Annotated in this window: 90 protein-coding genes and 1 tRNA gene (2 of these 91 running past the window's edge); 32 read left to right on the plus strand and 59 right to left on the minus strand. The window is 57.0% G+C overall.

Annotated elements, in window-relative coordinates:
- The 3 genes from Q1A48_RS00780 to Q1A48_RS00790 all read left to right on the plus strand — a co-directional run.
- A protein-coding gene (locus Q1A48_RS00780; protein ID WP_299939848.1) for an NAD-dependent succinate-semialdehyde dehydrogenase crosses the window boundary here: on the plus strand, positions 1-419 show its final stretch. The gene continues 1,027 nt to the left of window position 1, outside the view; the window shows 419 of its 1,446 coding nt (coding positions 1,028-1,446); the start codon falls outside the window, past its left edge; it ends in the stop codon at positions 417-419.
- 130 nt (positions 420-549) lie between these two features.
- The gene (locus Q1A48_RS00785) at positions 550-1,863 is read left to right on the plus strand and encodes an aminotransferase class III-fold pyridoxal phosphate-dependent enzyme (RefSeq protein WP_299939851.1); all 1,314 of its coding nucleotides are present in this window, start codon (positions 550-552) and stop codon (positions 1,861-1,863) included.
- Positions 1,864-2,259: 396 nt separating this feature from the next.
- Positions 2,260-2,856 carry an HdeD family acid-resistance protein gene (locus Q1A48_RS00790; RefSeq protein WP_299939854.1) on the plus strand — a complete coding sequence of 199 codons (597 nt, stop codon included), beginning with the start codon at positions 2,260-2,262 and terminating at the stop codon, positions 2,854-2,856.
- 404 nt (positions 2,857-3,260) lie between these two features.
- Here Q1A48_RS00790 and Q1A48_RS00795 read toward each other — a convergent pair whose 3' ends face one another.
- Positions 3,261-4,793, minus strand: coding sequence for a cryptochrome/photolyase family protein (locus Q1A48_RS00795; RefSeq protein ID WP_299939857.1), 1,533 nt, complete (start codon positions 4,791-4,793; stop codon positions 3,261-3,263).
- Positions 4,794-5,659: 866 nt separating this feature from the next.
- Between Q1A48_RS00795 and pepN the strand changes: the two genes are divergently transcribed.
- On the plus strand, positions 5,660-8,362 hold the full coding sequence (gene pepN / locus Q1A48_RS00800; protein ID WP_299939860.1) for an aminopeptidase N: 2,703 nt from the start codon (positions 5,660-5,662) through the stop codon (positions 8,360-8,362).
- A gap of 194 nt (positions 8,363-8,556) precedes the next feature.
- Here the strand turns inward: pepN and tssH are convergent, their stop codons facing one another.
- The 16 genes from tssH to Q1A48_RS00880 all read right to left on the minus strand — a co-directional run bounded on the left by tssH (position 8,557) and on the right by Q1A48_RS00880 (position 31,529).
- The gene (tssH, locus tag Q1A48_RS00805) at positions 8,557-11,184 is read right to left on the minus strand and encodes a type VI secretion system ATPase TssH (RefSeq protein ID WP_299939863.1); all 2,628 of its coding nucleotides are present in this window, start codon (positions 11,182-11,184) and stop codon (positions 8,557-8,559) included.
- Positions 11,185-11,241: 57 nt separating this feature from the next.
- Positions 11,242-12,390: a type VI secretion system baseplate subunit TssG gene (gene tssG / locus Q1A48_RS00810; RefSeq protein WP_299939866.1), complete on the minus strand. Its 1,149-nt coding sequence runs from the start codon at positions 12,388-12,390 to the stop codon at positions 11,242-11,244.
- Positions 12,354-14,183 (minus strand): type VI secretion system baseplate subunit TssF, encoded by a 1,830-nt coding sequence (tssF, locus tag Q1A48_RS00815; protein WP_299939870.1) that lies wholly within the window; start codon positions 14,181-14,183, stop codon positions 12,354-12,356. Before tssF ends, tssG begins: the two co-directional genes overlap by 37 nt.
- Positions 14,183-14,656 (minus strand): type VI secretion system baseplate subunit TssE, encoded by a 474-nt coding sequence (gene tssE / locus Q1A48_RS00820; protein ID WP_299939872.1) that lies wholly within the window; start codon positions 14,654-14,656, stop codon positions 14,183-14,185. The genes tssF and tssE overlap by 1 nt, the downstream gene beginning before the upstream one ends.
- 4 nt (positions 14,657-14,660) lie before the next feature.
- Positions 14,661-16,175: a type VI secretion system contractile sheath large subunit gene (tssC, locus tag Q1A48_RS00825; protein WP_299939875.1), complete on the minus strand. Its 1,515-nt coding sequence runs from the start codon at positions 16,173-16,175 to the stop codon at positions 14,661-14,663.
- A 103-nt stretch (positions 16,176-16,278) separates the two neighbouring features.
- Positions 16,279-17,766 carry a type VI secretion system contractile sheath large subunit gene (tssC, locus tag Q1A48_RS00830; RefSeq protein WP_299939878.1) on the minus strand — a complete coding sequence of 496 codons (1,488 nt, stop codon included), beginning with the start codon at positions 17,764-17,766 and terminating at the stop codon, positions 16,279-16,281.
- Positions 17,763-18,284, minus strand: coding sequence for a type VI secretion system contractile sheath small subunit (gene tssB / locus Q1A48_RS00835; protein ID WP_299939881.1), 522 nt, complete (start codon positions 18,282-18,284; stop codon positions 17,763-17,765). Before tssB ends, tssC (Q1A48_RS00830) begins: the two co-directional genes overlap by 4 nt.
- A 42-nt stretch (positions 18,285-18,326) precedes the next feature.
- Positions 18,327-19,610: a type VI secretion system protein TssA gene (gene tssA / locus Q1A48_RS00840; protein WP_299939884.1), complete on the minus strand. Its 1,284-nt coding sequence runs from the start codon at positions 19,608-19,610 to the stop codon at positions 18,327-18,329.
- A 526-nt stretch (positions 19,611-20,136) separates the two neighbouring features.
- On the minus strand, positions 20,137-20,814 hold the full coding sequence (gene tagF, locus Q1A48_RS00845) for a type VI secretion system-associated protein TagF (RefSeq protein ID WP_299939886.1): 678 nt from the start codon (positions 20,812-20,814) through the stop codon (positions 20,137-20,139).
- A complete protein-coding gene (gene tssM, locus Q1A48_RS00850; RefSeq protein ID WP_299939889.1) occupies positions 20,811-24,350 on the minus strand; it encodes a type VI secretion system membrane subunit TssM in 3,540 nt (1,179 codons plus the stop codon). The genes tagF and tssM overlap by 4 nt, the downstream gene beginning before the upstream one ends.
- Positions 24,351-24,404: 54 nt before the next feature.
- On the minus strand, positions 24,405-25,268 hold the full coding sequence (icmH, locus tag Q1A48_RS00855) for a type IVB secretion system protein IcmH/DotU (protein ID WP_299939891.1): 864 nt from the start codon (positions 25,266-25,268) through the stop codon (positions 24,405-24,407).
- 1 nt (position 25,269) lies between these two features.
- Positions 25,270-26,607: a type VI secretion system baseplate subunit TssK gene (gene tssK / locus Q1A48_RS00860; RefSeq protein ID WP_299939893.1), complete on the minus strand. Its 1,338-nt coding sequence runs from the start codon at positions 26,605-26,607 to the stop codon at positions 25,270-25,272.
- A 74-nt stretch (positions 26,608-26,681) separates the two neighbouring features.
- Positions 26,682-27,299, minus strand: coding sequence for a type VI secretion system lipoprotein TssJ (gene tssJ, locus Q1A48_RS00865; protein WP_299939894.1), 618 nt, complete (start codon positions 27,297-27,299; stop codon positions 26,682-26,684).
- Complete coding sequence (gene tagH / locus Q1A48_RS00870) at positions 27,286-29,100, minus strand: type VI secretion system-associated FHA domain protein TagH (protein WP_299939897.1); 1,815 nt, start codon at positions 29,098-29,100, stop codon at positions 27,286-27,288. Before tagH ends, tssJ begins: the two co-directional genes overlap by 14 nt.
- Positions 29,101-29,249: 149 nt before the next feature.
- Positions 29,250-30,683, minus strand: a complete 1,434-nt coding sequence (locus Q1A48_RS00875; protein ID WP_299939899.1) for a type VI secretion system contractile sheath large subunit — start codon at positions 30,681-30,683, stop codon at positions 29,250-29,252.
- A 126-nt stretch (positions 30,684-30,809) separates the two neighbouring features.
- On the minus strand, positions 30,810-31,529 hold the full coding sequence (locus Q1A48_RS00880; protein WP_299939902.1) for a transposase: 720 nt from the start codon (positions 31,527-31,529) through the stop codon (positions 30,810-30,812).
- Positions 31,530-31,719: 190 nt separating this feature from the next.
- On the opposite strand from Q1A48_RS00880, the gene Q1A48_RS00885 reads away from it, so the two are divergent.
- The 3 genes from Q1A48_RS00885 (at position 31,720) to Q1A48_RS00895 (ending at position 36,820) form a co-directional block, all read left to right on the plus strand.
- Positions 31,720-32,583, plus strand: coding sequence for a Stp1/IreP family PP2C-type Ser/Thr phosphatase (locus Q1A48_RS00885; protein ID WP_299939905.1), 864 nt, complete (start codon positions 31,720-31,722; stop codon positions 32,581-32,583).
- A gap of 22 nt (positions 32,584-32,605) precedes the next feature.
- On the plus strand, positions 32,606-35,707 hold the full coding sequence (locus Q1A48_RS00890; RefSeq protein WP_299939908.1) for a DUF6531 domain-containing protein: 3,102 nt from the start codon (positions 32,606-32,608) through the stop codon (positions 35,705-35,707).
- A gap of 90 nt (positions 35,708-35,797) precedes the next feature.
- Positions 35,798-36,820 (plus strand): succinylglutamate desuccinylase/aspartoacylase family protein, encoded by a 1,023-nt coding sequence (locus tag Q1A48_RS00895; protein ID WP_299939911.1) that lies wholly within the window; start codon positions 35,798-35,800, stop codon positions 36,818-36,820.
- 7 nt (positions 36,821-36,827) lie between these two features.
- Here Q1A48_RS00895 and Q1A48_RS00900 read toward each other — a convergent pair whose 3' ends face one another.
- The 13 genes from Q1A48_RS00900 to Q1A48_RS00960 all read right to left on the minus strand — a co-directional run bounded on the left by Q1A48_RS00900 (position 36,828) and on the right by Q1A48_RS00960 (position 52,193).
- Positions 36,828-38,048: a lytic murein transglycosylase gene (locus Q1A48_RS00900; RefSeq protein ID WP_299939914.1), complete on the minus strand. Its 1,221-nt coding sequence runs from the start codon at positions 38,046-38,048 to the stop codon at positions 36,828-36,830.
- A 128-nt stretch (positions 38,049-38,176) separates the two neighbouring features.
- Entirely contained in the window at positions 38,177-38,830 is a 654-nt protein-coding gene (locus Q1A48_RS00905; RefSeq protein ID WP_299939916.1) for a hemolysin III family protein, read from the minus strand.
- A 141-nt stretch (positions 38,831-38,971) separates the two neighbouring features.
- Complete coding sequence (locus Q1A48_RS00910) at positions 38,972-40,294, minus strand: adenylosuccinate synthase (RefSeq protein WP_299939919.1); 1,323 nt, start codon at positions 40,292-40,294, stop codon at positions 38,972-38,974.
- Between the two features lie 114 nt (positions 40,295-40,408).
- Positions 40,409-41,605 carry an ATP phosphoribosyltransferase regulatory subunit gene (locus tag Q1A48_RS00915; RefSeq protein ID WP_299939921.1) on the minus strand — a complete coding sequence of 399 codons (1,197 nt, stop codon included), beginning with the start codon at positions 41,603-41,605 and terminating at the stop codon, positions 40,409-40,411.
- A 195-nt stretch (positions 41,606-41,800) separates the two neighbouring features.
- Positions 41,801-42,673 carry a protease modulator HflC gene (hflC, locus tag Q1A48_RS00920; RefSeq protein WP_299939923.1) on the minus strand — a complete coding sequence of 291 codons (873 nt, stop codon included), beginning with the start codon at positions 42,671-42,673 and terminating at the stop codon, positions 41,801-41,803.
- An 11-nt stretch (positions 42,674-42,684) separates the two neighbouring features.
- Positions 42,685-43,821 carry an FtsH protease activity modulator HflK gene (gene hflK, locus Q1A48_RS00925; protein ID WP_299940390.1) on the minus strand — a complete coding sequence of 379 codons (1,137 nt, stop codon included), beginning with the start codon at positions 43,819-43,821 and terminating at the stop codon, positions 42,685-42,687.
- 148 nt (positions 43,822-43,969) lie between these two features.
- Positions 43,970-45,301, minus strand: a complete 1,332-nt coding sequence (gene hflX / locus Q1A48_RS00930; protein WP_299939926.1) for a ribosome rescue GTPase HflX — start codon at positions 45,299-45,301, stop codon at positions 43,970-43,972.
- A gap of 138 nt (positions 45,302-45,439) precedes the next feature.
- Entirely contained in the window at positions 45,440-45,724 is a 285-nt protein-coding gene (hfq, locus tag Q1A48_RS00935) for an RNA chaperone Hfq (RefSeq protein WP_299939929.1), read from the minus strand.
- Positions 45,725-45,915: 191 nt separating this feature from the next.
- Positions 45,916-46,839 carry a tRNA (adenosine(37)-N6)-dimethylallyltransferase MiaA gene (miaA, locus tag Q1A48_RS00940; protein WP_299940392.1) on the minus strand — a complete coding sequence of 308 codons (924 nt, stop codon included), beginning with the start codon at positions 46,837-46,839 and terminating at the stop codon, positions 45,916-45,918.
- A 70-nt stretch (positions 46,840-46,909) separates the two neighbouring features.
- Positions 46,910-48,790, minus strand: a complete 1,881-nt coding sequence (gene mutL, locus Q1A48_RS00945) for a DNA mismatch repair endonuclease MutL (protein WP_299939931.1) — start codon at positions 48,788-48,790, stop codon at positions 46,910-46,912.
- Positions 48,791-48,851: 61 nt separating this feature from the next.
- Positions 48,852-50,162 (minus strand): N-acetylmuramoyl-L-alanine amidase, encoded by a 1,311-nt coding sequence (locus Q1A48_RS00950; protein WP_299939933.1) that lies wholly within the window; start codon positions 50,160-50,162, stop codon positions 48,852-48,854.
- 31 nt (positions 50,163-50,193) lie between these two features.
- The gene (gene tsaE / locus Q1A48_RS00955) at positions 50,194-50,709 is read right to left on the minus strand and encodes a tRNA (adenosine(37)-N6)-threonylcarbamoyltransferase complex ATPase subunit type 1 TsaE (protein ID WP_299939936.1); all 516 of its coding nucleotides are present in this window, start codon (positions 50,707-50,709) and stop codon (positions 50,194-50,196) included.
- 2 nt (positions 50,710-50,711) lie between these two features.
- On the minus strand, positions 50,712-52,193 hold the full coding sequence (locus Q1A48_RS00960) for an NAD(P)H-hydrate dehydratase (RefSeq protein ID WP_299939938.1): 1,482 nt from the start codon (positions 52,191-52,193) through the stop codon (positions 50,712-50,714).
- 135 nt (positions 52,194-52,328) lie between these two features.
- On the opposite strand from Q1A48_RS00960, the gene queG reads away from it, so the two are divergent.
- Positions 52,329-53,432, plus strand: a complete 1,104-nt coding sequence (gene queG / locus Q1A48_RS00965) for a tRNA epoxyqueuosine(34) reductase QueG (RefSeq protein WP_299939941.1) — start codon at positions 52,329-52,331, stop codon at positions 53,430-53,432.
- Between the two features lie 24 nt (positions 53,433-53,456).
- Here the strand turns inward: queG and orn are convergent, their stop codons facing one another.
- Positions 53,457-53,996, minus strand: a complete 540-nt coding sequence (gene orn, locus Q1A48_RS00970; protein WP_299939945.1) for an oligoribonuclease — start codon at positions 53,994-53,996, stop codon at positions 53,457-53,459.
- A gap of 85 nt (positions 53,997-54,081) precedes the next feature.
- Between orn and rsgA the strand changes: the two genes are divergently transcribed.
- From rsgA to asd, 3 genes are read left to right on the plus strand one after another with little or no spacing between them, the layout of a single operon-like run.
- Positions 54,082-55,116: a small ribosomal subunit biogenesis GTPase RsgA gene (gene rsgA, locus Q1A48_RS00975; protein WP_299939948.1), complete on the plus strand. Its 1,035-nt coding sequence runs from the start codon at positions 54,082-54,084 to the stop codon at positions 55,114-55,116.
- 8 nt (positions 55,117-55,124) lie between these two features.
- The gene (locus tag Q1A48_RS00980; protein ID WP_299940395.1) at positions 55,125-55,907 is read left to right on the plus strand and encodes a rhodanese-like domain-containing protein; all 783 of its coding nucleotides are present in this window, start codon (positions 55,125-55,127) and stop codon (positions 55,905-55,907) included.
- A gap of 26 nt (positions 55,908-55,933) precedes the next feature.
- Positions 55,934-56,806 carry an archaetidylserine decarboxylase gene (gene asd, locus Q1A48_RS00985; protein ID WP_299939950.1) on the plus strand — a complete coding sequence of 291 codons (873 nt, stop codon included), beginning with the start codon at positions 55,934-55,936 and terminating at the stop codon, positions 56,804-56,806.
- A gap of 51 nt (positions 56,807-56,857) precedes the next feature.
- Here asd and Q1A48_RS00990 read toward each other — a convergent pair whose 3' ends face one another.
- The 11 genes from Q1A48_RS00990 to Q1A48_RS01040 all read right to left on the minus strand — a co-directional run bounded on the left by Q1A48_RS00990 (position 56,858) and on the right by Q1A48_RS01040 (position 72,550).
- Positions 56,858-58,204: an HD-GYP domain-containing protein gene (locus Q1A48_RS00990; protein ID WP_299939953.1), complete on the minus strand. Its 1,347-nt coding sequence runs from the start codon at positions 58,202-58,204 to the stop codon at positions 56,858-56,860.
- 172 nt (positions 58,205-58,376) lie between these two features.
- Positions 58,377-59,441, minus strand: coding sequence for a uroporphyrinogen decarboxylase (gene hemE, locus Q1A48_RS00995; protein WP_299940397.1), 1,065 nt, complete (start codon positions 59,439-59,441; stop codon positions 58,377-58,379).
- Positions 59,442-59,616: 175 nt separating this feature from the next.
- Positions 59,617-61,035 (minus strand): FAD-dependent oxidoreductase, encoded by a 1,419-nt coding sequence (locus tag Q1A48_RS01000; RefSeq protein ID WP_299939955.1) that lies wholly within the window; start codon positions 61,033-61,035, stop codon positions 59,617-59,619.
- 28 nt (positions 61,036-61,063) lie between these two features.
- Positions 61,064-65,512, minus strand: a complete 4,449-nt coding sequence (gene gltB / locus Q1A48_RS01005) for a glutamate synthase large subunit (RefSeq protein ID WP_299939958.1) — start codon at positions 65,510-65,512, stop codon at positions 61,064-61,066.
- 350 nt (positions 65,513-65,862) lie between these two features.
- Entirely contained in the window at positions 65,863-66,948 is a 1,086-nt protein-coding gene (gene aroB, locus Q1A48_RS01010; protein WP_299939961.1) for a 3-dehydroquinate synthase, read from the minus strand.
- Positions 66,949-67,032: 84 nt separating this feature from the next.
- The gene (locus Q1A48_RS01015; RefSeq protein WP_299939964.1) at positions 67,033-67,524 is read right to left on the minus strand and encodes a shikimate kinase; all 492 of its coding nucleotides are present in this window, start codon (positions 67,522-67,524) and stop codon (positions 67,033-67,035) included.
- Between the two features lie 29 nt (positions 67,525-67,553).
- A complete protein-coding gene (gene pilQ / locus Q1A48_RS01020; RefSeq protein WP_299939966.1) occupies positions 67,554-69,737 on the minus strand; it encodes a type IV pilus secretin PilQ in 2,184 nt (727 codons plus the stop codon).
- Entirely contained in the window at positions 69,737-70,267 is a 531-nt protein-coding gene (locus Q1A48_RS01025; RefSeq protein WP_299939968.1) for a pilus assembly protein PilP, read from the minus strand. Before Q1A48_RS01025 ends, pilQ begins: the two co-directional genes overlap by 1 nt.
- The gene (gene pilO, locus Q1A48_RS01030) at positions 70,264-70,884 is read right to left on the minus strand and encodes a type 4a pilus biogenesis protein PilO (protein WP_299939970.1); all 621 of its coding nucleotides are present in this window, start codon (positions 70,882-70,884) and stop codon (positions 70,264-70,266) included. Before pilO ends, Q1A48_RS01025 begins: the two co-directional genes overlap by 4 nt.
- 12 nt (positions 70,885-70,896) lie before the next feature.
- A complete protein-coding gene (locus tag Q1A48_RS01035) occupies positions 70,897-71,472 on the minus strand; it encodes a PilN domain-containing protein (RefSeq protein WP_299939972.1) in 576 nt (191 codons plus the stop codon).
- A 1-nt stretch (position 71,473) separates the two neighbouring features.
- The gene (locus tag Q1A48_RS01040) at positions 71,474-72,550 is read right to left on the minus strand and encodes a pilus assembly protein PilM (RefSeq protein WP_299939975.1); all 1,077 of its coding nucleotides are present in this window, start codon (positions 72,548-72,550) and stop codon (positions 71,474-71,476) included.
- Positions 72,551-72,697: 147 nt separating this feature from the next.
- Here Q1A48_RS01040 and Q1A48_RS01045 point away from each other — a divergent pair, with 147 nt between their 5' ends.
- Positions 72,698-75,355 (plus strand): penicillin-binding protein 1A, encoded by a 2,658-nt coding sequence (locus Q1A48_RS01045; RefSeq protein WP_299939978.1) that lies wholly within the window; start codon positions 72,698-72,700, stop codon positions 75,353-75,355.
- A gap of 411 nt (positions 75,356-75,766) precedes the next feature.
- Here Q1A48_RS01045 and Q1A48_RS01050 read toward each other — a convergent pair whose 3' ends face one another.
- From Q1A48_RS01050 to pilG, 6 genes are all read right to left on the minus strand, one after another.
- Entirely contained in the window at positions 75,767-76,249 is a 483-nt protein-coding gene (locus Q1A48_RS01050) for a chemotaxis protein CheW (protein ID WP_299939980.1), read from the minus strand.
- 43 nt (positions 76,250-76,292) lie between these two features.
- Positions 76,293-82,628 carry an Hpt domain-containing protein gene (locus tag Q1A48_RS01055; protein WP_299939983.1) on the minus strand — a complete coding sequence of 2,112 codons (6,336 nt, stop codon included), beginning with the start codon at positions 82,626-82,628 and terminating at the stop codon, positions 76,293-76,295.
- Between the two features lie 135 nt (positions 82,629-82,763).
- On the minus strand, positions 82,764-84,905 hold the full coding sequence (locus Q1A48_RS01060; RefSeq protein WP_299939985.1) for a methyl-accepting chemotaxis protein: 2,142 nt from the start codon (positions 84,903-84,905) through the stop codon (positions 82,764-82,766).
- Positions 84,906-85,071: 166 nt separating this feature from the next.
- Positions 85,072-85,611 carry a chemotaxis protein CheW gene (locus tag Q1A48_RS01065; RefSeq protein ID WP_299939987.1) on the minus strand — a complete coding sequence of 180 codons (540 nt, stop codon included), beginning with the start codon at positions 85,609-85,611 and terminating at the stop codon, positions 85,072-85,074.
- A gap of 16 nt (positions 85,612-85,627) precedes the next feature.
- The gene (gene pilH, locus Q1A48_RS01070; protein WP_299939989.1) at positions 85,628-85,990 is read right to left on the minus strand and encodes a twitching motility response regulator PilH; all 363 of its coding nucleotides are present in this window, start codon (positions 85,988-85,990) and stop codon (positions 85,628-85,630) included.
- Positions 85,991-86,240: 250 nt separating this feature from the next.
- Positions 86,241-86,636 carry a twitching motility response regulator PilG gene (gene pilG / locus Q1A48_RS01075; RefSeq protein ID WP_020413651.1) on the minus strand — a complete coding sequence of 132 codons (396 nt, stop codon included), beginning with the start codon at positions 86,634-86,636 and terminating at the stop codon, positions 86,241-86,243.
- A gap of 346 nt (positions 86,637-86,982) precedes the next feature.
- On the opposite strand from pilG, the gene gshB reads away from it, so the two are divergent.
- The 8 genes from gshB (at position 86,983) to Q1A48_RS01115 (ending at position 94,528) form a co-directional block, all read left to right on the plus strand.
- On the plus strand, positions 86,983-87,939 hold the full coding sequence (gene gshB, locus Q1A48_RS01080) for a glutathione synthase (protein WP_299940001.1): 957 nt from the start codon (positions 86,983-86,985) through the stop codon (positions 87,937-87,939).
- Positions 87,940-88,041: 102 nt separating this feature from the next.
- On the plus strand, positions 88,042-88,950 hold the full coding sequence (locus Q1A48_RS01085) for an energy transducer TonB (RefSeq protein WP_299940003.1): 909 nt from the start codon (positions 88,042-88,044) through the stop codon (positions 88,948-88,950).
- Positions 88,951-88,985: 35 nt separating this feature from the next.
- Complete coding sequence (locus Q1A48_RS01090) at positions 88,986-89,570, plus strand: YqgE/AlgH family protein (RefSeq protein ID WP_299940005.1); 585 nt, start codon at positions 88,986-88,988, stop codon at positions 89,568-89,570.
- 32 nt (positions 89,571-89,602) lie between these two features.
- Positions 89,603-90,034, plus strand: a complete 432-nt coding sequence (gene ruvX / locus Q1A48_RS01095; RefSeq protein WP_299940007.1) for a Holliday junction resolvase RuvX — start codon at positions 89,603-89,605, stop codon at positions 90,032-90,034.
- 81 nt (positions 90,035-90,115) lie between these two features.
- Positions 90,116-91,033 carry a hydroxymethylbilane synthase gene (gene hemC / locus Q1A48_RS01100; protein WP_299940010.1) on the plus strand — a complete coding sequence of 306 codons (918 nt, stop codon included), beginning with the start codon at positions 90,116-90,118 and terminating at the stop codon, positions 91,031-91,033.
- Positions 91,034-91,046: 13 nt separating this feature from the next.
- Positions 91,047-91,817, plus strand: a complete 771-nt coding sequence (locus Q1A48_RS01105) for a uroporphyrinogen-III synthase (RefSeq protein ID WP_299940013.1) — start codon at positions 91,047-91,049, stop codon at positions 91,815-91,817.
- Between the two features lie 120 nt (positions 91,818-91,937).
- The gene (locus tag Q1A48_RS01110) at positions 91,938-93,281 is read left to right on the plus strand and encodes a uroporphyrinogen-III C-methyltransferase (RefSeq protein ID WP_299940016.1); all 1,344 of its coding nucleotides are present in this window, start codon (positions 91,938-91,940) and stop codon (positions 93,279-93,281) included.
- A complete protein-coding gene (locus Q1A48_RS01115; RefSeq protein ID WP_299940019.1) occupies positions 93,278-94,528 on the plus strand; it encodes a heme biosynthesis HemY N-terminal domain-containing protein in 1,251 nt (416 codons plus the stop codon). The genes Q1A48_RS01110 and Q1A48_RS01115 overlap by 4 nt, the downstream gene beginning before the upstream one ends.
- Positions 94,529-95,299: 771 nt before the next feature.
- Here Q1A48_RS01115 and Q1A48_RS01120 read toward each other — a convergent pair.
- Positions 95,300-95,599, minus strand: coding sequence for a hypothetical protein (locus tag Q1A48_RS01120; RefSeq protein ID WP_299940022.1), 300 nt, complete (start codon positions 95,597-95,599; stop codon positions 95,300-95,302).
- A 246-nt stretch (positions 95,600-95,845) separates the two neighbouring features.
- Between Q1A48_RS01120 and Q1A48_RS01125 the strand changes: the two genes are divergently transcribed.
- The gene (locus tag Q1A48_RS01125) at positions 95,846-96,319 is read left to right on the plus strand and encodes an META domain-containing protein (RefSeq protein ID WP_299940025.1); all 474 of its coding nucleotides are present in this window, start codon (positions 95,846-95,848) and stop codon (positions 96,317-96,319) included.
- A gap of 132 nt (positions 96,320-96,451) precedes the next feature.
- Entirely contained in the window at positions 96,452-96,877 is a 426-nt protein-coding gene (locus Q1A48_RS01130; protein WP_299940028.1) for an META domain-containing protein, read from the plus strand.
- Between the two features lie 163 nt (positions 96,878-97,040).
- Here the strand turns inward: Q1A48_RS01130 and smrA are convergent, their stop codons facing one another.
- The 6 genes from smrA to Q1A48_RS01160 form a co-directional block, all read right to left on the minus strand.
- Positions 97,041-97,628, minus strand: a complete 588-nt coding sequence (gene smrA / locus Q1A48_RS01135; protein ID WP_299940031.1) for a DNA endonuclease SmrA — start codon at positions 97,626-97,628, stop codon at positions 97,041-97,043.
- Between the two features lie 19 nt (positions 97,629-97,647).
- The gene (locus Q1A48_RS01140) at positions 97,648-98,511 is read right to left on the minus strand and encodes an NAD(P)-dependent oxidoreductase (RefSeq protein ID WP_299940034.1); all 864 of its coding nucleotides are present in this window, start codon (positions 98,509-98,511) and stop codon (positions 97,648-97,650) included.
- Positions 98,504-98,956, minus strand: coding sequence for a thioesterase family protein (locus Q1A48_RS01145; RefSeq protein ID WP_299940037.1), 453 nt, complete (start codon positions 98,954-98,956; stop codon positions 98,504-98,506). Before Q1A48_RS01145 ends, Q1A48_RS01140 begins: the two co-directional genes overlap by 8 nt.
- A 167-nt stretch (positions 98,957-99,123) precedes the next feature.
- On the minus strand, positions 99,124-99,621 hold the full coding sequence (secB, locus tag Q1A48_RS01150) for a protein-export chaperone SecB (RefSeq protein ID WP_299940040.1): 498 nt from the start codon (positions 99,619-99,621) through the stop codon (positions 99,124-99,126).
- Positions 99,622-99,781: 160 nt separating this feature from the next.
- Positions 99,782-100,042: a glutaredoxin 3 gene (gene grxC, locus Q1A48_RS01155; protein WP_299940043.1), complete on the minus strand. Its 261-nt coding sequence runs from the start codon at positions 100,040-100,042 to the stop codon at positions 99,782-99,784.
- Between the two features lie 100 nt (positions 100,043-100,142).
- The gene (locus Q1A48_RS01160) at positions 100,143-100,559 is read right to left on the minus strand and encodes a rhodanese-like domain-containing protein (protein WP_299940046.1); all 417 of its coding nucleotides are present in this window, start codon (positions 100,557-100,559) and stop codon (positions 100,143-100,145) included.
- Between the two features lie 229 nt (positions 100,560-100,788).
- Between Q1A48_RS01160 and gpmI the strand changes: the two genes are divergently transcribed.
- From gpmI to Q1A48_RS01175, 3 genes are all read left to right on the plus strand, one after another.
- On the plus strand, positions 100,789-102,336 hold the full coding sequence (gene gpmI / locus Q1A48_RS01165) for a 2,3-bisphosphoglycerate-independent phosphoglycerate mutase (protein ID WP_299940049.1): 1,548 nt from the start codon (positions 100,789-100,791) through the stop codon (positions 102,334-102,336).
- Complete coding sequence (locus tag Q1A48_RS01170) at positions 102,336-103,463, plus strand: peptidoglycan DD-metalloendopeptidase family protein (RefSeq protein ID WP_299940051.1); 1,128 nt, start codon at positions 102,336-102,338, stop codon at positions 103,461-103,463. The genes gpmI and Q1A48_RS01170 overlap by 1 nt, the downstream gene beginning before the upstream one ends.
- A 160-nt stretch (positions 103,464-103,623) precedes the next feature.
- Entirely contained in the window at positions 103,624-104,982 is a 1,359-nt protein-coding gene (locus Q1A48_RS01175; protein WP_299940054.1) for a S41 family peptidase, read from the plus strand.
- Positions 104,983-105,116: 134 nt separating this feature from the next.
- On the opposite strand, the gene hisF is transcribed toward Q1A48_RS01175, so the two are convergent.
- Genes hisF through hisB form a run of 4 tightly spaced genes read right to left on the minus strand, consistent with a single transcriptional unit; the run spans position 105,117 to position 107,901 of the window.
- Positions 105,117-105,878 (minus strand): imidazole glycerol phosphate synthase subunit HisF, encoded by a 762-nt coding sequence (gene hisF / locus Q1A48_RS01180; RefSeq protein WP_299940056.1) that lies wholly within the window; start codon positions 105,876-105,878, stop codon positions 105,117-105,119.
- A gap of 2 nt (positions 105,879-105,880) precedes the next feature.
- Positions 105,881-106,609, minus strand: a complete 729-nt coding sequence (hisA, locus tag Q1A48_RS01185; RefSeq protein ID WP_299940058.1) for a 1-(5-phosphoribosyl)-5-[(5-phosphoribosylamino)methylideneamino]imidazole-4-carboxamide isomerase — start codon at positions 106,607-106,609, stop codon at positions 105,881-105,883.
- Between the two features lie 54 nt (positions 106,610-106,663).
- On the minus strand, positions 106,664-107,314 hold the full coding sequence (hisH, locus tag Q1A48_RS01190; RefSeq protein WP_299940060.1) for an imidazole glycerol phosphate synthase subunit HisH: 651 nt from the start codon (positions 107,312-107,314) through the stop codon (positions 106,664-106,666).
- A complete protein-coding gene (hisB, locus tag Q1A48_RS01195; RefSeq protein ID WP_299940063.1) occupies positions 107,314-107,901 on the minus strand; it encodes an imidazoleglycerol-phosphate dehydratase HisB in 588 nt (195 codons plus the stop codon). Before hisB ends, hisH begins: the two co-directional genes overlap by 1 nt.
- Positions 107,902-107,984: 83 nt before the next feature.
- Between hisB and Q1A48_RS01200 the strand changes: the two genes are divergently transcribed.
- The 7 genes from Q1A48_RS01200 to Q1A48_RS01230 all read left to right on the plus strand — a co-directional run.
- Complete coding sequence (locus Q1A48_RS01200) at positions 107,985-108,317, plus strand: hypothetical protein (RefSeq protein ID WP_299940065.1); 333 nt, start codon at positions 107,985-107,987, stop codon at positions 108,315-108,317.
- 85 nt (positions 108,318-108,402) lie between these two features.
- A complete protein-coding gene (locus Q1A48_RS01205) occupies positions 108,403-110,526 on the plus strand; it encodes a TonB-dependent receptor plug domain-containing protein (protein ID WP_299940068.1) in 2,124 nt (707 codons plus the stop codon).
- A gap of 175 nt (positions 110,527-110,701) precedes the next feature.
- The gene (locus Q1A48_RS01210; protein ID WP_299940071.1) at positions 110,702-112,825 is read left to right on the plus strand and encodes an AsmA family protein; all 2,124 of its coding nucleotides are present in this window, start codon (positions 110,702-110,704) and stop codon (positions 112,823-112,825) included.
- Between the two features lie 69 nt (positions 112,826-112,894).
- A complete protein-coding gene (gene mutY / locus Q1A48_RS01215) occupies positions 112,895-113,980 on the plus strand; it encodes an A/G-specific adenine glycosylase (RefSeq protein WP_299940074.1) in 1,086 nt (361 codons plus the stop codon).
- A 16-nt stretch (positions 113,981-113,996) separates the two neighbouring features.
- A complete protein-coding gene (locus Q1A48_RS01220) occupies positions 113,997-114,272 on the plus strand; it encodes an oxidative damage protection protein (protein WP_299940077.1) in 276 nt (91 codons plus the stop codon).
- A 123-nt stretch (positions 114,273-114,395) separates the two neighbouring features.
- A tRNA-Phe gene (locus Q1A48_RS01225) sits at positions 114,396-114,471 on the plus strand.
- A 625-nt stretch (positions 114,472-115,096) separates the two neighbouring features.
- On the plus strand, positions 115,097-115,343 hold the start of the coding sequence (locus Q1A48_RS01230; protein ID WP_299940080.1) for a tetratricopeptide repeat protein. 1,436 nt of this gene lie beyond the right edge of the window; only the first 247 of its 1,683 coding nucleotides appear in the window; the start codon lies at positions 115,097-115,099; its stop codon lies off the right edge, out of view.

Raw genomic sequence — 115,343 nt, forward strand, 5'->3', positions numbered from 1 at the left:
TGCAGGATGCGGTAGCCTCCGGTGCAAGAATAGAACTCGGTGGCGAACAGCTGCCAAATGGTGAGAATTATTTTGCGCCCACCTTGCTTACCGGTGTGACCGACGCAATGCGTATCGCCACAGAGGAGAATTTCGGCCCGGTCGCGGCAGTGCAAAAATTTACCGACGAAGCCGATGTAATCCGCCGCGCAAACGCTACACCCTATGGCCTCGCCGCCTACGTGATGAGTGAGAACATCCGGCGCGCGAATCGCGTGGTGGAAGCGTTGGAATACGGCATGGTCGCCTGCAATACCGGCGTTTTCTCCACCACTGTGGCACCGTTCGGCGGCAATAAGGAATCAGGCATTGGCCGCGAGGGCGGTGTCGAGGGCATGGCCGAGTTTTATGAGACCAAGTACTGCTGCTTCGGCGCCTGAAACCGGCTTTGAACGACATCGCCTTGTGCTTGTCCATACCGGTGAAAAGCGCCTGAATCAAGAACCGGGAGCCCGTAGCCCCCGCACCGATACACATTGAAATTTCAGGGAATCTGCGGAGATATTGTCTATGTCTGAATTGCAAACCAACGCGTTCTGGATGCCTTTTACACCCAATCGCGCCTTTAAGTCCGCCCCGCGGATTGTGGAGCGCGCAGAGGGCATTTACCTCACTGAAAAGGGTGGGCGCCAGATTATCGACGCCACTGCGGGCCTCTGGTGCAGCAACGCCGGTCACGGCCGCACGGAGATCGCCGATGCGATCTACAAACAGGCGAAAACCCTTGACTACAGTTCCATCTTTAACTTCGGCCACGAATTGGGTTTCGAATACGCCAACCGCCTGGTGCAACATACACCCGATGGCCTTAACCGCGTGTTCTTCGGCAACTCCGGTTCCGAGGCGGTGGAGACCGCACTGAAAATTGCCCTGCAATACCAGCGCGCGCGCGGCAAGGGCACCCGCACCATGTTTATCGGCCGTGAGAAAGGCTACCACGGGGTGAATTTTGGCGGTATTTCCGTGGGCGGTATTGCCCCGAATTACCAGAGCTTTGGCCAGCCAGTCAAAGCCAACCACCTGCGCCACACACTGGATATCAAGCGCAATGCGTTTAGCCGGGGTCTGCCGGAGCACGGCGTGGAACTGGCGGAAGACCTGGAGCGCCTGGTGAATTTCCACGGTGCGGACCAGATCGCCGCGGTCATTGTAGAGCCCTTTGCCGGAGCCGGCGGTGTGGTGTTACCACCAAAAGGCTACCTGCAGCGCCTGCGCGCGATCTGCGACAAGCACGACCTGTTGCTGATTTTCGACGAAGTGATTTCGGGCTGGGGCCGCACCGGCTCCGCGTTCGGTGCCATCGAGTTTGGTGTCACCCCGGATATGATCACTTCGGCCAAGGGTATTACCAATGCAGCGGTGCCCCTAAGTGCGGTATTCGTGCAAGAGGGGATACACAACACCATCATGGATGCCGCTGCGGAAGGTATGGTCGAATTCTTCCACGGCTACACTTACTCTGCACACCCGGTGGCCTGTGCCGCGGGTATGGCGACTTTGGATATCTACGAGCGAGAGGGTCTGCTCACCCGCGCATCCGGCGAGATCGCCCAGTACTGGGAAGACGCCCTGCACAGCCTGGCAGACGGGCACACTGTGATTGATGTGCGCAATTACGGCCTGGTGGGTGCGATTGAGCTGCGCGCACCGGAAAAGCTCAGTGGTAAATTCGGTGCCAAAGTCTCCGGCATGGCCTGGGAGGCGGGCGTGATGGCTCGCGGTATCGGCGACGCCCTGTGTATGTCGCCACCGCTGATTATCGAAAAACACCAGATCGACGCAGTTGTTGACAAGCTGCGCAGCGTGATCAACACGCTTACCTGATGCTCAAAAGCCGGACGTTTTGCCCAGCCTCCGGGCTGGGCAAACTCCGCTCTTATTCACCGAGTGATCAAACCGGTTGTGGAAAACCTATCCGCGCCGCTCTTGAGACACTGACAAAAATTCAGGAATTGTCCACAATTTAACAACCTCCGCGAAGCGGCAAAAGCGCTGACTTGCATCCTAAAACCCAATTCGCCAGTTGCAGCTACACTGGAAATAGCGGCCCGCGGCGCGATCCCGGTCTTTGCAGAGTCGACTGTCGGGTCGCGCTCGTGGGCCGCCTCCTTCCACTTCCCCACTTTTTCGTTATCTGTCTGGGAAAATTTCCCAAAAAACTGGTTATTTATACCCGGCAACACTTAAACTGAAGAAAAGACGTCATCTGGGTATTACTTTATGTCCACTGATCCTTCTTCTTTTCCTGCGAGTCGAATTTTACCGGCACTTTCTGCCAATTGGTGGCTGCTACTGCTACGGGGAATCGTCGCGGTTATTTTTGGTTTACTCACATTTATCTGGCCGGGCCTTACCCTGCTCACCTTGGTTTTGCTATTCGGCATTTACGCCCTGTTGGATGGTATTTTTTCCCTGGTTGCAGCCGTTCTAGGGCGGCACAAATCCTCGCCCTTATGGTGGCTGATTGTATCCGGGCTAATCAGTCTGGCTGCCGGAATCTTTACTTTCCTTTATCCACAGGTTACCGCCCTGGTGCTGGTGATTTTTATTGGTGCCTGGGCGCTGGTGCGGGGCATTTTTGAAATTGTCGGGGCGATTCGCCTGCGCAAGGAGATTGACAACGAGTGGCTGCTGATTGCAATCGGCATACTCTCGGTCATTTTCGGTATTGCCATACTGGTAAGCCCCGGTGCCGGAGCCCTTGCATTGGTATGGGTGATCGGAGCCTACGCGATCATTTTCGGTCTGCCCATGATCTGGCTGGCATTTCGCCTGCGCAAGCACCAGAAGGGTGCGTTGGTATCTTCGGGAGACTGACTATTCTCTCCGCGATCAACCTGGGGGCTTATGACTTAATCGGCTATCGTCCGAGAATACCGGGCAGCTTCGCAAAGTTGCCCTTAGCCCATGGCATGGTTAGTAGCGATCAGCGGCGCACCCCTTGTGTTATTCGCCAGGTAGGCATATGTTCCTCCTGGCCGAGACTCTCTGCGACCTGCTGGTAAGGCAGGAGGAAAGAATATGCCTCTCTCAGGGTTGTATGAGGTATAAATAGCGATTGCGAGCGCACAGGAGTGTATTCACAGTGCGTCCTGGGAGGGGGATATTCTTTCCTTCCGACCCGGCAGTAAAACTATCTATATGGTATTACGCGGGCAACCTCAATTTGCCTGTTGCCACTTTCGGGAAACTGGAGGACTTATTAATAAAAACACCAGAACTCACTGACTCATTGATCGAATAAAGGCATTGGCCTGGCGGTGTATGCCCTGCCGTTCTTTTTTTGGTTTTTTATCTAACATGTTGAGTGCCATGGCCATTCTGGGATTACCTTTAAAATAGTCATACTTTTCCATCAGGAAATTCCAGTAAAGATAATTAAATGGACAGGCTCCTTCACCCGTTTTTTTATTGACATTATACTTGCAATCCCCGCAGTAGTTACTCATTTTGTTAATATAGGCTCCGCTACTGACGTAGGGTTTAGTGGCGATCATTCCGCCATCGGCAAATTGACTCATCCCCCGTGTATTTGGCATTTCCACCCACTGCACCGCATCAATATAGATTCCCAAATACCAGGCATCAATCTGATCCGGATGTGTCTGTATGAGAAGTGCAAAGTTCCCCGTTATCATCAAACGCTGGATATGATGTGCATAGCTGTGCTCCAAGCTGTTTTTGATTGTGTGGTACAGGCAGTTCATTTCAGTATCCGCCGTCCAATACCATTTCGGTAGTCGGTTTCTGTTTTGCAATACATTGCAGTGCGAGTATCCGGGCATCTCTCGCCAATAAATACCACGCATATATTCCCGCCATCCCAATATCTGCCGGATAAACCCCTCAACCTGGCTGATAGAAATAGTCCGTTGGCTTTTCCGCCATCGATGGATTGCGGCATCTATCACCTCCCGTGGACTCAGCAGCTTACAGTTGAGGGAAAAGCTGAGCCGGCTGTGGAACAGGCAGGTTTCCTCTGGGTCCATGGCATCCTGAAAGTCACCGAAGTGTGGCAACAGGTGTTTGCAAAAGTGTTGCAGCATTTTCAAGCTGTCTTTTCGGTCTCCCGGCCATGAAAAACCCTCTGGATTTATATCGCCTATGGTTTTTACGCCCGCTTGTCGGATACGGGCTAGGGTATGACCAACCTCCTTGCGAAACCGGCATTGTCCGGGCACCACCAAGTCGCCCTTCCACTTGTTGCGGTTGCTCTGGTCGTAATTCCATTTACCGCCTTCCGGTTTGTCTTGTTGAGACATCAGGATATCGTGCTTTTTGCGCATATGACGATAGAAATTTTCCATGAGCAGAGTTTTTTTACCACGGAAAAAATTCGACAACGCCTCTCTGCTGGTAAAGAAGTGCTCCGTGTCGTAGGCACAGCACTCTATTTCCAGTTCCCGGGTGAGTATTTTCAATTGTTTGTCCAGGCGATACTCATCCGGGAGCTGGTATTCAAACTTCTGAATAGCAAAACGTTTTATCAGTTGCTTGATATTTGCCGCAAGGTTTTGCTGGTTTTCCCTATTATCCAGGCGGTAGTAAATAACCTGCTTCCCATGGGATTCCAACCAATTGGCAAACTGGCCCATGGCCTCAAAAAAGGCCACTATTTTTTGGATATGATGGACTGTATAATCCGTTTCCTGACGCATTTCGGCGATAAAGTAGAGTACCTCGTCACTGTTTTCACGGTACCAGGAGTGCTTGTGATTTAGTTGATCGCCGAGAATCAGTCGCAGGGTTTTCACAAAGGGCATCCTTTCGGCTATGGCGCCGATTCTTTCCTCAGCCGTTATAGCCCGGGCCGGCCATAGACCACTTTCATCGCAAAAAAATACAGTGCCAAAACACACCGCCCATGGGATTGCGTGGCTAGCCCCCCGGTCCTCTCCAGGTGGTTGGTGGGAACCCAGGGGCGGAGAGCGGCCTGATTCGTTCAGTAGTAGCAGATTCCGTGACTGGACACCACGGATGGCTGCCAATGCCGCTGCCAGATGTACTCCATCATCCAGTGAGATGGGTGCCGACGTGTGGCTTTGCTCTGTGTGGACTAAACAAGGTGTTCTGGTTTCTATATAGCAGAAACACTATTTCCACTTTCCGGCCTCCCCCAGACGCAGGCGTGAAGTATCGACTACATCCCAGCACCAAAACGCTCTCCAGCCAGTGAAAATGGCCCGTGACGGTCCATTATTACCATGATGAGTGGGCAACGTTATCCCGACTCTGGCCACTGTGGACACTGCTACCGATAGGTCCTGTAGTCGGTATCGTACACACAACCCTATCCGGGCCGGATTGTGTTAGGTACGCCGACACCATTACAGGATGGGTCGATAGTCCTTGAAAGCGCTCACGAAGCGCATCGCACAGACTCGGCATTTCAACGTATAATCCCGCTCGATAATGAACCTACCCGCTAGCCATCGGGTAGAATCCCCTTTTGGCAGCTTATTGGTTTTACGAAGCTACCCACCTTCTCCATGGGTGGGGTCGATCACCGCATTCCTGGTTCCTCAATGTCGCCGTTATTCATTAACAGGGCAACAGGGCCTACTGCATGAATATTAGCAATCAAAAATAAACAAAAAATATCCAGAACGGAGAGGAAAATATGATCCACAAGAGCAAACTGGCGGCACCTGGGCTTGCCGTCACCCTGATTTGCGGTGCCATCCTGGCCGCCTGCAGCCAGGTTTCCGGCACACCAAAATCCGTCCCCGATGCAGCTGCAACAATCCCAACCAGAGCCGCAATACCGGGACTTTCTGAAAAGTATGCCAAATTGCGCAAGCGGCAGGTGGCCCAGGTGGACTACCAGCTCAGTGCCAATTTAGACAGGAATAGCGATAGCTTTTCCGGCACCGTCACTGCCGATACGACATTCCAGCATACCCTGCAACAACCACTGACTATCGATTTCGCCGGGGGCACGGTAGAATCTGTCGCCGTGGACGGACGGGATATTCCCGTCGAATACAACGACCACTTTATCACGATTGCCGCACAACACCTCCCCAATCTACAGCATGCTATCACGGTGCACTTCCAGCACCCCTACTCCAAAAACGGCTCCGGGCTCCATCGCTTTGAAGATCCCAAAGATGGTAAAGTCTATATGTATACGGACTTCGAGCCCTACGATGCCAACCGCCTGTTCCCGCATTTCGACCAGCCAAATCTAAAAGCGCATTATACCCTGGATGTTATTGCCCCCAAAGACTGGATAGTGATTAGTGCTGAGCGAGAAAGCCGTGTAGAAAAAAAGGGGGAGCTGCGTCACTGGTTCTTCCCACAAAGCCAGAAGTTTTCATCCTATATTTTCTCCCTTCACGCCGGCCCTTATCATATCTGGGAAGATGAGGCCGACGGCATTCCCCTGCGGCTGATGGCTCGCCAAAGCCTGGCACAGTATGTCAAGCCCGACGACTGGTTCACCTTCACCAAACAGTCTTTTGCGTTTTTTCAGCCCTATTTTGAAATTGACTATCCTTTCAAAAAATATGACCAAATCCTGGTACCTGATTTCAATGCCGGTGCCATGGAAAATGTGGGGTCAGTGACTTTTAACGATAGTTACGTTTCCCGTGGTGAAAAAACTCAAGCACAGAGAATGCGTCTTGCCAATGTGATTGCCCATGAGATGGCCCATCAGTGGTTTGGTGATCTGGTGACCATGAACTGGTGGGATGATCTGTGGTTGAACGAAAGTTTCGCCACCTATATGGCCAATCTGTCCCTGGCCGAAAATAGTGAATTTACCAATACCTGGGAGAATTTTTATCTGGGCACCAAACAGTGGGCCTATAACGCAGACCAGCGCCCCACTACCCATGCCATTCAATTGCCGGTCAAAAATACCGATGAGGCTTTCGCTAATTTTGATGGAATTACTTACGGCAAAGGCGGCTCCATACTCAAACAGCTTCCCTACTACCTGGGCAAGGAGGCGTTTCGAAAGGGGGTCAGCAACTACCTGAAAGCACTGTCCTACCGCAACTCGACCCTGGATGACTTTATGGGCCACCTGGGTGTGGCCGCCGGGATGGATTTGGACCAGTGGCAACAACAATGGCTCTACAAAGCCGGCCTGAACACGATTGAGGCCAGCTTTCAGTGTCAAAAGGATCAAATTACCGGCCTGACCCTGAAACAGACTGCACCCAAGGAGTATCCAACCCTGCGGACACAACGCACACAACTCGGCTTCTACCGCATGGAAAGCGAAAGTATGAAACAGGTGGCAACCCTGCCTGTGCTATACAGTGGCGCTATAACCAAGGTAAAGGAGGCCGTAGGCCTTCCCTGCCCCGAGATTCTCTATCCCAACGAAGGAGACTGGGCGTTTGCCAAGGTTAATCTGGATCCGGTGTCCGTCGAGAATATGTCAAAACACATTAACGATATCGAACCGCCCTTTATCCGCTTGATGTTGTGGCAAAGTCTGTTTGACAGTACTTATGATGCAAAACTGCCCCTGGACAAATATATCAGTTTTCTTCTCAGCAACGGCGCCGCTGAGCAGGACATCAATGCGGTTCGCTTGAATGCCCGCAACCTGGGCTTTGCCTATGGTTACCTGAATCAAATCCCTATCGAAAATGTGCGCCGGGATGAGCTGCAGCTGGCCATCGAAAACTTCGTCTGGACACAGTTGCAGCAGTCTCCTGCAGGTAGTGACAGACAGAAAACCTGGTTCAGGGCCTTTACCGATGTAGCCCACTCCACCCGTGCCCTCTCCCACGCCAGACAGATGTTGTTAGGCGAGCTGACTGTTGGTGGTCTGAAATTGGACCCGGATATGCGCTGGGACCTGATCACTCTGCAAAATCGGTATTTATATTCCGACTACGAACAAGCTATTGAGCGCGAGTTACAAGCGGATAACTCTGATCGCGCAAAACTCAATGCCATCGCTGCTGAAGCCGTACGCCCTCTGCCGGAAAGTAAACAAAAGTGGCTGGACAACCTGAGTATGCATCGCGATAAATTCAAACTGAGTGAACTCCGGGAGGCCGCCTACTCAATGTTTCCTTCCGAACAAATCGGGCTTTTTAATACCAACAGCGAGCGTATTTTTGCAACCCTGAGTCAAATCAACGCCGAGGATTCTCCGGAGTTAATCAGCACCTATGCGAGTATCTTTCCGTTGATGTGCAACCAAAAGGATGCACAGAAAATCAAAGACACACTGGCAGAAAAACAGCAACTCAAACCGATGCTGGTGAAAGCGCTTAAAAATCATCTTTACTCAAGCGGTCGCTGCATTGCCATGGGGGAGGTATTGGCACAAAACAGCATCCAGATCAAAAAATAGACTGCCGGGCTAGTGGTACCCGGAAAGACCCCACCACCGGCCGCAGGCCGGTGGTGGGGCCGCTCAATAGATAAGCCACTGCACAACAGTATTTTTAGTATTCCTATAGTGTTCGCAAAATGGGTTGTAGAAAGACCCATCTAAGGCCAGGCTGAGTGCTTAACTACACTCTCTCACGGCTGCACCTGTGATTTTTAATCTACTTTGTAGGATAAATCGCCGGATGCGCTCCCCGATACCTTAATGGCTTTGACCGTTTCGCCTTTCGCCATTTTATCCAGACACACACTGGCTAATTCAGGCAGCAGGGTCCTGTTGAGAATAATCTCGATATTACGCGCACCCGTATCAGTCTCATGACACCGGGCGACGATATTGATCAGCACATCCTCATCAAACGAAAAGGAAGCACCATAATGCTCCCCTATGCGTTTGCCGATCTTGCCTAGATGGAGTTTGCAGATGGTCATCAAATTCTCATCGTCCAGAGGATAATAGGCAATCACATTGGAACGACCGAGAAATGCCGGCTTGAATTTCTGTAAAAGATGAGAGCGGATATTATCCAGTAACACATCCGGCTCCGGCCTTTCCTCTACCTGGTTAAAGATGGCCCTGATCGCTTCTTCACCGGCATTGGAGGTCATGATAATAACGGTATTCTTGAAATCGATATCCCGGCCTTCACCATCTTTTATGATGCCTTTATCAAACAGATTGTAGAAAATATCCTGCACACCGGGATGCGCTTTCTCCATCTCATCTAATAAAATGACCGAATAAGGCTTGCGCCGTGCAGCTTCGGTCAAAGCACCACCCTCGCCGTATCCAACATATCCGGGGGGAGAGCCGAGTAGCATGGAAACCTTATGCTCTTCTTTAAACTCGGCCATATTAATGGTTGTGACATTCTGCTCACCGCCAAAGAGCTCATCTGCCAGGGCCAGTGCGGTCTCGGTTTTACCTACACCGCTGGTTCCACAGAACATAAATACGCCCACAGGCTTGCGGGGATCGGTGAGACCGGCGCGAGCGGTGTGAATGGATTGCGCTATCGCTTCAATCGCATGAGGCTGCCCGATAATGCGTTTGTTTAAGCGCTCGGCCAGAGTCTTCACCGCGATGATCTCATCGCTAACCATCTTGCCAAGCGGAATTCCCGTCCAGTTGGCAACCACCGCAGCAATGGCTTGCTCATCCACAGCGGGCTGTATCAAAGGGGTATTGCCCTGAACATCCAACAGGTCCGTAGTGAGAGATTTAAGCTGATGCTGACAATCTGCCAGTGTAGCGGTATCCGGTGCTCCATCACTGCTCTGGATATTCATAAACTCTGAGTCAACCTGATCGCGTAGGTCCTGGATTTTCCCGACCAGTTCACGCTCTTTGACCAGCTGCTGATCCAGAGAAATCAAACGCTGTTGTTCCGTTTCCTTAAGTGCGCTCAGCTCGGCCAACTGCTCTTCATATCCTCCCAGAGCTGCGTTTTCACGCTCCAGCTTGCTCAGGGTTGTTTCAGTGCGGTCGATCGTATTGCGTGCATCTTCAATAGAGCCAGGTGTAGAAGACTGACTTAGCGCAACCCGGGCACAGGCGGTATCCAACAGGCTGACAGATTTATCCGGTAGCTGACGTCCGGGAATATAGCGGTGTGATAGTTTGACAGAAGCGATAATAGCTTCATCCAGGATACGCACATTGTGATGCTGCTCCAAGCTGGTGGCAATACCGCGCATCATATCAATGGCATCCCCTTCGCCAGGCTCCTCTACTTTCACAACCTGGAAGCGCCTGGTCAGTGCGGGGTCGCGTTCGAAATACTTTTTATATTCCGCCCAGGTGGTCGCCGCAAGTGTTCGGAGTTCTCCTCTGGCCAAAGCCGGCTTTAACAGGTTGGCCGCATCCCCCTGTCCCTCTTTCCCACCTGCACCTATCATGGTATGGGCTTCATCGATAAACAAAATGATCGGCGTTGCCGAAGCACGAACCTCTTCAATCACAGACTTCAGGCGGTTTTCGAACTCACCTTTGACACTGGCTCCGGCCTGTAAGAGACCGAGATCCAGAGTGCGCACCGCCACCCCCCTGAGCGGTGCGGGTACATCGCCGTTGGCAATTCGCAGGGCAAAACCCTCAACCACTGCGGTTTTACCCACACCAGCCTCACCGGTCAATATCGGATTGTTCTGTCGGCGGCGTGTCAAAATATCAATACACTGGCGGATTTCCTCATCCCGGCCAAGGACCGGATCGACTTCCCCTTGTTTGGCCCTTTCGGTCAAATTAATGGTGTATTTATCCAGCGCCGGTGCTTTGCTCGCCACCACGGCCGCTGCAGTAATGCCCCCATCCGTTGTCACGCCCGCTACTATATGGCTGGATTCGCCACTTTGGCCAAACATGACTCGCGCTGTTTCTCGAAGAGACTCGGGCGCGATGCTTTTGAGTTCCGGGCAGGATTCAAGTAACTGCCTTCGAGAAGTTTCCTCCAACATCTGGGCGGCCAGCAAATGTCCCGAGCCAATAGCGTGATACCCATAGTCAATAGAGGCGAGCATCCAGGCATTTTTAGTGACTTCCACAATAGTCGGCGACAATGCCGGGGGGCGACTGCTGCCAGTGCGAAACTCTGCAATGGCAGTTGCCAACTGCTTGGCTAACTTTTCCGGAATAACGCCATGCTTTTTTAACAACAGGTAGAGATCCGTATCAGACTGATCCAAAAGCTTCAGCATCCAGTGCTCAAGCTCTACATTGTATTGATTTTGTGCAAGGCACAGTCCGGCAGCGCCTTCAAGGGAATCGCGCATATATGGTGTCATGTTATCCACTAACCGTTTAAGGTCGATATGTATCACGGTCTAAAATTCCTTTTAAAATTAATGGGTAAGTAAATATTCTGCAGTGGGTAAAGCTTCATCCGGGGATATGTTTTCGGCACTCAACGTGATTTCTACGAGTTCGACAGTTTCCTGGTCACTGACCATATGGGTATTCCAGCCCAGCAGGGGAGCATGTTCAGGTTTCCTGTTTAGCTGTGCCGGTGGTACCTGATCTGTAGGTAGGGTGACTAAGAGTTCAAAATCCAGTTCGATTCCCGCACTGAATTTGATAAATGCCTTTAGCGCCTCCAGCTCTTGGGTGCCGGGGGCGATGGTCATAAACTGCTCATACGCCATTGGCTCAATAACCACCTGAAATTTATTTTGTGCCTGGAAGCAGTGCGTACCGAGAATGGTGTTTTTCCCCAGGCAATTATTTACTCCATCAGGCGCGCTTATGCAGGGTAAACGACACAGAATATCTCTTGGCAGCGCATCCCATTGACCTTGAAACTGCTCAATAGTGACAGACAGGCCAAAGTAATTTTTAATCATACTGGTCAGCGCAGCAACAGAACAACGCGCTTGGCTGAAGTGGCCTGCCATGCCCAGAAGAGCCTCATCGGGTACGGGTATACGGTAACGCATTTCGCTGGTGCCCAACCCGGCCAAAGCGGCTATACCCTGAGTGAAGAGGTCCGGTTCCCTTTCATTGCGCAATCGCTGCCGTTCATAGTTTACCGGTAGTTGGTATTTGGACCAGGCTTGATAAAGTAGCGAGATATGACGGTGATTGAACAGGTTGAGAAAATCCCGCAGGGCGGTGTTATTTTCCCGGAGTTCCTTCTGCACAAGCTCCGTAAGATAGTAGGGCATAACACCCTGACTGCCAATCAGCCCGGTAAACCCCACTTCCATCTGCCACTGGTTCGACAGGTTGTCCTGAAGGTCACTTTCGTCAACCGGCTTCCTCTCCAGGCTCAGTACATCTGAACCGACAAAAGAAAGTCCACACTGGGCACTAAAACGAATAAACTCTTTGGAGGGCGGTGCCGCACCGGCAATGGCTGCGTTACAGAAATCATCATCGGCCATAGTTACAGCCCGCTCTACAAGACGTACAGCCTGGTAGAAGTCAAAGCTATAGGGCTCTCGACTCAGCCGCTCTATTACAGTAACGCTTTTTCTCCGGCACGAGGTGGCCATCTCTTCAGTTCTCCATCTCTGCCGTTTATTGTGGCAATTAATTTTGTAAAAGAGTTAATGGAACAATAGAGGCCAAGGAAGCGTTCGATAATACTGGCAAACAAGACCGGGCTGGTTCCTGTCAGCATCATTGAATCCAGCTCAATTTCAACCTCGGTACCCCGACAGAGTACAATGCTCTGATCTATCTGAATTGGAGCGGTGACTGGTTTGGTATTCAGCCTTAATAGTGACTCTATCAAGTTCCTTATACTCGCAGAATCACGAAAGTCATATAGTCTGAATATCTCCTTGAGAGCATCACAACCCTGGGTTCCGCAAAGAGACAGATGATTCAAGTTCAAGTGAGAAATGAGTCGCCAATAGCCCCGCTCCCGCCTCGGCGGCCGCAGTGTCGCACTCGGTGCGATAACACAGCTAATGCGGCTTGCCGGTAGATCCCCATCTACCACTTCCAGGTAAGGTTGCGCATTCCCGCTGGGGAGCTTTTTGGGAAGATTCCTGTTGCAGCAGGTTAACTTGATATCCAGTGTCTGATCACTAATCCGGTGCGGGTTAAAATTCAGGTCCACCAAGCTAATATCGACTTCGGAGGCATACTCATTACGATGCTCCCCTTCAATAACCTCACGCCGTCGGCTAAACCAGAAAGCAGACTGTTGCGCATGGTGTTGACTGTGTTTTATGCCATAAAATGGTCGATACCTGGTCGCCTCCCCATTTCCATCCGTTGCGGTAACCTCATCGATAGAGTAAATTTCCAATCCATCGTTTCGGCGGGCATCGGGTACTATTTGATAATGATACTGCGCGTGGCTTAGCGGAATAGGGTCTGCACTTTGTGTGAACAGATTCACCACCGGCGTACAGCCGAGTGCAAACATACCTGGGACCAATTGTTTTTCTAATTCTTCGTGAGTTTCCGAGAGGTAAAAATAGAGCGTGAGGGAGTCTTCAAAACTCTCGTTGATTGCCCTTTGGAGGTTTTTGATATCCAGGAACAGAAATTTTTCCGGAAAGGCAAAATACTCGGTGAGCAGGCGATAGCCAATAAATGCTGTGTCGGGATACGGCAGTAGACCCTGATCCTCATCCAGTCCCACTTGCCCGATCTCATCCGGGGATAGAAAAGTCGGCTTGGGATCAGTCTCACCGTGCGCCACTACCAGTTTTACACACTTTGTCAACAGCAAGTCATACAAGCTGTAAACATGTGTAGGCTGCCCCCGCAGGAAGAAACGCAAACATCCCGGCTTCATTTCTGCAAAGCTCAAATCCGGACTCAGGGTTTTTAAGGTTAACTTGAGAACCGCATTGGCGCCCTGGACATCATTACAGCCAGGTGCAATAAAAGGCCTGGGCATTAAGCTGACACTTACCGGCTGGAACGGGCTTATTTCCACGGGGTAGCAGGTGGTAAACCGGCAGACCTGCCCCTGAAAGGGCTCGCTTTCCAAAAGTGTCCTGGCCTCCACCGGCGTTATGGCGTCTAGATCCTCATCTGGCTCAAACTGCACAATGGCGCAGGAGGGAATCGGGCGCAAATAGTGTGGATAGAGGGTTTCCAGCATAGCATCTGTCAGTTCCGGAAAGTCGTCACTGAGTTTTTGCTGAACCCTCGCATTCATGTAGGCAAAGCCCGATAGCAGACGCCCCACCAAGGGATCATCTACAGTCTCCGTATCCAGTTGTAACCTGGAGGCCGCTGCGGGGTGCATGCGGGCAAATTCAGCGGCTGTCTGCTGGATAAAGGCCAACTCGCGCTCGTAGAGATCGATTAAACGTTCACTCATTATATAATCTCGGACACGTCGACCATTTGGGTCACGGGATTCAGGGCGGAATCAAAAACAATGACCTCCGAGGCCGGGTTGACATATAGCACCGCTTCGACACGAAACCGTATACTCGGGTCTTCCATATCTATCTTTTCCTGTGTCGTCACCTTGACAGAGCGAATCCTCGGCTCAAAGTGCACAATGGTTTTCTCAATATCACGACAGAACAGTTTTCTGCTACCCAGAGAAGATAGATTAATCGTGGATAAATCCGGCAGGCCGTAATTAATATTGGAGCCCTGCAGGTGCGTCAGGCTATCTGCTGCAGAAATACAGCGGTAGCGCGTATTAAATAAATACTCGAGATCCCGCCGCACGCCTTCACGCAACTGCCGCAATATTTGGTGTGACTGGTGCATATCCAGTTTGCTCGAGGATTCCAGCAGTCGATCCAAAATCGGTGCCAGCAGACGCTTTTCTTTTGCCATCGAACTAGGCAGCTCCCACCCCAATCGTTGCCAGCGCTGTGGTCAGTTTCAACTCTGATACAAGATGATCGACGGTATAGTGGCTCTTCAAGTGAATCACGCTTTGATAGCTACCGGCTTTACCCGGTTCATCGGCCACCCTGACCCGGGCTTCACGCAGCGGGTAGCGCGCGAGCATTTCCCAGGAAAGGTCGTCCCGCCCAGTTGTATAGCGATCCAGCCAATGCTGCAATTGGCGCTCGCAATCCGCCGCATTCATATAAGCGCCCACTTTGTCCCGGATCATTACCTTGATGTAATGGGCAAAACGCGATGCACAGAGTATCTGCTGCAACATTGAACTGATCCTGGCATTTGCAGTGGCGGCCTTGGAAGTATACTGCTTGGCTTTTTGCAGCGAGGGAACACTGTTAAAGGCACAATAGGGCGTATCGTAACAATGGCTCAGACAAACAAAACCCAACTCAGAGAGATCCCGTTCGACAAAATCGGTAACCAGAATGGAGGTGGACATACGCACCGTGCCCGGGCGACTGTCGGGCTTGTAAGGCACAACCGGTAACTGGGTCATCAGTCCACCGCCCAAGTGGTCTCGGGCAACGCCACGAATATGGGAAAACCAGCCGACCTCACTGAATTCCCGCAGCAATACCGCACCCAGGGCAAAGCAGGCATTGCCCCACAAGTAGTGCCGGCTATGCAATGCCGCAACCTGCTCTTCAAACCGCAAGCCACGGTATAGTGAAAAATCAACACTATAGGGTTTCCGCATCAACACCTGTGGCAGAGTCACTGCGATAAAACGGCTGTCTTCCAACTCGCGAAGACTGTTCCAGCGGATATATTCACCCTGACGAAAAACTTCAGAAAACCGGATGGGCTTTGCCAGGTCATCAAAGTGATCCACACCGAACAGTTGCGGGCTGGCCGCACAGACAAAAGGGGCAAATGCGGCGGCCGCTGTATGCGCTATTCCTTGGAGGGTAAAGACATCATCGTACGGATGTTCCGGCAAAGGGCGGTGGGAAATATAGTAATCCCCCAGTAAAAGGCCAAAAGGTTCTCCGCCCGGAGTACCGAATTCCTCATTATATACAAGGTGGAAAAGACCGGACTGATCAAAATCCGAGGCCCGCTCCACATCCTTGCTGAGATCCCTCCAGTTCACATCCAGCAACTTTATCTTGATATTGTCCGAATGGGGCGTATTGAAAACCAACATGGATAGGCCGCGCCAACTGGCCTCCAGTCGCTGAAAGCGGCGATGGTGTATTATCCGGTTAACCTGGTTACAAATCAGCTCGTCCAGCTCCACGATCATACGATTGAGATACTGGCGAACAGAAAAGCTTTTTTCTTTAGGGCAGGGACAGATCTCGCTCAACCAATATTCAAAAGCAAACAGGGTATCCGGTTCCTGTAAAAAATTCCGAAGTTCAGTCTGTTCCCCCCTGGCCAATTTTTCCGATAGTATTTCTATGTGATCTTCCGCTATCGGGCGGGCTGTCGTACGAGACACCGGACACTCCCACAAGTAGTATTTTTGAGAGACTCGATAGAATCCCGGCCCAGGACAAGACCTTTTGATAACATGGCCCGCCTTTGTCCGGCGGACCTGGGCATTATCCGGCAGAAGGGATATTCGCCACCATGCGCATGGACGTAGTCAACTCTTCCATCTGCAACCAGGGCTTCAGGTAAGCCACGGCACTATAGCAACCCGGTTGTCCCGGAATTTCCTTGACCTCTACCCGGGCTTCGGAAAGCGGGTACTTCGCCTTCATTTCCGGGCTCGCATCCGGGTTGGAGTTGGTGTATTGGATAATCCACTTATTCAACCAGCGTTCGCAGTCACTGGCTTCCATAAATGAACCCACTTTATCCCGCGCCATGACCTTCAGGTAGTGGGCGATACGGGAAGTGGCCATCAGGTAGGGAAGTCGCGCGGAGATGGCTGCGTTCGATGTTGCATCCGGATCATCATAGGTGTTGGGTTTTTGCGCACTCTGGGAGCCAAAGAAGACAGAGTAGTCGGTATTTTTGTAGTGACACAGGGGCAGAAAGCCTTGTGCACTCAACTCCGCTTCACGGCGATCAGTGATACCGATTTCGGTGGGGCACTTTTGATCCAGATCGCCATCATCGCTCTTGAACACATGAGAAGGCAACCCTTCGACCTTACCACCACCCTCGGCACCGCGGATTGCTGTACACCAAGAGTTTTCAGCAAACGCCTTGGTCATGGTGGTACCCATAACGTAAGAAGCATTCATCCAGCAGTACTGATTGTGCTCTGCCGAGCGAGAAACACCGGACTCGTCTACTTCAAACTCCTCGAAGTTAAACGCTTCGATCGGTTTGGTATTGGCTCCGTATGGAGTGCGGGCCAGTGTACGCGGCATTACCAAAGTGACAAATCGGGAGTCGTCACTGTCGCGGAAACTGCGCCACTTGATATATTCGGCGGATTCGAATATACCACCGAGATCTCGTGGCTTGGACAGTTCGGTATAATCATCAAAGCCAAACATGCCCGCGCCTGCAGCCGCGATAAATGGGCAAAAGCCCGCTGCGGCAACGTTAGACATTTTGCTCAAAAGCTCGATATCTTCCGGGTGGCTGGTAAACTCAAAATCGCCGATCATGCAGCCATAGGGCTCTCCCCCTGCAGTGCCAAACTCTTCTTCGTAAATTTTCTTGAAAGTCTGACTCTGGTCAAATTCAACAGCCTTGTCCAGATCGCGGAACAATTCGCGCTTACTCAGGTTGAGCATGCGTATTTTCATGGTCGCGCCGGTCTCGCTGTTCATAACAAGGTGGTTGAGCCCTCTCCATGAACCCTCCAATTTTTGGAATTTGGAATCGCGCAGAATCGCGGACAGTTGTCTGGACATTGCGGTATCCAGTGCACTGACCGCTTTCTTAATCGTTTGGGTCAGGTTGCGGTCCCAGGTCACGGTGCCTTTTAACACCTGCTCGGTGAGGTTCGCAATCAGATCCTGGGCCTCCTGCGGCTCTGTTTGCTTGGTTGCCGCGATCGCCTGCTCCAGCAGGCCAGCCGATTGCTCCTCGGCCTCGCTTTCCGCAATATTTTCTACTTCTGTACTCATTCTGAGTCCTCTCCCTTATCCCCGTTTAAGCCTAGTTGCTCGGAAATAGCACCGACGTTTTCCGTGCTCTTCAGGATATCCTCCAACACCTTTTCAAGTTCTTCTGAACGATCGGCCTTGCTGAGGAGATCACGCAATTTGCTGCGCGCTTCGAGAAGCTGCTTCAGTGGTTCAACCTGCTCAACGATTTGCTCAGGAGAAAAGTCATCCATGTGTTTGAAGTCGAGATCAACAGCCATCTTGCTGCCATCTCCGGATAGCGTGTTTTCCACCTGCAGATTCAACTTCGGATTCACTTTGGTCATTACATCATTGAAGTTATCGCGATCTATTTGCACAAATTTGCGATCTTTCAATACCCTGCGATTTTCAGCGTTATCCCCCGAATAATCGCCCATGACGCCCGCCACAAAAGGAAGTTCCTTTTTGACTTCAGCGCCATTGGTCTCTACATCGTAGGTAATATGCACACGGGGTTTGCGCACACGCTTGAGTTTATTGTGGATGCTCTCGGACATCTCAGGTCTCCTTTCCTAGCTTTAGGGACTATTGTCAATTAACTACCAGCCTGTGCTGGTTTCTTCTTGCGGTTGCCCCCAACCATCATCGGAAGCGGACACCGGCCCAGAGGCCGCTGGCACCGGTTCGGGGGCTGCTGGTGCTGAGGAACGACTGTTACTGGTTAGCGGTGGCGCCACGTAGCGCTGACTATCGGTTCCGTCGAGACGCACACCGGTTAACTGGGAGTAAAGCACACGTGCCTGCTCATCTGGGAGCAGCTCCGCCATCAATTCAGAAACCGTCATACGTCCCCAGCCAATCAATCTTTCCAGGCTCGGCGCCAAAGGTGTGTGCGGCTCATAGGTACGGAAGTACTTCGCGGCCTGCTCCAGCAACCCAAGTGCGTCCTCTCGCGAGGACACAGGCCCTGCGGGCACTGAGAGTCTGTTGTCAGCCACCCCAGTCTCGACGGGCATATCAGACCCAGTTTCACTGGATGGAGCATCATTCTGCGCGACCGCTTCGGACTGTGCGATGGATTGCAGCTGGATTTTGTAAATAAAGCGTGCAGTGCGCAATACCTCATCCAACAGAGAGGAAATATTTGTTGACGGTGGTGCCTCGTGCCCACACCGCGCTCGCAGTGCATTGTTCATATTGCCGAAATGGCTCAGGGCGGTTTCTATTGTTTCAATAAGGTTCTGGGCCCAGTCGTCACTCGCACTGTTCACACACAGGTTGACCGCTTCCAGGCTGTAGCCCAGGGTCTCAATGCGTGCCGTTTTCGCATCCTCATCCGCAATTCTGTCTGCATCCCGCGCCTGCTGGTACTGAAAGAATGAGAATTCACTGCAATCGCCTTCCGGTGTAATAGCGGCGCTGCGAATTGGCATCATCAATGTGCCATCACCACCGTCGCCATTGAGACCGGTCAGTGGTGCCACTTTGGTTTCAATACCGTCTTCGTCCGGCAGCGGGTACAGACCATCCCAAAAATCTTCAAGCAACCGGTCAATCAGCTGAAAGCCATCGCGCAGCCCGCTAAATCCGTGCAAACGGATCAGGGCTTCGGTGTACCAACTGGCAACTTCCAGGTCTTTGCTTTTCTCGATGAGGATTTTTTCTGCGAACCTGGCCACATCGCGCCAGGGCGCCAGCAGATCAGCGTCCGTATCATCGAACATGGCCGAGCGCTCAGCGGCTCTGGCACTATTGCGGGCATCCTTGATGGCATAATAATCTGAGGTTGGTGAACGATCTTCTCGAATATCCTCACCGACAGGCTTATCTGAAGAAACCGGAGCAACAAGTGCCTCTATATTTACTGTATTTGGGAATGCCATGGAAAAGCCCCTTCTATCGACTCAACTCCTTCAAGTAAGGATTCTGGGAAGAGTACACGTTGTAGATATCGAATCAAAGCAAATGGCATCTTCAAACCACGATACTGTAAAAAATGGGCTCAACACAAAAAATTAATCAAAACAATTTTGATATTTTTGCAATAGAAGGTTTTTATAACGTCATCAGCAGGGCATTTACAGATTTTTTGCCTCTTCTGGCGACTTACCCGCTCCCGTCAATACTTTCTCAGCCAACACTATTTGTATAGATTTGATTTTTCCTTTACACAGCCATCTCTGCCCCATCTGGGTTAAGGAGGGTCAGCGCCTTGTAAATACACAGTTTAATCACCCGGTGTGGAACGGACTCCGCCGATCTATACCCGTGAGAAAATCCTGTATCAGCCCACTTTGCTACTGGTAAGCATGGGTATAAAACCCAATACGAGATGACCACCTGCAAATTTTCCAATGCGTTACCACAGCTGACAAATCCGCTTACTGGCAGGTTAAACATACTATTGCTTTATTGCTTTGCCGGCAGTCGGCCCCCGGCTCCCAACATGGCGCAATAGGATTCCGGAGTGGGCAGCGACGGGCACAGCAGGCTGGTGGGCTCCAAGTGTTGAGATCCCTCACACCACCAAAGGCTATAGCAGGAAAAATGCCGGCGGCAGAGTTGCCCGAGCAAGCCCCCATAGCTACTCTCAACACCACCCACATCGCCGCTGGCAATATAGACATCGGACTGCATACCCGGCCCACTGGCCACACCGATACCTTCCGGGGCAGAGACAAACGCCGCAAACAACTGGTCGGCGTGCAAGCGGTTTTGCAGGGCACTGATCGCCAGCTCGGAGAGACTCTGATACCACTGTTTGGCGGCCGACATAAACGCAAAAGCATCCACTGTTGGCGGCAGCGCCGTGGCAATGGTTAAGGGAAAGTAGCGACCTACACTGTCCACGCTGGGTACCAGGATGCCCGCCCAGGGACTTTCATCGATCACCCCTTTGCCGTGCGCGAAGTGCCAGATTGGACTCGTCAGGTAATAATCCAGCCACTGCTCCCCCATGATTTCACAGGAACCGCGTACAGCGCTTTGTAACCATTCATCCCACACCTTGACAAAACTGCCGGGCAACTGGCGCTGGATAAAGTCGCCGTGTCCAGGCAGTTTGCCAAAGAGTCCGATACCGCTCACAGGGCCTCCGGACATCGATAACCGCGCAGCAGGTTGCGATCAAACGGGTTGTTGACATTGGAGGCAATCAGCCTGAACTGCGCCTTACGACCGTCTTCAGAAAAAGTTACCAGGCGTTCCGCTTTGCTGCGCCCAACCACCAGATCGGAACTGGCCAACAGGCGGTACCACGCCCAATCCCCCTCAAAGTGTTTTCGATGCACAGTTTCATTCAGGTCTTCAAAAATAATCCTGACCCTGTTGCTTTCCCCGCCGCGCCAGGTGAGCTTCTTACTGGTCTTGGGTCCGTGGGAGTAGGGAACGCGCTGATCCCCCAGCTCCAGTTCAAACAGGCGCACACTGGAATCCAGCTTGGTGGGCTCGATGCGGAATGCATAGGATGCGGTTTCACCCCCGGCAAAAAGCGTCCTGCGGATGCGCTCCGCCCGCCGCAGTTGCGACAACGCCTCCCGGGACAGGCCCATACCCTGACCCTCGACAGACTTAATCCGCCAGTTTCTGGTATCGACAAACGGCTTCAAATACTCGTTCACAAACGTCTGCTCAATGCCGCCTGGCTTAAAGAACTGGTTAAACTCCATCACCGGCACTTCCCGGTCGCGATCACCACTCAGTGGGTAGCGTCCGGCCAAGCTGTTGGCATAACTGAGATAGACCCGTTCATTCCACACTTGGTTGAGATGAGCCTTGGCCTTCGCCATCACCAGTCCCCAGGTGCTGTTGGCGATATCGGTCAGCCACTGGTCGAATGGCGCCGGGGCACTGGCGGCCTTAATTCTGAGCTGCTTGATGGCATCGCCACCTCCACCAAAGCGCGCCTTGGCCCGTGCAAATGCGGCCTCATCAGCATCGGGTGCGCTGTCAATCTCGGTCAGATATTCCTGAATTTGATGAATGGCCAGCAGGTATTCCTGAACCCTGGCCGTCCGCCCCTTCTCACTCTGGGTAATGCGCTGAACTTCCTCAAAGTGCAAATCGACGATATTGGGTTTGTACTGATCCCGCAAAGCACCCGCCGCACTGTCAAGTGCGGCCCCACCTACCTTGCGGGTGGTACTGGAGACCGGTAGAGCGACCCCGGAGGCGTCTACGGACAACTCCGGGCGCGGTGTCAGGCGCGTGTTGTCCGAGGTAATTTCCGCAACCGCAAGCAGCGGCGAATAAATCGGGTCGGACAGATTTGACAGCACTTCCAGTGCCTGGGAAGTACTCTCGAATTGCCGAATGTTGAATCCGCCCAGAAATGCCTGCCAGCGCTGCAGGTATTCCCCCAGATAGATACGCTTTACCTCCTCGCCGAGCTTTTCCCGGTCGGCCTCAGTAAAGTCCTCCCCACTGAGATCACCACCGTAAATCCAACGCTCTTTCGCCATATTGGTCATCAGCGGGGAATCCGCATCGAATTCCAGCTCCTTGTACCCCGCTTTGGTGTAGAGGAAAGGAATACGAAACCGGGAATCGTTTGCATTCATCCCGAAGAGCTGCTGGGTATCGCCGCCAATTTCCTGGTAAAGATCCACCGAGACCTGCCCCAGGTCAGTATTTTGCAACTGGGCAAACAACCGTTGGGGTACGGGTATGCGTCGCAGCTGTTGGCGTGCGCGGGCTACGACCCGTGTGTTTTGCTCCACGCTGGTGGGAACAGGCTGCGCCAGCAATTGATCCAGATGGTAGCGCAGATGCTCCTGTTCCCGGGCCTTCCCCGGCAACAGGTGCTCCCAGCGCGCCGCGTAATAGCTCTCTATGGTGCCAATATCCATCCTGTCGGCATTAAAGAACATCAAGTAAGTCCTGAGGGTATTCCCCAGCGCTGGGTCATCGCTGCCAAGGCGGCTCAGGTCGCTCTCAATATCCCGCAACAACGCCGGCAAAAAAACACCTTCGAGTTTGCCCCGGTAGAGATTGTCCACCCCCTTTTCAATCCGCTTGTCATAGAGCCCCAGGTTGCCAATCCAGGGGTGTTCATCTCGATCGTACACCGCGCCGGCCTGCCGCAATGGCTCCAGCATGTTGAGTGTCTTTACCGATGACGGCCTTGTATCCTTCAGTGCACCTTCTGCCTGCTGGTAAGCGGCAAGGTGATCGCTCACTTCCCCCATGGACAGTTTGTTCTGGGCGAGACTGCCGCTCCAGAGAAATACGGCTCCGACAAAAACCGTTGCCAAAGAAGCATAGACGCCCCTGCGCAGCCATTGGGTGGCCGTTTCGATCTTGCGGTTGACGCCGACCAGTTCCGCCTCGGGAAACACAACGTCTTTCAGCAACCGGTGCAAAAAGAAGCTTTTTCCAACCCCCTGGTGTCTGGGCCCGACATTGCGCTCCAGGCCAAAGTCCGCTGTTACCGAGGCCATCATACGGTCAACCGGGCTGCCTTCCTGGGTGCCGCTGGTAAAGTATACCCCCCGCACCATAGGCACAGTCTCATAGCGGTTGGACCCGAAAGCCTGTTTAACAAATTCGGTGAGCACGCCGGACAGGTTCTCTATCCGCGCGGGAAAGCCTTGAAGCAATGCACGCTTCTCAATATTGCGCTCCTGGTGTACCCGCCACAGGACGCGCTGGTTGAGCCGCTCAATCAACCGATCAAACTCCGACTTGAAATTATCCAGTGGGGCACCGGCAGCGGCATCGACCTCACGCGGGAAACTGAGGCCCCACACCTGCTCGCGTTCAGCCTGGGAGAGGTTGTCAAAAAATTCACTGAACCCTGCGACCAGGTCACACTTGGTAAAGGTGAGATAAATGGGAAAGCGGATTCCCAGTTCCCGCTGCAGCTCATTCACCCGCTGGCGGATGGTTTTCGCCTGGTGCTGCCGCTGCTCTTCAGTTTGCACCATCAGGTCCTGCAGGCTAATTGCGACCAGGGCGCCATTGATCGGGCGGCGGCGGCGGTAGCGCTTCAGCAACCCCAGGAACGCCTTCCAGGCAGTGTTGTCATACACCCGGTGGCTGTCCTGGCTGGTGTAGCGGCCCGCTGTATCGATCAATACCGCATCATTGGTAAACCACCAGTCACAGTTGCGCGTACCACCGACACCGCCGAGGGCTCCCTTGCCGTGGCTCTGGGCGAGGGGAAATTCCAACCCGGAATTGACCAGTGCCGTGGTCTTGCCACAACCGGGAGGGCCGAGAATGACATACCAGGGCAGTTGATAAAGGGATACCTTGCCCTTTCCCGACTTGAAGCGGGCATTGCGCAAGACATCCATAGCCTCGCGAAAGCGCCCGGAAAGCGCATCGAGTTCCTCGCGGGAATGGGCTTCATCGGGATCCTGTGCCGCTTCCTGGGATGCCTCTATGCCCTGAATCAGCGCCTGGTTCTGGCGCCGCTCCACCAGCCACTGACTCAGGTTCCAGACCAACCAGAGTACAAAAATAAAAACGATGATAATGATGCGGATAGTGGGGGGGAGCGTGGCATTGTCACTACCAAATTTGATGTAGTTCGCCCCAAACCAAATCAGCAAGGACAGGGCCAAAAGGCCTATCAGCCCGACCACCCATTTGTTGGTAAAAAAGTCGCGCAAGCGTTTCATGAAAAACTCCATCTCCCGGGGCCCTGCCGGCACCGGCTCTGTACGGTCCGAGTGTTACCCTTCCCCTGGCGGGAGCGCTCTCTCACTGTCTGTGAGATCCGCCACGCGATCCACAACCGGTGTTGTCGTTTCGTACAACCACCAGCGATAACCACTGTAAGTGGCAACCAAGAGACCGACGGCGACACTCATGATGACCCACAGCGGTACAAAGTGGATCAGGCGTGACTTGCGCTCGACACAGCCCTGCCAGCGCGGTGACAGGTCGCGCTCCATGGCCGGCCTGTGCTGTTCAATGGTGCGGTAAAGCTCGTCCCTGATCTGTTCAATCTGTTCGTGCCCGCGCTGCACCAGGCGATACTTGCCCTGAAAGCCCAGGCTCAGGCACAGATAGAAAAGCTCCAGTAACTCCAGGTGAGAGGCCGGGGTTTCGAGCATGCGCTGCAAAATGGCGAAGCACTTCTCACCGCCAAAAGTCTCTTTGTGGAACAAGCTCAGCAGCGAGTGCTGGCTCCAGCCGCTGGCCGTTCCCCAGGGGGTGGTCAACACCATTTCATCCACCACAGTACAGAGTAAGTAACGCGCAGTGAGAACGCTCTCCGGAGTTAGCGCCAGTTGCTTGGCCTCGCGTTCAAATGCCTGAATTTCCCGGGTCAGGCGTTTGTGCAGGTCCGGTACATTGGCGTGGTTCATGGTAGTGCGCAGTTTGATAATCACTCCCAGCAGCTTGGAGGCCGCAGACACCAGGGGGTTCAGGCTGTTGCGCACCTGTCTGTCTGCAGCGCTACCCGGATCGGCAAACAACTGTTGCGGGATCGGGTCCGGCTGCACCGGGGCAGCGGCACCCGGAGTTGGTATCATCACTGTCCTGTCGCCGCCATCGGGTGCCGGCGGGGGCGTGAAGCTTTCTTTGCTCATGTCAATGATTCCTGATGGCCCAAAGCTCCATGGACAGCCCCGGAAATTCCGCGCCGAGATGTACGGCAAAACCGCCGGATCTCAACATGGCCTGCCACATTTCGCCGCTGCGCTCCATTTCGAAGTAGGTGAATCCGGCGTGATAGGGAATTTGGCGGGGCGCCACCGGGAGTGGGCGCAGGGACAGTCCCGGCAGCTGTGCTGAGATCAACTCGCGAATGGCCTCCACTGGGGCCACCTTGGCCTGGGTGGGGAAGCGGCTGCGCAACAGGTCACCCGGCATATCCGCTTTCGCAGCCATGACAAAGCTGGCCGATTTGAGCATCGAGGGATCGGTCACCGGTGCCACATAGATGCCAAACTTCCTCTGCACCAGTTCCATGGGAATAGCGGTCTGTTCCAGGACAGTGGACAGGGATTGGCGCAGGGCGGAAAACAGCCCGGCAAAACTCAGTTGCAGATTTTCATGGGCATAACCGGGAATCTCCGCTGGGCGTTTGTTTGACGAGGTGAACGTCGACAACTCTCCAGCCAGTTGCAGCAATTCCAAAAACAGACTGTGGGGGTGCAGGCGCGGCTGTGCGGTAATCTGTTTCAGCATGGGCTCAAAACGATTGATAACCTGCAGCAACAGGTAGTCGGCAATCTCCGCCGATCCACTTCTGCCGCTGTCACACAAACGGTGCCCCAGCGCGGTACCGCGATGATCCAGCAGCCCCTTGACCTCTTCGATATAGGCTTTGATCACCGGCGAAGTCTCGGCATTCAGCAGTGGTGGAATATAATCTGTATCCAACTCCAGCGGTTTTTCCGGCTGGCACTCACGTATCCGGGCAATACCGATCGCGGCGTAACCGCTCAGGTCATCGCTCTCCAACTTTAGGCAGACACGTAGCTTGCCCACCTGGATACGGGCGGATTCACCGGAAGCAGTAGCGCTGTTGCGCACATCAAAATTGGCCGCCTGGTAGCGGGCCTGGGGAAAGTCCTCCTGATCCCTGATGGACTCCTGGCTGCCGGGGCGCTTCAGAGGTATACATAAATAGGCGACTTCATCGCGGGTATGCACAGGCACATCCAGCACATCCGGCAGGTGCTCATTTTCCGGCGCCAGGATTGGCGTGCCGTCTGGGAAAATCGCCCGCAGGCGGGATACGGAGACCTTGCCCATGGAAAGCGGTTCGCTGTCAATCGCCAGCTCAACCACACCCCAGGTGTAGGGGCCCAGGGAAGCGGTGCGCGCTTCGACCAGCTGTTCGAGATAGCGATCCTGCTGCTGGAAGTGCTGGGGGCGTAAAAACATACCCTCACTCCAGATCACCTTGTTGTTTGCCGACATAAGTCTTCCTTGTAACGCCCGAGCCAAATGGACCAGTGCTGGAAATAAAACCTGCCCGTGCTTTGCGCAGCGCGCTATTTAGAATTTTCCATTTCCCGGAGGCGCTTTTTCATCGACTCATAGTCCTCACTGGAAATGGTTATCGTTTTGTCCTGGGCCTCACTAGCGCGCCTTCGCGACAGGGCGGATGCTTTGTCGCGACGACGTTTGGCAATCTCGTCGGGGGTGCCGATGCGAGTATCGGCCAGGGATATCTGGTACGCATTTTTTTTGTGATCAATGATCGGCAGCACCATCAGGGCATCGGCTCTCTGATACTGCACAAACTCGGCCAGAAGGCCGATATATTTCACCTCCGGGTCCAGTGCCAATGCTTCCACGCGCTGTTCACCGGGAGCGAACTCCTTCAGGATCACGGTATCCAGCAGGTCCTTGCCCAGACGGGATTCAGCATTTTCGTACAGATTCAGGAATTCCTCCCGTGCAAACTGACGATCGTCCGCCAACATAAAAATGCGCACTACAACGGGGGACGCGCGCCCATCGCCATCGGGATTGACGTCCTCTCGGACATCCATCGACAGCTCGATACTGGTGTCCAGGTTCAAGGTACGCCTGGTAGTCTGGCAGGCTGCCAGGGAGACCAGCAAAAAGCCAAGCAGAGTGATACGGAACCAATTATTTTTCGACACGACCAACTCCTTTTCCTCGATCAATATATTCATTTTGCAGCTGTCTGGCATTCTTTAACTCTGACAGTTGATTTTCATACGTCACAGCAAATTCATCACCGAACAGCTTGCGGTAACAAGCCTCGGGGTCGCCAACCAGTTCGCGGTACAGTGCGTCAAAGCCCTGCCACTTTTTCGCATTTTTATTGCCGAAGACCCCGGAAATATCACCCAGGCGCCGCTCGATATTTTCAGGGTTGAAGTAGCTGAGCATTGCACTGTAGCCCGCGCGCATGCCGGCGAGCACCGCCACCTGGTGATCGGAAAGATCTTCAAAACTGTCCCGCACTGCCTCTTTTGGCTGCATAAATGCACTGTTGCCCGCAAACATGGCCTCCAGGGCATCTCGCTCGGTTGCGCTGAATTTCAGTGGGTTATTGGCCTCTGTCTGAATCATGGTGCGCTGCACACGCAGCTCATTTTTAATACTGGTGCGCGCGCGCAAGAGGTCTATCAGACGTACGACGGTTTCGCGAACGATCTCGGCCGCCTGCTGATCCGCCTGCTGCTGTTGCACAGGGCTCATATTCAGACCCAACGTTGTCGCCAGAACACTGGCCGCTGATGACTCTGCGGGCGGTGCCTGTAGCGGGTGTGCTGGGGGTTCAACCTGACTCGATTGGCCCGCCATAGGCGGTTGGGTCTGCGATTGCAACGGGGAAGAGGGGTACCCCGAAGCGACAGAATCCGCAGGGCGGGACGGGGGCGCCTGCCCCATACCGAATCCCGGCGCGCCCGCCATCGGTTGGCCCTGTACAGCGGCGAAAGAATCCGCAAACGGATTATCCTGAGGTGACTGCGCAGGGTGCGGCGTCAACTGGGGGGGAGGCTCCTGCGCTCGCGCAGGTGCCATCGGTGGCGACGATGGCGAAAATCCCCGCGGGGCCTGTGGCTGCGGGGGCGGTGGCTGTGACGACACGGGGGATCTTTGATACTGACTGGGTGGCGCTACCTGCGGCTGGGCCGCTGTCTGCGCTTCCACGGGCGGCTCCGGGGCGATATGCACTGCGTGCTGATCCGCCGGCACATGGTCCTGCTCGCTGCCATCCTTCCACCACTCCTCATCGGACCACTGGCCCGAACCGGCCTGGCTGACCGACCCATCCAACGCCCCCAAACCCGGGGCATCCGACGTAGCAAACGCCTGTGGCTGGTCAAAAGCGGCGAGGGGATCCAGCGGGCCGGCATCGGCGCCCAACAGACTGTCACCGGACGGTGTTTGCTGGGCCCCTGGGCCGATATAGCCCCACTCCCCGGACTGGGAGATATCGGCGCCACTACCGGGTTCCAGCCAGTTGTCCAGTTCCCCGGCATCGGTCTGGCTCTGTATCTTCGCTCTGGTGCTGGAACTAAAGGTGGTGCGGTCTGAGGTGTCGAGAAAATCGGCACTGCCAAGGCCCTTGGGCAGATGGCTTTCCACCTGCGGCTGGCGCAGAGCCACCTTGAGGCGGTATTCCCCCATATGGATGATATCCCCCTCTTTCAGGGGCATCTGGTTACCCTTGCCGATCATTTCCTCGGCACCATTGTAAAAGGTACCGTTGGTACTGGTATCCGTCAGGAAATATTGATTCCCACTAAAGGAAATCTGTGCGTGTCTGGAAGAGACAACGCGGTCGGGATCGGGCAGCACCCAGTCGTTGTCTGCCGAGCGGCCCAAGCTCCCACCCGCTTTTGTAAACAGCTTGGTGTGTTTGAGCATATTGGCCCCTGGGGGGTCTGCCAATACAGAGAAAATGAGGTCCATGTCTTCCTGACTCATACTATTGATTTACTTCATTTGCCCGCAAAGCGTTCTGACCAGCGTACGGCATCGCCAAACACGGGGCAGCTTTGCCGGTCATATCACCAAAACCGGGCCTTGCGCCTTGCAAAACCCGCCGGTCCTCCAGATCCATCGCACAGACAGTTTCAGTCCCAGGGACCCTTCAGGGCCCCGCCGGCGAGGGAGCGCAACCTGGGAAGAATAATCTGGTCCCGCCCCTGCACAGAACGAAGGGTACTGAGCCCCGCCTGCATAAACTGCGTGGCACCGCTATCGGTCAGCAGTGCTTCGGCACAGGGAGTCACCCACTGTCCCTGGGGCAGTTTGCGCAGGTGCAACGGCAGGTCCTCATAACTGGCGGATACCGGTACCTGCAATTTTCCGTTCGCGGAAACTGCCTGGCAAATCGCCAGTGCGAGCAGGTAGGCACTGTTGCCCCACAGATAATACTGGTGCCCCTGCTCTGCTGTCAGTTCTTCAAAGTCGAACTGCTCGGTGGTGGCCGCCCCACTGCCAAACGGGAGGCGCAGCATAAACCTGGGTGCGGCCAAGGCGACGTATTCGCTCGCTGAATATTCCCGTACGGCCTGCCAGCTCTCGGCAAAGCGCTCACTCATGGGGTAATACCAATCGTCGGGATCGACAGAACCAGCTAGATTGGGGCAGCCGGCCAGCTTCGTATCACCGCCCAGCAGCAGGGCGCTGCCCGCCGCCTCCGCAATGGTGGAGAGATCAATCAGCAAATGCAGATCGCGCTCCTCATCGGTGATATAGAAGTCACCGAGGACCAGATTGTAGGGCCGGTTGCCCGAAACCGTTTCACGCTCCACCAGCAGTTTAAAGATCTGGGATTGCTCCAGATTACTTTCCGCACCGGCAAAATCTGAAAGCAACTCCTCTTTACTGACATCGATCAAATAGAATTGCAGTTTCCTGTGCTCATCGCAACGCCGCAACAAAAACTGCAGGCTGTACCAGCTCGCTTCCAACTGGCGGAAGTCACTGTGGTGCATGATCTTACGCATCGCATCGGAGGTCGCCTCGGCAAGAGCGTTCAAATATTCGCCCTGGTGGGGATGGGTATTCTTCTGCACATAAGGGGCGACAATATCCCGGATCAACCGCTCAACCTGAAACGTACTGCTGCACTCTTTGGCCCGGTGCTTGCGGTCCGCAGCGAGCATTGTATCGAGGATGGACCGGTCGGCAGAAGTCGCGGTTTGGGGGGGAGCCTCGCGTAGCTCCGGCTTCCACTGCCGGATGTCCTCGGCGGCCTGCCGGAACTGCTGCGGATCCCGCAGCCGGCGTTCTAGTTCAATGAATTTTTTAAACAGCGGCAGGCGAGTGAAAAGGTAATCCGGGTGTAAATCGTCAAAACAGGACAGCGGCAGAGGCCCTTCTGTCACCGGCAGCTGCAGGCGCACCCCAAGGTCGGCAAAAACCCCTTCGAAAGTATCCCGATTTAGCAGATAGACCCTGCGCTGAGCGATACTGCCCGGCTCACACTGGCGGCGGCTGGCGCGCCCGCTGAAGTCTCCAAGGATCGCAACCTTCAGGATATCAGGGCCTGTCGCTATCATTGCTTTTTACCATCGCCTGAAATAGGAAAGTCTGTTCGGGTAATTTTTCTCACGCTCTACTATCCGTTAGTAAACTATCCATTGCCGTTTTATCGATAGCTTCCTGAGCACATCATGCGTTTTTATCTAATGGGTTTCTACTGATTCTTTTTCGATTTTTTTTGACTTTTTCGGTCGTCCTCGCCTGAGTGGACGAACCCGTTGATTGGCAATCTGCTCGATTTTGTCCTTGAAGGCATCCCCACCCAATACCTGCCCCAGTTTGATGGTTTCGGCAATGTAATCGAGCAGCCTGCGGTCAAAGCTGTAACGAAACAGTTTTCTGTAAGCCTGCGCGCGTTCCTGGGCGTTTTCTCCCAGGGCGAGGTAGAGGTGATGATCACAAATCAGATTATCGTGCTTTGTGTTTACGTGATAGTTGAAGCTTGACCACGGGTAACTTGCCAGGGAATCCGCCAGTCCCAGATATAGCGGCCGCAGTTCAACATATCGATAACAGGTGAGCAGGTAGCCCTCCGAATCGATCAGGCTGGATTTATAGCGGCCTCGCCAGAGGGTGCCGGAGCGCTTGTAGCGATGATTGACAAACTGCACGTAGCGTCGCCCCAGAGACTGCATCACAGAGGAAATGCCATCCGGAATCCTCGGCGTGGCAATGATCTGGACCATGTTCGGTAGCAAAACGTATGCGTGCACATCCACACTGTATTGGTCCGCAGCATTCCGCAAACTAATCAAATAATATTGATAATCTTCCTCATCAAAAAAACAGGGCAGGTTATTGTGTCCCACCTGTACTATATGCTGGGGAATATCTCTCAGATTGAGTCTGGGCAAACGGGGCATTTTGCCAACGTGTCCTTCATTTAACAGGCGCGGTGCCTTTAATAATGATAAATAGGGGTTTTATTATCGCAAACTCTGAGAAAAAAATTCAAACTTGAGCTGCGGGCAAGTTAACATTACCGACGGTTATGGGTTGTATCATGTTACGCTGCATTTTATTGCGTTTTAATAGAGGGGAATTGCACCAGACATGGATCAGATAAGTCTGGCAGTCAACGGGCGTACCGACATTGGTCAAGTACGCGAGGAAAATGAAGACAGTATTCGCTGGTATGCCTGCGCGGATAAACCCTTCGCCTATATCGTGGTGGCCGATGGTATGGGTGGCTATACAGGGGGTGCCACGGCCAGCAAGCTGGCGGCGGAAACCATTCAGACCCATCTCGACAACCTGCTCAAAAACACCTTTATTACCTGTAGCCCGGAGCAGCAGCAATTGATTTTGCGCGCAACCCTGATCGATGCCATCAACAGTGCCAATACCGCGCTGCTCAATACCAAAACCCGCAGCCCACAACTTGCCAATATGGGTACGACCCTGGTTGTGGCTGTTATGTGGCACGATTTTCTTATCGTCGCACACATTGGCGATTCCCGCGCGTACCTTTGGAACAATTACGGCTTACAGCGCCTTACGCGGGATCACAGTGTGGTGCAAGAAATGCTCGACAGCGGCCAAATCAGCCCTGGGCAGGCCAAACAATCCGGGGTGCGCAATCACATTACCCGGGCACTGGGCGTATCCGCGAGCGTGGAAGCGGAAATTAACAGCTGGAAACTCACAGAAAATGCGCTCTTGCTGCTGTGCAGTGACGGACTCACAGAATACCTGGACGACCACACGATTGAGCGTGTATTGGCGACGCATCGCCCCGCGCTGGAGTGCGTTTACCGGTTTATCGACGATGCCAACAAACTCGGGGGCCGGGACAATATCAGCGCCGGCATCCTCGAATACGCCTCCCGGCCCTTGCCGCAAATGCGTACAGAGGAACAGAGTGTAACCCAAAGGCCCAGGTCACTGGATGTGACTGTGCGTAAATCGCAACGCTAACCTATTTTCCGGAAGCTGAAGAATGACACCGGAACATCCCGCCCAACTCGTACCCGACCTGCTCAAGACCCTAAACCCACCACCTGTCACTTTTTCACAGCAAGACCCGGCTGCCGCCTGCCAGTGGTTGAACGCTATCCGGGGTATATCTGCGAGTCCCGGCCCTGTCGATCGAGAACCACCGCTCTGGCCACAAGCGCCATCGGTAGCGACCAATCAATACACTATTGCGATGGCGCCGGCGGTCGGGCATTTGCCCGGTATTGGTGACGGCCCGGTTCACTTTATCAACACCCCTGGTGTCAACCACCTGGGCACCCCCGTTCCGCCTCTGGGCCAATGCCGGCGGATAGGTGACCGGGTCATTGGCAGCAATGGCGAGGTGGCCTTTGAGCGGATCGATATGGCGATACCGGGTCCGCTGCCCTTTCATTGGAAACGCTACTACCGCACCTCTATTCGTGAGGATTCGGGCATTGGTGCCGGCTGGCGCCATTCCCTGAGCGAACAATTGCTGGTGCAAGACAACCTTGTTGAACTGCAGACCGCCGAGGGGCGCAGGATCCGCTTCCAACAGCCCGCAGTAGGCCATGGTTGCTACAACCGGTTCGAACGCCTGCTGCTATCGCGCCAAAGCCTGCACAGCTATTGCCTCACTGCATTTGACCAAGCCCACAAGATTTTTCGTGCAGATGGTGTCAACAAAACACTGCCGCTCAGCGAGATTCGCGATCTGTGCGGCAACACCCTGACCATTGACTACAGCGCAGGACTGCCCAGAAAGATCGTGAGTTCCTGGGGACGGGTGGTGGAATTTCAGGTTCATGGCGGCCGGATCGATAAGCTGGTCAATCATCACGCCCCGGAAGACCAGCGGGACCTCTGTCATTATGCCTTTCACGGTGAGCTTCTCACCGAAGCCACTAGTGCCCAAAGCTCAGAGCAGTATCACTATAAAAACCTTGCCCTTATTGAACTGAGTAGCAACCAGTCTGGTACTTGCCAGTTTGAATACGACCACCGCCAGCGCTGTCAAAAAGTGCGCTTCGATACGTCAGAGACCGTATTGCGCTGGCAGCGCAAGCGCAATACTTGTCGGGTGGAGACGCAGGACAGGGACCCGCAGCAGCTCTGCTTTAATGGTTTTGGCCAGCTGACCTGCGAGCGCCAGGGACAGCGCCAACGCAGTTGGCTCTACGATACCTACGGCAACCTGTGCCAGCACATCGACTGTCACGGCCAGCGCACCTTCTTCCGCCACGATGCTTTCGGGCGCTGCACTCGGCGCACCCACAGTGGTATCAGCACCCGCTATCAATACGATCAACAGGGCTTTCCCCAGGCCGCACTGATCGCTGGAGAGCAGGCCTGGCGCTACCAGTTCAGTGCTAGCGGCCGGCCGCTGACCGTGATCGATCCCGAAAAGCAGGCGTGGAAGTTTCTGTATAGCGACCGGGGCCAGCTCTCGCAGATCATCGACCCCGAGAGAGGCAAGGTGGATTTTATCTGGGATGGACAGGGGCAACTGCAAACCGTGCGCTGCGGGGAACAGCAGTGGGGATTCGAGTACGACCACTGGCAGCGGGTGACCGCAATAGTAACAGGCGGCGAAGCCCGTTGCGCGTGGCGCTATGGGGCGGCCGGTGAAGTGCGCGAAGCCCGCCTGGGTCTTCACCACTATACCCTCGACTACGCAAGGCGCGGGTTGCCCTGCGCAATTCACGCCGGCAACAACCAGCGCCTCCATTGGGAGTTCGACAGTGCCGGGCGGGCGTGTCAGATCCATTTTGCCGATGGCAACAGCTGGGAACTGCTGCGCACGCCCCACGGCCAGCTGGCGCAGCTACGGACCTCCAATGGCGACTACTGTTGGCGATACGATGCGCTCGGGCAACTGGTCTGCCACCAGGCACCGGGCGGTCGCCAGTTGCGCTGGCACTACGACGTCGACGGCACTTTGCGCGAGTACTGCGACAACGATTGTCACTGGTATTTTCTCTACAACGAGCGCGGAGCTGTTACCGGGATTCGCAACAACAACGGCCAGAGCAGTGCGTTTCACTACGACACCCAACTGAGACTGATCCAGGCCAACAATCTGCACGCCTCGGTTCGCTTCCGGTACGATCAGCGCGGCCGGGTGATCGCCGAAAATCACAACAGCAGCGACGTCCGCGACTTCAGCCTGAAATATCAGTACGATTCCCGTGGCTGGCTACGCAGCGCCAGCTCGGATGATCTCGACCTCATCTACACCTTCGCACCCTGCGGATCCCTGTATAGCATCGACGCCAATGGAGCGCCCATACTACGCACCGAGGCAGAGGGCCGGGATACCCTTTTGGTGCAGGGGGAGGTGCGCAGTATTCACAGGTATCAGTACGGACATTTGTCCGCTCTGGAGAGCGGCGGGACCCCGGCCTGGAAATTCGAACAACCGCCCCCTTTACCACTCACCGCCTCTGTTCGCCATACGGGGTCTGCCCGGGTGGAAATAGACCGGGACAAACGCGGCAATGTCATCGGCGTGCGGGACATGCCCGCGCGCAGGAATTTCCGCTATCACTACGACGGCTGGGGACTGATGGGCACTGCAGAATGCGCTGAGTTCAAAACCTACTTCCGTTACGATCCCTTCGGCCGGCGTCTGAGTAAAACCTGTACACATCGCAAATCCACGCACCAGCGACGGGTGATTACCCGTTGGAGTGGCCTGGGGATCTGGGCGGAAACCCTGCAGATAGATGGAAAATCCCGCAGTCCCGGTCACTGGATACACCACCCTCTGACCCGCACCGTTCTGTGCCACTGGAAATCCGCTGGCAGCGAGCACTACCTGAACAGTCCCGATGGTAAGCCCCTGGCCATCTGCGATGCAAAAGGGGCAGTGCGTTGGCTTCAGGATCCCGGCAAAAGGGAAAATACCGGTAGCAGCAATCGACAGCAACCCGACTCCTGGCGCGGTATCAACCTGATTGCCGATACCGAGACCGGCCTGTGGTATCACCCCCTGGGATACTGGCACCCGGGGTTGCGGATCTGGCTTAACGGACCTGGGGTTTTTACACGCTGCACTGCCGACACTGCAGTGGGCGGGCTCCGAGACGGGTCGATCACTACTTGACGCCGGGTCCAAAGACAACCGGCGGTGCTTACGCCATCCTCCTGCCCAACCTCTACACTCTGATAATCAGGTCAATCGTGCGGCTGAACCATGAAAGCCACGCCCGATTTTGAAATTGGCGATATTCCGGTGTCCAGAGGGGAGTCCCGCCGCATCGACCTGCCCGTTGTCAGCCTGTATACAAACACCGAGATGGCCATTCCCGTCCATGTACAGCGCGGCAAAAGGGACGGCCCGGTCCTCTTTGTCTGCGCTGCGGTGCACGGGGATGAGTTAAACGGCATTGAGGTGATCAGCCGCCTGATCCGCAGGCGCGCGCTGCAGTCGCTACGCGGTACTTTGATCGCGGTACCGATGGTCAATGTGTATGGCGTACTGCAACACACCCGCTATCTACCCGATCGGCGCGACCTCAACCGCTCCTTTCCCGGATCGACCAAAGGGTCGCTGGCGGCGCGTATGGCCCATGTGTTCCTCAACGAAGTCGTGACCAAATGCGACTATGGCATCGACCTGCACACCGGCGCCGCCCATCGCAGTAACCTGCCACAGATTCGCGCCAACCTGGATGACGTAGCCACCCGCGCTATGGCCAAAGCCTTCGGTGTGCCGGTGCTGCTAAACACCTCCATCCGGGACGGCTCCCTGCGCCAGGCGGCCGCGGACCTTGGGGTAAGGATCCTGCTCTACGAAGCAGGGGAGGCCCTGCGTTTTGACGAGCTCTGTATCCGCGCCGGCGTAAAAGGGGTGATCAATGTCCTGCGGCACCTGCATATGCTGCCGAAAGGACGCAGGAACAACCCCATCGAGCCGTTTGTCGCGCGGCGCAGCGGCTGGCTGAGGGCCGGTGACAGTGGTATTGCCAACTATATGAAGTCCCTGGGAGATCAGGTACACGAGGGGGAGCTGCTGGCAACGATTGCCGACCCTTTCGGCAATGCACTCGACCGGGTCTGCTGCAACGGCGTGGGCATTATTATCGGGCAACAGAATATCCCCCTGGTGCAGGAGGGCGAGGCGATGTACCACATCGCCTATTTCCGCGAGCCGCAGGAAGTGGTGGAAAACCTCGAGCTGCTGCAGGACAGCCTGCTGCCGGATGAAAACTTCTGATCGCACCTTACTGCCGCTGCAGTAATTCAAGCACCTCTTTGCTGGGATAGCCCTTGACCGCAACGCCAGCCCGCGCCTCGAACGCCCGAATGGCCTTGCGGGTAGCGGGGCCGGCCTTGCCATCGATTTCGCCACTGTAAAAGCCCTGCTGATTTAACAGTTTCTGCAGTTCCTCCACCTGGCCGCTTTGCAGGGGGGTAAAGGGGCGATTCCAGTCCTTGACCAACGGGGGAGCGCCACCGATGCGATCGGCAAGCAGGCCGATGGCTATTGCGTAGCGATCGGAGTTGTTATAGCGCTTCAACACAAAGAAGTTTTTGAATACCAGAAAGACCGGGCCCTGGCGGCCATCCGGCAATTTCAGTTCGGCCACCGCCGCCTTACTGGGGAAGGGGTCGCCATTGGCGCGCTTGACACCGAGTTTTTCCCACTCCGCCACAGTGAGTTTGCCCGCCGGCAGTCTACGCTGAGGGATAGTCACTTCATACCCCCAAGGCTTGCCGCGCTGCCAGCCATTGCTCGACAGCAGATTGGCCGCTGTGGCCAGGGCATCGGGCACGGAGTTCCAGATATCGCGCTTGCCATCGCCATCGATATCCACTGCGTAAGCCAAGTAGCTGGTGGGAATAAACTGGGTATGGCCCATGGCACCAGCCCAGGAACCGAGCAGATAGCGGTCTTCGATATCCCCGGCTTGCAGTATCTTCAGGGCAGCGAGCAGCTGCTGGCGACCGAACTTTTTGCGTTTTTGGTCGGCATAGGCGAGGGTCGCTAGGGAGCGGATCACATTGCGCAAGACCTTGTCATTGCCGAGAATACCGCCAAAGCTCGACTCCACCGACCAGATCGCCAGGAGAATATCCGGGTCCACGCCAAAGCGTTTCTCGATTTTGTCGAGCCAGGGCGCTATTTTTTCCTTTTCCTGTTTGCCCCGCTCAATCGCCCTGCGCTGCACCCGGTTATCAAAGTACTGCCATACCGGCGCCTTGAACTCCGGCTGGAAACTGGCCCTGTCCAACACCCACTGGTCCGGCGAGGTAATGCCCTTAAATGCCTGATCGTAAACCTGTGCGGAAATACCATTACTAATGGCTGTCTGGCGAAATTCCCGCACCCATTGCTCGAAAGCCGGGTCGGGCTGATCGGCCGCCTGGGCAACAGTGCAGAAAAGTGCCGCAAAGAGCGCGAGGAGACAGGGCAGCGAAGGGGTTCTGTACGGTTGACGCATTGCGGTACCCTTGATACTGGATTCTGCTCGCTCAAGGGTAGACCGAGTCCCCATGATCTGAAAGGCGGTTTTTACCGGTGACCGGCCACAGGGGCGGTTTGCCGGCAATCGCCGCGGGCGCACGGCATTCAGGGGATCACATAAAACAGCACGGCAAAGAAGTGCAGGATCCCACCGGCCAAAACAAACAGATGCCAGATGGCGTGATGGAAGCGCAGGCTGCGCCACAGGTAGAAAACGATGCCGCCGGTATAACAGAGGCCACCTATCATCAGCAACCAGAGACCACCGGTTTCAAGGCTGCCCGCCAGCGGCTTGATTGCGGCGATCACCACCCACCCCATCAGCGCGCTGAGGGTAATGGAAAGGGCACGAATCCTCTTTAGCGGGGTTAGCTGGATAATCAGTCCCAACAGGGCCAGCCCCCAGATAATCCCGAACAGCCACCAGCCCCAGGGGCCGCGCAGAGTCACCAGGGTAAACGGCGTATAGGTCCCTGCAATCAGCAGGAATATCGAGGAGTGGTCCAGTGTGCGCAATACCGCCTTGGCCCCGATATGGCTCACGGCATGGTACAGGGTCGAGGCGAGAAAGCACAGGATCAGGGTCGAGGCATAGACACTGGCACTGACAATATGCCAGGCATCACCGCGCAGGGCGGCAAAACCGCTCAGAACCCCCAGGCCTGCGATGGCGAGCAGCGCTCCGATACCGTGGGTGACGCTATTGGCAATCTCTTCGGCAAAGCTATAGCGACTGGTAACGGATACGGATCTAGGCATGGATTCACCCGGTCAAATTCAGGTTTCGAGCCCCGTAAAACTGCTCGGCCAACGGCATGGATCAAACCCCATCATCAGTGGCCCCATGGAAAATAGCAAGAACTGCATCAGACCATTGATTCACTTCCCGCTCGCCAAAGCTTACTCACTCGCGTTGTGAATTCCCATTTTACAGAGCGCAGAAGAGGCCCGCACAATGGTTTCATTGCGATCCGGCCCTGTGGAAACTATCTCTACAGGCACTCCCACCAGCGCCTCAATACGGGCGATATAGGCCTTGGCATTAGGCGGCAGATCCGCCTCGCTGCGCACGCCTTTGGTGGTCTCCCCCCAGCCGGGCATGACCTCGTAAACCGGATCCACGCCCTCCCAGCCAGCGGCGTCGAAGGGGACTGCTACGGCTTCACCGGCGCTGTTGCAGTAGCCCACACAGATCTTCACTTCCCCGAGGCCATCGAGCACATCCAGTTTGGTCAGGCACAGGCCCGAAATACTGTTGATACGAATCGCATGGCGCACGGCTACGGCATCGAACCAACCTGTGCGGCGCTCTCGTCCGGTCGTTGCACCAAATTCGTGGCCTTTCTCACCCAGATAGCGGCCGACTTCACAGTCCAGTTCGGTCGGGAAGGGGCCACTGCCAACACGGGTGGTATAGGCTTTGGTGATGCCCAGTACATAATCCAGGTACAGCGGACCAAAACCGGAGCCAGTGGCGGTACCGCCGGCAGTCGTGTTGGAAGAGGTTACAAACGGGTAAGTGCCGTGGTCGATATCCAGCAGTGAGCCCTGGGCGCCTTCGAACAGGATGTGTTCACCCTGCTCACGGGCCTTGTGCAAGCGATCCGCTACATCGGTGATCATCGGCACCAGCTGCTCACGCCAGTGCTTCGCCTTCTCCAGCGTGTCCTCATAACTGACCGGCTCCACGTTGTAATACCGGGTCAGGGCAAAATTGTGATAATCGATAAGCTCCTTGAGTTGGCTGCAGAAGTGATCCCAGTTGCACAGGTCACCCAGGCGCAGGCCACGGCGAGCCACCTTGTCTTCATAGGCCGGGCCAATGCCGCGTTTGGTCGTTCCTATCGCCTTATCGCCGCGGGCTGTCTCACGAGCTGCATCGAGTGCTGCGTGTATAGGCAGGATCAATGGGCAGGCCGGTGACAGGCGCAGACGCGCTCTGACAGGCACACCTTTCTTTTCCAGCGCTTGCATCTCATCCAGCAGTGCTTCGGGAGACAGTACCACGCCGTTGCCAATCAAGCAGGTTACGCTTGGGCGCAGAATACCGGAGGGAATCAGGTGCAGTACGGTTTTCTCACCGTCGATAACCAGGGTGTGACCGGCGTTATGCCCACCTTGAAAGCGCACAACCAGAGAGACTTTCTCTGTTAGCAAATCGACAATCTTGCCCTTGCCTTCATCACCCCACTGGGTTCCCAACACTACCAGGTTCACGCCCATCTGTATCAATCTCTAAACTCAGGTTTTTCTCTAGTTGAAGCTGTAAGCCCCGGCAAAAGTGGCTATCAGGGATTTCTGCCGCACAGTGTGCGGCACCGCTGTGGCCGCTATCCCTTAATCCCGTGGCTTCACCGCCCAGGAGTCCCTGTCGAGCACCAGCTCGCGGTCGCAGCGCGTATGGAGATCGCTGTCTGTGTCACCGCACAGCGCGGCAATCACCACCTCTCCCCGCGCGCGCAGTTCGCCAACGGTGCGCCAAAACCCGGCGGCGTCATCCGACCCATGGACTTGCGGCGCAAGAATAGCTCCGGCGCCCGGTGCCGGGCCATTGCCCAGGGTATTGAGCGCTACCAGGTCGCTACTGAAGCCGGTGGCCGGGCGATTGCGCCCAAAGACCGCACCAATACCGTTATAGCGGCCACCATTGGCAAGCGCCTGGCCGTGCCCCGGTGTATAGGCGGCGAACACCAGCCCGGTTTCATAGTCGTAACCGCGCACTTCACTTAAATCAAAAAACAGTTCCACCGCCGGGTAGCGTCCGTGCAGGGCATCTGCCACCTTGCGCAGGTCAGTCAGCGCGCCCTGCAACGCTGCCGGCGCACCGGCGAGCATTGCGTCAGCCCTCTCCAGGCACTCCACGCCCCCCGCCAACCCGGGCAATACCTGCAACCAGGCGGCCGTCTGTGGGTCGGCAACATTTTCCGCCACCCAACTGCGCACATCGGCGCTCGCTTTGCTCTGTAGCAGGGCGGACAGCGCCTCGCGCTGTGCTTCGTCCAGCCCCCCCGCCTCGGCCAGACTGCGATAGATGGCAACGTGGCCGAGATCCAGGTGAATGCGTTCAACCCCGGCAATCTGCAGGCTCTCCAGCATCAGTGAAATGACCTCGATATCCCCATTCAGGTTGTCGACACCAAACAGTTCTGCACCGACCTGGAACGGGGCGCGGGAACCCATGGCCGTGCGCGGTCGGGTATACAGAACATGGCCGGCGTAACACAGGCGGTTGGCACCGGCGCGCGGAAAACTGTGCGCATCGATACGAGCGGCTTGCGGGGTGATATCGGCGCGGATACCCAAGGTGCGGCCTGAGATCTGGTCGGTAACTTTGAAGGTACTCAGATCCACATCCCGCCCCATCCCAATCAACAGGGACTCGGTGAATTCCAGCATCGGCGGTATCACCAGTTCGTAGCCCCAACAGTGGTAGAGATCCAACAGTCGGCGGCGCAGGGTTTCAACCTGAACGGCATCTGCAGGCAGAATTTCCGCGATGCCATCGGGCAACATCCAGCGATCAGCTTGGGTCATGGTGAAACGGACTTTTCAAAGTTAACAGGATGGCCGGCAGTTGCCACAAAAAAACCGGGCGAGGCCCGGTTTGTGTGATTTTAGCATCAAGTACTGGCGGGAAGGTAGGGTTTTTGGGGCTGTCGGTGCGACAGCCCGGGACTCCCGTAAGAGACGCGCAGACCCGTAGGTAAAGCGCCGATTGGTTTTTCCCGCTTACTCCCCTTTAGGGTTCTTCAGGTAGCGGAAAAATTCACTGTCCGGCTCCACCAACAGCATGTCCGACTTGCTCTTGAAGGACTCCTTGTAAGCCTGCAGGCTGCGGGTAAAGCGGTAGAACTCGGGGTTCTTGTTGTAGGCTGCGGCATAGATAGCGGCCGCTTCCGCATCACCTCCACCGCGCAGCTCCTCGGACTGGCGGTAAGCCTCGGACACAATCACCACCTCCTGGCGGTCTGCATTGGCGCGGATACGCTCGCTGGCTTCCTCACCTTTGGCACGGTGATCCCGCGCTTCCAGCTCCCGGCCGGCGCGCATGCGCTGAAACACCGATTCGGACACCTCCGGCGGTAGGTCGATACGCTTGACGCGCACATCGATAACTTCCACGCCCAAATTCTTCTGCGCCACTAGGTTCAGGTTCTTGGTGATCTCCGACATTAGCTCGTCGCGCTCACCACTCACCACTTCGTGCAGGTCGCGCACACCGAACTGGTTACGCAGGCGGTCATTGATCTGCTCGGACAGCAGGCGCACGGCGTTGCGCTCGTCGCCGCGGGTGGCGATATAGAACTTGCTCACGTCGGAGATACGGTACTTGGCGTACGAATCAACCATCATAAACTTGTTTTCGCTGTTGAGCATACGCACCGGGCTGGAGTCCACCGTCTGGATACGCGCGTCAAACTTGCGCAGCTTCTCCGCAAACGGAAACTTGAAGTAGAGCCCGGGCTCGTAGTAGGAACGCACCAGTTCACCGAAGCGCAGCAGCACCGCCTTTTCCGTTTCCTTCACCACGAAGGCGCTGGAGGAAATCAGCAGTATGCCGAGCAGCACGCCCGCGATAATGGCCAGTGTTCTGTTATTCATTCCATCTCCTCCTAACGCACAGTCTGGCTGCGGCGGCTGTTGGCCGCATCGTTGCGCAACCGCTCAACAACGCGCTGGTAGACCTCCTCGACCACAACCGGCGAGGTGCCTTGGCGTTGCGCCGCCGGCGTCGCGCTTTCCTGGGCCAGCTTGTCCAGCGGCAGGTACATGATGTTGTTGCCACCTTCGACATCCACCATAACCTTGGAAGTACCGGACATCACCTCCTGAAGCGCATCCAGATAGAGGCGCTCGCGGGTGACTTCCGGGGCGCGCTCGTATTCGGCCAGCAGCTTTTCGAAGCGCACCGCTTCACCGCGGGCACTCTCCACCACGCGGGCTTTGTAGCCCTCCGCCTCTTCGATCATACGCTGGGCCTGGCCACGGGCTACCGGGATTACCTGGTTGGCGTAAGCCTGGGCTTCGTTCTGCAAGCGCACCTCGTCCTCGCGAGCCTTGGTGACGTCGTCAAACGCATCCTGCACTTCACGCGGCGCCTGGGCTTCGGTCAGGTTAACCACATCGATAAGAATACCGGTCTGGTAGAGATCCAGATATTCCTGCAGGCGCTGCTGGGTATCCGTAGACACCTGGGTTCGGTTCTGGGAAATCACGCCGTTTAGGGTCAGGGAACCCACCACATGGCGCAGGGCACTGTCGGTGGCCTCCTGCAGGCTCTTGACCGGATCGCGCACACGCAGCACATAGGATTCCGCATCGCCCACCTGCCACTGTACGGTAAGCACCACTTCAACAATATTGGCGTCTTCCGTGAGCATTTGTCCGGTGGTGCGCTCGGTCCGCACCTCGGTCATATTGACCTTGGTGACACTGTCGATCAGCGGCGGGTTCCAGTGCAGACCGGCAGATTCCGTGGTGTGGTATTTGCCCAGGCGCAGCACCACCGCGGCCTCGTTGGCATTGACCTGATAAATCCCCAGGCCCGCGTAAATCAATGCGCCAAGGACAATGATCAACATCCAGGGGAAATTACCAGTACCGGTACCGGGGCTGCCGCCGCCGAACAGGCCACCGAGTTTTTGTTGAATTTTACGGAACAATTCGTCCAGGTCCGGCGGGCCATCGTTCTTGCGATTACCACCACCCCAGGGGTCTTTGTTATTACCACCCGGCTCATTCCAGGCCATCAAGATTACTCCAACTCTGATCATTAACACTTTGACTCCGGCGGATTCTAGCATCACCGCAGGAAAAATATTGCCGCCAGGACTCAGCTGCAGGCAAGTCTGTCGCAATTGCGGTTGTACAACAATACCCACACCTGCTCAGAGGCCATTAGTGTTCCCTCTGCCCGCTGCCCTCACCCGTGTCCACCAGGGGCAGCCAAACAGGGCCATCGTCGCCGGCAGTAAATGGCGCCAGTAGGCGCTGGAAGTCCCTGCGCGGCAGCAGTAGCTGCAGCTCGCAATCACCATTGTCGCGATAGGCCTCGCCCTGAATGGCGTTGATCTGGTACAACTGGGCGCGCAGGCGGGATTGCTGGGGTCTCACCACCAACCGGCCACGCACCATTTGTTCACCCAGGCGCCGGGCGATCGCCTCCACCAACAGTTCGCAACCTTCACCGGTAGCGGCGGATAGCCAAACCGCACGCGGCACACCCCGGTTATCACAATCCATACGTGGGGCAAAATCGGCGAGTAAATCGATTTTGTTATACACAACCAGCTGCGGCAGGTCTGACGCATCAATTTCTCCGAGAACCGCCTGCACCTCTTCCATCAGGTGCAAGCGGTCCTCCGCGGCGGCATCCACAACATGCAGCAGCAGGGTTGCATTGGCAGCTTCCTCCAGCGTGGCTCGAAAAGCTTCTACCAGTTTATGTGGCAAGTGCGAGACAAACCCCACGGTATCTGCCAATACCATGGCGCCGACATTGGGCAATTCAACCCTGCGCATGGTCGGGTCGAGGGTGGCGAACAGCTGATCGCGCACATACACTTCGGCGTCGGTGAGGCGGTTGAACAGGGTGGACTTGCCGGCGTTGGTGTAGCCGACCAGCGACACCGTGGCGACTTCCGCACGGGAACGCGCACGCCGGCCCTGCTCCCGCTGGCGCCGGACTTTTCCAAGACGCTTCTCGATGGCGTCGATACGCGCGCGCAACAGACGGCGGTCGGTTTCCAACTGGGTTTCACCCGGCCCGCGCAGGCCGATACCGCCTTTCTGCCGTTCCAGATGGGTCCAGCCGCGCACAAGCCTGGTGGCCATATGGCGCAGCTGTGCCAGCTCGACTTGTAGCTTGCCCTCATGGGTGCGTGCGCGCTGGGCAAATATGTCCAAAATCAGACCGGTGCGGTCCAGCACCCGGCATTTCAGTTCGCGCTCGATATTGCGCTCCTGGCTGGGGGAAAGGATGTGATCGAAGATCACAAGCTCCGCGCCCTGTTCCTGTACCGCCTGAGCAATCTCCTCCAGCTTGCCACGCCCGACAAAGGTTTTCGGGTCCGGAGTTGCACGCTGCCCAAAGATGAAGCTGACGGGATCTGCTCCCGCAGAGAGGGCCAGTTCCTCAAACTCACGCGGGTCATCGGGACTGTCGATAGCGGAGAGTTCTAGGTGCACCAGCACGGCCAGTTCACCGGATTCCGGTCGATCGAAAAACAATGGGAATTCTCTGTTGCTAAAACGGGTGCCGGCCCGGCTCCCTGACGGGAAGTGGCAGCTGGCGAGGTCGTTGTGCGCTGACTCAACTGCGGGCGCCCCGCTCAAGCGGAGCACAGGTCAATTTAGCGCGCGGACCACTCAGCTGAAGGATTCGTGCTCACCGCTTTCTGCATGACCTTCACCGCCGTGTTGAGCCGCCGGGTTCAGCAGCGGTACGCGCACCGCGCGGGATGGAACCACAGTGGAAATTGCATGCTTGTACACCATTTGGCTGACGGTATTTTTCAGTAACACCACAAACTGATCGAAAGATTCAATTTGTCCCTGGAGCTTGATGCCGTTGACCAAATAGATAGAAACCGGGATACGCTCTTTGCGCAATACGTTGAGGTAAGGGTCTTGTAAGCTATGCCCTTTTGACATCTTTTTTCTCCTTGTCAAAAAGCTGAATTCGGTATGCAGGCCACAATCACACCCGCGAAATGCGCGGATCAAAGAACGACTGAGGTTGAATACGCGTGTAAGTAGTGTAGTAGCGATCCGGAAAAGGCCGGACTCTGTGAAAACTGACTGAATGGGCCTGTCGTTTTTTGGCCCAATCACGTTATGGTTGCTCAGGCGAGAAATTTCAAGGCTTCCGCCACTATTTCCTCCTGCGCGCGCTCCCTGCCCTCGGTATCCTGAGTATACAAAGTCGCCAGCGCCGGCCAGCGTCGCAGCCAGGTCAACTGGCGCTTGGCCAGTTGGCGGGTGGCGGCGATACCCGCGGCAACCATCTCATCGTAACCGCAGTGCCCCTCCAGGTATTGCCACACTTGGCGATAGCCCACCGCACGCATCGCCGGCAGATCCCCGTGCAGGTCGCCGCGCGCGCGCAGCCCCCGCACTTCATCAACCAGCCCTGCCTTGAGCATTCGTTTAAAACGCACTTCGATGCGCTGATGCAACAGCGCCCTGTCCCTCGGCATGATCGCCAACTGGTGCAGCTGGTAGCGCTCCTGCACCCCGCCACCGGTCCGTTCGCAGCGCAGTCGAGACAACGGCACGCCGGTGAGGCGGTAGACTTCCAATCCCCGCTCAATACGCGCCGAGTGATTGGGATGCAATTCTGCCGCCAGTTCCGGGTCGACCCGGACCAGCTCCGCGTGCAGCGCCGGCCAGCCCTCGCGCTCGGCACGCGCCTCGATGTCAGCGCGCACTTGCGTATCGGCCCTGGGCAATGCTGCCAATCCTTGCAAGAGAGCGCGGAAATACAACATAGTTCCGCCAACCAGTAAAGGAATTTTACCGGCTGCACTGATTTCATCCATAGCCAGAAGGGCATCCGCGTAAAAGCGGCCAGCGGAATAGGATTCACTGGGCTCGCAGATATCGATCAGGCAGTGGGGGTAACGGGCCAATTCCTGCGTCGTCGGTTTGGCCGAACCCAGATCCAGGCCGCGGTAGACCAGCGCGGAATCAACACTGATCAGGGCCACCGGTAAACGGTCAGCAATGGCCATGGCCAGATCCGTCTTGCCCGATGCAGTGGGCCCCATAAGGAATATTGCGCGGGGTTTGTCGCCCGAAGTGCGCTCGGTCAAATCGCCACCTACTTCCAATTCGCGGTTATTGACCGCGCATAAACCACTTGTCCATCTCCGCCAGCTTAACCTGCGTCCAGGTGGGGCGGCCGTGATTGCACTGGCCGCTGCGTTCGGTGTGCTCCATATCCCGCAGCAAGGCGTTCATTTCCGGTACCGTCAAGCGTCGGTTGGCACGCACCGAGCCATGGCAGGCCATGGTGCCAAGAATCTCGTTAATACGCTCACCGATACGCTCACTATCCCCCTGTCCCAGCAAGTCAGAGAGCACATCCCGCACCAGTTGCTCCACCTCGGCACCGTGCAGCATCGTGGGCACCTGGCGCACCAATAAAGTCTCGGGCCCGGCGCGCTGTAGCAAAAAACCGAGGGAGGTAAAGACTTCACTGCGCTCCTCAAAGCAATCTGCCTCGCCCTGGCTCACTGCCAGGCTCACCGGCACCAGCAGCGGCTGTGCCTGGATACCTCCGGCAGTGTGAGCCACCTTCATCTGTTCATAAACGATGCGCTCGTGGGCGGCATGCATATCCACTATGATCATGCCCTGCTCGTTCTGCGCGAGAATATAAATCCCGTGCAATTGGGCAATGGCGAACCCCAACGGCGGTACCCCTTCCCCGGAGGCCGCTTCACCACCCCTAGGCAGTGGCGCCACCGCATCTACGCCAGCGGAACCTTCTGTTAGGGGCTCCGCAACCCCTGCCCCCCCCTGGTAGGGCTGGTGCAGGGTACCGTAGGCATGTATCTGCTGCTGCAGGTTCCCCGGAGATGGCCGATTGCTCAGTGGCATCTTCTGTTGCCCGGCAAATTCCCCGCCCCGGATGCCGGTCGCTTTTCCCATATCCACAGTTTCGGCAACTTCGGCCACCGCGCTCTCTGCAGCTTTTTCCCGCTGTCCTGGGCGCGCATCCGCCAGGGCCCGGTGCAGACTGCCAAACAGGAAATCATGCACCAGGCGACTGTCGCGAAAGCGCACTTCGTGCTTGGTCGGGTGCACATTGACATCCACCGACGCCGGGTCCAGCTCCAGGTAGAGCACAAAGGCGGGATGGCGACCGTGGTGGAGCACATCGGCAAAGGCACGGCGCACCGCATGGCTCACGACCTTGTCGCGAATGGCGCGGCCATTGACATAGAAAAACTGCAGGTCCGCCTGGGACCGGGAGAAGGCCGGCTCGGCCACCCAGCCCCACAGGCGCAGTCCGCTGCGTTCCACCTCGATATGTAGGGCGTTGTGCATAAACGCCGAACCGCAGATCTGGGTTACACGACGCTCCATCTCCACGCGATTACTACCGGCACGCAGGCTGAGAACACCTTTGCCGTTGTGGCGCAGGCTGATGGAGACATCAAAGCGGGACAGCGCCAGGCGCTTGATCGTCTCGTCAATACGGTTGAATTCAGTCTTCTCGGTGCGCAGAAACTTGCGCCGCGCCGGCGTATTGAAAAACAGGTCGCGCGCATCCACGGTGGTGCCGCGCGGATGGGCTGCCGGTGTTAACTGGGCCCGCATTTCGCGACCCTCGGCACTCACCTGCCAGCCCTTGCCATGCTCGTTGCGGCTGCTGGTCAGGGTCAGGCGTGCCACCGAGGAAATACTGGCCAAAGCCTCGCCGCGAAAGCCCAGGGTTGCCACTGCATCCAGGTCTTCCAGCGCATGGATTTTCGAGGTGGCGTGGCGCGCGAGCGCCAGCGCCAGGTCATCCCGGTCAATCCCCTTGCCGTTATCACGCACCTTCATTCGCTTGATGCCGCCCTTCTCTATATCCACATCCAGGCGTGTGGCACCGGCATCGAGACTGTTCTCCAGCAGCTCCTTGATCACCGAAGAAGGCCGCTCCACTACCTCACCAGCGGCGATCTGGTTGGCGAGGCGCGGGGATAGCTGCTGGATGCGATCGTGCATGGATTCTGGCCTGTTGCTGCTGCCTGACCGACCCGGCGAGACATTTAACTCCGGCTGGGCTTTATCCGGAGGGGATATTCAGGGTCTGCCCCACACGAATCACCGAGGTATCGATACCGTTGGCTTTTTTCAACGCAGCCACGGAGACTTTGTAGCGTGCGGCGATACCCGATAGGGTCTCGCCGCGGACAATCACATGTCGCTGCGCCCCTCCACCCCGTTGCGCTGCGAGCCAAGTGTCCGCCGGCGGGTGACTGTTGAAGTGGGCCACTATACCGTCACTGAGTTTTTGTGCCAGCTTGCTTTGGAACCTGGGGTCACGCAGGCGCTTGGCCTCCTGGGGATTGGTGATAAAGCCGGTCTCCACCAAAATAGAGGGGACATCCGGCGAGCGCAGTACGGCAAAGTTGGCCTGCTCCACGCGCTCCTTGTGCAGATGGGCCACCTTGCCCAATTGGTTCAGCACACTGGCGCCAATATTCAGGCTGGCATTCATGGTGGCGGTCATGGACAGGTCCAGCAATACACCGGCAAGGGTATCGTCCTTGTCGCCAAGGCTCAGGCTGCCTGCGCCACCAATCAGGTCCGATTCATTTTCCCGCTGGGCCAGAAAGCGCGCGGTTTCACTGGTGGCACCACGGGTCGATACTGCATACACGCCGGCACCCCGGGCATCCTTGCGGGTGAAGGCGTCCGCATGGATGGAGACAAACAGGTCTGCTCGCATCCTGCGGCTAATATTCACCCGCTCGCGGTGGGGGATATAGTAATCACCGGTGCGTACCAGTTTGGCGCTAAATCCCGGCCTGCCGTTCATCTGCTTATTCAGCTGCCTGGCGATTGCCAGCACCACGTCTTTTTCCCGCAGCCTGCCCGGCCCAAGGGCACCGGGATCCTCACCGCCGTGGCCGGCATCGATGGCGATGACAATATCCCTTTCGCCACCGACCTGCTTCAGGGTCTTCACTGCGTTTTTGACGTTATCGTAAAGGTCGATCACCAGACGGTCGGGCAGTTTATCATGATGACGCAGGGCAAAACTGCGCGGTTTGACCTGGGTTTGCAGGTCCAGTACCACACGCAGGTCTTTGCCATTGTGGCGGGCGTGGCGCACCTGGGCGATTGGAGTGCCCTTTAGATCCAGCCCATCCAGTTCTGCTATCAGCTCGGTATCGGCAATATCCACCACTACCCGGTGCGGGGCACCGAGCGTGAACAGCTTGTGTTCCGCCGGCCCGCTCAAGTCAAAAACCAGGCGTGTGTGATCCGGCGCACGCCACAGGCGCACACCTTTCACTTCCGCCGCCACAGCCGACAGCGCCATTGCCAGCGCGCACACCGGGGCCATCAGCCATCGCCACCTCAATTCCATTAACTACCAACCCTCACGGCTCATCTGATATCTACTGCCCTGTATCCAATTCCTTTCCGTGTTCCCGTCGCAATTTTCCCAGCAAACCCATGACCCGCTCACCCTGTTTGGAGTGAGCGGTTAAATACAGCAGACGGCCGTTATCCCGCACTCCCAGCTCTACCTGCAGGTCCGGCTGCGGCAATACACCGGCACCGCGCTCGGGCCACTCCACCAGAGCCAGGCTGTGTGCGACGAAATAATCCCGCACCCCCATAAATTCCAGCTCCTCGGCATCACCGAGCCGGTAGAGGTCGAAATGATAGATACGCTGGGCGCCCAGCTCATAGGGCTCGACCAGGGTATAGGTGGGGCTTTTCACCGCACCGTTATGGCCAAATGCACGCAGCACACCCCGGCAAAAGGTGGTTTTACCGGCACCCAGCTGGCCGTTCAGGTACAGGGTCAACCCCTGCTGCAAACCACTGGCAAGGCAGGCGCGACCCAATACTTCACCGCCGGCCACCGTTGCCGCCTCGTCCGCCAGATGCAATTTCAGTTCACCCACAATCAATCCACCAGCCGGCGAATCCAGGGCAACAAATCCGTGGCGAGCAAACCGCGCTGGCCATCCGCGGCGGCGCGATTACCCGCTTCACCGTGCAGCCACACCGCCAGGCGCGCCGCTTCCACAAGCGGCAGATGCTGACCGATCAGCGCCGCAACAATGCCGGTGAGCAGGTCGCCCATGCCGCCGGAGGCCATTCCTGGGTTACCGCTGTTGATCAGGTCAACACCACCGTCGTGGGCAATCAGCGTACCAGCCCCTTTCAGTATCACCACGCCACTGAATTTCTGCTGAACAGCCACTGCCGCCGCACGGGGATCGGCACACACTTCGGCGGTATCGCAGCCGAGCAGACGCGCAGCCTCCCCCACATGGGGGGTCAGCACCCAGTCGCCCCGCTTGACCCCGGCCAGCACCCGCCCCTGCGCGAGAATATTCAGGGCATCGGCATCCACCACCAGCGGACTGCCTATACGACCAACACGTGCCAGCAGCTGCTCACTCCAAGGCGAGCGTCCAAGCCCCGGCCCCACCGCTATCACGTCGGGGCCTGTGAGCAGCGGCTCCAGTTCCTGTCCAGAAACCACCGGGTGCGCCATCACCTCTGGGCAGCGGGTCAGTGCCGCACCCAGGTGCCCGGGGCGCGTTGCAAGGGAGATCAGGCCAGCACCGGCGCGTGCCGAAGACTGTGCCGCCATTAACGCCGCGCCGCCAAAACCGCTGTCACCACCCACAATCAGAATATGACCGAACTGGTTTTTGAAGCTGTCGGCAGGGCGCGGCGGTAAGCGTTTGATACTGGCACTCCCATAGCGTTGCACCAGTGGTCGCACTGCGTCGTATGCCGGCTCTGGCACGCCGAGCCCCGCAAAGATCACCTCACCGCAAAGCGCCGGTCCGCGGCCACAATAAAGACCCAGCTTGCGGCCAATAAAAGTGACCGTCATCTCTGCACACACCGCCTGTTCTGCACTGCCGGTATCGGCGTCGAGCCCCGAGGGGATATCCACGGCGAGCACCGGCCCCCTGCTCTTGCACATACGCTCTATGGCGTGCGCTACCGGGGGCCGCAGTACACCGCTAAAGCCGGTGCCGAGCAGGGCGTCCACAATCAGGGTATCGCCATCGGCACTGTCCATCTGGGTGAGAGCGGTCACTATCCGCACGCCCTCGCGACAGGCGTAGTCATGGGCTTCTCGGGCATCGCCGCCAAGGCGCTCGGGGTTGGTGCAGGCAAAAACGGTGACAGGAATATTCTTCTGCGCGGCCAGTGCCGCAATGACATAGCCATCGCCACCATTGTTGCCACCACCACAGTAGACCTGTATGCGACCGATATCCGGCCAGCGTGCCAGCAAATGGGTAAACGCAGCGCGTCCGGCGCGCTTCATCAACTGGATGGAGGGGATCCCCAGTGCAGCCATCGCCTGTCGGTCGAGCTCCCGAACCGATTCGGCACTGTAAAGAGGTTGAGGCGTGTCCATGCGACTCCCGCAATGTGGTCAAGATTTAATCTGTGGCAAAATAGGCGATTACATCGCCGTCACTCGCCCTGACAGCAAAGTATACCGTCCCGGCCAGGCGGTGTGCTTGCACGAGATATCGAGCCACTTTAATTTATGACCGAATCACTGCTCCTTGAACTTGCCAACCTGATCAAACACTGGGGGCGGGAGTTGGGTTTTCAGCAAATTGGCATCACCGATTGCCAGCTTGAGGAAGACGGCGAGCGCCTGCGTGCCTGGATAGACGCGGGCTACCATGGGGATATGGCGTGGATGGGTGCCCATGGTGAAAAGCGCTGGCGTCCGGAGTTATTGGAGGCGGGCACCTTACGCGTCATCTGCGCCCGCCTCGACTACCTGCCTCCGGATACACGGCCGATTGAAGTGCTCAGGGATTCCAGCAAGGCCTACGTCTCCCGCTACGCCAATGGCCGCGATTACCACAAACTGATTCGCAAGCGCCTGGCCACCCTGGCTAGGAAAATCGATTCTTTCTGCGCCGAACAGGGTATCGACTCCAAGGGGCGCGCCTTTACCGACAGTGCCCCGGTGATGGAGCGCGCCCTGGCCAGGAAGGCCGGCCTCGGCTGGGTGGGCAAGAACTGCCTGATTATCAACCCCAAGGCAGGCTCCTTTTTCTTTCTCGGCGAGATCTATACCAACCTGCCACTGCCGGTGGATACCAGCGGTGAGGACGACCAGTGCGGAGACTGTGTCGCCTGCCTCAAGGTGTGCCCCACCGATGCCTTTATCGGCCCCCGCACGCTGGATGCGCGCCGCTGCATTTCTTACCTGACCATTGAGAATGGGGGACCGATACCGGAGGCACTTCGCGAACCGATGGGCAATCGGGTGTTCGGCTGTGACGACTGCCAGACGATCTGCCCCTGGAACAAGTTCGCCAAGCCCACCGCCGAGCGGGACTTCCACCCGCGCCACGGCCTGGATAACGGCGAACTGCTCAAGCTGTTTGTCTGGACGGAGGCGGAGTTCCTGCGCAAGACCGAAGGCTCCCCCATTCGTCGTATCGGTTACGAGCGCTGGCAGCGCAACCTGGCAGTGGCCCTAGGCAATGGAGAATCCAGCGTTGCAGTAGTTGATGTTCTGGAGCAGGCGCGAAAAACCGCCACGCCACTGGTGCTGGAGCATATCGACTGGGCCCTGGCGCGGTTGCGCAGCGGGCGTAGGCGCAAACGCAAAATCAAGCGCGCACCCTGACAAAACGCGCTGCGGTACACAGGGCTAGAGGCGGAAAAAAGTCTCGCGGTAGTGGCGCAGTTCCTCGATGGAATCGCGAATATCATCGAGGGCCAGGTGGCTGCTGTGCTTTTTTATGCCCTCGAGCACATCCGGACGCCAGCGCCTGGCCAACTCTTTCACCGAACTGACATCCAAATTGCGATAGTGAAAATAGGATTCCAGCTGCGGCATATATTTGACCAGAAAGCGGCGATCCTGGCCGATGGAATTACCGCACATGGGCGAGGCGCCCTCCGGCACCCAGTGGCGCAGGAATTCTAGGGTTTCCCGCTCCGCCTCCCGCTCGCAAATCGTCGACGCCTTAACCCGCGCCATCAGGCCGGAGCCGCCGTGCTGCTCGGTATTCCACTCATCCATGGCCTCCAGCAGCGCATCGCTCTGGTGAACCACCAGGGCCGGGCCCTCAGCGAGAATTTTGAGCCGCGCATCGGTCACAATGGTCGCGATCTCGATAATACGCTCTCTCTCCGGATCGAGGCCGGTCATCTCCAGATCAATCCAGATCAGGTTGTTCTGATCCACAGGGGTCTCCTCAAACTTTCCGCGCAAGTTACCCTACCTACCCGCCAATAGCTATAATCCGCCGCTGATCCCCAGGTACCAGTGCATGAGTAAACGCAAATTGAACCGGCGCCAGCAGTGGCGCATTGCCAAGGCCCAACAGGAGCGCGAAGCGCGCGCGCACAAGCGCGGTCAGTCCGCGGAGCAGGCCCTGGAGCACGATCGCCTGGGCCCGGAGCAAACCGGCCTGGTGATTGTCAATTACGGCACCCAGATCCTGGTGGAGAGCGACAGTAATCCGTCTCTGCGCCAACGCTGCCACCTGCGCGCCAACATCGACACCCTGGTGACCGGGGACCGAGTCGCCTGGCGCCCGGCCAGTAGCGATAGCGGCTGCGGCGTTATCGGTGCGTGCCTGCCACGCACATCAGAATTGCAGCGCCCGGATCGCTATGGCGACCTGAAAACCATAGCCGCCAATATCGATCGCATTGTCATTGTGATAGCGCCCTATCCCGAGCCCTTCGCCAATGCCATCGACCGCTACCTGGTCGCTGCGGAAACCACCGGCATTGCGCCCATTCTGCTACTGAACAAGATCGACCTGATCGACGGCAGCAACCGCGAGACCCTGGAAGCGCTGCTGGCGCCCTACCCCGACCTGGGCTACCCGGTGCTGAGACTCTCCACCAAAACTGGCGAAGGCCTGTCCCGGTTACTGGAGGCCCTGGCTCAAGGTAGCAGTGTTTTTGTGGGTCAGTCCGGCGTTGGGAAGTCGTCACTGGTGAATGCACTGCTCCCTGGCGCCGGCGCACACACTGGCATGCTCTCAGAAGCCACCCAGAAGGGCACCCACACCACCACCGCGGCGGAATTGTTTCACCTGCCCAGTGGCGGCAATCTGATAGACTCCCCCGGTATCCGCGAGTTTGGTCTCTGGCACCTGGAAGAGGCGGCATTGTTGGAGGGATTCGTTGAGTTCCGCCCCTTTATCGGCCACTGCCGCTTTCGCGACTGCCGCCACCAGGGAGAACCCGACTGCGCTATCCGCGCCGCACTGGCCAATGGGGAGATTAGCGAGCGGCGTATGAACAGTTTTTTGCACCTGCGCAACAGCCTGGCATCGGAGAATAAGTGTTGAACCTGATAATGGAGGCGGAAGACCTCGCCGCCGAGCTGGAGCACGAGGCGCTGCTGGTCGTCGATCTCAGTGCCTCCCAGAACTACCTGAACGGCCATATTCCCGGTGCCCTGCACCTGTCATTCCAGGCCCTGATGGCCGGCACACCGCCGGCACCGGGCAAACTGCCGGACCTGGATCAACTGACCCGTGTATTTCGCGCCATTGGTCTACGCCCCGAAACGCATGTGGTGGCCTGCGATGACGAAGGCGGTGGCTGGGCCGGGCGCTTCCTGTGGACCCTGGAAGTCATCGGCCATCACAACTACAGCTATTTGAACGGTGGCATGCGCGCCTGGTGCGGCGCCGGCCTGCCCCTTGCCACCGAGAAGCCGCAGGTCACGCCCAGTGAAATCGATCTCTCGATCAACACCGCCGCGATCATGGATGCCCAACAGATTCAAGCACAACTGGGCAACCCTGACTTCCTCGTGTGGGATGCACGCTCGCCGCAGGAGTACCGTGGCGAGCGGGTCCTGGCCATGAAAGGCGGGCATATTCCCGGCGCCATCAACTGCGAGTGGACCCAGCTTATGGACTCTCAGCGCGACCTGCGTATACGTACCGATGCGCGGGCGTTTCTCGCGAAGCTGGGGATCGATAACAAACACACAATTGTCACCCACTGCCAGAGTCACCACCGTTCCGGCTTTACCTGGCTGGTAGGCACATCCCTGGGCTTGGATATCCGTGCCTATCCCGGTTCCTGGAGCGAATGGGGTAATCTGCCCGATACCCCGGTAGAACCCTAAACACCACTGAAAACTCTTGTCATTCTATGCATCCAAAACTTTTTGCCGCACTGCAGTACCTGGCCCCGCAGCACGCCCTGTCCCGCGCTGCCGGCTGGCTGGCAGACACCGAAATCAAATTGATCAAAGACCCTTTTACCCGCTGGTTCGTGGAAAAGTACGGCGTCAATATGCGGGAGGCGAAGGAAACCGACTGCACCGCCTATCGCACCTTTAACGATTTCTTCACCCGCGCATTGAAAGAAGACGCACGCCCTATTGTCACTGGCGAACACAGTCTCGCCTGCCCGGCAGATGGCGCCATCAGCCAGCTGGGCAGTATTCACGATGACCGCATATTCCAGGCCAAGGGACACGATTACAGCCTGCTGGAACTGGTGGGTGGGGACCCGGAACTGGCGGCGCAATTTAACCACGGCCATTTCGCTACGGTTTACCTGTCGCCCAAGGATTACCACCGGGTACATATGCCGATTGCCGGTACCCTGCGCAGCATGACCTATGTGCCGGGCCAGCTGTTCTCAGTCAACACAGTGACCGCAGAAAACGTGCCGCGCCTATTTGCCCGCAATGAGCGCCTGGTGTGTCTATTCGATACCGCCGCCGGCCCCATGGCCATGATCCTGGTGGGTGCCATGATCGTCGCCGGCATCGAGACCGTGTGGGCGGGCCAGGTAACCCCGCACAGGCGCGATGTTCGCATCAGCCACTATCTCAACAATGCACCAATCCACCTGGAAAAAGGCCAGGAGATGGGGCGCTTTAAACTGGGCTCGACAGTCATCATGCTGTTCGGTGCAGACCGGGTGTGCTGGCTAGACACTCTGGAAGCAGAATCTCTGGTGCATATGGGTGCGCATTTCGGCAACCTTATCACCCACAAGGACCGGGCTTTGTAAACGGGAGGTTGTTCTCGCCAATATGGCCTACACAGGCTGTAAAAAGCCCGGCTAGTTTGCCAGGCGCGAGATAAGCCGGGACAGTTGCCCGCCGCCCCTGAACAGGTAGTGGTCCCGCACAGCAGCGGTATCCACCTGGGGATAAGCACCGGGTTCTATATCCCGCAAAATACGGACTTTTTCCCGGGCACCCATTTTGCCCCGCTCAATCAGCTTCTCTGCGCGGTCTTCGGCGGCAGCCAGGTCAAACAGGCGCGGCTTGCTCAGCTGGCGCTTGTGGCCATCCAGAATAATCATCACCTTGGGTCTGAGGCGCCGGCCGTAATTTTGCTCCACCACCACGCCAACCTCTCCAGTGGAAAGCTCCACCTGGGTGCCGGTGGGGTATAGCCCGATCGCCTGGATAAACTCGACCACCAGCTGTTCCTGATAAGCGATGCCACGCAAATCGTAGAGTTGCGCCACCGCGCGGGACGGCGCTATGGACTGGCCGGCACCGCGCGGGTTGGTGGCCTCATCGTAGAAGGTCACGATCCCGCACAGGCGCGACAGTACCGGAATCCTGTCGCCGCGCAAGCCGGCGGGGTAGCCGCTGCCGTCGTGGCGCTCGCAATGACCCTGCACAACACGGATCACCTCGGGATCTATTTGCGCATCTGTGGCCAGCAATTGCACACTGTGTTGAACAAATTTGCGGTATTCCAGTTCGCTGCGGGGATTCCGTTGCTGCATTTGCAGTATTTCTCTGGCGATAGACAGCTTACCCACGTCCTTGAGCAGCGTGGCCACACCCAGCCTTACCAGCGCCCGCCGCGCCAGGCCGATATGGCGGCCAAACACTACCGCCCAGATGCTGGCGCGCACCGAGTGGCTATAGGTGTGTTCATCCCTATGCCGCACCCGCGCCAGCCAGGTGAAGGCATCCGGGCTGCGCAACACGCTCTCGACCAGGTCTTCCACCACCCGGTTTACCTGCCTCAGCGGTAGTGGGCGATTGCTGGCCACCAGTGCCATCACTTCCCCCATACCCTGCAGTATCTGCCCGTACAGCTTGCGCGCATTGCCGGCCTCGCGCCGGGCCGGTTGCGGCGGCGGGTAGGCCCCGTGCGCAATAGCCACAGGGCGACAGGGGATAACAACACGGGAAGCGGCCCGGTCTTGTCTGCCGCAACTGCCGCCTAGGAGACGACGAAGAGTGGCACCGGCACTGCCTACGGTCTTGTGCATATCCACATAGACATAGCGGCAGTATTTTTGCAGCTGGCGAATCTCCTCCAAATCGCGAATATAAAAGCCCTGCAGAGCAAAGGGCGTTCGAGCCCAGGGCCTGTCGAGCCTGGAAACAAACATGCCGCGCTGGAGGTCACCGACGGAAATTTTTGCCTGTTCGATTGCCACTTGGAGAGGTGCCGACCACTGTGAAAATTGGCTGTAACGCGCCCAGAAGAACCGCCAGAGTGCAACAGCCGGAACACTCTGGACAAGTGTCTCTTTATATCATGGAGAGATATTGACGAGCACCCGCCAAAAGTGGGACTGCGCTCACAGACTCAGACACTGGTTGTCACCGTTATGCATGGTATTTTGCCGAAAGCGTCACCACTGCCTCAATCATGGCGCCGGCGTGGACCGGGTCGACTTTCGGGGTAATACCATGACCGAGGTTGAAAACGTGGCCGCTGCCGTGACCGAACGCCTCCAGGATTAGCGCGACTTCCCGGCGGATGCGCTCGGGTCCGGCAAAGAGGACCGACGGGTCCAGGTTACCCTGCAGAGCCACCCGTCCGCCCACGCGGGCGCGGGCGTTGCCGATATCGGTGGTCCAATCAAGACCCAGGGCCTCTGCACCGGTTTCCGCCATCGCCTCCAACCACTGGCCACCGCCCTTGGTGAACAGGATGGCAGGCACGCGGCGACCCTCGCTCTCCTTGATCAAGCCACGCAGGATACGCGCCATATATTGCAGGGAAAACTCGCGATAGGCCCTGTGGCTCAAAGTCCCCCCCCAGGTATCAAAAATTTGTACAGCCTGGGCACCTGCACGAATCTGTGCGTTCAGGTAATCAGTGACAGAGTCGGCCAGTACTGACAGCAGCCGGTGCATCAATTCAGGACGGTTGTAGAGCATTTCCTTACAGCGGGCAAAATCCCTGCTGGAGCCGCCCTCAATCATGTAAGTAGCCAGGGTCCAGGGGCTGCCGGAGAAGCCAATCAGCGGTACGCGCCCGTTCAGTTCGCGGCGAATGCTGGTCACGGCGTTCATCACATAGTCCAGATCGCGCGCACTGTTCAACACTTCCAGGTTCTCGATATCCGCAGCACTGCGCAGGGGCTTGTGGAATTTGGGCCCTTCGCCCTCGGCAAAATAGAGGCCGAGGCCCATGGCATCGGGAATGGTGAGGATATCGGAGAACAGGATCGCCGCATCCAGGGGATAACGCTCCAGTGGCTGCAGGGTCACTTCACAGGCCAGCTCGGTATTGCGGCACAGGTCCATAAAGCTACCGGCTTCGGCGCGGCTGGCGCGATACTCCGGCAGATAGCGGCCCGCCTGGCGCATCATCCACACCGGCGTTCGATCCACGGGCAGGCGCAGCAGGGCGCGGAGGAAACGGTCATTTTTTAATTCGGGCAATTTGGTATCAGACATAGGCACACTGAATGGGTTAAAAAAGCGCCATTGTACCGGGGGCGGGGCCACGATAAACAGGGTGGCAAAAATATAGCGGAGTGCAGCCTTGAATGGGTAGGGAAGCGCAATAAAAGGGCGATAGTGGGGGGAGCGGTCCCCTGCGAACAGCTGGAGCCGATTAGATGCCCAGGTAATCGAGAATACCCTCACCGGCCTGGCGCCCTTCCCAGATGGCGGTCACCACCAGATCGGAACCGCGTACCATATCACCGCCGGCAAAGACCTTCTCGTTGGCGGTCTGGAATTTGTATTTCTGTTCTTGTGGCGCGACAACGCCGCCCCAATCCGCGACCTCGATATCATACTCGGCAAACCACTCGGCGGGGCTCGGGCGGAAGCCGAAAGCCACCAGAACGATATCCGCCGGGACCACCTCCTCGGAATCGGTCAGCACCTGGGGCCGGCGGCGGCCGTTCTCGTCGGGTTCACCCAATTCGGTAGTGACCATTCTGACCCCAAAGACCTTGCCCTCGCCAACGATTTCCACCGGCTGGCGATTGAACAGGAACTGCACCCCCTCCTCCCCGGCATTGGCCACCTCACGGCGGGAACCGGGCATATTCTCCTTATCGCGGCGGTAGACACAGGTCACGCTCTTGGCACCCAGGCGGATGGCACTGCGGTTGCAGTCCATGGCAGTATCGCCGCCACCGAGCACTATCACACGCTTGCCCTCCACCGCTACGAACTCCGCTGAGTCCTTCTCCCAGCCCATATTGCGGTTCACATTGGCTATCAAAAACGGCAGGGCATCGTGCACGCCGGGCAAATCCTCGCCGGGAAAACCCCCTTTCATATAGCTGTAGGTGCCCATGCCCAGGAAGACAGCATCGTGGTCGTTGAGTAGCTCACCAAAGCGGATATCCCTGCCCACCTCGGTTTTGAGGCGGAACTCCACCCCCATTTCCTCAAACACCGCGCGACGCTTCTGCATCACGGATTTTTCCAGCTTGAACTCTGGGATACCAAAGGTGATCAGGCCGCCGATCTCCGGGTGCTTGTCGAACACCACCGGTTGCACACCGCTGCGTACCAGGATATCGGCACAGCCCAGTCCGGCGGGGCCGGCGCCGATGATCGCAACTTTTTTGCCGCTCTTTGTGACATGGCTCAGGTCCGGGCGCCAACCCAGGGCAAAGGCGGTATCGGTAATATATTTTTCCGCATTGCCGATGGTCACAGCACCAAAACCATCGTTAAGGGTACAGGCGCCTTCGCACAGGCGGTCCTGTGGACACACGCGACCACAGACTTCCGGCAGGGTATTGGTCTCGTGACAGAGTTCCGCCGCTTCGATCACATTTCCCTCGCTGATCAGCTGCAACCAGTTGGGGATATAGTTGTGCACCGGGCACTTCCACTCGCAATAGGGGTTGCCACAGTCCAGGCAGCGGTGCGCCTGGCTCGCCACTTGACTGTTACTGAAAGGCTGGTAGATCTCCACAAATTCGTTGGTGCGGGTGATGATATTCTTCTTCGGTGGATCGATACGCGCCACATCGATAAACTGGAAATCGTTGTTCAGCCTGTCTTTCATACTGTCCCCCTGTCCCCCTGTCCCCGCTTTATTCGCCGCGCTTGCGCACGTCCGAAAGAAGATCCGCAAGGCTCGCCGCCTTGGGTTTCACCAACCAGAAACGGCTCAGGTGTTCGTCAAAGTTTTCCAACAACTCCATACCCCAGGCACTGCCGGTCTCCGCGGTGCTCTCCTCTATCACTGCGCGCAAATGGCTCTGGTGCGGCTCCAGGATCTCGCTGCTGATACGGCGCAGCTCAATCAGCTCATGGTTGCAGCGGTCGAAGAAATCCCGCTCCAGATCCAGCACATAGGCAAATCCACCGGTCATGCCGGCACCGAAGTTATAACCGGTGCGACCCAGTACCGCGACCATACCGCCGGTCATATATTCACAGCAGTGGTCACCCGCGCCTTCCACTACGGCAAAGGCGCCGGAATTGCGTACGGCGAAGCGCTCGCCGGCGCGGCCCGCGGCAAACAGCTTGCCACCGGTGGCACCGTACAGGCAGGTGTTACCGACAATACTGGTTTCCCGAGAGGCAAAGACGCTGTCTTCGGGCGGGCGGATCACCAGCTTGCCGCCGGCCATGCCTTTGCCCACATAATCGTTGGCATCCCCTTCCAGATACATTTCCAGGCCGCCGGCATTCCAGACGCCGAACGACTGCCCGGCAACACCCTTGAGACGCAGTTTGACCGGCGCTTCCACCATGCCCTGGTTGCCATAGCGCTTGGCGATCTCACCGGACAGGCGCGCGCCCAGGGAGCGGTCACGGTTGGATATTTCGTAACTGAATGTACCCCCGGCCAGATTTTCTATGGTGGGCAGAATTTCCGCCACCATACGCTCGGCCAGCGCGCCCTTGTCCCAGGGCGCATTCCTGGCGGACTGGCAGGTTTGCGGTTTGCTGTCAAGATGCACATCGGTGTGCAACAGCGGCGACAGGTCGAGCTTCTTCTGTTTGTCGGTTTCCCCCTCCAGTACACGCAGCAGATCCACGCGACCGACCAGCGCCTCCAGGCTGCGCACCCCGAGCTGCGCCATCCACTCACGGGTTTCTTCGGCGACGAAGCGGAAAAAGTTCACAGCCATTTCGGCAGTGCCGATATAGTGCTCGTCGCGCAGGCTCTTGCGCTGGGTGGCGATACCAGTGGCACAGTTATTCAGATGGCAGATACGCAGGTATTTACAGCCGATGGCCACCATGGGCGCGGTACCAAAACCAAAGCTCTCAGCGCCAAGAATGGCCGCCTTGATCACATCGAGACCAGTCTTCAGGCCACCATCGGTCTGCACCCGCACCTTGTCGCGCAGGTCATTGGCGCGCAGGGTCTGGTGGGTTTCCGCCAACCCCAGCTCCCAGGGGGAACCGGCGTAGCGGATAGAGGTAATGGGGCTGGCGGCAGTGCCGCCATCGTAGCCGGAGATGGTGATCAGGTCCGCATAGGCCTTGGCCACTCCGGCGGCGATAGTGCCGACGCCGGGGCGCGAAACCAGTTTCACCGATACCAGTGCATCGGGATTGACCTGTTTCAGGTCGAAGATCAACTGGGCCAGATCCTCGATGGAATAGATATCGTGGTGCGGTGGCGGTGAGATCAGGGTGACGCCGGGGACGGAGTAGCGCAGACGCGCGATCAGCGCATTCACTTTGCCGCCCGGCAGCTGGCCACCCTCACCGGGCTTGGCTCCCTGGGCCACCTTGATCTGTAGTACTTCCGCATTCACCAGGTAATGCGGCGTCACCCCGAAACGGCCGGAAGCAATCTGCTTGATCTTGGAAACCTTGTCGGTGCCGAAGCGGGCCGGGTCTTCACCGCCCTCCCCACTGTTGGAGCGGCCCCCCAGGCGATTCATCGCCTGGGCCAGCGATTCGTGCGCCTCTGGCGACAGCGCACCGAGGGACATGGCGGCGGTGTCAAAGCGGCGCACGATCTGTGCAACAGGCTCCACTTCCTGCAAGGGTATCGGGTCGATAGACTCTTTGAAGCCGAGCAGATCCCGCAGGGTCGCTACCGGACGCCGATTCACCAGGGCGGTGTAATCGCACCAGGCTGTGTAATCGCCGCTACTGGCGGCACGGCGCAGGGCGGTCACCACATCCGGGTTAAAGGTGTGATATTCCTGGCCGTGCACATACTTGTGCAGTCCACCGGGAGAGACCGGCTTGCGTGCCTTCCAGGCAATATCGGCGCGGGAGGCCATATCTGCCTCCAGTTCGGCAAAACCGGCACCTTCTATGCGGGTGGGGGCACCGGGAAAACACAAATCCACAACGTCTTTGGAAAGCCCCACCAATTCGAATAACAGGGCACCGCGGTAGGAGGCCACCGTGGAAATCCCCATTTTCGACAGGATCTTCAACAACCCCTTGATCACGCCGTTGCGATAATTTTTCTGTGCTTCCGCCGCATCCAACAACAGTTCGCCGGTATCGATCAAATGATTGATGATGCTGTAGGAGAAGTAGGGATGTACGGCAGTGGCACCAACGCCCACCAGGCAGGCGAGTTGGTGGGCGTCCCGCGCACTGGCAGTATCCACCACGATATTGGAATCACAGCGCAGGCCCGCATGGACCAGATGATGGTGTACCGCACCGGTGGCAAGCAGTGCCTCGATAGGCAGGAGACTCTGGCAAATATCCCGGTCTGAGAGTACCACGATCACAGTGCCGGCACGCACTGCGGCCTCGACCCGGGCACACAACCTCTCGATGGCGGTTTTCAGGCCCAGTTCCGCCGGATCGTAATTCAGGTCGAAGATTTCGGCATCGAAGCCGGGGCGATCCAGCGATAACAATGCGGTGTATTTCATATGGGACAGAACCGGGGAGGATAGGATCACACGGTCAGCGTGTTCCGGTGTTTCCTCGAACACGGTTTTCTCGCGCCCCAGGCAGGTCTCCAGAGACATCACCACCGTCTCCCGCAAGGGGTCAATGGGTGGGTTGGTCACCTGGGCAAACTGTTGGCGGAAGTAATCGTAAAGGGCGCGATTGTAGCGGGACAAAACCGCCATCGGGGTGTCATCCCCCATGGAGCCCACCGCTTCCTGGCCGGCTTCCGCCATGGGGCGCACCACCTTGTCGCGCTCTTCCAGGGAGGAACTGAACAGCTTTTGGTAAACCTTGAATTGCTGGTGGGAGAAATTATTGTCCACCGGTGCGGTGACCAGGGTGGAGCGGATACGCCGCGCTTTTTCTTTTAGCCAGCGTTTGTATGGCTGGGCCCGCTTGAGCATGTTGTCGATATCCGCGGTGTGGTACAGCTTACCCTCCAGGGTATCCACGGAGAGCATCTGCCCGGGCCCCAGGCGCCCCTTGGCCACCACGCCCTCTGCTGCATAGCCGTGAACACCCACCTCAGAGGCCACGGTGATGATGTCATCTTTGGTAATCACCCACCGGGATGGGCGCAAACCGTTGCGATCGAGGGTACACACAGCGTGGCGACCATCGGTCATCACCAGGCCGGCGGGACCATCCCAGGGCTCCATATGCATGGAGATATATTCATAAAAAGCGCGCAAGTCCGCATCCATGCCCTCGACATTCTGCCATGCTGGCGGTACCAGCATGCGTACCGCCCGGTGCAGTTCCATGCCGCCAGCAAGCAGCATCTCCAACATATTATCCAGGCTGGAAGAGTCGGAGCCCTCGCGGTTGACCAGCGGTACCAGTTCATCCAACTCGGGAATCAGGCCGGTGACAAACTTATTGGTGCGCGCCACAGACCAGTTGCGGTTGCCAGTGATGGTGTTGATCTCGCCATTGTGGGCCAGCAGGCGAAACGGTTGGGCCAACGGCCAACGCGGCATGGTATTGGTGGAAAACCGCTGATGAAAGACACAGATGGCGGACTGCAAGCGGGGGTCGGCCAATTCCGGGAAGAACTTCGGCAGGTCTGCCGGGATCATCAGGCCCTTGTAGGAGAGCACGCTGGTGGAGAGACTGGCGATATACACAGCCTCACTTAGCCGTTTTTCCGCTTTGCGCCGCGCTACATAGAGACGCGCATTAAACCTGGCGCCCCCCATCGGTTCCACGGCATCATTGACCAGCAGTTGCTCAAAGCGCGGCTGACAAGCATGGGCAATAGGACCTAAACATTCCGGGTTGGTGGGCACGCTACGCCAACCGACAATGCGCATACCCTGCGCTTCCAACGCTTCCTGCAAAATTTGTCGGGCGGCCTGTGCGTCGCTCTCATCTAGGGGCAGCATCACCGAGCCCACCGCATAGGTATCGGTCAGTTCGGCAGCAAAAAGGGCGCGGGCCTCGCCGCGCAGGAAGGCATCCGGCTTTTGCAACAACAGCCCACAGCCATCCCCGGTTTTGCCATCGGCGGCAATACCGCCCCGATGGGTCATGCAGGTGAGGGATTGGATGGCTGTTTGTACTAACTGATGACTCGCCAAGCCATGCAAATGCGCAATCAGGCCAAAACCGCAGTTGTCTTTGAATTCATCCAACTGATACAGACTGCTACCCATAGAACTCCTCGTCACTATCGATTACGGAACCACAGGCACGGACGACTCCAGACCTGTCATGGGCAAAAAAATGCGCTTGAATCCCGCTGCGCTCTCCTGCAATCCCCAGCCAGATAGAAGCTCCTGGGATAAAAAAAGCCCTCTGCTGGGGCTTTCTTTTTTTCTTTTTTGTGGCGGTTTTTTCACCCAACCATTCTTCATAGGGGCGCGCAATAGTACTTCCATGTCACTGTATTTTCAACATTTTACAGATTATTAATCTGCCAAGTTAAATCAAGTCAGACTTATCTTCTATTGAGATCATTTTCTGTTATTCATTTCTCTCGCTATGGGCCATATCGGGGGAATCATCACCTCACCCCGCAGTTTTTTAGCGCATCTATCACTTTTTCCCTCGGTGTGTCTTCTGCCACACTGGCTTCGCCAAGCGCCTTCAGCACCACCAGGCGCAGCCTCCCATTCACCACTTTCTTGTCTAACGCCATGGCTTGCAGAAAGTCCGTAACGGTCATCTCCGCGGGGGGCCGCTGTGGGAGCCGGGCCTTGCGCAGAAGGCTCCCCAGCCGCCCGAGCAGGTTGTTATCGACACTGCCACACAGTCGCGACAGCTCCAGTGCCAGGACCATACCAACTGCGACCGCTTCACCGTGAAGCCAGGCGCCGTAGCCCTGCACCGTCTCAATCGCGTGGCCAAAGGTATGGCCAAAATTCAATATGGCACGGCGTCCGGACTCGCGCTCGTCACTGGCGACCACTGCCGCCTTATCCCGGCAGCATCGATCAACGGCATAAGCCAGGATGGCTGCATCGCGTTGCAACAGAGCATCCATATTGGTCTCGAGCCAATGAAAAAACGGCGCGTCACAGATCAAACCGTATTTGATGACCTCCGCAATACCGGCGGAAAACTCCCTGTCGGGCAGGGTGGTCAGAGTATCCGTATCCGCCAGTACCAGGCGAGGCTGGTAAAAGGCGCCGATCATATTCTTCCCCAACGGGTGATTGACGCCGGTCTTACCGCCAACTGAGGAATCCACGAGCGCGAGCAGAGTCGTGGGTATCTGGATAAAATCCACCCCGCGCTGATAACAGGCGGCGGCAAAACCACACATATCTCCGACCACACCGCCGCCAAGGGCAATCAGGGTGGTGGTGCGGTTGTGGCGTTTCTCCAAAAGAATATCGAAGATACGGTTAACCGTATTCAGGGTCTTGTAGGACTCGCCATCAGGCAACTCGATAACATCCAACTTATCGAAGCCGGGCAGACCTTTGAGCAGCCGGGCCAGATACAGGGGCGCAACCGTCTCATTGGTCACCACACAGACCTGGCGACCGCGAATTGAGGGCAGCAAATACTGTGCATCTCCAAGGAGTTTCGAGCCGATGATAATGGGGTAGCTGCGCGCCCCCAGGGCTACATTCAGGCTGTGCATGGTGCTCTCTTTTCCGTCAGTTCGAATCTGACACCGTAAAGGGGAATTAAACGAAGCGCACTTTAGCACAGAGTGCCCGCGGCGTTATTGGCAGAGAAAGTCCTGTAGGCGTTCGGCCACCAGAACGGAAGCCTGTTTGGGATTGAGGTGGTCGGTAGTGCAGATCACGTCTGCCACCTCGCGATAGAGGGGCTCGCGCTCCCGCAGTATCTCTTCAATACGCTTGCGTGGATCGGGGACATACAGGAGCGGGCGATTGGCATTTTTTGAAGTGCGTTCGAGCAGTTGCTCCACACCGGCCTGCAGATAGGCAACATGGCCGCACTTTTTCAGCATCCGCCGGTTTTCTGCCAGCAGTACTATACCGCCACCAGTGCCAATCACCTGGCAAACTCCGTGACACAGCTCCTTGAGCACGTCACTTTCCCGCCGACGAAATCCCGCCTCTCCTTCCACATCGAAGATCCAGGGAATATCCGCCCCGGTGCGCTCTTCCAGCACCTTGTCGGTATCGGCAAACGGCAGCCGCAATTGTGCTGCCAGCAATTTACCGATAGTGGATTTGCCTGCCCCCATAGGGCCGACTAAAAAAATGGAGCGGTTGATCACTTAGCAAAAAACGTCTCGTCTTCCATAATGCGCGGGGTAATAAACATCAGTATCTCGCGTTTGTTATCCTCCCGAATCGTTCTCTTGAACAAATTTCCCAGGTAGGGTATGTCCCCCAAAAAAGGAATCTTGGTCACCCCCTCGATCACACTACTATCAAAGACCCCACCTAAGACTATCGTCTCGCCATTGCGGACCAACACCTTTGTCTCCAGAGTATTGACATTGATTGAGGGTACCTGACCACCGCCGCTCACGTCGACAAGCTCGCCAACACTGTTTTGTTCAATTCTCAACGCCATAATAATATTGTTGTCCGGCGTGATTTGCGGCACAACTTTCAACTGTAGCACCGCCTCGCGAAAGGTGATAGCGGATGCCCCTGAAGAGGTCGCCTCCTGATAGGGAATCTCAACGCCCGATTGAAGAATGGCTTCCTGCTTGTCTCCCGTCACCACCTTTGGCTGGGAAACGATTTCAACCGCATCGGTTGCTTCCAAGGCAGACAATTCCAAGCCAAGATAAAAGTCTCTTTTTAGGATGGCGTAAGCGATGCTACCTGCGGCATTACTTACCCCCAAATCCACCAGTAAAGGTTCAAACTCGCCTTCGAGGGCACCAAGGGTGGCGTCGTCCTTCAATTTCAAGCTGCCAGAGCTAAGCCCCAGAGCATCATCACTGATTTCTTGATCACCTACATAATCCCACTTGACACCTAGTTCGCGGGTAAAATCACTGTTTGCCGTGACAATACGGGCCTCGATCATTACCTGGCGGATCGGGACATCGATGGCCTCAATCAATTCACGAAATTGTGCGATCTTATCTTCTGTATCCGTGAGAATGATCGTGTTTGTACGCTCATCGACAATCGCGCTGCCGCGCGGAGACAATATACTGGCTTTATTGCTATCACCACTGTTGCCACCAGCGAAGCCCCCCTGTCCCTGACTACCCCCCTGCCCGCCGGAAAACAACTTGAAGAGTTCACCGGCATCGGCATAGCGGACATGAATATACTCTGTGCGTAGTGGTGCCAACTCCCGTAACTGCCTGCGTGTCTCAAGTTCCTGGCGCTCCCGCTCGGCAATCTCCGCGGCCGGCGCCACCATAATGACACTGCCCTCCTGGCGCTTATCCAGACCTTTTGCTTTCAAAATCAGGTCCAGGGCCTGATCCCAGGGGACACCATCCAGGCGCAGAGTGATACGCCCCTGCACGGTGTCGCTCGCCACCAGATTGAGGTCGGTGAAATCGGCAAAGATCTGCAGAACCGAACGTACTTCTATATCCTGAAAACTCAATGACATTTTCTTGCCGGAAAATTCGAACACCTTTTCTTTTTCACGAACTTCAGCAGCCGAGAGCGGTTTCACACTGAGCACATACTCAGTATCCGCCTGGTAGGCAAGATAATCATACTCGACATCCGCCGGATCAATGGCAATGACGGTATTTCGTCCATCGTGATCTACCGTAATTGAATTCACCGGGGTTGCGAAATCCGTTACATCCAGGCGCTGGCGCAAAGAGTCCGGTAACTCGGCATTGAGAAACGTCAGATATATTTTGCCTTTGGTGCGTTCAACATCAATGTTCACGGCAGGGTCAGACAGGCTGATAATCACTTTCCCCTCGCCGGTCTCGCCGCGGCGAAAATCGACATTGCTGATAGCCACCCTGCCAGAACTGAGAAACTGCTGATCACCACTCACACTGGCACCGCGATCGTGGGAAACCGGGGTGGCCGGCGCAGCTACCGTGGCGCCAGTTGTCGAATCGGCGCCGATGTCCAGTACCAGTTGATTGCCCTCGCGTGCACTGGTATACACCGGCAACTGGTCCAGGTTGACAATCAAGCGCGTGCGGCCCTCACTGGAGACGATCACCGCGCTGCGGGCACTCCCTATCCCCAAGGGGTATTTTTTTCGCGGCAATACACTCTCAACACCGACGAAGTCCATCACAATGCGCGCTGGTTGCTCGATTGTGTACCCTGTGGGCTCGGGGGGTACGTCGCTAAAAGTCAAGCGCAATTGCACTCGGCTTCCGGGCAGCTCGGAAAACTGAATATCATTCAGCTGATTCACCTGAGCCTGCGCTGCAGCAGGGAGCATCAGCAATCCGAGTAGTAGTAGCTGATAGGGGGCCAAAAAATTGGCGAACTGCTTATTGATCATTATCCATTGTCCCTCTCTTTCAACGTCAGTGCCCGCGGCCTCTCGATCCAGCCACCGGTACCATCCGGTACAATTTCCAGTACGTCGACTTGTGAAGCGGTGGCATTCACTACGCGCCCATGGTTCTTACCCATGTAATTGCCGACGGTAATCCGGTGAATACCGCCGGCACCATCATCAATCAAAGCCCAGAGCTGTCCGTCGCCGGACAGGGTGCCCACCATAGACAAGGCATCGAAGTTGACTCTTTCCAACAGCTCCCGCTGTCGATGCATATCCGGTGCGATATCGAGCTTGCGCCCCACCAGCCGCTGCTCCGACTCCAGCAGCGGGCGAACAAAAGGGCTGCGCCTAGCTGCCGTGCTGTACACATAGGGACTATAAGGCGTAAAGGTCGGTATTGGCTCCATCCGACCCCGGGGCTTCTGCTCCACTTCAGCCATCCTCTTGCGCAAGTCGCTGTGGTCCGCATTCAGACTACACCCTGAAACCACCAGGAGGTTAACAGCGAGGACGCTATACCTAATCACCCCTCTTCCTCCTGATCTTTATAGCGATATGTCTTGGCGTTGATGACCATATTCAGAAGGCCTGCCCCGTCTCGATTGGTGGTAATTTCATAATCGTGTAGTGTCACGATGCGCGGCATGCCGGCAATACCACTGACAAAGGCGCCAAATTCATGGTAGCCACCTTGAACCTCTATACGGATTGGGAGTTCCACATAGAACTCACCCACCAATTCGTCTTCCAGTGCCACTTTTTCAATGGTGAGGCCACTGCCACGGCCGTACTCGTCAATGTCCTCCAGCAGGCCCGGAACCTCGGTATCCTGGGGCAACTGCTTGAGCAGGGCACCGAAATTCTGCTTGATTTCGACAAGCTGTGCACGATAGGATTCCAGGTTTTGCGCTTCAAACTGCTTGTGCTCGAATTGAGAAAATAATTCCCGCTCTTTTTTTGCAGCGATTTCCAGTTTGCTGTACAGGTCGCTAATCCACAAATAGTACCCGAGCCCTACCAGCACCGCCGCAGCCAGGCTCAAAAGCGCAACGCGCCCAGCCAGCGGCCAGACGCCTACACGACTGAAGTCGATATCGTTGATATCGAGATTTTTCAGTTGGTCTAGGGTATCTCCCAATGCCATGATCAGGTTCCTTTAATTGTCTGCATCGGCATGTTCACTGTCTTTTTTACGTCCACTCATATTGACCCCGAGCTGGAAAGCGCTCGCCTGCTCCCCAAACGCAGGACTCGCCGTGACATCAGTGAGGTTCGGGGAGTCATACCAGTCAGACTGGTCCAGGTTGCGCATAAAAGACGAAACCCGATTGTTGGATTCAGCGACACCGGAAAGGGCCAGACTGTTTCCCTTACGCACAAGAGAGGTCAACCATAGCCCCTCTGGTGTGGCCTGCACCAGCTCATCGAAATAGCGCACAGCCAGGGGGCGGTTGCCCTGCAGCTCCTGGATTACCCGCATGCGATCAATCAGCTCCTGGCGGTGTTTTTTCAGTTCCTTGATTTCCGCGACCTGTTTATCCAGCGCATTGATCCTCACCTGTAGGATTTGGTTGCGCTCATCCTGACGGTCAACCTGCTGGTCCACGGTTTCCATCCATAGAAATACAGATGCGGCTGCCGCCATTAAAACCAGCAGGGCGATCTGTTGAAATTCTTTTTGCTTCTGTGCACGGTATTCCTGGCGCCAGGGCAGCAGGTTAATCTTGGCCATATCAGTACTCCTTTTCCCGCATCGCCAGACCCGCGGCAATCAACAGGGCCGGTGCCTCTTTACCCAGCGCCTTGTGGTTGACCCTGGAGGAGATGCTCATCCCCGCAAACGGGTTGGCGACCAAAGTGGGCTTTCCCAGTTTCTCGCCGACCAGTTCGGACAACCCTTCCATGGCCGCAACACCGCCGCTGAGCAGGATGTAATCGACATCACTGTAGGAGGTAGAAGAGTAAAAGAACTGCAGTGAACGGGTAATCTGCTGAATCACCGCATCCCGGAAGGGTTCCTGCACTTCAGCGTGGTAATCGTCAGGCAATCCGCTACCACCCTGGTGCTTCGCCAGGGCGGCCTCATCCGCTGAAAGGCCGTAGCGGCGCTGTATTTCATCGGTGAGCTGACGCCCGCCGAAAAGTTGCTCGCGGGTGTAAACAGTCTTACCATCCAGCAAAATGGACAAGGCACTCATGGTGGCACCAATATCCACAACAGCGACAGTCAGTTGCTCCTGTGGTGGCAATTGTCCCTCCAAAAGAGTGTAGATGCGCTCTATGGCATAGGCTTCCACATCGACCACGCCCGCTTCCAATTCGGCTTCTGCCAGTGCGGAAACGCGCTGATCAATATTTTCGCTTCGGCATGCCGCAAGCAGCACCTCCACCTGATCCTCCCCTTTTTCCGATGGGCCCTGCACTTCAAAATCCAGGCTCACTTCTTCTAGGGGATAGGGAATATAATGGTCCGCCTCCAGCGCAATCCGTGCCTCTAAGTCTTCATCGGAGAGATCCGCGGGCATTTCCAGCGTCTTGGTAATCACCGCCGAGCCGGAAACAGCCACAGCGGCTTGACGCAAGCGGGTTTTGGAACGGCGCACCACCTTGCGGATAGCCTCGGCCGCAGCCCCGACATCATTGATGTTTTTGTCCACCACCGCATTGGGGGGCAGAGGCTCCACGGCGTAACCCTCCACTCGATATTTATCGCCATTGCGACTCAACTCCAGCAATTTCACCGCAGTAGAGCTAATATCGAGTCCCAACATGGCCTTTTGGCCTTTATTCAGAAAAGGGAAAATCCCCATTTTTCTTATCTTTTCCGTGGGTTATGAGAGGTTGATGTTATAGCACTTTAAATTACCGCTTCAAGCGGCATTTGCATAGGTAATAGCGCACAATATTCGTATAATTATTCATCGGATCCTACAACTGAAGTACACAGAAGCCATTTCATGACTGCAAAAGTCCAAAATCGCCTGCTGGCGCTGTTCTGGTTCTGCCTCGCCGGCCTGGCCGCTACCGCCATGGTGCTCGCCAGCATTTACCTCTACCTGAAGCCGGGGCTGCCCTCCATTGAAAGTTTGCGGGATATCCGCCTGCAGACACCCCTGCGGGTCTATTCACAGGACATGAAACTGATTGGCGAGTTCGGGGAAAAACGGCGCAGCCCGATTACCATCGAGCAAACGCCCGAACCCTTTATCCAGGCGATTCTCGCCGCTGAGGATGCAAGCTTTTACTCCCACAATGGCGTCTCCATCAAGGGGCTGATCCGGGCCGCCTCCCAACTGATACAAACCGGCGCCATCCAGTCCGGTGGCAGCACCCTGACGATGCAGGTGGCGCGCAACTTCTTCTTGAGCCGCGAACAACGCTTTGTGCGCAAGTTCAATGAAATCCTGCTTTCCCTACAGATAGAGCGTGAGCTTACGAAAGACGAGATCCTGACGCTTTACATCAATAAGATTTTCCTGGGTAACCGCGCCTACGGTTTCCAGGCTGCCGCACAAGTCTACTATGGCCGCAATATCAAAGCGCTCAACCTGGCCCAGTGGGCCATGATGGCGGGGCTGCCCAAGGCCCCCTCAACCTTCAATCCCATTGCCAATCCAACCCGCGCACTGGTGCGGCGCAACTGGATTCTAAAGCGCATGTTGGACCTGGACTATATCGACCAGGATGCGTACAAACACTCCATTACCGCCCCGGTCACTGCCCGCTATCACAGCCGCGACCTGGACCTGGATGCCCCTTACATTGCCGAAATGGCTCGAAGGGAGGCCGTGGCGCTGTTTGGCGATAGCGCCTATACCGACGGCTATCAGGTGATTACAACCGTGGATAGCCGCCTTCAGGATACGGCGCGCAAGGCCTTGCAACACGGACTCGAAACCTACGATACCCGTCACGGCTACCGCGGTCCCGAGCAGCGATTGCCACCGGAACTATTGCACGACAGCGACCAACTGATTGACCTACTCAATGAAATTCCTGTACTGGGGGGCCTTGAGCCCGGTGTGGTCACTGCGGTCGAACCCAGACAACTGCAGGTACAGCTGCGGGATCGACGGGTGGTGGAAGTTCCCTGGCGCAACGGGCTCAATGCCATTCGTCCCTACATCTCCGAGAGTGCCCGTGGCCCGCGCCTGCAATCTGCGGAAAAAATGTTTGCACCAGGCGATGTGGTGCGCCTGCGCCGGGTTGTCTTGACCCCTCGCGAAGGCGCCAGCCATACCTCCCCGGCCCCAACCGGCGAGGAAGTACCCAAACCCGATCCATTTGCCGACCCCGATGAAAGCGACTCAAAACCCTCGCAAGCGCAGGTCATCGAAGAGTGGGCATTGGCCCAGGTACCAGCAGCGCAGGGAGCACTGGTTTCCATCGATCCCAAAGACGGTGCCATACGCGCTCTGGTTGGCGGCTACGATTTCCGCCAGAGCCACTTCAATCGGGTAACCCAGGCAGCGCGACAGCCGGGCTCCAGCTTCAAGCCCTTTATCTACGCCTCTGCCATTGAGCGGGGTTACACGGCGGCTAGTGTGATCAACGATGCGCCGATTATTTTTGAGGAGACCAACCTGCAGGATGTGTGGCGACCCGAGAATGATGGCGGCACCTTTCTCGGGCCAACCCGCTTGCGTACGGCACTGTATAGGTCGCGCAACATGGTTTCCATCCGCCTGTTACAGGCCCTCGGGCTCGACTATGCGCTGGGTTTTATCGAAGGCTTCGGTTTCAAGCGCAGCAAGCTCGCGCGCAACCTGACCATTGCCCTGGGCAGTTCTGCGCTCACCCCCCTGGACATGGTGCGCGGCTATGCCGCCTTTGCCAACGGCGGCTACCGGGTGGAACCCTATCTGGTAGACCGGGTGCTAGATGTCAATGGCGAGGCGCTCTACCAGGCACTGCCCCTCACTGTGTGCAATGACTGTCCCGAACCCGGTATCGTTTCCCAGGGCTTCATTGAGGAGCCGGTTAACCTGGCAGCCTGGCAACAGGCTGAGGAAGTCCCCGACCAGGGCGAGGGGCCCGTTAAGTTAAACGTGTTGCCGGTAGGGCCGCTGGACCCTGCAAAGAACCAGGCGCGTCCTCTGGCCCCGCGCGCCATGACAGTGGAAACCACCTACATCATGGATTCCATCCTCAAGGACGTGATCAAGAAAGGAACCGGGCGCCGCGCTCTCGTGATGAAACGCGGCGATATCGCCGGTAAGACCGGCACGACCAATGGCCCCCGCGATGCCTGGTTCTCCGGTTACAGTCCATACCTGGCCACCAGTGCCTGGGTGGGCTTCGACTCCTATGGGGAACTCGGCAAGAATGAATACGGTGGTTCCGCCGCGCTGCCTATCTGGATCGAATTTATGTCCGCAGCCCTGGAGGGTCTACCGGAGCGCCATCTGCCCCAACCCGACGGTATAATGACCGTGCGTATCAACCCCAAGAATGGCCTGCGCACCTCCTATGGTGGTATCTTCGAGATCTTCCGCACCAATCGCGTACCCAGGCGGGAGGTTTATAACCCCTACCGATCCAGGTATACCGACGAGGATAGGGATATGCCCGGACGGGAACGACCGGTTGAATCCCTGCCCGAGGAACTGTTTTAACCCCACCCCAAGGCACCTCCTGGCGGCTGAGCAGTCTCATGAAAAAGGGGCCCGGCTATCTGTGCTTATTGTTGGATGTTCCCGGGTGGGTTTGCGCAGTCAGGCAGGAGACATGCGGCTTTTAGGTTATTGCCATTGAGGTCGGTCAGAAAGGCACGGTAATAATCGGCGTGATGCCCAGAGCGCAAGCCGGCGCACCATTGCCTCACCCGCTAGGCCACAAATGCATTCAGCCTGCAAGGATACCAAGGGCCTCAAAAACGGTTTGATAGGAAACGTGTGTGGCCGGGGAGGCTGTGCGGTAGGTTCAGGATGACCCGTGTTTGTATCATGTCTGCGGTGCTAATTCCTATACATCAAGGACAGCAACTGGCTAGGGCTGGGCCCCGCCCGCCTAAACTGGACATCCCTTCAATCCGTCCTGCGGTATTTCAGACAGGCGCACTCCAGCCCCTGTAAATCGGGAATGACAGCCTCCTCGCCGGAGAGGGCAACATGCATCAGTTCGCCGGGGTTCAAGCGCTGCTCACGCAGCGCCAGCTCTTCGGGGGTTACGCGCACTAGGCGTGGCGTCCCCCGTAGTACAAGCGCGAAATATGGCAGGTCGCCATCGGGATTGCCACTGCTCAGAACGGCGATGCGCCCATTCTCCGGGATATCGCCAGGGGAATCACCGCGCATCACATCAAAAGACAACAGCGGCAGGCGCTGCTCACGCCAGATCAGGTCCCCCAGATACCATTCGGGCGCATCGCACACGGCCGCCGGAACCTGCATCGCGATGATTTCAGAGAGACTGTCTACAGGTACCAGCATCTGCCCCCGCTGCAAGGGCAGCAACAGACTGCTCACCTCTGGGGGGACATCTACCGGTAGGGCTTCAACTTCACGCATTGCTACCTCTTATGTTTAGGCTCTCTATTGGGTGCCGGCAACCTCAACTACCGACAGCTGAGGTTCCCGCATATTCGCGAATGGTTTCGAGCAGTACGTCTTCCTGGTAGGGCTTGCCCAAATAGTGGTTCACACCCAGTGACATGGCGTGGTCGCGATGCTTGCTACCGGTACGGGATGTGACCATCACAATGGGGATATCCCGCAGGCGGCTGCTGGAGCGAATGTGCCGCGCCACCTCGAAACCGTCCATACGCGGCATTTCGATATCCAGCAGGATGAGATCCGGGATCTTGTCCTGCAACTGGATCACTGCATCCTGGCCATCCTTGGCGGTACTGACAAGGTAGCCTTCGCGCTCGAGGAAACGGGTCGTCACCTTGCGCACGGTGACTGAATCATCCACCACCATCACCGTTTGCTGGTGCTCTTCCAGCTCTCGCTTCGGTGCCGTTTGCAACTGTAGTTGTGGCATTGTCGGGCGCGCCAGCTGGGTCGCCTGGCGGCGCAGCAGGGCGTGGGCGTCGAGGATCACTACCACAGCGCCATCGCCGGTTACTGTCGCCCCGGATACCCCCTGCACACCGGCAAACTGCGGCCCCATACTCTTCACCACGATCTCGCGGCTGCCGCGGATAGCATCCACCTGCAGCGCCATGGCATGGCCCTCGGAGCGCACCAGCAGAACCGGCAGTTGCATATCATCGACACTGAGTTTTGGCTGGGCACCCGACTTGAGCAGAGTGCCGAAGTAGCAGACCTCATAGCGTTCACCGGCGTACTCAAAACGGGCATCGCCGGTACGATAGTAATGCTCCAGTTCGAAGGGGCTGAGGCGTACGATGCCCTCAATGGTATTTAGAGGCAGGGCAAACAGATCCTCGCCGATTTTAACCATCAGGGCGCGATTGACCGACACGGTAAACGGCAGACGCACGACAAACTCGGTACCAGCTCCCGCCTGGGAATTGATATGCACGCCGCCACCAATCTGCTTCAGCTCTGCGGAGACCACATCCATACCCACCCCGCGACCGGAAATCTGGGTCACTTTTTCCGCCGTGGTAAAGCCCGCCTGCAGAATAAACTGCAATATCTCGTTATTGGACAACTCTGCGTCCGGGCGCATCAGGCCATTTTCCACGGCTTTTTCCCGCACCTTTATCAGGTTGACGCCGGCGCCATCGTCGCGGATGGTCAGCACCACCTCACTGCCCTCGCGCGCCATAGCGACATGGATACGACCGCGCTCGGGCTTGCCCGCAGCGAGGCGTGCTTTTGGCATTTCGATGCCGTGGTCCACCGCGTTGCGCAGCATATGTTCCAACGGCGCCACCATGCGCTCAAGCATGGATCTGTCCAGCTCCCCCTCGACGTTGGAGAACACCAGATCCACCTGCTTGCCCAGCTCTGCACTCACCTGTCGCACGATCCTGCGAAGACGGGGCACCAGGCGGGAGAAGGGCACCATGCGGCTGCGCATCAGCCCCTCCTGCAACTCCGTATGTACCCGCGACTGTTGCAACAGCAGGGTCTCGGTATCCCGCGCTTTGTTATCGAGGGTGGAGCGAAGCTCCATCAGGTCGGAAGTGGATTCCAGCAGGGAGCGGGACAACTGCTGGATAGACGAGTAGCGGTCCATTTCCAGCGGGTCGAAGTTGCCATCATGCTCAGCCAGCTGTTCGTGCCGGAACAGGATCTGTGCCTCGGTCTCTCTATCCAGGCGGCGCAACTGTTCGTTGAGCCTCAGCAGGGTTGAATCCATTTCGTCGAGTGCCAGACCGAACTCACTTATCTGCTCTTCGAGGCGACCGCGTGAAATGGCGGTCTCACCGGCGAGGTTAACGAGTTCTTCCAGCAGCTCAGCGGCGACACGAACCATTTCCTGGGGCTGGTTTTTGGCGGAACCCGTTAACTCATCCGAGCCCTCTGACTTGCGGATAAACGGCAGTATGTTGCCACTGTTCTGGGCCACTTTCGGCTGCGGTGGACGGTCAGGGGTCTCGGTCTCTTTTTCCCTCAGGCTTTTCACTGCGGGCAGGGATTCCGACACACTCACCCCTGCCTGCGTGTCAGCGGTAGTGCCCTCGACAACTTCCACCGCCTCCGGCAGAACCACAGTCTTGCTCTCGGTTGTTTCTGCAGTACTCTCCCAGGCACCTTGATCGGCCCAGTCGGCGACCAGCAATTGCACGAAGGCTTCCGGTTGTTCGCCGGACATCCAGGCGCGCACAGTTTCAATGCCGTCGGCGATACGGTCGTGGATACCGTGGGCATCGGCAAAAAACTGCCGAGAGGGCCGGGTGTCATTCCGCATTTGCTCGATCACGGTTTCAAAACGATGGGCCACTTCGCCAAGCCCCAGAAGGCCAGCCATACGCGCACCGCCTTTAAAGGTATGCAGCACCCGCTTGAGCGCTTCCGCCTGCTCTCGGCTTTCCGGCGCGTCTTCCCAGTTTTGGATCAATGCCTCCAACTCATCGGTAAGATCGACCGCTTCCTCCAAAAAGACCTCAACAACATCGGAATCAATTTCCGCAAGCAGTTTTTCTCCCTCGGCAAACGCATCCTGGCGGTACCCGGCAGCGCTGGCTAACGCCACCGACGGTGACTCAGCAGGTGTTGCCTCAGAACTGCTTGTCTCCGCTGTACGTACCCGGAGTGTGGTATCTACAGACTTTTGCGGCCCATGCTCTGGCACCGCTGCCACCTGTAGCCCTGAGAGCGCAGCGGGCGCTTTTTGTATCCCTTCACTGGCGCTGTCTGCTCCCGCATTTTCAGCTCTGTTCACAGGCTCACGTTCAACGGCAGTATCGCTGAGCTGCTTTGGGGTCTGCACAACACCGAATTCTGGGCCGTTGATACCCAGTTCACCCAGATCGTATTCCTCTTCAAACACTTCGGCGACTGCCACACCTTGCGCCAGGTAACGCAGTGCCTCCTCAACAGCCTCACTCACCTCCGGCAAGTCCTGGGCAGCGGCGACAGCATCAACCAGATCCAGCAGTTCGTTGTGCCCCTGCTCAAGGGATGCCCACAGCGCCGGCTCTCCCTCAAGCTGACCGGCAAGCACCTTGTGGTAGACATCCAGAAGTAACTGAGACAACTCCGCCAAAGTCTGCAGTTGTGCGTGACTGGCGGCTTTGTGTAAAACCACAAGCTCTTCGGCAACGAGGGCAACCTGGGACTTGTCGGCGGGATTGATGCGCCAATGATTCAGCACTTGGTCGGCATCCAATAAAACACGCATTCCTTCAGCCATCAGCACTTGGAGCAGTTGCGGGTCCACCGCCTTGGGCTCACTGGCCTCGCGCTCGCGGATCAAGTGGCCCACAGAGCGCTCCTGCAGCTCGGCCACACGGGCGAGGAACTGCTCAGATCTTCCAATGCCAAGCGGTTTTCCAGTGCGGATCTGGGCCAACACCTGATGCACATAGCTGGCCCCATCACCGATCAGATCAAGGATGTCGGCGTCAATCGGCACTTGGTAGATACGCAGCTCTTTGGCAAATCGCTCAAGCGGTGCCATCATTTCGGCGACCACCTTGACTTCCGCCATGTGGGCGGAACCTTTCAGGGTGTGCAGCGCTCGGTGCAAGGGGTCGCTGGGCACGTCGTAAACCGGCGCGGCAGCGCGCATGTCCTCAAGGAATTCAGCCACTACCGCCAGGTGCGCCTCAGCCTCCTGGGCAAAGATCTCCCACAGTTGTGCCCGGTCCTCCCCGTTGTCTTCCTCCACAGTGGCCTGCGCCGCCCTGTCTGCGCTTTGCGTCTCCAGTACCGCAGGTATATGCCCCCGGCTGAGCTGCTCAGCCCAGGCTTGCAACTGCAAGGTTTGCTGCTGATCCGGATCACCCCGACCACAGCGGAAAGCCTCGATCATGGAGGGCAATTTCTCACAGACCCGCTCAATCAACCCTACGTGAGCACCCTGGGGTTTCACGCTGTCGTCGATAATGCGGTTGAGCATGTTTTCCACTGCCCAGGCCAGCTCGCCGACATCCAGCGCCTCGACCATGCGACCCGACCCCTTCAGGGTGTGGAAACCGCGGCGGAATTCTTCCAGGGCACCAACATTGGCAAAATCAGCCGCCCAATCTGGGAAGTAGTTGCGAATATGGACGAGGACTTCACCGGCTTCTTCGAGAAAGATTTCTACAATCTCATCGTCGATCAGACGCTCGTCACCATCAATCACTGCCCGTATCCCAAGCGGTTTCTCAGGCTTCTCCCAGGCCAACTCGGTCTGGGTATCCGCTTCCGGTGCGATGGCGGTCCCTTCAGCCGTTTCTGCCGGTTCACCCACCGCATTTTCCATTGCCGGCGCCGTTGCGTGTATACATTTTGCAGCATGCTCACCGCTTGGAAACCCATGCTCCTTTTCCCTATCTGGCACCCTATCGTCGACAGAGAGGACACGCGCAACCTCAGTGTCATTGTCAGCCGCAATAGCGCCCCTTTTCGGCACTTCAACCTGTTCATCGCATCCCAGGGGCTCAGCAGTAGGGGCTTTCGCGCCCTCCAACCCAGCGAATGTGACTGGCGTCCCCCCTACAGATTTGGCTGTAGGGGTGGATTGATGCCCCATTTCACCTTCGACTTTTCCAATCCCGGCAAATTTGGGGTCAAATAGCGTAAAACCCTCTCTATTCACACGAAGGGTTTCACCCTCAGGCACCCGTTCAGTTGTGGAAGCGGCGGTACCGGAGAACTCCTGTCTCTCTCCCCTGAGGGGAAAGCCCAGATCGGCGACACTGTCTTCGGCCAATGCCAGTAGCATCTCGGCATCCTCAAGACCTTCGCAGCTGCGCTCCAGGTAATATTCAACACTGGTAATGGCATCGGCCAGGGTATCCAGCATGCGCCATTCGGGTTGCTCCGCCTTCTCGATCAGGGACTTGTCGATATAGTGTTTGCAAGCGGCGATTATTTCGCTGGCGCGCCGATAGCCCACCATTTCCAGGCCACCGCAGACTTCCTGCAGGCGCTGTGGGACCCGGCTCAGATAGCTGATATCCCAGTGGCTGGCGACATATTCCATCACCGCCTCTTTAACTGCCTCCAGCCCTAGGTGCGCCTCGCGTCGAACGGAATCCTTGGCATCACCCATAATCGGTTGCTCTTCGTCAACCCGTTTATTGCGATCGATATTGGCTGCCAGGGCAGAATTCAGTTGTACCAACTCGCCGGCGGCACGCATCAGATACTCTTCGACATCGCTGCCACGGGAGGCATCGCGCAAATATTCATAAATGCCGCGGGCGCGGGCGCGCTGTGTCTCAAGCCCAAGCACGCCGAGCGTATCCGCAACCCGTTTGACCACCGCTGCAGTTTCGCTCAGTGGCGGCTGTTCTCTCACAGCGCTACTCGGTTCCAGAGCCTCGCGCACCCATTGAAGCTCTTCGCTCAGAGCGGTGATCGCAGTGCCGAGGGCCTCGGGACCCATCGCCAACACATCCTCGGTATCGGGGCGCGGTGTGCCCGGTACCGCTCTGCCCAGGCCAAAGCGCTGGTACAGGTCGTGGCAGCGCGGACCGTTGGGGCCGGCCAAGTAGACGTAAAAAAGCAAATTGCGTAGGAAATCTGCATCAAGGCGTGCATCCAGTACCCTGGCGCCGCGCCCCTGCAGCAGGCGGAACTCTACATCTATCCGGCGCAGAAGGTGGCGCAGGGCGGGCTGTACACTGAGGCGATGCGCACCGATGGCTTCAAAGATGCCCAGCAGTACCCCCCACAGGGGCTTGCGCGCGCTGCCGTTGTAGAGCAACTGCATCTTTTCAACAATTTTGTTCAAATAGGCAAGGCTCTCACCGCTGTTCACATCCCGGATCAGGCCTGCCGCGGCGACGTGGTACATCTTTCTCAGCTTGGTGACCAGCTCCTGCAGTCTCGCATTATCCGCAGTCAGCGGCTGGCGCTTGCCGGTGACCTGCTCCAGAGAGGAAAGGTCGGGAGAAAAAAGTGCACCTTCTGTGATCAGGCGTTCACGACGCACAGCACGCAAATCGTTGAGAAGAGGCAACAAGAGGACTGCATTGTCCCGACGCTGAAAAGAGACTTTTTCCAGGTAGAGAGGCAACTCCAACAGCGCGCGCATAAGAAACTCTCGGGTCTCTTCGGTATTTTCGACACCGCCACTGGCCAGCGCCTGAACCAGTTGTTCCATCTCCTCAGCCAGCATGGCCGCACCGGAAAGCTGTGCCATATGCAGGCTGCCATGTACCTGATGGACCAGAGACAGGCAGTTTTGCAACAGCGGTGCACCGGCATCTGGATCATCAGCGAATGTCTCGAGAAGTTGACGCGCCTGCGCCATCGTCTCGTTAATTTCACCGATCAGCCAATCCAGGGCCATGAAGTTTGGATTGTCGTGGTTCACGCCAAGTCCCCAATATTTCATTCTCTATGCAGGCGCTATACCCGGATGCGAGCCGACTTACACGAGTTTCCCGAAAGTCTTCCGCGCGCCCCTCTCCACCCGGTCATCTTAAAATGACGCCAAATTGTATTTGGGTCAGGCCAGAGCCCGGCCTTCGCGAGAGCCCAAAGCTGCGGGCTCCTCACTTTCGATGGTGAAACTGTCCACGTCCATTTCCGGTAATTCCACGTCATAGGAATCACTGTCGGCCTCGAGGCTTTCATCCTGAGGCAGTTTGAAGCCGGCAACGGAATCGCGCAGTGCATTGGCCGTTTGCGCCAGATTACCAATAGACTGTGCCGTTGCCTGGGTACCTGCCGAGGTCTGGGAGGTAATTTCCTGAATCACGTTCATCGTATTGGAAATATGCCCAGCAGAGGAGGCCTGTTGGCGCGCGGCATTGGAGATGTTCTGAATCAGAGAGGCCAAGCTGCCGGATACGTTTTCGATCTCCTCTAGGGCAACCCCCGCGTCCTGGGCCAGGCGGGCTCCACGCACCACCTCCGTGGTGGTTTGCTCCATGGAGATGACCGCTTCATTGGTGTCAGACTGAATTGCTTTCACCAAGCCTTCTATCTGTTTGGTTGCAGCGGCGGAACGCTCCGCCAGTCGCTGTACTTCATCCGCAACTACCGCGAAGCCCCGGCCTGCGTCACCGGCCATACTCGCCTGGATGGCGGCGTTTAATGCGAGGATGTTGGTCTGGTCTGCAATGTCGTTAATCAGGCTCACAATATCGCCAATCTCCTGGGACGATTCCCCCAGCCGCTTGATTCGCTTGGAGGTATCCTGGATCTGCTCACGGATGTTGTCCATACCCTTGATGGTGTTCTGTACCACCTTGGCACCATTGCTCGCGATATGTACTGAGCGCTCCGCAACCTGGGCAGATTCGGAGGCGTTGGCAGACACCTGGTCAATGGTAACCGCCATTTCATTCACCGCAGCGGAGGCCCCGGCAATTTCCTGCGCCTGGTGCTCAGAGGCCTCGGCGAGATGCAGAGCGGTCTGCTGAGTTTCCTGGGACAGGCCGGATACTTCCTGAGCAGCACCGTTAATCCGCGATACCAGCACGCGCAGTTGGTCAATAGTAAAGTTGATAGAATCGGCAATCGCACCAGTAAAGGCCTCGGTTACCGTGGCAGAGGTAGTCAAGTCCCCATCGGCGAGATCCGCCAGCTCATCCAGCAACTGCATAATGGCCTGCTGGTTGCGCTCGTTGGTATCCGCCTCCTGCAGCAGGTTGCGGCGCGTACCGGAGATAACCATTCCCATCATGACGAAAATCAGCAGTACGAAGGCCGCTGCCAGGATAGTAATCGTCATATTGTTTGGCTGGCGTTCGTTCGCGAGATTCACGATTCGATCATTCAGCGCGCTCAGGGCTTCGAGTAACTGCGGTGAGGAGGCGATAATGCCATCTGATGCCTGGCGCGTGGCAAATAGGGCCGGGGTCGCCTCAAAGATTTCGCGCACAGAGGAACTTACAAACTCAAACAACTCCGTAATTTCATCCAGGGAACGGCGCGCTTCATCGTCGCTAACACGGGAAATGCCCATCACCACGTCACCGCTTTTCATACCGTCCACGACCTTACCGAAAAGACTTGCATCGGTATTGAACTGGTCCGCAGCGGCTTCGGCATCATCACCCCCCTGGAGCATCTTGTCGATATTCCGGCCTATCCGTTCCGCGCGCCAAACTTGCAGTAATGCCTGCTCCACCTGATTGGCCGGGGCGGTGTTGGCCAGCAGGATCTCAACGATATTGTTGTGCTCCGCCTGCAGCTCGGGAAGAGAAGCGCTCAGAGTGGTGGCAACGTCATTCAGGAAGATAATGGTTTCCTTATTGCCGAGAATGGTGCCCATCTGCTCGCGCAGCTTGCGCCAAACCTGTCCATAGGCAGCCAACTCGGCGTCGAGTGTGCGGCGGCTGCCTGCATCCATTTGCTGCAACTGGTTCCAGGCGTTGGCCATTTGCCCAGACACTTTTTCCAGCTCGACAAATGCTTCCTCATCCCCTGAGGTAGCGGCCGGTGCGTAGGAAACCACCTGATAAGAGAGCGCACGCAACTCCGCCACTTGCTGCAGGTACTCTTTATCGCGGTCACTGCGGGTCTGCACCAGATAGATACTGACGACTAGTCCCGCCAGTACGGCGAGTACCAGCAGGCCCAAACCCAACGCGGCAGGGTCACTGCGCAACGCGGAAAAGGAACTCTGGGAGCCTGTTTTCATAGTTCACTCCTAGCGGGCCCAGGTATCAGGCCGGATTAGTACCACTTGACTTCTAACACTTAAACAGCAATCACCTTCAGCCGATGCGTCCATTCCTGCACCGCCTGCGGGCCACCCCCGACACTGTCAATAAAGTGAAGCGTCGGTAAAAATGGGCTTGGATTTTCTACTGAAGGGCGGCATCCATAAAACGGCCATCTTTGAGCAGGGCCCGCATATCGAACACCAGCCACCGGTCCCTCTGCAAAATAAACTGGCCCTGCACCATGGGTGCAAATGACTCAATCAAATCTGTTGGCGCTTCCTGGGCATATTCATACGCCAGGTGTTGCATGCCGTGTAATCTTTCCACAATCAGGCCCACATAGGTTTTTTCACGTTCAAGCGCCAACACTCGTCGCTGCTGTCGCGGGCCGTTAAGGTGGCCACCGTAAAATGCGGCGAGATCAATCAGAGGTAACAGGCGGCCACGTACGTTGGATACGCCTTTCACCCAAGGCTGGACACCGGGGATGAAGGTGTATTGCGGCACTTCGAGCAGTTCCACAACATCATCCATAGAGGCGACGAAATTATGCTCGAGAAGAGAGAAGCCGATCCCACTCCAATATGGCTTGATTTCCCGGCGCGCGGGCAGGCCGGTGGACTGCGCCTTGGCACGCCGCGCAATATCAATCAGGGCCAAATAGGGTATTGTTGTCTGCACACTGAGCAGCTGGCCGTCAGGCCAACACCTCCCCAATCACGCTCAACAGCTTGCCCTCGTCTACAGGCTTGGTCAGATAAGCCCTGGCACCCTGGCGCATGCCCCAGACACGGTCTGTGTCCTGGTCTTTGGTCGTCACAATAATAATTGGGATTCCCGCAGTGCTGCTGTCCTTGCTCAGCTGACGGGTGGCCTGGAAGCCATTCAGACCGGGCATTACAATATCCATCAGAATAAGATCCGGGCACTGCGCGCGCGCCACCTCAACACCATTTTCGCCATTGAGCGCTGTGATTACCACATGTCCGTTTTTTTCCAAAATTGTGGTCAATTTGTGTGTTTCAGTAGGAGAGTCATCCACTATTAGTACTTTTGCCATCATTTTCCCCATGACATCTTATAATCAGCTAATCGGCAGCCGCGCAACCACGATCGAACTTGGCGGTTTGCTTGTTACTTTCTTGTTAGCATGTCCAGTTTGCACTGACTATCAGCTACTTCTCGGCCAAACCATTTCCCAGGCTCCCACAGACAAGGAGATATGTGCGCCACTTAGGATCATTACTGTCTTAGTTCCCAGGTGCCAAGCCCCCGGAGCCAGCCATACACTTTTTTGTTAGCCACAATTTTCAGGCTGCGTGATGTGGCTTGGCATGGGCAGAGATCGCACCCAACAATTCACTTTTACTAAACGGCTTGGTTAAATATTGATCGCAACCGACAACACGCCCCTTTGCCTTATCGAACAAACCATCCTTACTCGACAACATAACGACAGGAGTAGAGCGAAATTCGCTGTTATTTTTGATCAGAGCGCAGGTTTGATAACCATCCAGGCGCGGCATCATGATATCGACGAAAATAACATCCGGGCGGGAGTCCGCGATTTTCGCCAGCGCATCAAAGCCGTCCGTTGCAGTAACGACCGTACAGCCCGCCTTCTGCAACAGTGTTTCGGCAGTGCGGCGAATTGTCTTACTGTCGTCGATCACCATAACAGTCAGGCTTTCCCAGTTCAGCTCCATAGTTTTTTTGACTCCCCTGTTTACTTATTGTCGGACACGCGAAAGCGTTTACTTGCACCCTTGGTGAACCGCATAGGGGGTCTGGGTGTCTCGCCTAGCCAAGATCGCACACTGGAGGAACTTTTATCACAGAACCCCAGGTTAATCTACCAGACTCGACAAACCCCTGCGATGCGGTTCAAATTATCATCACTTTGCGCTCGAACCCAGTACAGCATGTTAAAGTTGCACCCTGGTGAAGCTGCTTTTACCTTATCCATCCTACCAAGTCGGGGGTGGCAGCCTACACTGAGCCACAACCACCACAGCGCGGGGTAAAGCTATCCCGCCAGAAACGGAAATCCCTATGAATTTCTCCCTCGGTGTGGTGATGGACCCCATCGCCCAAATCAATGTTAAAAAAGATACAACACTTGCACTGTTACAGGCCGCACAAGACAGTGGTTTCCAGCTATTTTATTTCGAGCAGACCAGTCTGTACCTGGATAACGGCCGTGCCATTGGCTGTGGACGGCCACTGCAGGTTTTTGACCACGCCGAACGCTGGTTTGCTCTGGGGGAATCCAGGGAGATACATCTGGGAGAGCTGGACACCCTTCTAATGCGTGTCGACCCCCCTTTTGATAACGAGTATATCTATTCCACTTACATCCTCGAGGCGGCAGAACGCGAGGGCGCACTGGTGGTCAACAAGCCCCAATCCCTGCGCGACTGCAACGAAAAAATTTTCGCAACCAGTTTTCCACAGTGCTCCCCGCCAGTACTGGTAAGCCGGGATATGCTCAGATTGCGGCAGTTTCACCAGACACACAGGAACGTTATCTTCAAACCCCTGGACGGCATGGGTGGGGCGGGGATTTTCCATTGTAAACCCGACGGCGCCAACCTCGGGGCGATACTGGAGATGCTCACTAAACACGGTCGCCGGCAAATTATGGCGCAGCGCTATATCCCGGAAATCAAGGATGGCGACAAACGTATTCTGGTCGTTGGTGGACAGGCGGTACCCTATTGTCTTGCCCGCATTCCTGTAGCCGGAGAAACGCGCGGCAACCTGGCCGCGGGTGGGCGCGGTGAAGCTCGTCCTCTGAACAATCGCGATCGCTGGATTGTCGAGCAGGTCGCGCCCACGCTGGAAGAGAAAGGACTGCTGTTTGTCGGTCTGGACGTCATCGGGGATTACCTCACCGAAATCAATGTCACCAGCCCAACCTGTGTGCGCGAAATCGATGCGGCCTATGACACCAAGATCGGTGCGCGACTGATGCGCGCAATCACACACCGCCTGGCACAAAAAGGGTAAACTGGGACACTTCGAATTCAACCCAGGCCGCTTGCCGGCAGCTAGACCAAACGGACAACCAGTTAAAGGGCTTGACGCAACAGGTAGTAAAGACCGCACACGATGAACTCCACCGCCAACACGGCATCATTTAACTCTGCCCAGCGCGAACGCTTTGTATTCTCCCTGTTTCTCGCCGGCGCCATCCACGCTCTGATTATTTTTGGAGTGGCTTTTGCCGCGCCCGAGGGCAGCCAGTCATCCCCCACACTGGAGGTAACCCTGGCCCAGCACCGCTCGGCACAGGCACCGGTGGATGCCGACTACCTGGCCCAGCACAACCAGCAGGCCAGCGGCATCTCGGATACCCCCAAAGAACTGTCCAGCAACCGCCGCGCGGAGTTTGCCGATACACAGATTCACGATGTGAATCCACTGCCGCAGCAACAGGCAGAGCGCCCGGCAGACCAGCGACGCCAGTTGGTCACCACCATTGGCGATAGTCCGCTGCAGGCGCCGGAGCTGCCCGCAGAAGACAAGCGCTCAGAGGAAAAGCGCGGCGACGCCCCCAGTGACCTGGACCGAACTAATCCGAAAGTTACCAGCCTGCAGGCGCGCCTGGATAAAATCCGGCAAACCATTGCCCGGCGCCCGAGGGTGAGGCGCCTCACCTCAGTGGCGACCAAAGCCTCTGCAGATGCCGCCTATCTGCACGAATGGCGACAAAAGGTGGAGGCCGTGGGCAGCGACAACTTTCCCGAGGAGGCCCTGCAACAACAGATCACCGGCAGCCTGCGAATGATGGTGCGCCTGCTGCCCAGCGGCGCCGTGGAGGAAGTGGTCATTCTCGAATCCTCCGGCGAGCGCATTCTCGATGATGCGGCCCAACAGATCATACACCTCGCGGCACCCTTTGCGCCCTTTCCAGCGCAGATCCGCAAGGAGGCCGACAGGCTGGAAATTATACGTACCTGGCGTTTCGAAATGACCGGGTTTTCCACCTCCGCAGGTGACCCGCCCAAGCGGGGCTAAACTTGCCTTTCACTCAGGCGACCTAGAATCAAGCTATGCCCAGATCGAACATCGACAGTGACTTGACCCACGCCAGCCTGCGCGGCCAGTTCCTACTGGCCATGCCCGGTATGGAAGACCCCCGCTTCAAGCAGACCGTAGCCCTGCTTGTGGAACACAGTGATGAGGGGGCTATGGGTATCGTGATTAATGCCCCCAGCAAGGTCCATTGGAAAGAGGTATTCGAACAGTTGTCCTTGCAGGACTCCAGTCAGCGCGGAGGCGAGACGGTGCTGCTGGGCGGCCCCATTTCCCCGGAACAGGGCTTTGTCCTGCACGGGGCCGGTATACAGTTCGACTCAACGACTGAGATCAATACGGAGATCAGCCTCACCGCCTCCAAGGATATCCTCGAATCCCTCGCCGGCGGACACGGCCCCGACGACGTGCTGCTCGCACTTGGCTACGCCGGTTGGGAACCTGGGCAACTGGAACAGGAACTGGTCGGCAACGCCTGGTTGACGCTACCGGCAGAACCAGAGATCCTGTTCGCTACACCGGTAGAGAAACGCTGGCAGAATGCTGCCGCGCGCCACGGCATCAACCTGTCCGGGCTCGGCTCGCAGACCGGTCACGCCTAGCCAGCGCACACCAATCCAAGCATATCCACCCCATGAGTAAACCCATTACTGCCCTTGCCTTTGACTTTGGTACCTGCTCCATCGGCCTCGCGTTTGGCCAGAGCCTGACCGCAAGCGCCAGGGAACTGTCCCCCCTGCCGGCAAAGGAGGGCAAACCGGATTGGGAAAACGTGCAGCGCCTCATCGCAGAGTGGCAACCCCATTACCTGCTGGTGGGTCTGCCCCTGAATATGGATGGCAGCGAGAGTGCACTGAGCGCCCGAGCACGCAAATTCGGCCAACGCCTGCACGGACGCACCGGGTTGCCGGTGGCATTTATCGACGAGCGTCTCAGCACCCGCGCCGCAAAGGAAGAAGCCCATGAGCGTGGTCACCGCGGTAATTACGCCAGGGATCCGGTGGACTCGATCGCCGCACGCATCATTCTGGAGGACTGGCTGCGCGCGCGGCAGTCTCCAAACTGATATTTCCCTCGGTCTGTAAAAGCCACGACACCCCTCCCTTTGGTAGAATTGTCCCACCACTCAAACAGATGATCGAGCAGAATGCCCATTTCCCGTATCCGTATCGCTACGCGCCAGAGCGCCCTGGCACTCTGGCAGGCCAATTACGTGAAAGACCGCCTGCAAGGGGAACACCCGGGCTTACAGATTGAGCTCTTGCCTCTCACCAGTCGTGGCGACCAGGTTCTGGATATGCCCCTGGCCAAGATTGGCGGCAAGGGGCTTTTCGTGAAAGAACTGGAAGTGGCCATGCTGGCCGGGCGCGCGGACATCGCCGTTCACTCCATGAAGGATGTCCCGATGGAGTTCCCCGCAGGATTGCACCTGCCCGTGATCTGCGCGCGTGAAGATCCCCGCGATGCCTTCGTCAGCAACCTGCATACCAGCCTCGAAGAGCTACCCCGGGGCGCCGTAGTGGGCACCTCAAGCCTGCGGCGACAGTGCCAGCTGCTGGCACGTCGTCCGGACCTGCGGATCAAATTCCTGCGCGGCAACGTCAACACCCGGCTGGCAAAGCTCGATGCTGGGGATTACCACGCCATTATTCTGGCGGCGGCCGGCCTGCTGCGCCTGGATATGCGCGAGCGCATCCGCAGCTACCTGTCTACCGATATACTGTTGCCCGCCGGCGGCCAGGGCGCGGTGGGCATCGAATCCCGCCGCGACAAGGCTTTGGAAGCCCTGCTGCAACCTCTGCACTGTGCCAAAACCGCCGCTCGCCTCAGTGCAGAGCGCGCACTGGTCAAGCACCTCAACGGCGGCTGCCAGGTACCTATCGGCTGCTATGCCGAGTTGCAGGATGGTTCTCTTTGGCTGCGCGGCCTAGTGGGCAGCCCGGACGGTTCCACGCTGATAAGGGCAGAGTGCCGCGGTGCTGCCAGCAGCGGTGCGGTGCTCGGCACACAACTGGCGAAGCAGTTGTTGGCCGACGGCGCCGACAAAATACTCGCGGCTATCTGAGATTGATACCAGCATGCCAGGTTCACTGCACGGCAAACGCATACTCACGACACGCCCGGCCCACCAATCCGCCAACTGGTGCGCACAGCTGCGGGCTGCCGGCGCACAGGTCGACAATATTCCCATGCTGGCCATCGAACCCCTCCGGGAGGCCAGTGCGTTGCAGGCCATCAAAACCCATACCCTCGGTTTCGATCAGGTGCAAGAAGCCATCTTTGTGTCACAGAATGCCGTCTACTATGGCGTGGAATGGCTGGAGGACTACTGGCCGCAATTACCCCAGGGGCCGCGCTATTATGCGATTGGCAGCGCAACGGCAAAAGCCCTGCTGGAGCGCGGCATTCCCTGCGCGCAAGATAGTGGGCACATGACATCCGAAGACCTGCTCGCACTGCCATCCCTGCAACAGGTGGCCGGACACCGTATCCTGATTTTCAGCGGGGTCGGTGGACGCACTCTGATTGGCGATACTCTCCGCGCCCGCGGCGCCATGGTAACCTATTGTGAATTGTACCGGCGCACTTTACCCCCCGGCGCTCCAGATACACTGGCCAGCTATCCGGCAACCCCGGATGCCATCAGTGTGCACAGTGGTGAAGCCCTGGCAAACTTGGCGCACTGTATTGTGCAATCCGCGCGAGGGCAATTGCAGTATGCTGCGCTTATTTGCCCCAGTGTGCGGGTTGCCAAGCAGGCACGCGCACTGGGTTTCAAACGCCCTTACGGTGCCCAGAATGCCGGCGGCAAGGCCATGTTGGACGCACTGCACAGTGCTCTGGATTGAATTGCTATCGAATTCTCCGCCGTATTGGGATGAAAGTCTTACAAAGAGCGCCACCCTTCCTATAAAGGTTGGCGCCACTCGCTATAATTCGACGACAATTTCCATCTGCGCTGTTATGCCATGACCGACAAAAAAACCAAGGACAGCCCTCGCGCAAAAACCACCGCGCCGGCCAGTGATTGTACAGACAGGGCGGAGCAGAAAAAAAACTTCGCCAAGGCAGCACAGGCAAACCCGGCGGGCAAGATGTTGCCAGACCCTGCCAAGTCCGGAAAAAGGAGCGGCCACTGGTGGTGGCTGGTGTTCTTTCTGCTACTGATCGCCCTGATTGCCTTTGCCTGGTTCAGCTGGCCACAACTGCGTACCCGCATCAGTAGCCAATTGGATTTGCCGCCCGCCAAACAAGGTGGACCAACCCAGAGTGCCGCAGATGCTCAGGAACAGGCAGACGCCACCCGTGTGTCCGCGGCTCCAACCGAACAGCCACCGCAAACGGAACCCGAGCCGGATCTTGCGCAGTCCTCCCGGCCGCCCTCACAACCGGCAACCCCGGCCCGGAACCAGCAACCCGACCGACATCAACAGGCGGATGCCAACCTGGGCAACCAAATACAGTCACAGGCCCGCACAATCGCAGAACTGCAACAAAAGCTGGCCGGTTTGCAGCGCAGTGTCACCGCCCAGGGCAACCGCTTGAACGAGTTGGGCAATGTGACCAGGAAGGACTGGCAGCTGGCGGAGGCCGGTTATCTGCTGCGCATGGCCAATCAACGCTTGATGCTTGAGGATGACAGCCGCGCCGCTTTGGGACTGGTGGAAGAAGTGGACAGTATCCTGCGAGGAGTGGACCTGCCGGATTTGTACGGTGTGCGCCAGCAGTTGGCCCAGGATATCACCGCGCTCAAGCTGGTTCAAAATATCGACCGCGAGGGGCTCTTCCTGCGGTTGCGCGCTTTGGAAGACGCGCTGATCCGCGCCCGAATCCAGCCGGAGTTTGATATGGCCCAACCCCAGCCAGAGGAGAAGGGGGAGCAGGCGCAACCCGAAGAAGCACCCCTGCCCCCCTGGAAACGGGGCTGGCAGAAATTTACCCGCTTCCTGCGGGATTCAGTGCGCCCCATTGATGGCGATATCAACCCGGTCATGCTTTCCCCACAAAGCGAAGCGCGTTTCCGCCAGACCCTGCGCCTGTATATGGAACAGGCGCAGCTGGCACTGCTGCGCGGCGACACCACAGTGTACAAGGATGCCCTGGGCAGCGCCCGTGAGCTGCTGCTCACCTATGGCACGCCCAACCCGCAACGCGATACCCTCGCCCAGCAACTGGCCGAACTCAGCGAGCAGCGCATCCAGGCACAGATGCCCAACCTGAATACCTCACAGGTGGCACTGTACAATTACATTGAGCGACTGCACAAAACCTCTGGCCAAGATGCCAATACGCAGGGAGAGGGCGCCCAGTGAGGAAAGTTCTTTTTGCAGCCCTGGTACTACTGCTACTGGGCGCTCTGTTTCCACAAGTCAGTAACAATTACCCCGGCTATTTGGTGATTGGGTTTGGTGGCGAACTCAATAAGGGCTACGAAATGAACCTCTGGTTTGCCTTCGTTGCATTGCTGGCAATACTGTGCGCCCTGTTCATGGCGATCTGGTTGGTACTCAGCCTGGTGGGCGCAATCAAAGGCAGCGTTGACCGCCTGCGCTTCGGCCGCCAGCGCGTGGCGCGCCGGCGTCTCACCAGCGGATTGGTGGAGTTTATGGAGGGCAACTGGTCCCGCGCACGGCGCCAGTTGTTGAAAAGTGCCCCCCGCTCAGAGGCACCACTGATCAATTATTTGGCAGCCGCACGCAGTGCTTTTGAATTGGGCTTTCGCGAAGAGGCCAATGAGCTGTTGGCGAAAGCGGAGGCCTGTAGCGAAGATACCCGCCTCGCCGTGGCCCTGAACCAAGCGCGTATGCAGTTGCAGGACAAGCACTATGAACAGTGCATCGCCAGCCTTAAGCGCGCCAAGCAACTGGAACCCAAACATCCGGCTCTGCTACAGCTACTTAAACAGGCTTACTACCTGCTGGGGGACTGGAGCAGCCTGCGCGAGCTGCTGCCGGAGCTGGAAAAGCACGCCAGTATGAGCAATGACGAGCTGCAGCGACTGGAATTGCAGATCTATCAACACCAGTTGGATGAGGCTGCCAGTCGTAACGACAAAGACCGGCTCCTGAGTATCTGGCACAGTCTGAACGGACGCTGGCAGCGCCATATGGCATTGCGCAGCCTCTACGCAAGACAGCTACACCAGATTGGTGACGACACCGAAGCGGAAAAGCATTTGCGCTGGCTGCTCAACCGGGAATGGAATGCCGAGCTGTGCGACCTGTACGGCTGCCTCATCGGGGGCAATCCCGCAGCACAGCTTTCCACCGCCGAGGGCTGGCTTAAGGAGTACGGCGAAAGCGCAGACCTGCTGACTTGCCTCGGCCGTTTGAGTATGCGCAACGAACTGTGGGGTAGGGCCCAGCAGTATTTCGAGAAAAGTCTGCTACTGCGCCAGGACCCGGTTACCTCTGCGGAACTGGCGCGCCTCCTCGGGGCACTGGGGGACAAGGACAAAGCCGCACAGCTTTATGAGGAGGGGCTGATGCAAGCCGTCAGCAACCTGCCGCAATTGCCAATGCCCAGCCGGGATTCACCGCTGCTGGGTGCGCAGGCCTAATTGCCCGTTTCCCACAGGGTCCAACTCTTTAGCAGACAGGGCTTGCTCGGATGATCACGTAGCACCGGGTTCGATCCTTTTGATGTACCCAGACACACAGCATCTCCATGCTCTTTATGACTCTTCCAAAGCTTCACATTTTTTTGGCTACAAAAAAATTATGCTAGAGATTACCCACACCACCAAAATTACGAGAGGAACCCAGCCGAACTTTCCCAATTCCACTCTAAAAAATAGGTTGAATACGCTACCAACCCAAAAAAACCACTCAAGAAAAATCGATATGAGAAAAGCTCTTTCAAATAAAATAATACAGGTTTCATAATAATTAAAATCCCGGTGGACCTTGCCGCCTTCTGACGATAACCCCCTCATCATTAACTATAATAGTTTCCGTAATAATAAGGTTCTCAAGACCACTATCATTGTGGAACGCTGTTACGAAATCAGCTCTAATCTCCTGGATAATTGTGTCCCCTACCTGCAAAGCATAACCAACTTGAGTATCAGTAAGGATTCCTTTAGCTGTAACCGCGCCACCTATTATTGAGCCTGCAATCCCGCCTACCCCACCGCCAAATGAAGCTTATAAAGTAGTCTTCACCGCAGTACGCATATTGTTCAATGACTGGTGCTCTGCAATCTGATCTGGAGTTGTGAATGTTTGTGAGCGCATTGCGCACAAATTGGAATAACATTTCAATTTCTCAAAGTTGCCGCCAACTGTATTCACCTTTTGTGCAAAGACATCACCCCGAGGCCAGTCGTACCTTAACTTTCCATTTTCCCTAGCGCAATCAACGAGTTAGCAACCATTTTTCCCGGCGCCACTGGCTCTTCACCATTTTTTTGCCCCGACGCGGGTTTTACCTTAGCCGGATGTTTTTCCAGAGGCAACGGCCCCTTCTGTTTAGCCGCGCAGGCGCGCCAGCGCCTTGGCGCCGACAGGCGGCTAAACCCGAGGGGCGTTTGCCCCTCTTGGTGGTTGGCTAGAACGGTGGTGCCGCCTCGTCGATGGCTTCGATCAGGTGCCGGCATTCCTGTTGCAGCAGCTTCACGTAATACTGCCATTCGGTATCAAGCCGCTCCCAGGCTTCGATAACGCTCCAGCCTTGCGGTAGATATCCGCCCTATCGGTGGCAGGCCCGAGCGTGGCGACAATTTTTGTGCGTCTGTTCATGCCAAACCGTCTTCATTGGGCAATTTTCCCCGTCACAGGGGAAGCATAGCTTGTCACCCTTATCGACTCGTCATAGTGCGCAACAACTAAGCTAAGAAAAGCGGGGGCAGGGTCAGCGATAAAGGAGTCAATCGCCGATGCGCAGGTTGGTGCAACTGTGGCTGCTGGGAATCCTACTGCCTATTGGCGGATGCTTGACAAGTGGTGTGGAAGAAGCCAGGGTCGTCCAGTCGACAGGTAATATGGACGCAGTATGCGGTAAGAAGTGGCAGCTTGTGCGCCTCCGGATCAACGGCACTGCCATTGCGGTACAAGGACCTGCAAATTTCACTTTCGTGTGTAACCGCGACGGCAACGTGGTGGGCCGCAGTGGCATCAATACCTATCGTGGCGTATTACAGGTCACCGACAATGGCCAGCTCCTGTGGGATACCTCCAGCTTCGCATCCACCAAGATGAGCGGTCCGGAAGTGTTGCTACAACAGGAGAACACCTACTTACGCGCACTCGCCGGCACGCGCCAGGCATTCACAAAATCCCGGGGCAAGCGCTTGATTCTGCGCGACGTATCGGGTGAAACCTACATAGAATATGTCAATGTCGGACCTTGAACACCCGCACAGACGGCTGGTAGTTTTCGAGGTTAAATGCCATTAAAAAATAAGAGCGCCCCTATGCTGCAATCCCCAAAGCGCCTCCAACTTATCCTCACAATAGTGCTCCCCCTTTTATTTTCGGGGTGTATGACCTCTGACAATCCCAGACAGGCCCTCGGGCAATCCGCCTGGTCCGCATGCGATCACGAGTGGATTCTGTCAAATATGATGGATGGCGAGCACACCTATCAGTACCGGCTTCTATGGAGAAAGTTTTGGCGGGACCGCCCCTTCTTTACCTGTGACCGCTTTGGGTATGTGCGTGGCAGTGGCGGTATCAATCCCTATCTGGGCCGGTTCTCTCTTGCAGGCCATGGCGAACTGTCCTGGCCGCGCCCCCCGGACATCTCGCGCATAGGCAGAGTCTATCCCAGTGACGCGCTGGAAGCCGATTATTTGCGGGCACTGCGAAAAACCCGTTTTCTCGAAGTGGTGGGCGACCATTTGATCCTGCGCAACGGCGACAAGACCACGCTGCTCGAATTCGAGCGCGTCGAGGACATTATGCGTTAGGTTACCCTATCGGCCTTGTGCGCGCGCAACGGCCAAAAAAAAACGACCCAGAGGGTCGTCAATACACAATCAAGAGGTAACAAAAAGAGAAGCAAGCACATAAGGGGAGCCTTGCCTCAGTATCTTAATCGGCAAAAGTGACAAATAAATGACAAAGAAAACATCAGCAGCGCCGCTGATGTCTTTCTAGATTTTCCTGTCGCTTGCGCCTACTTTTGCGCAGCAATAGGTAGCTAGCCCCCATACCACCGTGCTGCTTTTGGGCACTGTGAAAAGCCAAGACTTCTTCCAACTGAGGCAACCAGTGATTAATACAGCTCTTCAGCAGGCCCGGTTGCCTGCGGCCCTCACCTTTGCCGTGGGTAATCAGAGCGCAACGCACATCTGCCTCGATACAGTCCCGCACGAATTCCACTACGGCAGTACGCGCCATCTCCACGGAGTGGCGGTGAAGGTCGAGGCGTGCATCCACCATGTATTTGCCCAGGCGTAAATTGCGAAACACCCCGTTTTGCACCCCATCTCGCTTGAATGTCAGTGGATCCCAGGGGGCCACCGGTTCGAGATACTCGCCGGAGAGGGGATTCATTTCGCACCCGGTCTGGCGGGTGGCGGCAGCGCGGCGTTCCCGCGACACCAATTCCGTGGGCATGTTTTCCCTGCGCAGGACAACGCGGCACTCCTGCACCAGAGGCTGGACACCCCCAAGCTCACCGAGGGCGTCTTTAAACAGTTTGCTGTCGCTGCTCACACAATACCTCCCACCAGCCTCAATCGAGAAACAAATCCCTGGTCAAACTGTCCGCGTTGGCCGGATTGTGGGCATAGTCAACGAAATCCCTGACACCGCGCTCTGCCAGTAGCTCTTCATCAATCAGTTGACGCCCTGTGAGTGCGGCGTCTTTTGTGGCCAGTACTTCGTAGGCAGCATCCGCCATAATCGCGGGGTTGCGGCTCTGCTCAAACATCTCGCGGTTGCCCACAGCAAATTCAATAGCTGCGGTGGCCACCAGGGTGCGCGGCCACAGGGTGGTCACACTCACACCGATCTCGCGCAGCTCCTCCGCCAAGCCCAGGCTAAGAATCGTCATGCCAAACTTTGACAGGGCGTAGGGGGCAAAGGGGCCCAGCCATTTGGGTTGAAGATTCAGTGGCGGGCACAGGCTGAGGATATGGGCGCTGTCCGATTTTTTTAAATAGGGTAGCGCCAGGTGTGCCGTCAGGTACACCGCGCGGCTGTTGATGCTCTGCATCAGGTCATAACGTTTGGGGGGAGTGGACGCCACATTGGTCAAGCTGATGGCGCCGGCGTTGTTGACCACCGCGTCGATACCGCCAAACTTGTCCGCGGCCTCTACCATCGCTTCCTCTACCCGCTGCACATCGCGTACATCCACTTGCAGGGCAAGGGCCTTACCCCCGGCGTTCTCCACTTCCTGAGCCACCGAGTAGATGGTACCCGGCAGCTTGGGATGGGGCTGTGCGGATTTGGCGGCAATCACGATATTAGCGCCGTCAGCAGCACACTTGAGCGCTATAGCGCGCCCTATGCCGCGGCTGGCACCAGTGATAAAAATGGTCTTGTTCCTCAGGGTCCCTGTGTTCTCGGTCAGGGTAATAAACTCTTCACTCACTTTTCTCAGCCTCCCGGGCAGTCACTACGGAACCGTAGATTTTCTTGAAGATCGCCGGCATGCGCTTCGGCCTGCCACTGGACAGCGCAATGCACACCATCCGCCACCGGGCCCGCAATACCTCTGCCCCATCGGCGGCGCGAAAGACCTGAAAGCGACGGATCACCCTCAGACCCCCGTCTACATCGGTTAACCAAGTGCCAAATATCAGTGCATCCCCCTCTCTCGCCGCCAGTATATAATCATACTCACTATGACGGATGGCCATTCCGCGGTCGAGTTCCTGGTAATTCGTGACATCCAGCCCCAGTGCTGCGCTGTGGGCCCAGGCGGTGGCCTCACACCAGTGCACACACTCAGCGTTGTTGGCATGGCGCAGACCATCCACATGGTGTGCGCCCACAAGCACTTTTCGGACAAAGGGGTTCGGTAAATCCCATTGCACAGGCAACTCCCGACTCATTATCAGCAATTATTTACTCTACAAGACACTCACTTGATCGTGAGACTGAGGCAGTGGAGAAAGTATCCCACTGGGCTTTTCCCCTGATTAAAACGAATAACAGATATAAAAAAAGGCCCCTCAGGGCCTTTTTATCATGCCATCAGCAGTTAAGCATCCGCTTGTGCCTGGGTACCCTCAGCCTGCTTTTGCGCCTGGTTCAAAGCTGTTGCGAACAGCGCATCGAAGTTGACCGGCGGCAGCATCAGAGCCGGGAAAGAGCCTTTAACGACGGTGTTGTCGATCACTTCACGGGCGTAGGGGAACAGAATTTGCGGACAAGCAGTATTCAGCGCCTGAGCCAGTTGCTGGCCTTCCAGTCCTTTGATACCAAACAGGCCAGCCTGCTTCACCTCCACCAGAAAGGCAGTCTCCTCCTCCAGTTTGACGGTAATAGTGAGGGTCAGCGCCACTTCGTACAGGTCTTCATCAATCTTGACGGTCTTGGTGTTCAGTTCCTGGTTAACCTGTGGCTTCCATTGCTTTTTGAACACCTCAACGCCCATTGGGGTCTCGAAGGAGAGGTCTTTCAGGTAGATGCGTTGCATCGCGAATTGCACTTTCGGAGCCTCTGCATTTGCCGCCGCGCCATTTAGTTCTTCAGCCATGTTACCGCCTGTTCTTTATATAAAAATTATTGATGCCTTCCATGAGAAAGACTCCGTGTAAGTAAGCCTCCAGATGGGGCCTGCAAATACCGTTTCAAGCCCCGGAATGGATAATAAGCAAACACTGGCGGGTGCAAGTGGCGGGCGGCGCCAGCCTTTGTCAACTGGCGGCTTTAAGCAGGTCGTCGAGCTTGCGTCCGCGTTCAAGGGCCATCAGATCATCGCAACCACCCACGTGGCAATCACCGATCCAGATCTGCGGCACCGAGCGTCGCCCGGCCATGGCCGCCATCTGTGCACGCAAGTTTGGTTTGTTATCCACAGCAATCTCGCGATAGGTCACACCCTTGCCGCTCAGCAATCGCTTGGCGCGGATGCAATAGGGGCAGAAATGGGTTGTATAGATGACTACTTCTTGCATCACTGAATTCCATCAAATGTCATCAATGCCACGCGCCGACCTAGCCCTAGCCCTAGCCCTAGCCCTAGCCCTAGCCCTAGCCCTAGCCCTAGCCCTAGCCCTAGTCCTGGCCCTTGACCAGGGGCAGGTTTTGGTTGCTCCACTCGCTCATGCCACCCTGCAGGCGGCGCACCTGGAAGCCCTTTTGTTTCAAAAGACGCCCCGCGGGACCCGCGTGCTGGCCCAGCTTGTCCGTTACAATCACCATCTTGTCCTTCAAAGGTGCCAATTCGCCGAGGCGATCGGAAAGCTCTCCGTGTGGGATATGCACGGCATCGACGATATGACCGGCGATAAATTCACTGCGATCACGCACATCCAACACCCGCGCCCCATCACTGTTAATCAGTCTGGTCACTTCGTGCAGTGACACAGGTACGCCAGCCCTGAAGCGCTCGCTTACGGCCAGTGCGTAGAGCAGTGCCACAAGCAGGCCAACCAGCAGCCATTGTTCACTCAAAAAGACGAAAAAGTCCACTTCGCCCCCAAAATCCTTAAAGGTAGTTATCGAGATGGCGCGCCAGCGCCAAGGGTGGCGGGAGTATACACTATCCTGGCGAAATTCTAACCAGCTAAACGGTATTACTGGTGCCCTCACATAGACTTTACAAAGTCATACTTGCGCAAATTGACATAGTGAAAGGCGGTCCGAACGGGTTAAAATCCGCGCCCACAGTGCAAATTTTCAGAACAGGAAACCCGTCGCTATGGCCGTTTCGCAAGCTCCGCAAAAGCGCCCTCTAGTCCTGCTGATTCTGGACGGCTTCGGCCACAGCGACAATCCCCGGCACAATGCGATTCACGCCGCGCATACGCCGGTGTGGGACAATCTCTGGGAGAACCGTCCCAAGACACTGATCCAGACCTCGGGCATGGCTGTGGGTCTACCGGATAGGCAAATGGGCAACTCCGAAGTGGGCCATATGACCCTGGGTGCAGGCCGCGTGGTCTATCAGAGTTACACCCGTATCAACAAGGCCATCAAGGACGGCGAATTCTTTCGCAACAGTGCCTATACCGGAGCGGTGGACAAGGCCATTGCCAGCGACGGCGCCGTACATATTATGGGCCTGCTCTCAGAGGGCGGCGTGCACAGCCACGAGGACCACATCGTCGCCATGGTGACCCTGGCCGCCCAGCGCGGTGCCCGAGCCATTTACGTGCACGCCTTCCTCGATGGCCGCGATACACCGCCGCGCAGTGCCGAATCATCTATTGCGCGCCTGATGCAGGTCTGTGACACCCTCGGCAATGCGCGCCTGGCCACCTTGGCCGGGCGCTACTATGCCATGGACCGCGACCAGCGCTGGGAACGCACCGAATCGGTCTACGACATACTGACTCTGGGCACCGCAGAGCACAAGGCCAGTGATGCCCTGGCGGGGCTGAGCGCCGCCTATGCGCGCGGTGAGAACGATGAGTTTGTCGCCCCCACACGTATTGGCGAACCGACCCCCATCAGCCGTGGCGACGCGTTGATCTTTATGAATTTCCGTCCGGACCGCGCCCGCCAGCTGACCCGCGCCTTTACCGATAAAGACTTCAACGGCTTCGAGCGCAAAGCCAGACCGGCACTGGCAGACTTTGTGATGACCACCGAATACGCTTCTGACATCCATGCCAGCTGCGCCTTCCCACCGGAGAAACTGGTGAATTCCCTGGGCGAATACCTTTCCGCCCGGGGTAAAACCCAGCTGCGTATCGCCGAGACGGAAAAATACGCCCATGTGACTTTCTTTTTCAGCGGCGGTCGCGAGGAGCCCTACCCCGGCGAGACCCGCGAGTTGATCAAGTCCCCGAATGTGACTACCTACGACCTGCAGCCGGAAATGAGCGCACCGGAAGTGACCGACAAACTGGTGGCGGCGATCCAGAGTGAAGGGGTTGACGCCATTATCTGTAACTATGCCAATGGCGATATGGTGGGCCACACCGGTGTCTTCGAAGCCGCAGTGAAGGCGGTGGAGGCGCTTGACCAATGTATTGGCCGGGTTGTGGATGCGGCTCTGGCCGCCGGTAGCGAGGTGCTGATCACCGCCGACCACGGCAATGTAGAGGTGATGTTCGACGCCGACTCGGGACAGGTGAGTACCCAGCACTCCACCCTGCCTGTACCGTTTGTCTATATCGGCGCACGCAAAGTACAACTCTGTGATGGCGGCAGTCTGGCGGATGTAGCGCCAACCATGTTAGCGTTGATGGGTCTGCCACAGCCGGCGGAAATGACTGGCCGCAGCCTGGTAAAAATGGACTGATGAAAACACTCGCCCTCTGTCTGATCGCCCTGCTGTCACTGCCCGCCTGGTGCCAGGCACAGGGGGATCAGCAGGCACGTCTCGCGGAAATCAAGCAGCGCATCGAATCCCTGCAACAGGAACTCAACCAGGTGCGTGACCAGCGCGACCAGTTGCTCAAGGACCTGGAAGAAAACGAAAAAAGCATTTCCGGATTCCATCAGCGCATAGACCAAATCAAACGGGAGTTACGCAGCCGCTCGGACAAGCTGCGCGAACTCAAGCGAGAGCAGCTGCAACTGCAGGAGACCCGACGAAGTATGCAGCGGCGGGTCGAGCAGGAGATCGCCGCCGCTTACCGACTGGGCCGGCAGGAGCAGATCAAGCTCCTCCTCAACCAACACGACCCACAAAACGTCGCCCGCCAACTTCACTACCACGATTACTTCCTCCAAGAACGCACCCGCATCATCGATACCTATCTGCAAACCCTCGCCGCCCTCAAGGCGGTAGCCGGTGATATCGAGCGCGCGCGGGCGACCCTGGATGCAAAACGCAAGCAGTTGCAGGAACGCCAGCGCAGGCTGCGCAGGGCCCAGCAAAACCGCAAACGCACTCTGGACAAACTGGCAGCAAGGATCGCCGATGGCGACGGCGAGCTGACGCAACTACAGGGCGACCGCGCACGCCTGCAGAAGTTGATCAACGAGGTGGGCCGCGCCATCGCCTCTCTGATCAGCCCCGGTGAGCAAAAGCCGTTTGCGCGCCAGCGCGGCAGGATGCGCTGGCCAGTAAAAGGGCATCGCACCAACAATTTTGGCGGGCGCCGCGCCAACGGCATTACCTGGAAAGGGGTCACCATTCGCGCCGCCGAGGGCGAACCTGTTCGCGCCGTACACCGGGGCCGCGTGGTGTTCTCGGACTATCTGCGCGGCCAGGGCATGCTGGTGATTCTCGATCACGGCAATGGCTATATGAGCCTCTATGCTCACAACCAGTCCCTCACCCGCAGCCTTGGGGAGTGGGTCGAAAATGGTGACACTATTGCTCGGGTAGGCAACAGCGGCGGTAACGCCCACAGCGGCCTCTACTTCGAAATCCGCTATCGCGGCAAAGCGCTGGACCCCACTGGTTGGTGTCGCAGCTGACCCGCGGCCACTGCGCTCAAGGCTCCCTGTAAGGCAGTTGGACGCATCGCGACTAATCCCCTGGCACAGTAGAATTTGGCGCCCACTTGGAATACCCGCCAACGTCTGCAGTCTACACTTTCGCAAAGCGGCGAAGAAACAAGGCAGAGGTCACAACAATATGTCCACCCCCAAGGCGCTGACCACGTTTCTCTGCACGGCCACCCTCACCGTTCTGCCTTTGATGGGGTTGTGTGAGTCCGATACCCAAAACAAAAGTACTGCCGAGAATGCAGCACGACTGCCTCTCGAAGACCTGCGCAGCTTCGCCAAGGTCTTCGAACAGATTCGCCAGGGGTATATCGAGGAGGTGGATGATCGCACCCTGCTGGAGTACGCCATTAAAGGCATGTTACAGGGTCTGGACCCACACTCCTCCTATCTGGATCGCCGCTCATTCGACGACCTGCAAGTCAATACCACGGGTGAGTTTGCCGGCCTCGGCATTGAGGTGGGCATTGAGAACGACCGCATCACCGTTGTGACCCCGATGGACGATACCCCCGCTTCGCGGGCCGGTCTCAAGGCCGGTGACGTGATCCTGCGCCTGTCCGGCAAATCCATGAAAGGCATCAGTCTCGACGAAGCAGTGGAGTGGATGCGCGGCCCCAAAGGCAGCAGCGTCACCCTGACGATCGCACGCAAGGGCCACAGAGCGCCTTTCGACATCACTCTCAAACGGGATACCGTGCGCGTGCGCAGTGTGCGCAGCAAAATCCTCGATGAGGGCTACGGCTACCTGCGTATCAGCCAGTTCCAACTGGATACTGGTACGGATGTGGCGGAAGCACTGATCAAACTGCAAAATAAGGGCAAGCTCAAAGGCCTGATTATCGACCTGCGCAACAACCCCGGCGGTGTGCTGCAATCTTCGGTGGAGGTGGCCGATGCCTTCCTGGAAGAGGGCCTGGTAGTCTACACAGAGGGTCGCAGCGAGGCTGCCAGCCTGAGTTACTCTGCCGAACCCGGCGATCTGACCGAAGGCACGCCGCTGGTAGTACTGATCAATGCCGGCTCCGCCTCGGCGGCGGAAATTGTCGCCGGTGCCCTGCAGGATCACCGCCGCGCAGTGATCATGGGGACAGGCAGCTTCGGCAAGGGCTCGGTACAAACCGTGATCCCCATTAACAGCGAACGCGCCATCAAACTGACCACCGCGCTCTATTACACCCCCAATGGCCGCTCTATCCAGGCCCAGGGGATCACCCCCGACATTGTCGTAGAGCGGGTCAAAGTAACCCGCTTGGAGGATACGGCGCGCCCGACCGAGGCGGATCTGGCCCGGCACCTGGGCAATGGCAACGGCGGAGCCGATCGCAATGCCGAAGAGCGCGCCCGCAGCGAAGACGCACGCGATAGCTGGCTGGACCGTGACAACCAGATCTTTGAGGCACTCAACCTGCTCAAGGGCCTGAATCTCTACGCGCACCGGGACAGGGCTCTGCGCGCGCGTATTGCCCGTGCAGACGGAAGGCCGTAACGGGCGCACCGCAGACCCGTCGTGCTCCGACGCCATAGCGAGGCGGGGCGCCGGTCAAGTCCCCGATTCCCACGACACAACACGCGCGGCAAGCAGAAAAAAGCCCCGGTAACTCCTCCCGACGGGCGGCAGGGTCACAGCCGCACTTCTATACCTGCGTCCCGCATAAACGCCTTGGCCTCAGCGATACTGTATCTGCCAAAGTGAAAGATACTCGCTGCCAGCACTGCATCGGCACCGCCGTACAACACCCCCTCCACCAGATGATCCAGGCTGCCCACACCACCCGAAGCGATCACCGGCACAGGCACAGCCTCGGTGACCGCCCGGGTCAGCGACAAATCGAAACCGTTTTTGGTGCCATCCCTGTCCATACTGGTGAGCAGTATCTCCCCGGCACCAAAGTGCGCCATCTGCCGTGCCCAGTCCACTACATCAATACCCGTGGGCCGGCGGCCGCCATGGGTGAAGATCTCCCAGCGGGAATCGCCCACCTGCTTAGCGTCGATAGCAACCACTACACACTGGCTGCCGAAGCGCTCGGCAGCCTCGCGCACAAATTCGGGGTTGCGCACCGCAGCGGAATTAATCGCGGTTTTGTCAGCACCGGCATTGAGCAGATTGCGGATATCCTGCAAGGTGCGCACCCCACCGCCAACTGTCAGGGGAATAAAGATTTCGCGGGCTATCCTCTCCACTGTGTATAGAAGGGTATCGCGCCGCTCATGGGTAGCGGTAATGTCCAGAAAAGTGATTTCATCGGCGCCGGCCGCATTGTAGCGGCGGGCGATTTCCACCGGATCGCCGGCATCGCGGATATCGACAAAGTTCACCCCCTTGACCACACGGCCCGCATCGACATCGAGACAGGGGATTATGCGTTTCGTCAGTGCCACTGTTATTCCCCCCGATTGCAGAGCCGCTGCGCCTCGCACAGGTTGAGCTTGCCTTCATAGATGGCACGACCGGTAATTGCCCCGTAGATCTCCCCGACATCCAGCAGTTGCTGGATGTCCTCGAGGCTGCTGACACCGCCGGAGGCAATGACCGGCACCTGTACCGCGTGCGCCACCTCCAGAGTGGCCTTGATATTGACACCCTGCATCATGCCATCGCGGGCGATATCCGTGTACACGATCGAGCTGACACCGGAATCGGCAAAACGCCTGGCCAGCTCGACGGCCTGCAGCCCGGATACCTCGGCCCAACCCTCAGTGGCCACCAGGCCATCTTTGGCATCGAGGCCAACAATAATATGCCCCTCAAACTCGCGGCAGGCCTCCTGTACCAGTTTGGGGTTTTTCACCGCGGCAGTGCCGATAATGGTCCAGTTGACCCCGGCATCCAGGTACCGCTCTATGGTATGCAGATCGCGGATACCACCGCCAATCTGCACCGGCAGATCTGGGAACTGGCTGGCAATGGCGGTGACAGCCTCTCCGTTGACCGGATTACCGGCAAAGGCACCATTCAGGTCCACGAGATGTAAACGCCGCGCCCCCTCGTTTACCCAGTGCTGCGCAGTGGCCAGAGGGTCCTCAGAAAATACCGTGGCACAATCCATTTCACCCTGGCGCAGGCGCACGCACTGGCCATCCTTCAAGTCAATCGCGGGAATTACAATCATGTTCTGTCTTTACATCGGCAGTCGTTGTTGGTGGTCCGAAAAAAGCCGTGGCTGTCAGGCCCGGCCATCCCAGTTGACAAAATTCTTCAGCAGTTGCAGGCCGTCGTCGGCGCTCTTTTCCGGGTGGAACTGGGTCGCAAAGATATTTCCCCGCGCCACGGCAGCAGCCAGGGAGATACCGTACTCCGTTTGCCCGGCAATATCCGAGTTATCCACTGCGGGCACATAGTAACTGTGCACAAAATAAAAGCGACTGCAATCGACAATGCCTTCCCACAGCGGGTGCTTGCGGATTTGCTGCACGCGGTTCCAGCCCATATGCGGGATCTTGACATGCCCCCCCTCCGGAATCTCCGGCAGGTCGCTGCCGAAAAATCTTACCGGTTGCGAAAAAATATCCAGGCAGTCAACCCCGCTATTTTCCTCGCTGTGACGCATCATGATTTGCATACCCACACAGATACCCAGCACCGGTTTACCGGCACAGATGGCATCTTTCAACAGGGGCGCAAAACCCGCTTCCTCGAATCCTGCCATGCAGTCGCGGATGGCCCCCACACCGGGCACCAGCAGGTGCCCGGCACCCCGAGCCTGTTCGGGTGTGGTTGCCAGCACCACCTCGGTATCCGGTGCCACTTTATTCAGGGCACTGGCCACCGAGTGCAGGTTGCCCATGCCGTAATCGAGTATCGCAACTTTCCCCATCACAACACGCCCTTGGTTGAGGGCAGGGTGCCGGCCATGCGCGGGTCCGGGGTCAGCGCCATGCGCAGGGCGCGGCCAAAGGCCTTAAACACCGTTTCCACCTGGTGGTGGGCATTATGACCACGCAGACAGTCAATATGTACCGTCGCCAGGGCGTGGTTTACAAACCCCTGGAAAAATTCGTAAAACAGTTCCGTGTCGAAATGACCAATACGTCCCTGGGTAAAAGGTACCTCCATCACCAGACCGGGACGCCCGGAAAAGTCGATCACCACCCTTGAGAGGGCCTCGTCCAGAGGCACATAACTGTGGCCATAGCGGGTAATGCCTTTTTTGTCCCCCAACGCCTCGGTAACGGCCTTGCCGAGGGTGATACCGATATCCTCCACCGTATGGTGATCGTCAATATGCGTATCGCCGTCACAGGTGATGTCCAGGTCAACCATTCCGTGGCGGGCAATTTGATCGAGCATATGCTCCAGAAAGGGAACCCCGGTGACAAACCGGCCGTGGCCCTGGCCATCCAGATTCAGGTTGACTCGTATTTTGGTTTCCAGGGTGTCACGGGTGACGCTTGCCTTGCGCATTGAGGGCGATCCTATTTTGAGCGTTAAGACGAAGGGGGCAAATTATAGGACGAATGGCGACCTCTGTGGCCCACTGGTGACAAATGAAACTTGATTCACAGCGCCGTCCCAATATCATAGGCCCCATGGTTTTTCACAAACGCCAACACTCCCATTACTGGGCCAGCCTGTTTCTGCTACTCGCTTTGGTGGCAGCGCAGCCGCTGTGGGCGGAACATTTTCACCTGGATAACAGCCAGGTAGAGGTGTGTGACCTGTGCTGTATGCAGATGCCCGCAGCACTTGCCAGCGAGTTCGCACCCATTCAGGCAAAGCCCGAAAGCCACGATAGCCAGCCCTCTCTGGCAATACCACAAAATCGCCAGCCGGAGCACCAGAACGCACGCGCCCCACCCCCCTTCCTGTCGCTCAGCTAATCAACCAAGTTCACCGCTTACTTTGCTTGACGGAGGCACCCTCTGCCGTGTGCAGCAGCATCCTCCAATGACAGGAATAAAACCAATGATGAAGTTCAATGCTTTGGCCCTGGCTATCGCCAGCCTCGCTGCGCCCGCGGTTTATGCCGCACAAGAAAACAGTGCTCCCCTGGAAGAGGTCAATGTTACCGTGTCCCCACTGGACAAGCCCGCAGATGCCGTGGCAGCGCCGGTCTCCATCCTCTCGGGCAACGCCCTACGCAGTGCCGCTTCCGCCACACTGGGCCAGACCCTGCAGGACCAACTCGGAGTGGCAAATGCCTCCTTTGGCAGCGGCGTGGGGTTGCCGGTGATCCGTGGCCAGAGCGCCAACCGGGTGAAGATCCTCAGCGATAACCTGGATGTGGCGGACGCCTCCAACACCAGCTCCGACCACGCCGCCAGTATCGAGCCCCTACTGGCTGAGCGTATCGAAATCCTGCGCGGTCCCGCCGCCCTGCGCTATGGCAGTGGTGCGATCGGCGGTGTGGTGAATGTTATCGACGGACGTATCCCCACAGTGGTACCCCAGGAACTTGAGGGTGCGCTGGAACTGCGCCACAACACTGCCGACAGCCAGGATGCCTCCGTCTTTCGCCTGGGTGGCGGTGCCGGGCAGCTGGCCTGGTATCTGGATGGGGTTTACCGGGAAAATGGCGATACGGAAATTCCCGGCCTCGCTATTCTCGAGCACAGCGATGCCCATGAGGAGCACGAAGAGGGTGAGCATGAAGAAGGCGAGCACGAGGAGGAGTTCAATACCGACGGATTTGTGGGCAATACCAATGCCCGCGCCCACAGTTACAGCGGCGGTGTCTCCCGCATCACCGACAGCGGCTATATCGGCCTGTCGGTAAACCGCCTCAGAAACAACTATGGCATCCCGCTCGGCACCCACGAGCACCACGAAGAAGAGGAGGAGCACGAGGGCGAGGATCACGACGCACTTGAGGGGCACGACGAGCACAGCGGACCGGAAGCGGTGCGTATCGATCTGGCGCAGACCCGCTACGACCTGAAAGGGGAGCACCGTTTCGACAGTGATTACTGGAACAAGCTGCGCGTGCGTGTCGGCTACAACGACTACCAACACACGGAACTGGAGGACGGTGCGCCCGGCACCCGCTTTACCAACCAGGCCTGGGAGGGGCGCGTGGAACTGACCCACGACAGCGGCGGCGAATGGCGCGGCGCCTACGGGCTGCAACTGCTGGACAAAGATTTTGCCGCCGTGGGTGACGAGGCATTTATCCAGCCTTCACGCACCCGCAGTGCCGGCGCCTTCGCGATGAAGGAGCGCGCCTGGGGCAACTGGCACCTGGACCTGGGCGCGCGCCTGGAGCGGGTGGACATCGACCCGCAAGCCGCCAGTGAGCGCGACTACACGCTACTGAGCGCCAGCAGCACGCTCCAGTACTTCTTCGCCGAACACCAGCACCTCAGTTTCGGTGCCACCCATTCGGAGCGCGCACCGGTAGCAGAAGAACTGTTCGCCAACGGCGCCCACCTGGCCGCAGGTCAGTATGTGTTGGGCAATAGCGACCTGGACAAAGAGGCTGCAGTCAACCTTGAACTGGGCTACCACCACCACAATGAACAAGCCAACGGCTGGCATGCCCTACGGTTTGAGGCCAATCTTTTTTACAACCGTATCGGTGATTACATCTATGCGCAGAACACTGGGGAAGTGGATAGCGAAGAGGGGTTACCGATCTACGAATACACCAACCGCGATGCAATTTTTTACGGCGCAGAGGTGTCTGCCACATTACCCCTGCGGGAGACACTCTACCTGACCCTGTTCGGCGATATGGTGCGTGCCCGCTTTGACAACACTATTGCCGGCGAGAGTTCCTATGTGCCGCGCATGCCACCTCTGCGGGCCGGGCTGGCCCTGGGTGCGGACTACGACCGGTGGGGCTGGGAATGGCGCACAGTACAGGCCGCCGACCAGGATCGTGTTGGCGCCTTCGAGGAGCCTACCGATGGCTACACCCGTATGGACCTGAGCACCCATTACAATTTCACTATCGGCGGCAGCGATGCGGTATTCTTTGCCAACGCGCGCAACCTGCTCGATGAGGAAATACGGTACTCCACCTCCCTGTTGCGGGACTACGCGCCAGCTGCGGGCCGCAGCTTTGAAGCGGGCGTGCGGTTTATTTTCTAAAAGACAACTGCTTCAATGGCCCTGCGGCGCGCTCAGCCCCGCGGGGCTATATCTCCTACACTTCCCGCATAAGCTCTTTGCAGAGGGCGCGGGAACCCCGAGCCAACGCCGCAACACCCGCACGGTTGGTACACGCGACCCGCCTTCTACTGAACAAACAGGGACACCCCTCTCCATGGCCTGGATCAAGCGCACCTTTATCGCTCTTTTGATCATTTTCCTGTTACTCGCCGGCGCAGTCACCTGGCTGCTGGTGGGACTCGATGTGAACCAATACAAGCCACAATTTGAGAAGCTCGCCGCCAAACAGGGCATCGCCCTCAGGCTCGACGGGGATATCAGCTGGCAGCTTTGGCCGCAGTTGGGCCTGCAACTGAGCAAGGTACAACTGGCCCCCCTGCAACTTCCCCGGGAGACACTGGTGCGTGCAGAGCGTATTGCCGTGGGTGTCGCCCTTAAACCCCTTCTGCAGCGCCACATAGAGGCCCGGGAAGTTGCGCTGGTGGCACCGCAAATCGAGTTCTCCGTGGACAGCGAAGGACGCAGTAACTGGCAACGGGTCAGCCAGGCGATAGAGGCACAGCGCAAGCTGCCACCCAAGCTGGATATCCCCAAACCTACACAGCAGCCCGCCCAGCAGAGGATACAATTCAGCCTGGAAAAACTGCGCATCCAGCAGGGCCTCCTCGCCTATCACGATGCCCGCACGGGCAGGGAATTCAAAGTGGCAGATTTGCACGTCGCTGCCGACAACCTGATCCCCGGGGGTGGGCCGGGACAACTCAACGCCGACGCCGAGGTGCGCAGCAGCAGCCTGCAAGCTCCGTTGAAGTTGCAACTGGAGAGCACCCTCGCCTTGGATGAGGCCCTCAACGGACTGCGCCTGCAACCCCTGCAGTTGGGTTTTGCCGCCGACAACGGTGCCAAAGCCACGGTACACTTGCGCGGTTACTTGCGCCGCGACAACAGCAACCAGCCCTGGCGGGTGCAAATGAACCTCAACGCCAGCGCCGACCCCCTGCGCCCCTGGCTGGCGTTGGCCGGAGCTGAATTTGCCCCCCGTGACGATACCGTGCTGCAAAAACTCAACCTCGAAACCAGTATCGAGGGCTCGGAACAGAAACTGGACCTGACGCCCCTACAACTGCAGCTTGACGGCACTGCTTTCAGTGGCAGTGCCCAGGTGCGCAATGCCGAACTGCCGGGACTCGACCTGAGCTTGCGCGGCGGAACTTTTAACCTGGATAACTACCTGCCATCCTCCCCAGAAGAAAATGCCGGGGAGACACAGCCGGCCGAGGCTTCCCGGCCGACAAAACCAATTCAGCCCGCCCCTGAGACTCGCACGGTACAGCCAGCTGAGTCAGCCAACACCGGAAAAGGAACCCGGCAGGGTTCCGCAGAGCCCCTGCCTTTCAGCGCCCTGCGCGGCTTTACCGCCAATATCAGCCTGGCCCTCGACCAGTTGCATGCCGCCGGTCTGCAACTGGACAGCCCCGAGCTGCAACTCACGGTGGACAACGGTCTCTACCGGCTTCAGAAACTCAGCGCCAATATTTACGGCGGCCAACTCAGCACCAATGGTGAGCTCAATGCCCGCGCACAGTCCGCCGAAGCTCAGATGCACGGCGGCCTCACCGGGGTGGATCTCGACAAGGTACAGCAGGCACTCTTCCCCGCCAGGAAAGTGCAGCTGGCCGGCGCAGCCAGCCTCAACTGGGACGCACTCACCAAGGGCAAAACCAGCAGAAGTCTGCAGCACAACCTGCGCGCCTCTGCGGTGCTCTCCAGCAGGGAGCTGTCCATTGCACCATTCAATCTGGAAAAGGGCCTGTGCCAGCTTTTCAGCTATGCAGAAAAAACCCCGATACCGAACCGGGACTGGCCCGCCAAAACCCAGCTGCAGAACCTGCGTGCTACCATCACGATCAAAGGGCAGGAGGTGAAAGTGGACGATATACTCGCCGGCATTGAGAATATTGCCTTGACCGGCGACGGCAAGGTAAACCTGAAAAGACAGAACTTCGATTTCGCCCTGGGCCTCGCCCTGGTGGGCCAAAGCACTTCCGCTGACGGCTGTACGGTAAAAAATCAGCGCTTGCGCAATCGCCCGTTGCCACTGCGTTGCAAGGGCCAATTCGACGATATTGATATCGGCATCTGCAAACCCGACAGCCGTCGCCTGGACGATCTGTTGCGCGAAGAGCTGAAGTACAAGGCCAAAAAGAAATACGGTGATAAGGTGGAAGAAAAGGTCGACGAACTGAAAGAAAAACTGAAAAATCTCTTCGGTCGCTGATTGAAACCGCACCGGGCCCCACCCGGTGCGCACGCCAGGCACTCACTCTGCCCAACCGCACAGTAATTCATGACACCAAAACAGTTCCAAAACGCCATTCTCAAGTGGTTTCACAAACACGGACGCAAGGATCTGCCCTGGCAACAGGGCATCACCCCCTACCGTGTCTGGGTCTCGGAAATCATGCTGCAACAGACCCAGGTCAGCGCAGTGGTTCCCTATTTTGCGCGCTTTATGAACAGCTTCCCCACCCTGGAAGCCCTGGCCCACGCGCCCCTGGAACAAGTGTTGGCCCACTGGAGCGGCCTCGGCTACTATGCCCGCGCCCGCAATCTGCACAAATGCGCGCAGACCGTAATGGATCAGTACGATGGTGAATTCCCCCGCAGCCTGGAAGCCCTCACCGGGCTCAGTGGTATCGGCCGCTCTACCGCCGGTGCCATTGCCAGCATCAGCATGGGGCTGAAGGCACCGATTCTGGATGGAAACGTGAAACGGGTGTTGGCCCGCTGTCACGCTGTGGAGGGCTGGCCCGGCCGCACAGCAGTCGCCAACAAACTCTGGCAACTGGCCGAGACCTATACCCCGGACACCCAGGGTAACCTCTACACTCAGGCGATCATGGATCTGGGCGCCACCCTCTGTACCCGCTCCAGGCCAAGCTGCCGCGACTGCCCGCTAAAAAAATGCTGTCAGGCCCATGCCCAGGGCAACCCCCAGGAGTATCCCCACAAGAAACCGCACCAGCAAAAGCCCACACGCAGCGCCACCATGCTGCTGCTGGAATACGCAGGCGAGATCTACCTGGAACAGCGCCCTACCAAAGGTATCTGGGGTGGCCTCTGGTGCCCGCCCCAATCCGACAGCACCCAGTCCTGGCTCAAGCAACGGCGCTGGCGCGCCGGCAAAATACAGCCACTGCCACCGCTGCGCCACACCTTCACCCACTTCCACCTGGATATTTCCCCGGTGTGGGTACAGCTCGCCAGAGCCCCCGCGCAGGTAGCAAAGTGCGGTGCCGGCTGGTATAAACTGCGCAGCTTGAATCGCCCTCGCGCCGCTCAGGAGGTGGGGCTGCCCGCTCCAATTGTAAAGCTGGCAAAGCAGCTACTTGCACTGCAGGCCCCCCTGCTGACCCCAACCACTGCCGATTGACAATCCGGAGAAATCCATGTCCAGGACCGTATTCTGCCGCAAATACCAACAAGAGCTGGAGGGACTGGATGCGCCCCCCTTCCCCGGCCCCAAAGGCATGGACATTTTTGAACACGTCTCCCAAAAAGCCTGGCAGGAATGGCTGTCTCACCAGACCATGCTGATCAATGAAAAGCACCTGAACATGATGGAGCCCTCCAGCCGTACCTATCTCAGCGAGCAGATGCAGAAGTTTCTAAGCGGTGAGGAATACGATTCGGTGGAAGGCTACGCCCCACCGGAAAGCCCCTGAGCGGGCCGGGAAAACCGCCCCCGGCAAGGGAAAAACTTTTTACAATCAAGGGATTGACTCAGCCCTTGGGAGCGGGTTTAATACGCGCCTCGCACACTCGGGGAAGCCCGTGATGATTGCAATGCCCAGATAGCTCAGTCGGTAGAGCAGGGGACTGAAAATCCCCGTGTCGGTGGTTCGATTCCGCCTCTGGGCACCACCTCTGAAACCCGTGTCAGCTCTAGCTTTCGCGGGTTTTTTAGTTTTGCCACTTACAAAAGTTTGTCGTCATATTCCTCCAGAGTGTCAACATTGTGTCAACACAAAATTACGTTGACACTTTGGCCTGTACGAGACTTCCAAGCGTAAAAGCTTTCTTCTCTTCCTGATGCAAAATTCCATCACTGCCCGAAAAACCCCGTGGTTACTAGCTTTCGGCTAGTTTGGCTTGTGAAAAATCTCTTCACAGCGCTTCAAAACCCTTCATTCTGTGAAATCCACACCTGCCCTCTAGCCCGCACCACCTCACGGCCCGGATCAATTCTCTATTTCATCAACCCAAAGGACGCCAAAAGTCGGCAGGCGTGGGGAGGAGTGACCGGCAGCCCTTTTGGCTGTATGATTTTTGATCGAGGAGGCTGGGAAGTCTTAGTATTACTGGGCTTTGACAGAAAGTTAATAATCTGGTCTGCTTCAGAAGACTTTGAAAAATTTTGAAATTCTTTCGGAGCGTAATCACTGCCTGCTGCGAGTTTGGGCGTAGCTACTTAGGGTGATAGGATTTGACCAAACAATTGACTTTTCGTCCTTTAGGGTATGTAAAGGGATTCAATCAGGGAGGAGTTATGAAAAGAAAAATAACCTTATTTATCGCATCTCCAGGTGATCTTGCACACGAGCGCAATCTGTTTAGAAAAACCATCGAAGAGTTAAACACTGGTTTTGGGGATGGTGCCAACGTGGAGTTTGAAGCGTTGGGCTGGGAGAGTACCCTCGCCTTAGTAAGACCACGTGCCCAATCCGTGATTAATGAAAATATAGATCGGTGTGATGTGTTTTTCTTGGTAATGCACAGGCGCTGGGGACAAGATG

The sequence above is a fragment of the uncultured Microbulbifer sp. genome (genome assembly GCF_947489355.1).
GTDB lineage: Bacteria > Pseudomonadota > Gammaproteobacteria > Pseudomonadales > Cellvibrionaceae > Microbulbifer.

Bases quoted from the DNA above. Each gene is read 5' to 3' on its own strand.
- Q1A48_RS00785 (WP_299939851.1), top strand. From the start codon at position 550: ATGTCTGAATTGCAAACCAACGCGTTCTGGATGCCTTTTACACCCAAT.
- Q1A48_RS00790 (WP_299939854.1), top strand. From the start codon at position 2,260: ATGTCCACTGATCCTTCTTCTTTTCCTGCGAGTCGAATTTTACCGGCA.
- pepN (WP_299939860.1), top strand. From the start codon at position 5,660: ATGATCCACAAGAGCAAACTGGCGGCACCTGGGCTTGCCGTCACCCTG.
- tssH (WP_299939863.1), bottom strand. From the start codon at position 11,184: ATGACACCATATATGCGCGATTCCCTTGAAGGCGCTGCCGGACTGTGC.
- tssG (WP_299939866.1), bottom strand. From the start codon at position 12,390: ATGGCCACCTCGTGCCGGAGAAAAAGCGTTACTGTAATAGAGCGGCTG.
- tssF (WP_299939870.1), bottom strand. From the start codon at position 14,183: ATGAGTGAACGTTTAATCGATCTCTACGAGCGCGAGTTGGCCTTTATC.
- tssE (WP_299939872.1), bottom strand. From the start codon at position 14,656: ATGGCAAAAGAAAAGCGTCTGCTGGCACCGATTTTGGATCGACTGCTG.
- tssC (WP_299939878.1), bottom strand. From the start codon at position 17,766: ATGAGTACAGAAGTAGAAAATATTGCGGAAAGCGAGGCCGAGGAGCAA.
- tssB (WP_299939881.1), bottom strand. From the start codon at position 18,284: ATGTCCGAGAGCATCCACAATAAACTCAAGCGTGTGCGCAAACCCCGT.
- tssA (WP_299939884.1), bottom strand. From the start codon at position 19,610: ATGGCATTCCCAAATACAGTAAATATAGAGGCACTTGTTGCTCCGGTT.
- tssM (WP_299939889.1), bottom strand. From the start codon at position 24,350: ATGAAACGCTTGCGCGACTTTTTTACCAACAAATGGGTGGTCGGGCTG.
- icmH (WP_299939891.1), bottom strand. From the start codon at position 25,268: ATGAGCAAAGAAAGCTTCACGCCCCCGCCGGCACCCGATGGCGGCGAC.
- tssK (WP_299939893.1), bottom strand. From the start codon at position 26,607: ATGTCGGCAAACAACAAGGTGATCTGGAGTGAGGGTATGTTTTTACGC.
- tagH (WP_299939897.1), bottom strand. From the start codon at position 29,100: ATGAGTCAGGAAGACATGGACCTCATTTTCTCTGTATTGGCAGACCCC.
- Q1A48_RS00875 (WP_299939899.1), bottom strand. From the start codon at position 30,683: ATGATAGCGACAGGCCCTGATATCCTGAAGGTTGCGATCCTTGGAGAC.
- Q1A48_RS00880 (WP_299939902.1), bottom strand. From the start codon at position 31,529: ATGCCCCGTTTGCCCAGACTCAATCTGAGAGATATTCCCCAGCATATA.
- Q1A48_RS00885 (WP_299939905.1), top strand. From the start codon at position 31,720: ATGGATCAGATAAGTCTGGCAGTCAACGGGCGTACCGACATTGGTCAA.
- Q1A48_RS00890 (WP_299939908.1), top strand. From the start codon at position 32,606: ATGACACCGGAACATCCCGCCCAACTCGTACCCGACCTGCTCAAGACC.
- Q1A48_RS00895 (WP_299939911.1), top strand. From the start codon at position 35,798: ATGAAAGCCACGCCCGATTTTGAAATTGGCGATATTCCGGTGTCCAGA.
- Q1A48_RS00900 (WP_299939914.1), bottom strand. From the start codon at position 38,048: ATGCGTCAACCGTACAGAACCCCTTCGCTGCCCTGTCTCCTCGCGCTC.
- Q1A48_RS00905 (WP_299939916.1), bottom strand. From the start codon at position 38,830: ATGCCTAGATCCGTATCCGTTACCAGTCGCTATAGCTTTGCCGAAGAG.
- Q1A48_RS00910 (WP_299939919.1), bottom strand. From the start codon at position 40,294: ATGGGCGTGAACCTGGTAGTGTTGGGAACCCAGTGGGGTGATGAAGGC.
- Q1A48_RS00915 (WP_299939921.1), bottom strand. From the start codon at position 41,605: ATGACCCAAGCTGATCGCTGGATGTTGCCCGATGGCATCGCGGAAATT.
- hflC (WP_299939923.1), bottom strand. From the start codon at position 42,673: ATGAATAACAGAACACTGGCCATTATCGCGGGCGTGCTGCTCGGCATA.
- hflK (WP_299940390.1), bottom strand. From the start codon at position 43,821: ATGGCCTGGAATGAGCCGGGTGGTAATAACAAAGACCCCTGGGGTGGT.
- hfq (WP_299939929.1), bottom strand. From the start codon at position 45,724: ATGTCAAAAGGGCATAGCTTACAAGACCCTTACCTCAACGTATTGCGC.
- miaA (WP_299940392.1), bottom strand. From the start codon at position 46,839: ATGGGGCCCACTGCATCGGGCAAGACGGATCTGGCCATGGCCATTGCT.
- mutL (WP_299939931.1), bottom strand. From the start codon at position 48,790: ATGCACGATCGCATCCAGCAGCTATCCCCGCGCCTCGCCAACCAGATC.
- Q1A48_RS00950 (WP_299939933.1), bottom strand. From the start codon at position 50,162: ATGGAATTGAGGTGGCGATGGCTGATGGCCCCGGTGTGCGCGCTGGCA.
- Q1A48_RS00960 (WP_299939938.1), bottom strand. From the start codon at position 52,193: ATGGACACGCCTCAACCTCTTTACAGTGCCGAATCGGTTCGGGAGCTC.
- queG (WP_299939941.1), top strand. From the start codon at position 52,329: ATGACCGAATCACTGCTCCTTGAACTTGCCAACCTGATCAAACACTGG.
- rsgA (WP_299939948.1), top strand. From the start codon at position 54,082: ATGAGTAAACGCAAATTGAACCGGCGCCAGCAGTGGCGCATTGCCAAG.
- Q1A48_RS00980 (WP_299940395.1), top strand. From the start codon at position 55,125: ATGGAGGCGGAAGACCTCGCCGCCGAGCTGGAGCACGAGGCGCTGCTG.
- asd (WP_299939950.1), top strand. From the start codon at position 55,934: ATGCATCCAAAACTTTTTGCCGCACTGCAGTACCTGGCCCCGCAGCAC.
- Q1A48_RS01000 (WP_299939955.1), bottom strand. From the start codon at position 61,035: ATGAAAGACAGGCTGAACAACGATTTCCAGTTTATCGATGTGGCGCGT.
- gltB (WP_299939958.1), bottom strand. From the start codon at position 65,512: ATGGGTAGCAGTCTGTATCAGTTGGATGAATTCAAAGACAACTGCGGT.
- aroB (WP_299939961.1), bottom strand. From the start codon at position 66,948: ATGCACAGCCTGAATGTAGCCCTGGGGGCGCGCAGCTACCCCATTATC.
- Q1A48_RS01015 (WP_299939964.1), bottom strand. From the start codon at position 67,524: ATGGGGGCAGGCAAATCCACTATCGGTAAATTGCTGGCAGCACAATTG.
- pilQ (WP_299939966.1), bottom strand. From the start codon at position 69,737: ATGATCAATAAGCAGTTCGCCAATTTTTTGGCCCCCTATCAGCTACTA.
- pilO (WP_299939970.1), bottom strand. From the start codon at position 70,884: ATGGCATTGGGAGATACCCTAGACCAACTGAAAAATCTCGATATCAAC.
- Q1A48_RS01035 (WP_299939972.1), bottom strand. From the start codon at position 71,472: ATGGCCAAGATTAACCTGCTGCCCTGGCGCCAGGAATACCGTGCACAG.
- Q1A48_RS01040 (WP_299939975.1), bottom strand. From the start codon at position 72,550: ATGGGGATTTTCCCTTTTCTGAATAAAGGCCAAAAGGCCATGTTGGGA.
- Q1A48_RS01045 (WP_299939978.1), top strand. From the start codon at position 72,698: ATGACTGCAAAAGTCCAAAATCGCCTGCTGGCGCTGTTCTGGTTCTGC.
- Q1A48_RS01050 (WP_299939980.1), bottom strand. From the start codon at position 76,249: ATGCGTGAAGTTGAAGCCCTACCGGTAGATGTCCCCCCAGAGGTGAGC.
- Q1A48_RS01060 (WP_299939985.1), bottom strand. From the start codon at position 84,905: ATGAAAACAGGCTCCCAGAGTTCCTTTTCCGCGTTGCGCAGTGACCCT.
- pilH (WP_299939989.1), bottom strand. From the start codon at position 85,990: ATGGCAAAAGTACTAATAGTGGATGACTCTCCTACTGAAACACACAAA.
- pilG (WP_020413651.1), bottom strand. From the start codon at position 86,636: ATGGAGCTGAACTGGGAAAGCCTGACTGTTATGGTGATCGACGACAGT.
- gshB (WP_299940001.1), top strand. From the start codon at position 86,983: ATGAATTTCTCCCTCGGTGTGGTGATGGACCCCATCGCCCAAATCAAT.
- Q1A48_RS01085 (WP_299940003.1), top strand. From the start codon at position 88,042: ATGAACTCCACCGCCAACACGGCATCATTTAACTCTGCCCAGCGCGAA.
- Q1A48_RS01090 (WP_299940005.1), top strand. From the start codon at position 88,986: ATGCCCAGATCGAACATCGACAGTGACTTGACCCACGCCAGCCTGCGC.
- ruvX (WP_299940007.1), top strand. From the start codon at position 89,603: ATGAGTAAACCCATTACTGCCCTTGCCTTTGACTTTGGTACCTGCTCC.
- hemC (WP_299940010.1), top strand. From the start codon at position 90,116: ATGCCCATTTCCCGTATCCGTATCGCTACGCGCCAGAGCGCCCTGGCA.
- Q1A48_RS01105 (WP_299940013.1), top strand. From the start codon at position 91,047: ATGCCAGGTTCACTGCACGGCAAACGCATACTCACGACACGCCCGGCC.
- Q1A48_RS01110 (WP_299940016.1), top strand. From the start codon at position 91,938: ATGACCGACAAAAAAACCAAGGACAGCCCTCGCGCAAAAACCACCGCG.
- Q1A48_RS01120 (WP_299940022.1), bottom strand. From the start codon at position 95,599: ATGGCAGTATTACGTGAAGCTGCTGCAACAGGAATGCCGGCACCTGAT.
- Q1A48_RS01125 (WP_299940025.1), top strand. From the start codon at position 95,846: ATGCGCAGGTTGGTGCAACTGTGGCTGCTGGGAATCCTACTGCCTATT.
- Q1A48_RS01130 (WP_299940028.1), top strand. From the start codon at position 96,452: ATGACCTCTGACAATCCCAGACAGGCCCTCGGGCAATCCGCCTGGTCC.
- secB (WP_299940040.1), bottom strand. From the start codon at position 99,621: ATGGCTGAAGAACTAAATGGCGCGGCGGCAAATGCAGAGGCTCCGAAA.
- grxC (WP_299940043.1), bottom strand. From the start codon at position 100,042: ATGCAAGAAGTAGTCATCTATACAACCCATTTCTGCCCCTATTGCATC.
- gpmI (WP_299940049.1), top strand. From the start codon at position 100,789: ATGGCCGTTTCGCAAGCTCCGCAAAAGCGCCCTCTAGTCCTGCTGATT.
- Q1A48_RS01170 (WP_299940051.1), top strand. From the start codon at position 102,336: ATGAAAACACTCGCCCTCTGTCTGATCGCCCTGCTGTCACTGCCCGCC.
- Q1A48_RS01175 (WP_299940054.1), top strand. From the start codon at position 103,624: ATGTCCACCCCCAAGGCGCTGACCACGTTTCTCTGCACGGCCACCCTC.
- hisA (WP_299940058.1), bottom strand. From the start codon at position 106,609: ATGATTGTAATTCCCGCGATTGACTTGAAGGATGGCCAGTGCGTGCGC.
- hisH (WP_299940060.1), bottom strand. From the start codon at position 107,314: ATGGGGAAAGTTGCGATACTCGATTACGGCATGGGCAACCTGCACTCG.
- hisB (WP_299940063.1), bottom strand. From the start codon at position 107,901: ATGCGCAAGGCAAGCGTCACCCGTGACACCCTGGAAACCAAAATACGA.
- Q1A48_RS01200 (WP_299940065.1), top strand. From the start codon at position 107,985: ATGAAACTTGATTCACAGCGCCGTCCCAATATCATAGGCCCCATGGTT.
- Q1A48_RS01205 (WP_299940068.1), top strand. From the start codon at position 108,403: ATGATGAAGTTCAATGCTTTGGCCCTGGCTATCGCCAGCCTCGCTGCG.
- Q1A48_RS01210 (WP_299940071.1), top strand. From the start codon at position 110,702: ATGGCCTGGATCAAGCGCACCTTTATCGCTCTTTTGATCATTTTCCTG.
- mutY (WP_299940074.1), top strand. From the start codon at position 112,895: ATGACACCAAAACAGTTCCAAAACGCCATTCTCAAGTGGTTTCACAAA.
- Q1A48_RS01220 (WP_299940077.1), top strand. From the start codon at position 113,997: ATGTCCAGGACCGTATTCTGCCGCAAATACCAACAAGAGCTGGAGGGA.